The organism is Ammoniphilus oxalaticus, from assembly GCF_003609605.1.
Taxonomy (GTDB): domain Bacteria; phylum Bacillota; class Bacilli; order Aneurinibacillales; family RAOX-1; genus Ammoniphilus; species Ammoniphilus oxalaticus.
In genome coordinates, this window is the sequence record NZ_MCHY01000009.1 from 230,687 (window position 1) to 346,029 (window position 115,343).

Below are 115,343 nucleotides of genomic sequence, written 5' to 3' on the forward strand. Positions count from 1 at the left end.
ATCTTGCTCAGCAATTACAGCGGCAATACCTCCTTGCGCATAATATGTATTGCTTTCGGTTATTTCTTCTTTACAGATCATTGTTACATTGATTTGTTTTTCTTCGGCAATTTGTAAAGCCGTGTATAGCCCAGCAATTCCCGAACCAATCACACACACATCTGTTGTTATTTTCCCCATGCGTTGAAGTTCAAAGTCAATCAAATAACGTGGAACCATCGCTTTTTTTCCTTTCGGTTAGGTTTATAAGAGGATAAAAGAAAAAAGAAGTATAAGACAGTGAATCATTCACTATTTTATACTTCTTATCTGTAAACTGAAAGCCCTTAAGCTTGAAATTGCAACATACGTTCTAAGGAAGCGCGAGCCGCGTCCGCAATTTTAGGCGGCACATAAATTTGTGGCTGCATCGTTTCTAAAGCATTTGCTAACTTCTTTAAATTGTTTACTTTCATGTTTGGGCATACCATATATTTAGAAGCAAAGTGAAACTTTTTATTCGGACTATCTTGTGTAAGACGATAGTGAACACCATCTTCCGTACCGACGATGAATTCATCATGATCCGAGTCTCGGCAATAATTTAAAATTCCTGTTGTGCTACCGACAAAGTCACCAAGCTCGACAACTTCAGGTCGACACTCCGGATGGACTACAAATTGCGCATTGGGATACTGTTCCTTTAAACGATATACGTCTTCGACAGTTAATTGATCATGAGTATTACAGTATCCTTCCCAGATAATCATCTTTTTATCCGTAAATTGGGATACATAATGACCCAGGTTCTTATCTGGAACCCAAATGATTTCTTCTGCATCAATGTTTTCAATCACAGCTTTAGCATTGGATGAAGTGCAGCAGACATACGTTTCTGCTTTTACATCCGCCGAAGTATTAATATATGAAACGACCTTCGCGTTTGGATGTTCGGCTTTTAACTTTTTTAATCCTTCAACGTTCACCATATCTGCCATTGGACACCCTGCGCGCTCGTCTGGGATTAACACGACCTTGTCTGGGTTTAATATTTTGGCGCTCTCTCCCATAAAGTGCACACCGCAAAAAACAATGACATCTGCTTCAGTAGCCCTTGCCTGTTGAGCCAAACCAAAAGAATCACCGAGATAGTCTGCGATTTCTTGAATTTCTGGTCTCTGATAATAGTGGGCAAGGATAACAGCGTTTCGTTCTTTTTTAAGTTGAGCGATTCTTTCTTTAAGCTCTTCATTTCGCTCTGCTCTTTTCGCTAAAGCTAGCGCTTCCATGCGTGTTTCCCTCCTACCTAATAACCCATATTATTTGTCTGAATTGTAGACTTTAACTCCCTTTTTGTCAACGTCAAATGTTTTACCTCTCTAAAACTGGAATTCACTCTATAAAAAGAGCGCCCCATTCAATAATAGGGCGCTCGCTTCTAATCATTACTCGTCTTCTTTTTTAGTCTGAATTTGCACTTTTACATCGTTATCAGTCGAATCTGGATCCAAACGGCCATTTTCAATTAACTGTTTGATCTGATCCGCGTCAAGTGTTTCCACTTCAAGCAACGTTTGAGCGATAAGTTCTAATTCAGCTTCATGTTTCGTTAACAGATCTCTCGTGCGATGGTATTGATCACGAATAATGCGTTGCACTTCGTCATCAATTTTCTGCGCTGTCGCCTCACTGTAGTCCCGCTCATGACCGAAGTCACGTCCCAGGAAAACTTGACCTTGAGAGCGTCCAAATTGCATCGGCCCTAGCTTGTCGCTCATTCCAAACTCCGTTACCATGCGACGAGCAATCCCTGTTGCCCGCTCGAAGTCATTATGAGCTCCTGTGCTGATTTCGCCTAGTTTCAACTCTTCCGCGACTCGGCCTCCGAGTAAACCTGAGATCTTATCTAACAGTTCAGAACGTGAGGCAAAGTATCGATCTTCCTTCGGTAACATCACTGTATAACCGCCTGCGCTGCCCCGTGGTATAATCGTTACTTTGTGAACCATATCAGCATGTTCTAAATGATAACCGATAATCGTATGCCCGGCTTCATGATAGGCGACAAGTTTCTTCTCGTAATCACTAATCACTCTAGATTTCTTCGCCGGACCCGCAATGACGCGGTCAATCGCTTCATCAACTTCACTCATGCTAATGTCTTTTCGATTTCTACGCGCGGACAATAACGCCGCCTCATTAAGCAAGTTCTCTAAATCAGCTCCCGTAAAACCTGGCGTTCTGCGCGCGATGACATCAAGGTCAACACCTTCATGCAACGGTTTGTTACGAGCATGAACTTTGAGCACAGCAACACGTCCATTTACGTCAGGACGATCGACTGTGATCTGACGGTCAAATCGACCAGGTCTAAGTAAAGCGGGGTCTAATATATCTGGGCGGTTTGTGGCTGCGATGATAATAATTCCTTCGTTCGCTCCAAACCCATCCATTTCAACAAGCAATTGGTTCAACGTCTGCTCTCGCTCATCATGACCGCCGCCCAAACCAGCGCCGCGTTGACGACCAACAGCATCAATCTCGTCTATAAAAATAATACATGGCGCATTCTTTTTAGCATTTTCAAACAAATCTCTTACACGGGAAGCTCCGACCCCAACAAACATCTCTACGAAGTCAGAACCACTGATTGTAAAGAAAGGAACACCCGCTTCACCAGCAACTGCCCTCGCCAACAATGTTTTCCCTGTCCCAGGAGGACCCACTAACAAGACCCCTTTTGGAATCCTTGCCCCCAACTGACTAAATTTCCTCGGATCCTTCAAGAAGTGAACCACTTCTTCCAGTTCCGCCTTCTCTTCATCCGCTCCAGCCACATCCTCAAATGTAACCTTTTTCTTGTCATCACTATATAATTTCGCCTTGCTCTTTCCAAAATTCATAACCCGACTTCCGCCGCCTTGGGCTTGGTTAAGCAGGAAAAAGAAAAGTATAAAGATAATGACAAACGGGATAATGGATGTCAAAAAGGTTAACCAAACTGAATTACCCTTCTCAGGAGCATAAGTTTCATCGTTTAGGTTAGCTGCTTCGATTCTCTGCAACAATTCCGTATTATTATATAACGGCCCGTTGGTGTAGAAAAATTCTTCATTTTTCAGTTTTCCCTCAATATAGTATGTACCACTCTCGGGACGGATTAGAATCTCTTCAACTTGCCCATTTTCTAAGTGCTGTCTGAAATCGTTGTAAGGCATTTTGGACGTTTCTGTTCCTTGGTTCGCAATAAAATTGACGATCCCAACGGTAACTAGGAAGATAAGTAAATAAAACCCTGTATTACGAAAAAAACGATTCATCCCTGACCTCCTCTCACGGAAAAACACTCCTTTTATTTTACCACATCAAAACAATGATTCACAACAAATCTGCTTTCCTAAAGCTTTTTCTAACGATTATAGACTTCTGGCTTCAATACCCCAATAAAAGGGAGATTACGATAGCGCTCAGCATAGTCTAATCCATATCCTACTACAAATTCATCTGGAATCTCAAATCCGCAATAATCCGGTTTAAGATCCACCTTTCGGTGATGCGGTTTATCCAGCAGTGTAATGATTTTTGTGCTTTCCGCTTTTCTTCTACGCAACAAATCAAGCAAATAGTTTAAAGTAAGCCCACTATCAATAATATCTTCAACGATTAATACGTGTCTCCCTTCAACGCTGGCATCCAGATCCTTAATAATTCGCACTTCCCCAGAGGAGACCGTCGACGTCCCGTAGCTGGATACCGCCATAAAATCCATCTCGATATGAATTGAGACTCTTTTGATCAAGTCTGACATAAAAGGCGCGGCGCCTTTCAAAACGCAAATAACAAGCGGATTTTTATCGTAATAATCCTCGCTGATCGTATGCCCAAGTTCTAAAATTTTTTCCTGCAGTTGTTCTTCAGTCAAAAGTACCCTTTCAATTTCATTCAGCATGATTTCCTCCTGTAGTTGAGCGTTCTTTTTCTAAACGTATAACCAGCGATCGTTTCGTATGCTCTGTAATTAAAGCCCGATCAGATCGTCTAACGCCCGCAAGCCACAAAATCCCCGCTTCGTCCGCTAAAATGGGAATTTGATCCCTTTTTGCCAGAGGAATCTTCTGATCTATTAACAGATCTTTAACCCTTTTCCTGCCCTTCATTCCCAACAAGCTTATTCGATCTCCTTTCCTTCTATTTCTTAAAATGAGCGGACCTTTAATTTCATCGGCGTCAAACATAGCCACTTCTTCATTTAGAGAGTCCATCCCAACAACCGCTTGATCAACCATCTCAGCAACTACCCACAATTTCGCTTCATGTATATATACGCTTCCGGGAACATCCATTTTATAGCTGAACAGCGAGTCGGTCGGGATTGACAGTGAAGACAATGTAAAGATGATCTGATCATACTCTCTCCTAACGAGCGCTCCATTGGGAAGCTCCAGCCGAGATGAAACGCGACCTTGTTCAACCCATTCACAAATACGATCAATATGTATAAACCCTATATTTGCCTGATTTGCATCAAGATAAGTAAATATTAGTTTAACCATTCTTCTTTGTAAAGCCAGATGGCTATTTAAAAACAATTTTCGTTTAATCACAACTTTCGTTTCACCGCGTTGTGTGATCATTTGCTGACATGTTTCGCTGGCAAGAACATCAAGTAAATTGTTTTCCTGTTCGGCAATTTCGCTCAACTGTATCAAGGCAGTTTGCAGTGATGGGTTAACCGTTTGCTCTAACCATGGAATCACCTCAAGACGAAGGAAGTTTCGATGATAGGTTGTTTTTTCATTACTGCTATCTACTCTTGGCTTAATACCCCGTTGGTTGCAATAGGCGATTAAATCTTCCTTATTAACAGATAGCAGTGGCCGAGTGATTTGAAATCCCGCTTCTTGACGTGATATTGGAATTCCCGCCAATCCCTCAATTCCTGTTCCTCTTAACACACGCATAAGAACTGTCTCCGCTTGATCATTAGCATGGTGAGCAAGAGCGAGTTTGTCAATTCTCCACACATTGGCCACCGAGCGAAAAAAATCGTACCTTGCGATCCGTGAAGCCGTTTGCGTGTTCATTTTCTTATCGCGAATCATTTTAGGGACATCCGTTTCGCCAATCTTACATGGAATTGACCATTGCTCGCAAATACGGGCCACATAAGCCGCATCTTGACGTGATTCTTCTCCTCGAAAACAATGGTTGAGGTGCGCTGCATAGATCGACCAGTCGTTCTTTTTAGAAAGTCTACGGAGGATATCTAGTAAAGCCATGGAGTCTACTCCGCCAGACACGCCGACTAAGATGCGATCCCCCGCTTGGAAAAGAGCTTGTCGTTCAATCGATTGTATGAGTTTATTAAATAACATATTACCCCTCAGTTGGAGTTTTTTGTGTTGTATTATATCATACTTCACTTTACTTTTGGGGGTGGAATAAAGGTAAGCTCAAAGGCTCAGCCTTTGAGCTTCACACTCCCACCATATTATTGCCTAAATCTACAGTTTTAGACATTAACTCACTCGTTTAGGACGTTGCAAAGGTTCAATTCCTGGGATTGGGAAAGTACCCCACTTTGGCACAAATGGATCTAGTCGAGAAACAAGAATGGTCATGTCATCATCAATCTCGCCAAATTTCCCCCGAATGACCCTCTCTAAAAGGATATCCGCAATTTCTTCAGGATCATCTGTGTCTAATTCAGATACGATTCTTTTGAACCACATCTCCTTATTTTCAATTTGCTCATGCGCCTCTAGTAACCCGTCACTAACCATAATTAAAAGGTCACCCGGCTTCAACCTTTCCGTTACGACATCAACATCAATATCCTCGATGATTCCAATCGGTAAATTATTTGCCGTAATTGTTAAAACTTCTTTTCCTCTTTTAATAAAGCTTGGGTTCGATCCTGTTTTAATAAATTTTGTATTTCCTGAATATTGGTCTATGATCGCTAAATCCACTGTCGCAAATATCTCATCAGGGGAGCGTAAGGATAATACGGTATTGACTGACTTGATGGCGAGCGATTCATCCAGCCCCGCATCCAACAACTCTTTCAACAATTGCAGTGTCGCTGTGCTTTCCAAATGAGCTCGATCCCCGTTGCCCATTCCATCACTGATCGCCATAATGTATTTTCCGCTGCCTAGTTCCTTTGTCATAAAACAATCTCCTGAGACAAGACGACCGTCCATCGCAATTCCAGTTCCGTAGCAAGCAACGTTAAAGTTTTTCTCCGACCCGAGAATAATGACACATGCCCCTTCTCCAGTCGAATCACAATCCTTGCTTTTGACTGTAATATTCTCGCCAATAATTGATGTTAACATCGGAGCAATGATGCTTTCACACTGAGCATGCCCATCACATACAGGTTGTGTAATTTCAATATCGACTTGATCTTGTTCCAAACTCAAAATATTGACGCGTTGCACAGATAACCCAATGTTCTCAAGGGCTCCAAGAACTTGTTGTTCCTGCAGGGACAAGTCAATTCCTTCCCTCTTTAATTCACTAGCGAAGTTGTTCATCACTTTCGATACACCTAACAACTGATCGGCGACCAATTCCCGACTTTCACGCACCTGCTTTTGTAAAAACAACCCCTCTTGAATTTCAAAATACTCATCATAAATGACCTGCTCTAATCGATCTTTATTGACACACTGTTGGTGATATTCATAGTTCTTGATCCTTTCGGCATCGATTTCGCCATACGTATCTAATTGATAAATCAACTCCCCTAACATTTGAATCGTACCTTCCGTTTGCGCCTCTGACCAACACTTTTCCTTTTTCCAACATGTTTGACACGATCGCTCGGTTACCCTCGCCAAAAATTCATGAGAATCGATTTGTTCCTCCTGCTCGCTTTTATTTTGTAACGTAACCTGTGTAAACGCATTTGACAACTCTTGAAAGACCGTTGAAAACTTCAAAATTTTTTGAACCGTTACATCACGCACTTTGCGCATATATTCGTATTGTGAGTCTTCGTTTTCCTCCGTGCCTGGCACAAACCGAGCCATACTATGAAACAATCGACTTGGCGTGATTAAAAACAGTGAGATCGCTACAGTTGTTTCGATACTAGACAGAAGAATCGACTGCTTGTCCCCTATGTATAAAATAAAGATCGAAGCGCCGACCAACATCCCAAGGGCCGAACCCGCCCGTTTCCCCTCTTTCATTAATCCAGCCAACAGACCTGCAAACGCCAGCAAACTGATTTGTTCCACTAAGTTAACATCGGCTAGACTTACAATGATTCCCGTAATAACACCAACGGTCGCGCCAATTGCCCCACCGCCAACAAACGCAATCGCCAATACTAAGTATTTCGCTAATGCGCCTTGCGCTGAAACGCCCGCAATCGACCACCCTAACGTCCCAGTCATAACTGACGCGAGTAAAATGACCATACAAACGATTTCCTCTGTTTTTAACTCATGATGATATTTTTTATTCGTTAAGAACGGAAGTGATTGGACAAAGATAAGCGTTAGCACCGCTGCTAAAACCGCTTCCACTGTACTCATTACCGTCGTATATAGCGATAGATCGCGGGCAAATAAATTATAAACAATATGACTAAAGAAGAGTGAAGCAAACACGATGAAGGGAGCGTGATTTAACTCCTTCCGCTGTCTCTTTTCTTGAAATTTTAAAATAGCAAAAGCAATAGCTAGATTAAACAAAATAAATACAGCATGAGAAGTTGAGTGAGACGCGGCTCCTAACAGTAGGGCCAACGCTGTAAGCAACAGCTTGTCCTTTCGTAAAAAGTAAATAACAATAAAATACGCTGCCGCGAATGGGGCAAGATCTTGTAAAATGAGGGCTCGCCCCAATAAATAACCCATTAAAATATAAAAAAGACCTAATCTTTGTATCCAGCTTTCAACCCACAAGTTAATTTTGGCCCATAGCTCTTTGATGGGAACGACCAGCCTTTGACCCATTTCATTAGCTAACGCCTGGATACGAAACATAATCAACACCACCCAATAGTATTTGTTGACATGATTATAACGCTAGCAACTTGTAAAATTTGTCAAAAGAGCAAGGCTTATTCCAGAAAGTTTGCGACAATTGTAACCGACAATCTACACGATCTGAGCATACCCAGTATTCCTTTTATTGGGAATCAGTATTCTGTACGCAGTTTGTACTCGTTATTGTAACTGTCTGTCGACAGATGGGAAGTATATCTCACTATATTCGGTTTCCATCTTCGGAAATTTACAATTTTGCTGAGTAACTTAAATCTGCGCGTAATTGTTACACCCCAAAGAAAAAAAGCCTTCAAAAAAGTGTTGCGATTTGAAGGCTTAGCTTATTCAGGCGTAATAAAAATGACTTCCCCCGGTTTAGAAAGGTGATAGTCCCTTCTTGCGATTTCAGCTATGTACTCGGTATCATGGAGTCTATTGACCTGATACGTCAGCTCTTCATTCTCCAATTTTACCTGGTCTAACGATTGAGCTACTTTGATCATGTCCTGCCTTTTTTCCGCAAGCGCGGCCTCTTGGTCATACCAGGTAAGTCCTGCCCATAGGCAAAAGGGAATGATAATTAACAAAAGTAACCTCTTTCGTCTTCTTTGTCCTATCTTCCTAGTCTCTAATGGATCAAGATTACGCATTTGGTTGGCACACCTCATTCATCTTTTTCATCGTGTTCATCGTCCTCATCTTTCTTTTTGGACTTTTTCCCTTTCAACTTTACTATTTTCGCCAAACGTCTTGAAAATCCTGCTCCTTTCTTTTTTGCGCCGCCTGTAATCTTTTTGCTCCACTTCTTTGAACCCGTTCCTATCGGAGTCACTATCCTTTTAATAAAGCTATAAATGAACAGAATGACCCTCCATAAAAAGAGAGCAATCGCGATAATGATCGCCAATGCGGTTTGATAAATAAAAATAAGCGGCTTAATGAGTAATACCTGACATAATCGGGTCATAAAGCGATAAATAGCCTTTACAAGCTGAATCAACCGTAAAAACCATTTAATATAAAAAGAAGTAAATAAACTAAAATAAAGCCAAGCCCCAAGACCCATTCCTAAAAACAGATAAAGCCGCACAATCCCCTCATTCACTCTTAACAGTGTGCCAAATACGAGGAAAAGACAGCTTGCCCAAAACAAAAGATCGCAGATGATTACTAACCATCCGCGAAGCCCGGTCTGACCTTTCATCACTCTATAGGTGTCATACAACAACCCCATCGTCATTCCGCAGCCAACCATTAGCAGCATGGTTATCGCTTGAATTTCTATACTCACTTAAATAACCTGCCCATCAATCCTTTGCCTTTAGAGCCCCCTTGACTTTCATTTGAATACCCAAAATCGTGCACATAGCCTTCAATCGATACTTGGCCTGTTTCTAAACTTAAATTCTTCATGTGTAAGTTTTGACCTTTAATACAAAGAAATCCGCATTCTGTTTCCAACAAAAATTCTTCGCTATCGAAACTTTCTACATTTAATACCCCTGATATTTCAAGCTTCTTACGGTTGAACATCGTTACTTCATGTCGAGGATTTTTCTTTGCCTCTGCCATGATCGGCTACACCTCCATACATGCGGCTTTTTGTACATGTTATGGGCGAAGCCTACTAATTAGAACTCGAAGTATTTCCGATAGTAAATTTTATATCTTCCGTCTCCCGTCGTTGGGAGCTCTAAAGCCTGCAGCCAGCGGGAGCATAGATTGATGGATTGAATATGAAGGAATGCGCGACACTGCTTGTTTGTTGCGCTGCCAAAGATGAGCAAGTAATCCTTGATTGCTTGATTGTGGGCTGTTTGCGATATCACTTTGCAGGACCGACAATACCAATGATATTTTATCCGCTCCATCGGTATGCATTCACATTCAGGGCATTGGACGCCGGTAAGGATTTCCTCGGGATCTATCGCAAATTGCTTGAGAGGAGTTAGTTTAGGGGGAGTGTCAGCTTCAAGAAGCAGCTCACGAAGTTTTCATAACTTGTAAGGAGTCAGGACTTTTTGCTTGTATTGCGCTTGTGTTATGTGGCGGATTTGATCGGGGATTTGATCGGGGATTTGTTCCGCGAAGAGCATTTGGCGGTAAATATCGTTGGAACCTTCATTTGTCTTCAACATGGATGTGGAATTACCGATCAAGACTAATCCTGCGATGGGAATCGAGATGCGTTGAGTTCGCAACCAATCGGTAAGAACGGCGCGCTGTCTATTCAGTTGCATAATTGGGTCGGGAAAAGAGGTTTCCTGATTTTGATATTTCCGAATAAAACGTCTCGTATGCTGATCATAAAGGAGCTCCCCGAGGAAGTTTTTAGATTCAACAACGAATAACGCATGCGGAGAAACGATCAAAGCATCTAATTGACACATCTTTTTATTCGCAACCAGTCTTAGATCAAAAAATAGGTCATATTCCTGTTCACTTAAAAAGTTCAGATGGTAAGCTAACTGCTGTTCACCCACATACCCGGCCCAACCTTTTTGTAAACGAGCTGTAATTTCTGGCCGTTTTTTATGGCGGGGCGACAATCGTCTAAGTAAAGCTTCTTCCACCTGAACCTGCAGCGGTAAATTGAGCGGCTTTCTAATCATTGCGCAGCCTCCTTTTAAGAAAAACCTTCTAGATTTATCGTGAAATCCCTTTTAGGTCACAAAATTGTCAACTAGGTCACAAAAAATAGTTCCTGCTCATTTTGCAGGAACTATTACAAATAAGCTGTCCTCTTTTAGTTCGGTACAGCATACCCGCGACCGATTTTCAGTCGCAGGAGGCACCACGGGTCTCAGTCTCCCAGTTTCGGTAGCCGAACGCTATGAACGCTAGACTGGAACAGCCTGGACCCGCGAATCCTGCGGCGGAAGCGGGCCTCACACACGCTTCGCTCGCTGTTTACCAAGGGTAATCAGCGTCGTTCGTTTCCTCTTGCCGCTCGATCCGTTCCTCGGAAACGAGCGTGTACATCGTGGCGGCTTCCTCTTTCCTTGTCGTATCCACGATTCTTTCAATTTTAACCGTCGCTAATTTATTGCCGTAACGGATCTCCAGCTCGTCCCCAACTTTTACAGCGCTGCCCGATTTAGCTGGGCGCCCATTAAGTTGAACCCTTCCCTTGTCACAGACCTCTTTAGCCATCGTTCGTCTTTTAATTAAGCGTGATACTTTTAGATACTTGTCTAAACGCAACTACATCCCTACTTTCGCTTCGCCTCTTGCCAAAGCGCCTCCATCTCATCCAATGTTGCCTCAGGCAGCGGCTTATTCAATGTATTTTCGATATACTGGAACCTTTGTTTAAATTTGCGATTGGTTAAAGCTAACGCTTCCTCTGGGTCGATCTTTAAAAAACGCGCTAAATTGGCAGCGGCAAACAACAGGTCCCCAACCTCCTCCTTTGCGTGTTCCCAAGATTCAGCTGTTTTTACTTCTTCCAGCTCTTCTTCAATTTTAGCATAAACATCCTGAACCTGGTCCCAATCAAATCCAACCTTTGAGGCCCTTTTTGAAAGTTCATAGGCAACCATCAAACCAGGCAGCCCTCGCGGAATCCCATCCAGTAAAGACCGCCGTGTCAAATCGATGCCCTTTGCTTCCTTTTCCCGCATTTTGATTTGATCCCAATTAACGACTGCTTCCTCTCCCGTGTTCGCCCGTTTTGCTCCAAACACATGAGGATGACGACGAATGAGCTTTTCGTTCAACTCAAAAATAATGTCGTCGATCATAAAATCCCCATTATCTTCCGCAATCTGGGCGTGTAACATTACTTGCATCAGCAAATCGCCCAATTCTTCACACATCGCTTCAGGATCATCATCATCGATCGTCTCCAACACCTCATAGGCTTCCTCAATCAAGTGTTTGCGAATAGACTGATGCGTTTGTTCGCGGTCCCACGGACAGCCCTCGGGCCCACGCAAGATTGCAATAATTTCGCGGAGGGCATTAAACTGTCGATTCAAGATTACGTCTTCCGCCGTCGGTGGAACGTATACAGCAGCCAGATTATCGACACCTTGCCACTGGTGGTCCAACTCGTACAAAGGCATTTTACTCACTTTCTCTTGTCCCGCCACTCCCGCAGCGCTCACAAATGTTATTTCGTAATCATCAGGATAAACATCCATGAGCGTTAATTTCACATCGGCAGCCGTCAAATCATCATATACTTGAGTGATAATCAGGTGCGCCCACGGATTCAACAACTTTTTATCTAAACTAAGCGCATCAAGCAGAGTAAACCCTTCAGAAGGATCTACCCGCAACGCAGAAAATAATGGATCAAGAAAACTTTGTCCGCCTTGTATATCGACCTCAATGCCTCGTTGCGCGCCTTTTTCAAGCAACAGTAGCGTTGTCTGTTCTGCAACAAGCGGATGTCCTGGCGCGGCAAATAAGAGAGTTTGTCCGTCACAGGCCTTTTCGATCAGCTCATTCGCGATCCTTTCATAGACTTCCGCAAACTCAGCGACTTGTTCATATAACGAATCATAGGAAACAATCTTAATGCCTTGTTCTCGCAACTGGGCAACAACAGGGTGTTGTTCCGTTCTTACATACAATTGTTCAGCCGCTTTTATTGTTTCATATGTACCTAATGTTAATTGATTGATATCACCGGCTCCAAGTCCAATAACCGTTATTTTACCCATCCCTAAACCACCTTTATTTTTCTCGAAGTAAATGTAGCTTGCTCAAAAGCGGGACAATTTTATTTACCTTTGGAATCAATTGCATATCTGTTTTCGTGATGGAACCAGAAATAAGCAAGGCAATCCCGTATGCAATCGCCCCTGTTAAAACAGAAATGAAAGCGACGACTGAAAAATAAAGACGGTACGATGAAATAACATCCACAAATATATTCATACTTAATCTTTCTACCGCTAAAACGACAATCGCCATCATCAATACAGCTAATAACGGCTTAATGAAAAACGACTGAAAGCGGATTTTGATGTTCGTGTATCGGACAACTGCCCGCAAATTTAGCGCCGTCGCAACCGCATAAGCGATGACAGTCGCCAAAGAAGCACCTGTTATTCCAAGTATGGGGATAAAAATCATGTTTAATCCAACCTTAAACAAAACACCAACTAATAAATTTCGAGCTGGCAAAATGACTTTACCCAATCCTTGTAAAATCCCTGCCGATGTAATCCCAAGCGTAGAAAAAATCGTCGTAAAAGAAAGAACGATTAACGCTAACGTCCCTTCATTATTTTGATAAAGCATTATATTAACAGGTTCAGCTACGACCGCTAGACCGATCGAAGTTGGTAAACCGATCATCAGCGTTAAACGCAATGCCAGCTCGGCGCGGTTTTGAATAGTCGCATAAGCCCTACGCGCATTCGCTTCAGAAATGGCGGGCACTAAGGATAACGAGAGAGCGGTGGCAAAAAAGGCCCCGAATGAAACCAACGGTTGACCTCGATCAAAAATTCCTTTCAGTATGTTTGCTTCCTCAGCGGGATAGCCTGTCTTTACCAACAAGTTAGCGACAGTAAATGAATCCGACAACTGTAACAAAGGAAGCACTAGCGCCCCAAAACAGATGGGAATCGCATAGTAAAGAATCCTTTTTATTAAGCTTAAAGACGATTCCTCTGGAAACCTGCGCGCGGCATCCGCATCAACAGTGATAACTTGCGCCTTTTTATTATGTCGCCAAAATACAAGCAATACTAAAAAACCAGTTAACGCGCCGGTAAAGGCCCCAAAAACGGCTCCCGCCCCGGCCAAATACTCGTTCCCCGTTGTATTCATAAACCAATAGGCCAAGAAAATAATCGTTGCAACACGCACAAATTGTTCTGATATTTGAGAAATGGCGGTTGGGGCCATATTTTGATGCCCTTGAAAATAACCTCTCATCGCCGCCATTGGCGGAACGATTAATAAAGCAAAGGAGACGCTGCGAATCGGTAATGCAAGCTGATGGTTCCCCATCTTTAGAGCAATCCAATCGGCGGCCGAATATAATCCCGCAAACGTAATCAATCCAGTGAAAACTAACGTAACGACAGAAACCCTGAATACTTTGCGAACACCATATACATCGCCCAAGGCTAATTTTTCAGACACCATTTTGGAAATTGCAATTGGAAAACCAGCCGTTGCTAAAATTAACAATGTTCCATATAAAGGATACACTTGCGTATAAACATAGTACCCCAAATCCCCAGTGATGTTCTGATACGGGATGCGATAGATCAACCCGAGCATCTTTGAAAACAAGGAAGCTAACCCTAAAATTGCCGCCCCTTTTAGAAAGGTAGATCCATCCACCTTTTTTGACATTGCCTTTTCTCCTTCCCCACACATCAAAACTTTTCGTATTATATCATATGCATGTACAAACACAAAGAGCCCTTCCAAACCGTTGTAATGCGGTTGGAAAAGCTCTAACTCTTGTCCACTTTATTATTGTTCCATTTGTTTTGCTAAAAAGCCAGCTGCTGTTTCCGCCATTTTTGTTTCCAAGTCACCCATTTTTACAGCATCTTCTTTACTACAAAGGATAACGGATCCAATCGGATCGCCGCCAGCTACGATTGGAGCGATAACAACCGATGAATAGCTCTCATTCACATCACGGCTTATTTCATAATTACCGGCCCCTTCGATTAGCGTCTTCCTTTCTTCCATACATGTTTCAACCATGGCCCCAATGGGCTTGTCCATAAATTCTTTTTTACTTGCCCCGGAAACAGCGATTACAGTATCGCGGTCAGAGATCAACGTAATATGTCCGATACTCTCATAAAGCGAATCAGCGTATTCCTTGGCAAAATCACCAAGCTCACCAATCGGTGAGTATTTCTTTAAGATTACCTCCCCATCTCGATCAACAAAGATCTCAAGAGGGTCACCTTCACGGATTCTTAATGTACGGCGAATTTCTTTTGGAATAACCACTCGTCCTAAGTCATCTATTCGACGTACAATTCCAGTTGCTTTCATAATCTAGATGCCTCACTTTCACTCGGAGTTTTCAATTGACTGGAACTACCCTGTTCTACTGGTTGGGGGTTACCTTGTTGTTTCCTGGTGTAGGGATAGTATATATCTCCTTAATGGAGAATATTCACTAATATGGAATACCTACTTTTGGAATTCGTAAAAAAAAAAAAGTAAAAGCAGAATACCTGCTTTTACTTTTCATCTTGTTTTGGAAGGTGAATATTCTCCTCTTTTAATATTTCCTTGAGATCTTGATTTACAAATTCAAGATACTTTTGATCTATAATTTCTCCTACAAACCGAGCGCGGGCAATTCCTTGCAATTGATCAACAGTATGTTCCGTTCGCTTTTCTACTCTTAGGATATGGTAGCCATATTCGGCCTTAATCGGATCGCTAATTGTATCAAGCGGGAGTTCCGCGGCGGCCTTTTTGAATTCTGGGACCCATTCGGTCACATACACATCTTCATATAAGCCACCCGTCTCCTTACTTCCAGGATCATCTGTATACTCCTTCGCTAATTCCGCAAAATCTTCTCCATTCCGCAGTCGCTCTGTTATTTCTTCGGCTAATTTCCTCGCTTCCTCATCTGAACGCGGTTTCTCGCCATCAGCCAGTCCTGTTGGCGGTTCGCCCACCGCAATTAAGATATGACGAACAGAGGCGACGACAAAGCTGTCCTTATCCTCTTGTTTGGTAGCCTCATACTTTCGTTGCATGTCTTCATCCGTCACTTTGGAACCAAGATGATTGGATGCTAAAAAATACTGCCTATAGAATTGTTCTAATTGTTGGTCAGTAACATCTTGATCCTTCATTTGCTTCTTTAATCGTTTTTCATCGCCGTTGTAAACAGTTAAATACTCTGATTTAAGTTGATTGATTTGATGTTGAACTTGTTCATCTACACTTTCACTTTGGTCCGCTCGATTAGCTAGCGTTTCTTCCGCGACATATCTTTCAATTAGATACGTTAACGCCTGCGGATCATTCTGTTGTATGGCTAATCCATATTGAGGGTTAATAAACACTTGTACGCGTAAATAACTTTCAAATTGTTCCGCTGTTAATGAACCGCCCTCATATTCAGCGACAATAGCTTGTGGCTCAAGTCCTAAACTAACATCAACGATTGGCACGGGATTATCAGGTTGTTGATCTTCATTCCCTCCAGCGGCCGTACCGCCCTTGCCTGAACTGCAAGCGGTAATTGAAAAAAGTAAAGTCAATGCTAATAAGATAGCCCCCCACCTTTTAGTTAGCCACATTGTTCATTTCACCCTTCGCTTTTTTGACTTGATTAAATCCTGAAAGGAACTTCTCAACGAGTCTAACTCCCTCTTCAGGCTTTAATCCATTTACTTTAACTGTGATCGATAAGTGTTGTCCAGTCGCTAAGTTTATTCTGCGTTCAAATTGATTAGCTAGCGAAAAAAGTTTGGTTCCATCGATCTGAGTGTTTTGATCTTCGTGAAGATGGATAGTCAGATCGTTTCCCTTTTGAACGATACTTGTAATCCGATAGAGGCGTGAGTACACCCTGAGCCTAGCTACCATTAGTAAATTTTCCACAGGCATTGGCACATCGCCAAAACGGTCCACAAGCTCTTCTTGTAAGTCCTCTACATCCTCCATTGTAAGCGCAGCGGCAAACTTTTTATACATATCAATTTTTTGCTTACTATCTTGAATATACTCTGATGGAATAAAGGCATCTAACTGAATATCAATTTCAGGATGAATCGTCTCTTCTTCTTGCGGACCACCCTTTAACTCATCGATAGCTTCCTTTAACATTTGACTGTATAAATCGAATCCAACTGAGGCGATAAAACCATGTTGTTCTGCGCCGAGTAAGTTGCCCGCGCCGCGAATCGATAAGTCGCGCATCGCAATTTTAAAGCCCGAACCGAGTTCGGTAAATTCCTTAATTGCCTGCAAGCGTTTTTCCGCGACTTCTGTTAAAATTTTATCGCGTTGATAGGTAAAGTAAGCATACGCCATTCGATTGGAACGACCGACCCGACCCCGTAATTGATACAACTGAGACAACCCCATGCGATCCGCGTTATGAACGATCAATGTATTTACATTTGGAATATCGACCCCGGTCTCGATAATTGTTGTGCTGACTAACACATCGGTTTGTCCTTCTAAGAAATCTAACATCACGCTTTCTAAATCACTTTCTTTCATCTGTCCGTGGGCAACAGATACTTTTGCGTCAGGCGCCAGAAAAGAGATTTGCTCAGCCATTTGCTCGATCCCTTGTACTTGATTGTACAAGAAGTAAACTTGACCACCACGCGCCAACTCACGCTCAATCGCTTCTCTGGCAAGCGCGGCGCTATACTCTAACACATACGTTTGGACGGGGAAGCGGTTTTCAGGCGGCGTTTCAATCACTGAAAGATCGCGCACGCCAAGCATTGACATGTGTAATGTTCTTGGAATCGGAGTCGCTGTAAGCGTCAAGACATCGACATTGCTTTTTAGCTGTTTTAACTTTTCTTTATGCGTTACACCGAAACGCTGTTCCTCATCTACGATTAACAATCCCAAATCCTTAAAAATGATATCCTTTGATAATAAACGATGCGTTCCAATGATGATATCGAGCCTACCCTCTTTCAGCTTCTTAATCGTTTCATTTTGTTCTTTACGGGAACGAAAACGACTCAAAACCGCGATCTCCACAGGGTAGTCAGCGAATCTCTCACGGAATGTTTCAAAATGCTGTTGAGCTAAAATGGTTGTAGGCACAAGCGCCGCAACTTGTTTGCCATCCATAACCGCCTTAAATGCGGCCCGAATAGCCACTTCCGTTTTTCCGTATCCGACATCGCCGCATAGTAAGCGATCCATTGGTCGGACCCGTTCCATGTCTTCTTTAATCTCTCCGATCGCCGTCAATTGATCCGGCGTTTCATCGTATGGGAACATTGCTTCAAACTCGCTAACCTCCGGATTATCAGGTGAAAACGCATACCCTTGCGACGCCTCGCGCTTAGCGTATAGTTTGATCAGATCGGCCGCAATATCCTTAACGGAAGATTTTACTTTGCTCGTTACTTTACGCCAATCACTACCGCCCAATTTATATACTTTCGGCTCTTTATCCTCATCGGCAACGTAACGTTGAACGAGATCGATCTGCTCGATTGGGACATACAATTTATCATTACCCGCGTACTTTAAGTTCAAGTAATCTTTGTGAATTCCATTGATCTCTAACGTCTCAATTCCCAGGTACTTTCCAATTCCATGATTGATGTGAACGACATAATCGCCAACTTTTAATTCGTTATAACTCTTTATTCGTTCCGCGTTGCTCATATTGGACCTAGTTCTTCGCGCTTTCCGTTGGTTCTGCGTAAAGACTTCTGATTCCGTTACGATCACAAGTTGATGCATCGGCAATTCAAACCCGGATTGCAAACTGCCCACCAAAATAGTTGGCCTTGCGCTAACGAGTTGGTCCACTTCTTCTAAAATTAGGTCAACATCCAAATCGTGGTCATGGAATACTCTTTCTAATCGTTTCGCCCGTTCCTCATCTGCGGCTAAGAAAACAACCTGGTTGTTGAATTTAACCCAACGATCCACCTCAGTCTTCAATACGTTCATCTGTCCATGGAAGTTCTGAACCATTTTGCAATTAAAATTAACGATATTCTGCGGCGCTGTTCTTGGAATTTGGCGTAGAAATACACTCAAGTGAATAACTTTATGCTGCCTGTTATTGATAATGTCGGCGTATTGAAAAGAAATTGGTATATTGTTTGTAAATTCTCCTTCTGCAATAAGAGCCGTCTTCCACTCGGCCTCATCTTGTTCCAAATTATCCGCTGTCTCCAGTACCCGTGACGGTTCGTCTAACACGATCACTGTGTCATCTGGCATATAGTCTAGTAAATTTTGATAGTTTGGATAGAGCAAGGAAATGTATTTATACATGCTTTGAAAACGTTGCCCTTGTCTTAGCTGTTCAATTTCCCAACCGATTTTTTCCGATAACTTTTCCTTTACAGCTTGATCTTTAATCGACTTTAAAGACTCGCCCAATTTTTGCTCGAGTCGATTAGCGGCTTCCATTAAAGTAGGTAGGTTACCAAATACCTCTTGAGTTGGAGGAATGACAATAGAATCGATTTTATCAATCGATCGCTGCGAAGCAACATCGAACGATCGAATGGAATCGATTTCAACATCAAATAATTCTATTCTGACTGGATCTTCTAAATCAATCGGAAAAATATCCAAAATTCCGCCTCGAACACTAATGTGCCCCTTACTTTCTACCATCTCCACCCGTTCGTATCCTATCGAGAGCAGCTGTTTAAGAGCAGCCTCTAAATCTAACTCTTGACCAACGGTTAATTCAACTTGCGACTTACGCCAAATCTCTTGCGGTGTAAGAATTCTTCGACAGCCCGCGTAAGGAACAACTAAAATTTTACGTGTTTGTTCATTTAATTTATTCAACACTTCAATCCGATTGGCGAGTGTTTCTGGACTAGCAATCGCCATTTCAGAAATAATTAATTCATTTGCGGGAAATAAAAGTACCTCTTCCTCCCCAACCAATTCCAACAGGTCCTCATACACCTTTTGCGCCTGAAACATATTATGGGTTACGACTAAAAGCGGTTTATTCAATTCACGATAAAGCGCGCTTAAAAAAACCTGTCTAACAGAGCCGCTTAGGCCTGCTACCATCTGTTCATTTAGCCCCTGATTGAAACCAGTTATGATCGATTGGAAGTCAGGATTAGGAACAAACTTACGGATAATCCCTTCCAATAGAACCCCCCCTTTCCACTATTGAAGCGCTTTATAAAGTGAAAAGAAGCCCCAGCCAATCTAGCTAAGGCTCTTTTATAGTGAGTTTGAATGAATTGCCTGCAGAAAAATAACCCCCTAAAGCGCTATTGCAGAGGGTTAGTTAATTCTGGGTGGCGCTGTACTGCCTCACTGCAGTAATCACATGTGACATGAGCTACCAAATCGCCTCCCGCTTCATAGCTTATTATATGTTTTCGCTCTTCGGGGGTCAAGAAATGCCAACCTAATTGCATTTCCGAAACCTGACTTGCTTCAATATGCCCATGAATCGATTTACAATACGGACATACATACTTAATAGACATGATTATGCCTCCTATAGGGGGTTTATTACTATAAGACAGTATTCCCCCTACACTGGCAAATCATACCGGACTAAGATCCATCCCCAGGACGATACCGATTTGAACCTATTATTAAGAAAAGCAATCGCCTACGGCTCCATTCAATTAAACTTATTCATAACCTGTTCAAAAGGTTCTTCTAACCAAGCCTCAGCCGCAGCAGCTGACTTCTCTACAGCCGTTGCAACATCTGGTCGTTCCTCAGCTAGAAATGGACCGAGCACATAGTCAACGATCTTTCTCCCTTGCGGCGGCCGACTAATTCCAACACGAACGCGACAAAACTGTTCGCTTCCAACATGTTGAATAATAGACTTTATGCCATTGTGACCCCCCGCGCTTCCTTTTAACCTCAGGCGAATCTGACCTACCTCCGTATCTAAATCGTCATAAATAACCAATATGTCCGCTAGTTCTAATTTAAAAAACTGCATAACTTGGTTCAACGATTCCCCTGAAAGATTCATATATGTAAGTGGTTTAAGCAAAGCGACTTTCTCAGAGCCGAACCTTCCTTCTCCATAGAGGCCTTTAAACTTGAGTTGATTCAACTCAATATTTAGTTTTTCAGCCAATTCATCTATAACCATAAATCCAACATTGTGCCTTGTGCCCTCATATTGCTTTCCAGGGTTTCCTAAGCCGACAATGAGTTTCAAAAATGTTACCCCCCATTACGTCTCACATAATAAAAATAAAGAAAACTGTGTGAAAGGTATACTTGTCACACAGTTTCTCCTAGTTAATTACTCTATTCAAGCTACTACTCTTCTTTATTATCGGCATCTGACGCATCTGCTGCTTCGGCCGATTCTGACGCATCTTCTTCATCGACAGACTCTTGACGAGGAGCTGTGACAGATACAACCCCTTCTTCCGCTTCTTGTTGAATTTCAACCCCAGCGGGCACTTCTAAATCTTGAACAGTAATCGTATCCCCAATTTGTAAGTTGGAAATATCGACCGTTATCGAATCTGGAAGATCAGCAGGCAAACAGCGGACCTCAACTTCCCACAATAGATGTTGTAACACACCGCCAGCTTTTGCTCCTTCAGCTTCACCCGTGAGAATCACTGATACAGCGGCAACCATCTCTTCCGTCATATCAAGTCTTCTAAGATCAAGATGTAAAATTTCATTTCTGATTGGATGCGTTTGAATTTCAGCGATGACAACCTTTTCTTTCGGCCCCGCTTCAATCGCTAGATCTAGGATTGCGTTTCTTCCTTCCGAACGCAATGTTTGATTTAATTGCGATTCATTTAAATGGATCACTTCGTTATCCTTATTCATCCCGTATAATACACCTGGGACTCGTCCACTTTTCCTTAATTCATTCAAACCTGACCTCGATTTTGATTGTCTTCTTTGCGCTTCTAATAAAGCTGCCATATAAATATCCACCTTTCTCATACATGTTCATCTCTATATTTTCCCTCTTTATTGAGGGCTCAAACCCAAAAGTTTACTTTTAATCGAACAACTTACTTACAGATAATTCTTCATGAATACGAACGATCGCCTCACCAATAATAGGCGCTACAGATAATACCTTGATCTTTGGAATTAAACGATCTCCTGATAAAGCAATCGTGTTGGTGACGACCAATTCTTCAATGCTGGAATTAGAAATTCGATCAATGGCAGGACCTGACAGCACTGGATGCGTGCAGCAAGCATATACTTTCTTTGCTCCACTCTCAATCAATGCGTTCGCCGCTAATGAGATCGTTCCCGCCGTATCGATCATATCATCGATCAGAATGGCTGTTTTCCCTTCAATATTACCTATAATATTCATTACTTCGGCAACATTGGGTTCTGGTCTACGCTTATCGATAATCGCAAGAGGGGATTCGAGACGTTCGGCCAACTTTCTCGCCCTTGTCACTCCGCCATGGTCTGGAGAAACAACGACGACATCTTCCAATGCTTTTTCCTGGAAATAAGCGCTTAGGATCGGAATCCCAAGTAGGTGATCAACCGGGATATCAAAGAAACCTTGAATTTGGGTCGCATGTAAATCCATGGCAATGACCCGATGGACACCAGCCGTTTCCAAGAGATTTGCTACCAATTTAGCTGTAATTGGATCGCGCGCCCGCGCTTTTCGATCTTGTCTTGCATAGCCGTAATACGGCATAACAACATTAATGCTTTTTGCCGAGGCTCTTTTTAAAGCGTCAACCATAATTAACAATTCCATTAAATTTTGGTTAACAGGGGCGCTCGTCGATTGAATGATAAACACATCAGCTCCGCGCACACTTTCATTCAACTTAACTTGGATTTCTCCGTCACTGAAGCGAACGACTTCAGCATTTCCTAACGGCAAACCGATGTGATCGGCGATTTCCTTAGCTAATTGCGGGTTTGCATTACAAGTGAATACCTTCAGCTTTGGATCTCGATAATTGGCCATGATAATCTTAAACCTCCAACCTATTTTTCCTTGCGAAGAAATTTTTCTGCATAACCTTCTTTGTTTGTTTGCCTCTCTCTTGCTATAGCTAAAGCCTGTTTTGGGACGTCCTTCGTAACGGTGGAACCCGCTGCTACGTAAGCTTCATCACCAATCGTTACTGGCGCGATTAAATTTGCGTTGCAACCAACAAAAGAACGATTCCCAATGATCGTCTTATGCTTTTCCTTGCCGTCAAAATTAACTGTAATCGTGCCACAGCCGATATTTACGTCGTCACCTATTTCCGCATCGCCTAAATACGAAAGATGAGCAACTTTTGACCCGTTGCCTAAACGCGTGTTTTTCAGCTCTACAAAATCACCGACTCGAACACCTTCCCCCACATCGCATCCAGGACGCAAATAAGCGAAGGGACCAACATCGGCTTCCTTTCGAATGAGACTCTCTAAAACAACTGTATATCGAATTGTAATTCCATCTTCAACGGTTGTGTCGGCAAGATCCGCGTTCGGTCCAATCAAACAGTCTTCCCCAACTTGTGTATTTCCTCTTAAGAAACAACCAGGTTGGATCACAGTATCGGCCCCAATTTTGACATCTGGTTCAATATAAGTCGACAACGGATCAATGATGGTCACGCCATTTCGCATATGAGCTTCATTAATTCTCTTTCTCATAATTTGTTCCACTTGCGAAAGCTGGACGCGATCATTAACACCCATCCCTTCCTGTGGATCTTCAGTTACATAGGCGGATATAGTCGCTCCCTCGCCCTTCAAAATCTCAATGACATCTGTCAGGTAGTATTCCCCTTGCGCATTTTGATTGTCTACCTTTTTCAACGCTTGAAATAACTTCTCGTTATCGAAACAGAAAATTCCTGTATTAATCTCACGCGCCGTTCTTTCTTCATCCGTTGCATCTTTATGTTCCACAATTTTAGCCACAGATCCATCCGCATTACGAATAATTCTTCCGTATCCTGTCGCATCCTCTAATATAGAAGTAAGAATTGTAGCGGAAGCGCCTGTCTGGTTGTGGCGTTCCATTAGTCGTTGTAGTGTTTCATCTGTAATTAAAGGGGTGTCCCCTGTAACAACCAATGTTGTTCCTTGCTTTCCTTCCAAATAGTCACTGCTCATCATGACCGCATGAGCCGTTCCTAGTTGTTGCTCCTGATGAACGTATTGAACGGTTGAGCCCAACTGACTCTTTACCTGTTCAGCGCCGTGTCCAATGACCACAAAAACCTCATCTATTAAAATATCGCCTAGGCGATCTACGATATGCTGAACCATCGGCTTTCCACAAACAGGATGCAACACCTTATACAACTTTGATTTCATTCGAGTGCCTTGGCCTGCCGCCAAAACAACCGCATATTTTTGTTGAGCCATGGTTTCCCCCCGATATGTACGGATTTACATTGTATCAACTATGAACGCCCGATGATACCCCATTATGAATATAGCTTAATCGTAAAATGATTTCAAGGTATCCTAACATAATGCCTAAGCAAGGACAACCCAAAAGAAAGAAGACCTCTTAGCTGAGGTCTTCTTTCTTTTGGTCATTAGGCCCCTTCTACAAGGTGCTCTTCTTCCTCCTCGAGACCAACCCGATCATATTCAGCAAGAACTGCGGCTTGGATCTTCTCACGGGTAGATGAAGAAATCGGATGCGCAATATCCCTAAATTCCCCATCTGGAGTTCGCTTACTTGGCATCGCTACAAACATTCCATTGTTACCATCAATAACGCGAATATCATGAACGACAAACTCGTTATCAATTGTTATTGAACAAATGGCTTTCATACGTCCATCCGTGTTGACGCGGCGGAGTCTTACATCTGTCACTTCCATCTGTTACACCACCCTATTTCGAAGATATATGCTTGTACCCTTAAATTTCGTCAAAAGGGGCAAAAAGTCCTTCAAAACTGGCTTAGAAACATTTAGCGATTTTTCGATCTTTTTTGACAAAAACCGCGTCACTGCCTACAAAATGGAAATCACATCAATCTCTACTGCCACGTCTCTTGGCAATCTAGCCGCTTCAACCGTTGATCTCGCAGGCTTATGGGAGGAAAAATAACTTCCATACACTTCATTTACCGCTGTAAATTGATCCATATCCTTCAAGAATACCGTTGTTTTCACTACTTTATCCAAACTGCTCCCAGCTTCTTCAAGGACAGCCTTAATATTCGAGAACACTTGATGCGTTTGCTCCTCAATTGAACCCGTCACTAGCGAGCCATCCGCTTTTAAAGGGATATTTCCGGACACAAACACAAATCCGCCTGCTTTCATTGCTTGTGAATACGGACCAATCGCTTGCGGCGCCTTATTAGTCTGAACAATTTCCATATAATTAACCACCTTCCTAATGACACATTTGAGATAAAAAATTACCTGGATTTACTTTTATTTCCCTATTCCTCGCATCGAGATGGGCGATCTTAGCTAAAGAAACATAATCATCGATTAGTCTTTCTTCTACATCGGCAGCCTCCGCTAATACACCTAACCCAACTACTTTAGCGTTGAATTCTTTGAGCAAATCAATCATACCGCGCGCTGTCCCGCCAGCCTTCATGAAATCATCGATAATGAGCACTTTTGACTTCTCAGGCATCACCCTTCTCGCTAGGGACATCGTCTGAATTCGCTTGCTAGAGCCCGATACGTAGTTAATGCTAACAACAGAGCCCTCCGTCACTTTACTGTCACGTCGAACGATAACAACGGGCGTATTTAAATAATTCGCAGTCGCATAAGCCAACGGAATTCCTTTTGTCTCCACCGTCATCACCACATCGATCTCTCGCTCAGCAAATACAGTCGCCATTATCTTTCCTATTTTATTAAGCGTTTCAGGATTTCCAAGAATATCGGACATATATAAGTAGCCACCCGGCAACAATCGTTCGGATTTCTCGAGAGCGACACAAATTTCCTGGACCACAGTTTCGGCCAATTCTCGTTTTAATAAAGGAATATACTTTACTCCGCCCGCTGCCCCAGCTACCGTTTTCAATAAGCCGCTTCCTTTATATTCGAAGAGTTCCTTAATGATAGAGAGATCTTCGCTAATCGAGGATTTCGCCGAACCAAACTGCTCCGCAAATAAAGTTAACGGGATTAATTTATAAGGATGCTCTAGCAGATGCTGAGTCATATCAACCAGGCGAGAGCTCCTTCTTAACTTCCTTCCCATGTAAGCCGCCTCCATTAACCGAATGTTAAGATCAAATATATCATTTTTGTACGGTTTTTGGCAAGCCAGCATAAGACCTTTCACCAATTATTCGAACGGCGTAAACATCACTGCAAAAGCCACGCAATCCATTGTATATCCGTCCAACCCGGGATTCCTTATCGACCAGACAAAACACCGTTGGACCGCTGCCTGACATTAAAGACGCATCAGCCCCGAATCTCAGCATTTGCTCCTTAATCTTTCTAACTTCAGGGTACAAGGATAACGTGACCGTTTCCAAATGATTTCCCAACGACTTGTATACCTCGTTATAATCACGATTGTTAATTGCATCGATCATTCGTTCGGACCTACGCGGATAGGCTGTAATCTCGCCCATTTTTGTCTTTCCATATATTTCTGAAGTAGAAACAGCGATCGGAGGTTTCGCCAACACAACCCAAGCTGGCGGAGGTGAAGGCAATGTTGTAATTTGTTCACCTCTTCCTTGCGCTAATGCGGTACCCCCATATACGCAGAAAGCCACGTCGGAACCAACTTTAGACCCGATTTCAGCCATTTCCTGCACAGATAAACCGAGTTGCCATAAATTATTTAAACCGCGTATAGCGGCCGCCGCATCCGCGCTCCCCCCAGCCAATCCAGCCGCAATCGGAATCCTTTTATGTATATAAAAGTGGACACCCTGTTTAATTCCTAATTTATCCTTGATGATCTTTGCTACTTGGTAGACAAGGTTTTTTTCTCCAAGCGGCACAAAATACGCTGAACAATCAATCGTAATCTGATCATCTTCACGGGGATAGATATCAATCCGATCCGCTAAATCAATGGTGGTCATTACCATCTCGACTTCATGGTAACCGTCGGCCCGTTTTCCGACAACATCGAGTGTTAGATTTATCTTTGCTGGCGCTTTAACCGATATCCTCATTGTTTTTCACCCGCTCATCAAACAAATATATGTCATTATATTAGCATTACTTTTTCCAAGATGCCAACATCCCCTAAAAAAAGAAACTGAAGCAGCCCAATAGGACCCTCCAGTTTCTTAGGTAGGGAGCATAACTATTTTGATTGAGATTCATTGGCTAACGTTTGTTCAGCAATTTCAATGGCGCGTTTGACCAGGTTACCCGCATCTCTAGTCGTGATTCCACCCCAACCTTCACTTTTGACGGTGTCGTAAAACCCTAGATCCTTGGCTAACTCCATTTTAAACTGCTCCGACATGATCCCGCGTCTGCGACTCATGGGTAGCCTCCTTTTTATCATCAGTTTTCTCCCAACGCTGGTTAGTATGTGTAACCAGCATGATCGTTATGTTCTTATGTATTATCCAATATATAGCGCAAAATAAAAATCAGTAGAACGTTGGGTTCTACTGATCGAATGTTATTTCAAATTCATCACTTTCATCGGGACAAACAGTTAGCATCACTGTTTCTGTTAGTACATCTGCATAACTGTATGAAACACGTTCAAAGGAATGAAGATCTTCGTCCAATTTTACAATAAAAATAGAGGGATAGGTTGATTCAAGAATACCTGTCCTTTCTACTGTCTTACGTCGACCTCGATTTGCCTTGAGCACAATCCGTTCACCAAGATGGGAATCCAAGACACGCTTAATATCCATTAAAGTATTATTGTTTGCCATGTATATGACCACCTCACTTATGTATGATTATAACACATCGCATTTATTATGTCAAATAAATTTTTAATTATATCAACTTCTTTAACGATCTGTCAATGACAATTGTATTACAACTTTCAACAAAAAAACCCATTCATAAGAGTGGGTTTTTAAACTTTCCTTTATTTTACCTATTTTGCTTCCGCATATGGTCCGTAATCGGCAATCCTAAGCGAAACGTTCCAAAGGTTTCAATCCCACCTAACCCATCGATTCCTGTTATTGTGTTTTTTGCCAATTCAAAAACGTTAATCGTCTCTCGAATCGAAGTAAAGGCTACCTTCTCAACAATATAAACAGGATCTAACGTATGGATATTTATTCGTTTGGGTGAGCTCGCGAAATTAGCCCCGGCTTTTAGTAAACTTTCAAACTTTGACTGACAGGCTCCGGCAAAAATAATAAGCCGATCTTTATCAGGTTCATAATTTCGGGCCTCGATTACCGCTTGTACAAAGTGTCGTGAGTTTCGGTACGAATCTAATGAATCCTCTTCCCCGCCTGCTTGTTTTCGATACGCATCATGCCCCGTAATGACCAACGCGCTCGGTTGATGCTGCTTAAGAAGCTTGCCGATTTGACGCGGCATCTCACTCTCAACCATGTGAACTCCTTTGACCGGAACGCCCAGCTCCTGATAAACAGATAGACAGCGCTCTAAATATCTACTGTCCCCATCAAGATGCAGCACCGAACCAGGGATTTCAAAGGAAAGTGACTGCTCATCTTCTTCCCGACTGACATAGCCTGCTTGCAGCCAGTGATTTTTTTCACGCATTAATCTTCGTTCCTGTTGAATTAGGCGCAGCGACTCTCGGTTACGACTGTCACTCTTCTCCTTTTCCAAACGCAACCGTTCGGAGTTGATTTTTATGACATCATCTAACGGCGCATCTGCTACCAAACGGACATCTAAACCTTGCAGTGTAGCTGTTTTTTTCTCTTTGTTAATACTCAACACCATAAAAACGATATCATTGCCATAGGACTTCCTTGTCACCGTGTCCCCCACGCGTATTGACATAAAAACCCTCCTCCTTGCTACTGTATGTCAGGCAAAGAAAAGGGTGTATGTCTTATCTAATCCTCATTTGCTTGGTATCCAGCCTCAGCGATCAAGCAGGTCAACCTAGCGAATTCAGCGATCGTTAATGTCTCTCCCCTTCTGATTGGATCGATTTCCGCTTGCTCTAATATTTCTGTCAAAAGTTCACGATGTTCTTTCCCAAATAGAGAGCTCACTAAGTTGTTGTAAATCGTTTTGCGGCGTTGTGTAAAACACGATTTGATCACTTTAAATAAAAATTGGCGATCGGCAACTTCGACCGGTGGCTTGCTGCGGACTGCTAGCTTCAAGACGGCCGAATCGACATTCGGCTGGGGGATAAAGACACTACTCGGCACAATCATCGCGATTTCAGGTTCCGCAAAATATTGAGCGATGATACTTAGCGCCCCATACTCCTTGCCGCCTGGTTTCGCGCAGATTCGTTCAGCAACCTCTTTTTGAATCATAACCACGATGTTTTGAACAGGCAGCTCTTCCTCCAAAAATCTCATCAAAATCGGACTTGTCACATAATAAGGTAAATTCGCGACTACGCTTACTTTTTCATAACCCAAAAACTTCTCTGCAAACAAGGCTCTTAGGTCCACTTCCAACACGTCCCCGTGGACAACATCCACATTAGAGTACGGTTCTAACGTATCTTGTAAAATAGGAAGCAGCCTCTGGTCCAGCTCAATCGCCACCACCTTCCCCGCGGCGCGCGCTAATTGTTCTGTTAGAGCTCCAATACCTGGACCGATTTCAAGCGCTGCGGTCATATCATCTAACTCGGCAGCCTTAACGATATTATGTAAAATGTTCGTATCGATCAAAAAGTTTTGACCCAAACTTTTCTTGAAAGAAAAGCCATATTGTTTAAGAATTTGCTTCGTCCGGGACGGTGTCGCAATATCTTTCATTCTTCATCTCCTCCCAAAGTATCAACCGCCGCTTCAAATTCTCGCTTCGAAATTTGCAGCTGATTTAATCGCTTGTGTAACTGTTTCGCATTTGCGTAACCAACCCCTAACAATTCCCCAAGTTTCTTTCGATTCTGTCCCGAATTAGGCCCGCCGACAAGTCCCGCGCTCTGCAACTCTTGGAATGAAATCTCTTCTTTAAATCCTCCTAAAACTTCCGTTCGAACATCTTGCAACGCTTTTCTAATCACATCATCCGACGCGTTTTCAACACCTAAATTTCTTTTTCCCCGCCCCTGGTCCTCCGTTATAAAGGCATGTTTACAACCTGGCACAGCTTGACTGATTTGTTTGCGAATTTTTTCGCCTGGGTAGTCAGGATCCGTAAAAATAATCACACCACGCATTTGTTGCGCGCGTTTGATTCTTTCAATTACCTGATTCGACAAAGCCGAACCCCCGGTTTCAATTGTATCCGCTTGGACAGCGCGCTGAATCGCAAGCGTGTCCGACTTCCCTTCAACAACAATCACTTCTTTAATCATCATTCATCTTACTCCTATGCAGTAAAAAGCTGTGTTTCAAAGAAACACAGCTTATGTTTACATTTATTGTGGTTTGTTTTTACCAATCACATACACGGCCTTACTTCTACGCATACCGAAATTCCTAGCTTGCTGGTCATTTTCAAAATAAACATCAATTTTATTTCCCTTGACCGCCCCGCCTGTATCTTCCGCCCTGCGATAACCAATTCCCTCAATATAGACCCAAGTGCCCATCGGAATTACACTTGGATCGACCGCAACGGTACGACCCTCTTGCGCTCGTTTACCTGACGCGGTAATCGCGTAAGCCGGATGATTCGCATCTTTCCCAGTATGGGCTGCCCCGGCTGCATAGGCCGTAAGCGTCACATTATTAATTACCCGCCTCGGTGTGAAACTCGCCCCACCCCGTGACACGGTAACCAACGCTCCAATGGCAACAACACGATCCTGCGTTGGCTCAATCACTTTTGTCCCAACTAACTGTCGGGATTTTTCCACACCATTTTCAAAGACAACTTCGTATTGTTGCAACGCTTTGCCAGGCTGACCCTCTTGAATGACTTTCCGCTCTCCTTCAGCTAACAATAAATCCTTCCTACTCACTTCATTAAACGGAATTTGTTCCTCTTTTTCCTCTATCTTTTTCTCAACTCGCGTTATATAAATCGTTCCATCAGCTGACACTTCATCAGATAACGACGGATGAACACGATCAAATTCCCCCAATACAATTTGTTCATCCGCCAAGATAGCTTGTACCTTTTTTCGGTTCGTTGTGACAACCTTTTGTTGCCCCGCTTCCAAAATCTCAACTTGCCATTTTTGCGTATATGTGACTTTCAGTCCATTCTTAATCTTTTGGTCTAACTCAGGATAGACTTCGTCAAAAGAACTGACTTGCTCATTTTGTTCTTGTAAAAACTGGGCAACTGTTTTTGCCTTTGTTTTTACTGTTAAGCTTTCGCTGTTACGAACGAATTCCACCTTTTTGGGTTGACTTACTTGATATACCCAGATAAAAGCTCCTGTAATTAAAAGAGCGATCAAGATTCCGCCAACTAAAAGACGATTCCTTGAACTCTGGACATCATTTTCTGGATTCATTTTCCATTTTTCCTCCTCTTTAAACTGTGAACATTGTATGAGACGCTCAATTTTTTGTCAAATAGTCTGTTCGTTAAACAGAGAAGGGGAAAAATTACACGAATCCGCAAAGTCAAGCCTGCTATAGCTTAAACAGGCGCTCCGCATTTTCATAGGTAATTTTACACAGTTGCTCATATTCCATATTTCGTAGCTTCGCAATCGTTTCCGCCACATACCGAACATATCCGCTTTCATTACGTTCTCCACGGTAAGGTTCAGGCGTTAAATAGGGACAATCCGTCTCGATCAACAAACGCTCCAAAGGCACCTGCTGCGCAACTTCCTTCGGACGCTTTGCATTTTTATATGAGACAGGACCCGCTAAAGAAATGTAGAAGTTCATGTCTATGCATTCTTGCGCCATCTCTGGACTTCCCGAAAAGCAATGCATAATCCCGCCCACTTCAGCTGCATTTTCTTCGCGAAGGATGTCTAGTACATCTTGATGCGCGTCCCGATCATGAATAATAATTGGCAACCCAACCTCCTTTGCCAATTGAATCTGTTTACGAAACGCTGCTTGTTGCGTATCTCTTGGCGATCGATCTCGATAATAGTCGAGACCAATCTCACCAATCGCAACGACTTTGGGATGTTGACTTAACTCTCTAAGCCAATCCAAGTCCTCATCCCTCATCTCTTTAGCATTATGCGGATGCCAACCTACTGCGGTATAAATAAAATCATATTCTTCCGCAAGCGCTAACGAGGTTTTGTTCGTTGCGCGGTCAATACCGATATTGACAATACGACTTACACCATTTTCTTTGGCCCTTTGAATAACCTCTACTTGATCCTTGCTAAATTGACCTGAATTTAAGTGCGCATGTGTGTCGAATAGCATTAAAACATCTCCTTAATACCCAAAATATGTTGGAAAAAAAGCAATAGTCTTGCTCAGCTAAGCAAGACTGCTTTTTATTTATGTGATCTTCGCTCCATTTGGCATTCCCTCTGGGACAGAAGCCAATTTTAGTTGATCCCCTTCCGAGGCAGCCAGGATCATTCCGTAAGACATTTCGCCGCGTAATTTAACTGGCTTTAAATTCGTTACGCAAATTACTTTTTGGCCCTTTAACTCTGTTGGGTTGTAATACTTAGCAATACCTGAAACTACTTGGCGCTGTTCATAACCGAGATCGAGTTGCAATTTAAGCAATCGATCCGCTTTAGGAACAGGTTCCGCGGAAATGACTTCAGCGACGCGCAGCTCCACTTTCATAAAATCATCAATCGTAATTTCTTCCGCTTCTGGCGCGCTTGGTTGCGCGGATTGTTGTTCCTGTTCCTGTTTCTGCTGATTTTGTTCAGCTTGTTGAAGGGCTGCAGCTGTCTTTTCATCAATCGCCGCCATTTCTGCTTCAAGTTCCAAGCGCGGAAACAGTACGCCCGACCGATCAATCTTAGATCCAGCTGGGAGCTTGCCCCATTGTCCCGCTTGATCCCAATCCACCTCGGGACTGCCCACTTGCAAGCCGAGTTGAGTCCAAATTTTCGCAGGCGTCTTCGTCATAAACGGTTGGATTAGAATTGAAGTGATGCGAATACTTTCTGCAAGATTATAAAGAACCGTCGCTAATCGCCCTCGCTTCGTTTCTTCTTTCGCCAACCCCCATGGCGTCGTCTCATCAATATATTTGTTCGTTCTTCCAACTAATTCCCAAATATGTGTTAAAGCATTACTAAACCTCATATTGTCCAAATGCTCTTCCACTTTACCAACCGTTTGGCGAGCTAGTTCAATCAGTTCTTCATCAAACTCGCCTGACTCTGTTGGAGCAGGGATCACACCGTCAAAATATTGATCAATCATCGCCGTTGTTCGGCTAACCAAGTTACCCAAATCGTTTGCTAAATCATAATTCAATCGTTGAATAAATGCTTCAGGCGTAAACGTGCCATCATGTCCAAAGGCTATTTCTCTAAGCAAGAAATAGCGAATAGAGTCCGAACCATAGCGCTCTATCAAAAATTTCGGATCAATTACATTTCCTTTTGATTTCGACATTTTTCCGTCAGGCATTAATAACCAGCCATGCCCAAACACTTTTTCTGGTAACGGGGCATCTAGCGCCATTAAAATAATTGGCCAGTAGATCGTATGGAATCGCAAGATGTCTTTACCGATTAACTGAACGTTAGCAGGCCAATACTTTTGATATAGACGATCATCATCAGACATAAAGCCGAGAGCCGTTATGTAGTTTGCAAGAGCATCAATCCACACATAGATGACGTGCTCAGGATCGCTCGTAACAGGGATGCCCCAATCAAAGGTAGTTCTCGAAACACATAAATCTTCCAGGCCCGGTTTTAAGAAATTGTTGACCATTTCATTGCGCCTTGAGGCGGGTTGAATAAAGTCCGGATTTTCTTCTATATATTTTAACAATCGATCTTGGTACTTAGACATACGGAAAAAATAACTTTTTTCTTGAACAAGGCTAACTTCCCTGTCGCAATCAGGGCAAATTAACTTCCCTTCCTTTTTCACTTGCCGCTCTGTCCAAAATGCTTCACAAGGCAAACAGTAATACCCTTCGTACTCACCTAAATAAATATCGCCTTGATCAACAAGCTTTTCAAATATTTTTTGCACAACAACTTTATGACGAGGCTCTGTCGTCCTGATGAAGTCATCATACGAAATATCAAGGCGAACCCATAAATCTTTAATCCATTCGACAACAGGATCAATAAATTGAAGTGGCTTTAAACCATCCTCCTCTGCCCGCTTTTGAAGCTTTTGCCCATGCTCATCCGTTCCCGTTAAATAATAAACATCATATCCGCGAAGCCTTTTATATCTAGCCATCGCGTCCGCGGCAATTGTCGTATAAGCGTTTCCTATATGTAATTTGTTACTTGGATAATAAATCGGTGTTGTAATGTAAAATGTTGGTTTACTCGACACGTTTTTTCCTCCCAAACACGAAATCAAAACTTTCCCTATTATCTCATGATAGCCCAAAATATACAAAACCTTACTTCAAACTCCATAAGTATCCTATCAAATTATATCCCATGACAATATGTGACACTAACTGGAATAACTTCGCAATAATTCGACACATTTCACTTATTTTGTCAATAACTTTTCCTATGTTTACATTTAATTTCAAGTTCATTCCAAAATACCGAAAAAATGGGTTGACTAGTTCTGGAAATACTGGTACTATAAACATAAGATATTTTTGTCGAATTTTGACGAGATGATGATTTCTACAAATAGATAAGATCATCCGATTTTGAGAGGAGAATGAAGATGTTGAAATCCACAGGTATTGTACGTAAAGTGGACGAGCTTGGACGTGTAGTAATCCCGATTGAATTGCGCAGAACGTTAGGTATTGGGGAAAAAGACGCGCTAGAAATCTATGTAGATGGGGATCGAATTATTCTCAAAAAATACGAACCAGCTTGTATCTTCTGCGGAAATGCTGATTCTGTAAACCATTTTAAAGGTAAAATAATTTGCGGGAACTGTGTAGCCGAAATCCCCGCTCCAATAAGCAAAATCTAAAGGGTCCTCGCTTAGAGGCCCCTTTTTTACTTTTCGTTTTTAAAATCTTCGATGGTAAAGTTGATATATTTCTCGCTTCGGCGCCTGCCGATCTTCAGCGACTCGTTTAATCGCCTCTTTAGAGCTTTCTCCCGCTTCAATATAGTGATTAACGTGAGCGACCGGGTCCAATTCTTCCCACCAATCATCCGTTATAAGCGGCTTATCAGAAGCATTTCCATCAAGGATAATGGTAAACTCCCCTTTTATTTGCTTTAGCTCACTCAAATATTTAATTGCCTCTTTAATCGAGCCGCGAATAAACTCCTCATACTTTTTCGTTAATTCTCTTGCTATACATATCGATCGATTTCCAAGAACCTCCTGAACTTCGGAAAGTGTTCGTTTAATCCGATGCGGGGACTCATAAAAAATGATCGTTTCTTGGTAAAATTTAATGCGCTCTAATTCATCGCGCAACTGTTTTTTCCCCCGCGGAAAAAAACCGACAAAGATAAACTGTTTCGTGGGCAAGCCAGAAGCGATCAAAGCGCTTAACCCCGCATTCGCGCCCGGGATCGGAATCACAGGAATTTCCAGCGCAGTCGCATCACGCACCAATTCATAGCCCGGATCAGAAATAGCGGGCATTCCCGCGTCACTTACTAAGGCTACTTTTTTACCTTCTTGCAACGATTGAATAATACCTTGTCCGCTTGCTTGCTTATTATGCTCATGATGACTAACCAAGCGAGCTCCAATTTCAAAATGATTGAGTAATTTCTTCGTTTGTCTCGTGTCTTCAGCAGCGATGATATCTACCGATCGTAATGTTTCCAATGCTCGTATTGTAATATCCCCCAAATTACCTATCGGCGTTGACACTAAATAAAGTTGCCCCCCTGAATCAACTGACGCGCTAAAACTCGACTGGATAAACATTATTTTTTGGCCTCCTCTCCATAATATATTTTAAAGATCTCTTGGCTGTATTGACCATCTTCTTCATAAACGATTAATGGCGACAGTAGCTTAAGATCAGGTTTACCATTACGTATCCCTTCAATTAAGATCATGTTTGCCTCTGAACCAAGTTTCGGATGAACAAAGCGGATTCGCTTTGGCTCGATTTGATATTTGCGCATCAACGTCACCAATTCCATAAATCGCGAAGGTCGATGCACGAGGGCTACTTTCCCGCCTGAACGAACGAGACTCGCGCTCGCTCTGATTACATCTTCCAAATTACAGTGAATCTCGTGTCGCGCGATGGCAACATATTCATTCTTATTAATCTCTCCCGTATTTCCAATCATGTAAGGGGGATTGCAGGTGACGACATCGTAAGCGCCAAATCCAAAGCGTTGCGGGGCTTCTTTTAAATCGCCATGAAACACTTCAATTTGTTCGATAAGTCGATTCAATCGCACATTACGCGCCGCCATTTCATACAACCTTTGCTGGATCTCCAAGCCTTCAATTTTTGCTTTAGAGCGGGTCGACAACAATAAAGGGATCACACCATTCCCCGCGCACAAATCCATTATCCTGCCTTTTTGAATCGGTACGGACACAAAATTCGCCAACAAGACAGCATCCATTGAAAAGCTGAATACTTCCCGACTTTGTATTATTTTCAAATCGTGGGTTAGCAAATCGTCCACCCGCTCAGTCGGATTCAAAGATACTTCCATCCATTACCCTTCCTTTCCATCTTAACGCTGCAGGGTAAACAAAACAGGAGGCCTCCCAGGCCCCCTGTTTACCTCATTTATTTAAAAAGGAGAGACAAAACAAACAATCCCCTTCTTTTCTTAGACTGCCAAAATGTAAATTGCAAATATGAAAACCTTCTTGGTACAGCCGAGCTAAATTATCGTAACCTTCCCCAACAATTGCTCGTTGTTTATCATCGGTCTGATTGTCTTTACCTAATTGCGCTTCTTGAACCGAATTCAACCGTTCTAGCTGTAAGCGAAGGTGCTGATTTTCTATGGAAAGACTCTTATTCTGCTCCAGCAATGCGACGATTTGCTCTCGTAAACCGCTCATCTCCTTTAGAAGGTCCACAAGTTGTTCCTCAATATGAGTAGCTTGTTGAAACATTTTCTGATTATCCATAACCCTCACCCCGCATGAAGGCTTATTTCACCTTCTCCATCTCCGTGATCTCTTCTAACGTAAATTCTATCATCCTCCCGACTTCGGTAACATCCACTTGGACAAGCCGCTCTAAAATATTCAATCCAACCACTCGCCCGGCGCCCATCGGCGTTACCACACGTTGACCCATATCCGGCAGTTCCTCTTTCGCGCTTTCGTAATGATCGTTCTCATATTTCAGACAACACATTAACCGACCGCACAACCCTGAAATCTTCACAGGGTTTAAAGACAGGTTTTGATCTTTGGCCATCTTAATTGAAACGGGTTCAAAATCGCCAAGGAAGGTTGAACAACAGAGTATTCGCCCGCAAGGACCGATCCCGCCTAACATTTTCGCCTCATCCCGCACCCCGATCTGTCGAAGTTCAATCCGAGTTCGGAATACAAAGGCGAGATCCTTGACTAACTCCCGAAAATCAACGCGACCTTCTGCTGTAAAATAAAAAATGACTTTATTACGGTCAAAAGTATATTCAACGTCAATTAATTTCATCGCTAATTTGTGCTGTTTAATTTTTTCTTGGCATAGCTTCATCGCTTCGATCGCCATCTCTTTATTCATATCAACTTGCTTAGAGTCCTCTTCGGTGGCTAATCGAATCACCTTTTTCAACGGAAACACAACGTCTGTCTCAGTCACTGTCTTTTTTCCGATGACGACTTGACCATATTCTACACCACGCGCTGTTTCTACAATGGCATATGAACTATTTTTAATCTCCAAATCACCGGGATCAAAGTAATATATTTTCCCCGCTTTTTTAAAGCGGATTCCAACAACCTCTACCAAGCTCATCCCTCCTGTAACTGGATAACCATCCTTTCGAGGGATAATTGAGGATTCGTATGTCGCCCGAGCCGTTCCTTGGCTTCCATAACTACCTCTATTCCTTTTAAAATCCACGATTTGCTGCAACGCAGCGCTTGCCTCTGGATGGCCTCCATTTGGTCAATATTTACCAGCTCGCTTTTCCAATCTATTTGAAAAAATANACTACCTCTATTCCTTTTAAAATCCACGATTTGCTGCAACGCAGCGCTTGCCTCTGGATGGCCTCCATTTGGTCAATATTTACCAGCTCGCTTTTCCGATCTATTTGAAAAAATAACACATCTCGATACCAATACAACAGTAGATCCAGCATCAACGGTAACCCTTGATTTCCTTGTTCCGTTTTAAGCGCTTTCTCCTGTAAAGTCACTAAAACATAAGACCCTTTTTCAAGGATATCTTCTGATAATTGTATCATTAAATTTCGGTACTGCGCAAACTGCTCTGTTTGGCACAATTCCCTTGCTTCAGCTAAATCAGCCGTTATTTTACAGGCATTTCGAACGATAGGCTCGAAGAAACCTTCTGACACTAAAGTAGCCACCCTTTTTTCAAAAGGAAGTTCATCAAAATAAACAATCTGGCAGCGCGATAAAATAGTCGGCAAAATCTGATGAATATGCTCAGTTAATAAAAGGGCTGTTATTTGGTAAACAGGTTCCTCTAAAAACTTCAATAAACTGTTTGCCGCTTGAACCGTCATTTTATCGGCATGTTCAATAATATACACATTTCGCGAAGACTCGGCAGCACGAAAGGATAGCGCTTTTTGGAGTTGACGTATTTGATCGATCTTAATACTTGCTCCATCAAGCAGGATTAGATGGAGATCAGGATGATTTCCTGAGTCAATCCTTTGACAATGATGGCACTGTTGGCAGGGGTTACCCGCTTCAGCTTGCTGACAAAGCAACGCCTTCGCATACTGTGCGGCAAGCTTCATCTTCCCGACACCTTGGCTACCTACGAATAAATAAGCGTGAGCAACTCGTTTGTGAAGAATACTATTTCTAAGTAAGGTTGCCACCTTCGGCTGATCGACAAAACCGTCCCACTCCATATTTACCACCTCATTATTTTCCATTATACAGCAATTTGCGCAACGATCCTATCTCAAACCATGATCCGCGCTGTTTAGGTAAGAATCAACAATGGAGCATACGTCTGCAAACACTTGCTCAATGGGTCGTTGCGCCTGAATCAGTCGGATACGTTCTGGAAAACGCGCTGCTAACTGAACATATCCCGCGCGAACGCGCTCGTGAAAGTCAAGCTGTTCTAAATCTAAGCGGTTGACCTCTCTCGTTTTATCGGCATGAATCCTAGCAAGGCCAACTGCGGGCTCGATATCAAAATATAGAGTTAGATCGGGCATGTTATTTTCAATCGCAAATTGGTTGATTTCAAAAATTTCATCTATCCCTAATCCTCTTGCGATTCCTTGGTAGGTGAGACTGCTATCAATAAATCGATCACATAACACGATTTTTCCCTGTTCCAAAGCAGGTCGCACTTTCTCTACGAGATGTTGTCTTCTTGCGGCCGCATAAAGTAGCGCTTCCGCGCGCGCGTCCATTTTTGTATTGGCCGGATTTAAAATAATAGAACGAATTTGTTCCGCGATCTCAATCCCGCCTGGCTCTCGTGTGCTAACCACGGTCCACCCCTTCGAAAAGAGGTATGTCTCAAGTTTATGAATAATCGTTGTTTTCCCAGCGCCTTCCCCGCCCTCTACCGTTATAAAAATCCCTTCGCTCATGTCGCCGATTCCCCTCCTTATAAATAATCTTTTATGACCAGTATCGTTTCTAATGAAAGATCGGATAGGTCATGGAAGCGGCAACCCATCCGTTTCAGCTCCACTATATAAGTTAATGTCATTGCATCCAACCGTTCTCCAGGATTAATGACTGGGACACCTGGTGGATAAGGCGTAACCCTCTCTGCGCTGACACGTCCAACCGCATCCGTTATCGAAATCCGCTCTGTATCAAATCGATGCGTTTCAGATGGTAACAGAACAACCTCCTGAGCAAACGTATACGAAGGAAACCGCTCTTCGTTAGAGGAACTGTCTAGGCCATCCATGCCCTCTACTTCTATTCCCCGGAGCGCGTCTAGTAACCGATGCAAATCCTGCTCCTCTGTAAAAGGGGATAAAGCGAGCAAAACAAATTGTTCATCAGCCAGCTCCGCATAAATTCCATGCCGTTCCAAGTATTCCTTTAAAGCAAAACCATGAAAATGAGCAGACCTCGTTCGCAGTGTAATTTTTAATGGATCTAAAAAGTCGTAGGAAGGACTGGCTGTGACGAATTGCAGCCACGGGAATGATTCAACCTCTATTTTCCTATAAAATTGTTGGACCCATTGAATGACACGGGCTAGATCTTGCCCCCCTTGATGATGGAGATAATGTCGGGCGTAATCGAGAGATGCTAATAATGGATAGGAAGGGCTGCTTGATTGCACCATCGCTAAAGACCGACGCAATCGAGCCCGATCAATCAAATCCCCCTGAATATGTAACATCGAAGACATCGTTAAAGAGGGGAGCATCTTGTGAGTCGATTGAACAGAGGCGGATGCCCCCGCTTGCATAGCTGTTGGCGGAAGCGATTCATGGTGTCCAAAATGAGCCCCATGAGCCTCGTCCACCAACAACGGGATTCGATACTGTTTACATAAATTAGCGTAAGGTTCTAGGTCAACTGTCATTCCAAAGTAATTTGGATTAGTTAGAAAAGCCGCTCTCGGTTTTTTTTCCTGCAATATCCGTTCAAATTTCTGTATGGAAACGGTCAATGCAAGACCTGTTTGCTGATCAAATTCAGGCGAGAGATAAATCGGCTTCGCATGAGCCAATGTGATGCCGTTCATAACCGATTTATGCGCATTCCGCTGAACCACTACGGAATCACCCGCTTGCGTAGTGGCTAACAACATAGCCAAATTCCCAACCGTGCTTCCGCCGACTAGGAAAAATGTCTCTTCGGCATGAAACACTTGCGCGGCAAGCTGTTGCGCGAGAAGAATTGCTTCCTCCGCCTGATGCAAGTCATCAAGTCCTGGTATCTCCGTCAAATCATTGGGAAAGATGGCGGAAAAAAACGGATTATTTGTTCTTCCCTTATGTCCCGGCACATGGAATCGGACAGGATATTGCTTTGTATATTTTTTAATCGCATCAATAATCGGCATTTGCCGCTGATTAAACAAGTATAAACATCTCCTCACTCATTTCCCCAAGTGTAAAAAAAAAGAAGCCGTCTTGCAACTGCAAAACGGCTTCTCCTATCTTATGCGTCTAATTTCCAGATCAATTTCATCTTTTCAACAAAAAAGGGATACTTTGTGTCCCTTACGTCCGTATTCACCATTTCCTGTTCACATGATTCACATATAAATGATTGCCAGATGGTGATTCCCTTTTGTTCCGTATCCCCACAAACGATACAACCTTTAATCGGCCAAGACATTACTGTTCTCCACTTCACGCTCACATGGCTCACAAATAAATGAATTCCATATCATAGCTACTTCTTCTGTTTGCGTTCCACAAACAGTACAATCTTTTAATTGATTTTCCATCCAAACCACCTAACTTTTCTAGTAATATTTTTATTATTAACAACAAATGAAATTCATATACATCCAATTCAGACTTTTCTACCAAATGGAATATACTCAAAACCATGTCGTTCCATCATCCGCGCGGGAAACAAACTTCTTCCATCTATTATTAGCGAAGGAATAAGTCGCTCACTTAGCTTGACCAGATCAACTTCTCTAAATTCACGGTGACCCGCTAAAATTAGGAGCGCATCGACCGAATCGATCGCCGCCCATAAGTTCGGGTAAAATAAGTTGCGATTTAAAACATCTTCCTCAGATTGCGCAAGTAAATAAGATGGACTGTAAATTTGAGCGGTCACTCCATACCCCGTTAGTTTTTTAATTAGCGGCGAAAAAAGCTCGCTTTCCCCCGCCCAAACACCAACTGTTTTCCCCGCTAATGGCTTCAGTTTTTTAATTAGCTGATCTAAGGCCCAATCAACCTGTCGCTCATATGCGCTGCGCGCCGCCTCAAGTAACGACAAATCAACGTTATTTGCAATCACCTGATCGATTAATGAACTTAGTTCAAGTCGCGTTTCTTTCCAATCAAACCCGAATCCTTCTTCAAAATAGGATTGTCCAATTCGCGGGTCCATCCCAATTCCGCAACCAACGGTTTGCGCCTCCGCTCCTAACACTTCACATAGAGAAGCAATTTCATTCATAAATGAAATCTTTGTCGCAATGAAGGCATGAGCCGCAAAATGGATCATTTCCGTATTTCTACGCGTCGTCACCATCATTGGAGCAAATCGCTTGGCTAGGGCTCGTCTCAGCCGAATGAGTGTTGGATGTCCCCCATCCCCGCCAAGAATAATTTGAATAGAACTTTTTGACGATAAAATTTGTGTCCATGAAATGACTGCGATTGACTGCTGCTCCTGGTCAAACCAATCCTGAACGAAGTCGCCGCTGCCGACAGGCGCTGAGCCTGCCAAAATGAGACCGATTTGATCAGATAGATGTGGACCAAGTTGTTCAATGATCGCCCATAGTTGCTCGCTTTCCATCATTTCATCAACACAAATGAAAACATAACTAAGCTCCGCCACTTTTGATAGTCCTTGGTAATTTGGTTCTAAACGTGTCACCGAATAGCCATGCAACGCGCTTTCAATCGTTATCGCTAAATCTATCCTTTCCCCATGCAAAATACCAAATTTCATGATCCACGCGTTCCTTCCTATCCTAATTGTCACTTTCTTTTTTCCTCATCTAAAATTGTGCCCAAACAGCATGATTTCATGACATAAAAAAAGGTTGCTCCAATTTGGAGTCAACCTTTTTATACGATAACAAGTGCTTTTACGACCACAAGTCCAATCAGTCCAGGTAAACCTAATAATCCTGAAGCGGCTGCGGTAATCGGATTAATCGGGATAGTAAAATCATAATGGGCGCCAACACTGTTAAATAAAAATAGTAATACGCCTCCCAAAGCAAGTTTAAATAATCCATAGGCAACCCAACGAATCGGTTTCAACCAGGTCATTTGACTTAAGACAATAACGAAAAACAATAAACCAATCGCAATGATTCCCCATAAAACCGTCGTCAATCTGTATCCCCCTTATTCTAAAGCATGAACTTTCCTTCTCTTAGCGGTTTCATATAGAAACATGTACCTTCTCTCCAAGATATCTGCCATAACATCACTCTCATTTTCGCCAGACAGGCTATATTGCCATTGAACCATTGCGAGATGGGCGCCTTCGATCAATTTTCTCCGTTCATTTGACACTTGCCAGTTCGTAGATTGTTCACTTCTAATCCGTTTTATCATACTTTATCCCTCCGTTAAAAACATACGCTTGTCTTATTTAAAAAAGAACAAACTGCCCCACAAAAAATAAGCAGCGCTAGTTAAGCGCTGCTTATTATAATTCTCTTCGACCTTCCAAAGCTTTTGTTAACGTAACCTCATCAGCGTATTCAAGATCTCCGCCGACAGGCAGCCCGTGCGCGATTCTTGTAACACGAATACCAAACGGCTTGACAAGTCGAGAAATATACATGGCTGTTGCTTCTCCCTCAATATTTGGGTTTGTCGCTAGAATTAACTCTTGCACCTGCTCATCCTGCAACCGCTTCAACAACTCAGGTAATCGAATATCCTCTGGTCCAATCCCTTCCATTGGAGAGATTGCGCCGTGCAACACGTGGTATGCGCCTTGAAATTCCCTTGTTCGTTCCATTGCAATTAAATCTTTCGGTTCCTGCACAACACAAATACAGGAAGCATCCCTTGCTTTGTCATTGCATAAATAACAGGGATCTGTGTCGGTAATGTTTTGACATTGGGAACAAAAAAGCAAGTCGCGCTTTGCGTTTACGAGAGCCTTTCCTAAATCAAGCACATCCTCCTCTTCCATTTTCAAAACAAAAAACGCAAGCCGCGTTGCTGTCTTCGGACCGATCCCAGGCAATTTTGTAAATCCCTCTATTAACTTTGCGATCGGTTCTGGATAATACACGATCGATCCCTCTAAAACAACCCGGGGATATTCATACCGCCCGTAAATTTACCCATTGATTGACTCGTTAAATCATCAACCTGTTTCATCGCGTCATTAATCGCGGCAAGCACCAGGTCTTGTAACATCTCCACATCATCTGGATCAACAGCCTCTGGTTTGATGATGACATCTTTAACTTCCTTATGACCATTTACGACAACCGTTACAACACCGCCGCCAGCAGACCCTTCAACTGTTTTTTCCTTTAGTTCCTCTTGAGCCTTCACCATTTGATCCTGCATCTTCTTCATTTGTTTCATCATGTTATTCATATTCATTCCGCCGCGCATATCCATGCCTCCTAGTCTAGTCTTTAATTTCCAATAACTCTTCGCCTACTAACTTAAGCGCTTCTTCCAAAAAAGGATCTGCATCTTCGCGCTGCTCCGAAGTTTCTCTTTCCTGCCCTTGTTCAGATTTTAGCTCAGACGCGATTTCCTTCCATTGGTTTTCCATTAAGGTCAACATTTCCATTGGTTGGCCTAAGACAGATTGAATAACACCTTCAATAATCTCACGATGCTGTTCTTTTTCCGTTGTTTCACGATGAATCGCGCTTTTAAAACTAATTAAGACGCCGCTCTCACCGACCGCAACAGGTTCCCCGTCAATAAGCCAAGCATGAACTTGGATCCTCTGTTTCTTAATCTGATTTAGAATATCAGGCCATTGCTGTGTCAACTTTTGTAAAGAGCTTCGACTAGCTGTAGCCAGTATTTCTTGGATGCGATGCTCATTAATTTTTACAGTAGGTGGAACAGAAGCCCTTCGCGGGGCCTCCACCCGTCGCGCTTGCCCGCTTCCCGTTGTTGATGTTGAAGCCGTTGAACGATGTTGAGTCACCTGCTGAAGCTTATTTTCTAGTTCTGTCAGTCGCTTTTGCAATTGATCCAACTCAGGCTGCGCCTCCGTCGTCAGTACCTCTTTTTGAGGTTGGGATCGATTCAATTCAAGCAAGCGAATTAGACCGATCTCTAACGCGATTTTAGGATGTGTAGCCCATTTCATATCAGCAAGCGACTTATTCAGACTCTCGATAATTAAATATAATGATTCATGATCAAACGTATGAGCAATTTCAACAAATTGTTCATCCCCTGTTATGCGATGTTGAATTTCCTCCAGGTTAGGCGCTGTCTTATAGACGAGCAAGTCACGAAAATAAATGAGAACATCATCCAAAAATTGTTCTGAATTTTTCCCTTCTGACGTTAACTGGTGTACTAATTCCATTAGTTTAGCGGCATCACCGTCTAATACAGCTTGAGATATCTCCGATAATGCTCTTTGAGGAATGACACCGGTCACCATGATGACGTCTTCTTCCTCAATCGTCTGCCCCGCATAAGAAAGGATTTGGTCAAATAAGCTCAATACATCTCTCATCCCGCCTTGCGCAACCCGTATCATGAGGGACAAGGCTTGTTTCGAGATCTTAACGTCTTCCGCATCGGCAATAAAACAAAGGCGTTCCATCATTGCTTTTGCCGAGATGCTTCTAAAATCAAAACGTTGACATCTAGAAATAATTGTTGCGGGCAATCGATGCGGTTCTGTGGTCGCCAAAATAAACACGACATGCTGCGGAGGCTCTTCCAATGTCTTTAACAACGCGTTGAAAGCTTCCGTCGTCAGCATATGAACTTCATCGATAATATAAATTTTAAAGGCAACCTCAGTCGGCGCATACTTCACCTTATCGCGGACATCTCGGATTTCCTCTACACCGCGATTTGACGCCGCATCAATTTCAATGACATCGACAACCGAACCTTCTGTAATACCCTCACAAGCCGAGCATTGATTGCAAGGTTCAGCTGCCGGACCTTGCTTACAGTTAATCGCCTTGGCCAATATTTTCGCCGCGCTCGTTTTCCCCGTGCCTCGCGGACCGGAGAATAAGTATGCATGGGAGAAGCGTTTTTCTTTTAACGCATTTTGTAAAGTTCGGGTGATATGTTCCTGTCCTACCAAATCACCAAAAATTTGAGGACGAAATACACGATATAAAGCACGATAGGCCATGATCGACACTCCCAATCCTCTTATTCCATTATTACCATAAGTATACTACAGCTCATTTTCATTTCACAAACGAATACTAAAAAAGCCCCAATGGAATTACCATTGGGGCTTTGTAAAATTACTGCCGCGCACCTATTATCGATACGACCAACCAAGCGTTACTTGTGTAGTTAGCTCAAATCAGGTTGCCCTACGGCACACAGATGACACCACTTATGGCTGCTTCCTTCCGGACCTGACCAGGTTCACGGCTATCTGTTGCGCAGGACCCAATTGTCAACACCACTTATACAAGGCAGACCTTACATGAATCGCACCTCTAATAGGAATTCAACCCCGCTAAGGCGGATTGCGGGTTATAGGGCACCGCCAACTCCCCATCTAGCGCGACAAAGTTATACACTACGTTAGATGCAGTTTATCTCGACTGCTTTATTACTATAACACAGATCTGACGACGATATCAAGTTAAACAGAGTTGAAAATAATGGGTAGGATCCGATTTGACCACATCGTTTCAACTAACAAACAAAGTCGGCGAAAGAAACATCTGTTTCTTCGCCGACTTCTTCCAAAAAACTATTCTGTAGTGGATTGAACCTCTCTGCCTATGTGAGTTTATTATATCTCAATTCGCTGCGCGCTATACAGAATATGTGTAGAAAAATTACCTCCAAAGAATTGAATTGTAGTTTAATTCTTTCTAGCCTCTTGCATTGCTCTTTCCCCTTTCTCTTGGGCAGCTTTTAACGCTTCGTCAATCGATTTATTATTCGCAAATACTTGATCCAGTTCTTCGCCTAGCGCATCCAAAGCATTTATTTGACCAATATTTCGCGTTCCCTGAAAACCGATTTCTAGCTTGGCAACGAGAAAATCTTCTTTCTAATTTAAACCCTCGCTAACGCCTTACGATCAACGGCTGTTGGAGGTTGCTCCAACCAACCACGGTCAATTAAAATTTTTGCCCCTTCTTCTTGAAACTTCAATGTGCCAGCTAGCATCTTTGCATAATTGGCGCCGATATCATGTCTTCCGCCTTCGCCAAGCGCCTGTCCGTATCTCGCGCTAGCAATGACACCCAATGATACGACTTTAATCATCATCAATTTATCGGAAAAAGGAGCTATCGTTGAATTTGTTACTTCCGATTCAAAAGAAGGAATCGAAGGGAGACCCGCTTCCGATAACATCGACTGAAAGGCTCTTAAGTGCTGCTGAGCAATTTGTGACCCTCTTAAGAAATAAGCCCGAATTTCCTTTGATCTAGCCACTTGACTAAAACTCATACATACCGCTCTCCCTATTGCAGTGCCCAAGTAGTTGGCTACAATGTAATTTATCTCGAGAACCGTCATCGGTCTTCGTTCACCGAGCCAGCCTGTTAGAAAACTCTTTTCTTTCACGAAGTCAATTTGTTTACAGATCGGCACTGTCGGCGCCGTTAAATATAACCCCTTTTTTATTAATACTTCCGTTGCCCTATTATATAATTCAACCGTTTCTCTGACGCAATTTGAAAAAAACTCACGAATATCCGCCCTTCCCGAAACAGATAGACTGAGACTATGTCCAAGCATACCGTATTGAGACAAATTTTGAATGTTGTAGAGATAAAAGTGATCTGTGTATAGCCGTGGCGCATCCAAATGTATGTCCTTTTCCGTAAAAGCAATCGGGGTAGGATAATCTTCCTCGTTTAAAAAAGCCCGAGCTCCAGTTGTAATTTTATTTGAAAACTGTAATGCGCTATCTAATACAGATCTAATTTCGAGATCGTTACAATGAACCAAGAAGTATTCCAAATGCGCTTTAAACATCATATTGACCACAAATGCAGACCATATTTGCGATACTTCTGCTGATGTCATTTTGTTCCGACCTGTCACCAACGAACGCTACCCCTTTCAAAGTCAATTTAACCTATACTAAAAAGGATTCCCCCTTCAACGGCTACTCACTATTTGTAAAAAAAGGGAGATCATTTTACCCATTAGTATCATCAACTTTGATAATGTTTCCCTGGTAATAATCAAGTTTTTATCAACTCGTTTTTAAACGTCATTTTTGCGTTTTTTCGCCTTCTTCTTTTCTCTTAAATCACGAAAGAACGTTTTTAAAATGTGTGAGCATTCGTCAGCAAGAACCCCAGATTGAACTTCAACTTGATGATTAAACCGATCTTCTTGCAGCAAGTTCATTAAAGTCCCCGCGCATCCCGCTTTAGGATCCGCAACACCGTATACAACGCGATCAATCCGCGCCTGAACGATCGCGCCCGCGCACATCGGACAAGGTTCTAACGTGACATAAAGGACACTATTTAGTAGTCTCCACCCTCCAAGCTTTTCACTAGCCATTTGAATCGCTTGTAGTTCAGCATGGGCTGTAGGATCATGCTTTGTTTCGCGGAGGTTATGCCCTTTTCCGATCACAACACCATCCTGCGCAATTACAGCGCCGATCGGAACCTCTCCCAAAGCTTCTGCTATCTTTGCTTGTTCTAAGGCAAGTTTCATAAATTCTTCATCTTGGTTCATCGATCATCATCCTATTCATCATCAATAATCACAAAATAAAAAGAAAGGAGCTGAATTTAGGCCACTCAGCTCCTTCATCATTATAAAATCCCGATTATCCAATAGGATAATGAGGCAAGTACCGCAGAAATCGGCAACGTAATTATCCATGTTACTACAATTTTTTGGGCGGTTCCCCACTTCACGCTTTTTACCCGTTTGGCAGCCCCCACACCCATAATCGCAGAAGAAATAACATGTGTTGTACTGACCGGTAAACCTAACTTCGTAAAGCCAAAGATGATGATCGCGGATGTTAAATCAGCAGCCGCCCCGTTAACCGGCTCAATTTTCATGATTTTTCCACCGACAGTCTTGATAATCTTCCATCCCCCAACAGCAGTCCCTAAGCCCATTGCCAAGGCGCACGAAATACGCACCCAATAAGGAATTTCATCAACAGATTGATGGAACCCCCCGGCTACTAAAGCAAACATAATAATCCCCATTGCCTTTTGGGCATCATTAGTACCATGCGTAAACGCTTGTAAAGCAGCTGTAAAAATCTGAAACGTTCTAAATCCGCCATTTACTTTATGCGGCGGAGCAGGCACTAAACTTAATATATAACGGAATAAGCTCATCATGATAAACCCTGCCGTCAAAGCTATGATCGGCGAAACAAGAAGAGCTTTTAAAATATCAGTAAAACCACTCCAATTTACCGCATTGAAACCCGCGGCGGCAATAACAGCGCCTACCAACGCTCCAATTAAGGCATGAGAAGAACTGCTTGGAATCCCGTACCACCACGTAACTAGATTCCAAATAATCGCGGCGATCAACGTAGCAATGATGATAATCATTCCATGTTCCAAATCGGCGGGATCGGCAATTGCTCCGCCGATTGTTTTGGCGACACCGGTAAAACTAATCGCTCCAATAAAGTTCATGACAGCAGCCATATAAATAGCAACGCGCGGCGGCAAGGCTCTCGTCGAAACACACGTTGCTACTGCATTTGCCGTATCATGAAAGCCATTGATAAAATCAAAGGAGAGAGCTAAGGCAACAACAAGAATAATAATTAATAAACTTGTATCCATAAATTCCACCCTATTTAGGAGTTACGCATGATGATGGTTTCTAACGTATCCGCCACATCTTCGCCGCTATCTGTCACACTTTCCAGTATCTCATATAATTCTTTATATTTTATGATGTGAATTGGATCTTTCGATGTTTGAAACAGCTCGCGAATGCTTGTCCGAAGAAGTTCGTCCCCGACTGATTCAAGATCATTAATCTTGATTGTAAATTCCCGAATCGGCAATAATTTTCTCTCACGCAACAATTCCATCGCATTTAAAATTTCCTTACTGGCGGCTTCAATGACTTCCCCAAAACGCGCCATATATTTATCGCTCTCACAGACGTCGTACATATAAAACCGTGAAGCGCACGCTTCCATCCCATCCAGCACATCATCCAATTTACCAGCTAACGTTAATATGTCTTCCCGTTCAATTGCGGTTATAAACGTATTGTTTAAGGCCCGTATAAGACTATGTATGTATGAATCTCCCTTGTTCTCATACTCTTTAACCTTTTTAGCGAACTCTTCAACACTTTCGGGCGAATCAATTTTATATTGATTGAAGAATTTAGCGCATTCATGGACATTAACGGCTATTTCGTATAGTGTCTCTAAAAAAGTGTCTCTCCGTCTAAAAGCCATTCTCTTCTACCCCCAGTAAATTAAAAAACCTATGTACTATTTTAAAAAACCCACGCATTTTTAATTATAATATTAAGTCTCCGTCAAGTTTGTAAAGATTATGTAAAGATTTTATGAACCATAGTCTATTCCAACATAATAAACGTAAAAAAAAAAGCCCTTCGTGTTTAAGGACCTTTAATCTCGTTTCGATACTCTAACAACATATTGGCGCAATATTCAATTACCTCTCTTCTCCTAACGATCCCAATAAACACACCTTTATCATCCACAACGGGAACAAAGTTTTGCATCGTAACCAAAGGAATAAGATCTTCTATTTGAGCATCAATTCGAACGGTCTGATTATTAACACGGAGCGGGACATCCTTTAAAGAAGTCTTATGCGTATTTTCAAAATTTAAACCGTCTGTATTTTTCAATTTCCACAAAAGATCACCTTCCGTAATTGTCCCCACATATCTGCCCTCTTCATCAAGCAACGGGACAGCCGTATATCTATGGTATTCCATACGCTCAAGAGCTTGCCTCATCGTAGAATTAGGGGTTAAAAAAGCAACTTCATTTTTTGGTAAGAGAAAAAAGGCAATATTCATCTAACAATCCTTTCTCTACATGTTATACATTTTAACCGAACACACTGGTTACTTTAATTATAACTTAAAACCCATCAATATGATATGAAGATTGGGATATAAATAGAATGGAAAAAGGATAAATTATACATTTATATATCGCGCTATCTTTTCGATCGTTTCCCTTACAGGAGGTTGTTTAATGCGTGAGAAAAAAATTAGACTGATTGAATTAGAGCCCTCTTATATCTTAATTTTAGGATTTGGAAGTTTAATTGCTGTTGGAACACTCTTGTTTATGCTGCCGTTTTCAACGACTGATGGGCAAGGACTCTCTTTTATAGATGCCTTGTTTGAAGCGACTTCCGCTGTTTGTGTTACAGGTTTAGCTGTCGTTGACACAGGTGGAACCTTTAATTTTTTTGGACAAATCATACTCCTTGTTTTGATTCAAGTCGGGGGCTGGGGATTTATGACAACAGGTGTATTTATGGTCATTCTACTCGGGAAAAAGCTTAGTTTAAAGGAACAGGCTCTTCTTCAAAGCACACTAAATCAAGTTACTCTGCAAGGAGCTGTCACTTTAGTCAAACGGATTATTGCCATCACGCTAATTGTCGAATGTCTCGCCGCTTTTGTATTAGCTGTCCGCTGGTCATTTGAGATGTCGGTCAGTCAATCGATCTATTATGCGGTTTTCCACTCCATCTCCGCTTTTAATAATGCCGGCTTTGGTTTGGAATCGGATAATCTTATCCAATGGGTTGGCGATCCCACCATCAACATCATTATAACCTCCCTATTTATCATTGGAGGAATCGGCTTTACAGTGATTATGGACTTGCTTCGAACGAGATCTTTTAAAAGGCTATCGCTTCATTCCAAACTAACCTTGTTGTTGACCTTGATCATCAACATCATGGCTTGCTCACTTATTTTCTTTCTAGAACATAATAATCCACTGACGATGGAATCGATGGGTATGTCAGATCAACTATGGGCCTCTTATTTCCAAGGCGTCGTTACGCGAACAGCCGGGTTTAGCACGGTAGACATTGGACAGATGACGCTCTCTTCACAGGTCCTGATGATGGGCTTAATGTTTATTGGCGCGGGCTCAGCTTCGACGGGGGGCGGGATAAAAATCACAACCTTTGGTCTGATCATCTTAGCTGTATGGAGTTTTCTATCGGACAAGACCCATGTATCAATCTTTAGAAGAACAATTTCATGGGATCTTGTCCATAAAGCGTTCACGATCACTTTAACCGCTGTCATCTTTATTTTTTTTATTTTCTTTTTATTTACCATTACTGAAAATCTTCCAATGTCTGATCTTTTATTTGAAGCGATTTCCGCATTCGGAACGGTCGGCCTATCCACTGGAATCACAGCCCATCTCTCTTTTACAGGTAAGTTTTTGATTTCCGTCTTAATGTTTATCGGGCGGGTCGGTCCACTCACAATGGCTTTTGCTTTGATGTCTAAAACGAAAAGTAAGGTTCGATACGTTGAAGAAAAAATCATGATTGGATAGGGAAATGACCTTGGACAGTGGCTGGTTGGGGAGGATTGAGGGATTAGAGAGTTAATGGTCAAAAGTCCAACTGGATCGATAATACTCAAAACGGGGATGGGATAGATGGACTTTTGTCAACTATCGTTGAAGGAGGATGCTCCTCTTTTACTATATAGTATTGGGGCTGGCATCTGTAACGGGAGCTGGGACCTCTACAGATAGGAAAATCAATGAAATTAACAATGTAGCGGAAGTTTCGGCCTTTACAGTAGAAGTAAACAACGAGGGGCCCCCCTCCTCTCACCGCCTTAATAAAATAAAAGGTTGTCCTTAAAGTTAGTTTGAACCAACTTTAAGGACAACCCCATCTATAATTACTGAGCGTCGAGCAATTTGTTCATGCTCCCGCTTTGATAACCACTAAGATCTAACGTAACGTATTGATAGCCCAGCTCTTTCAATTTTTCAATGACTTGTTGGCGAATTTCAACTAAACGCGGAAAATCCCCTTCTTCCACTTCAATTCTCGCCATTTGATCATGGTGACGCACGCGAACTTGTCGAATGCCGAAATTTCGTATCCATGCCTCCGCCTGATCAATTGAAGATAGCTTTCCTAGTGTAATCTCTTCACCATAGGCAATTCGTGATGATAAACAAGCAAATGATGGTTTGTTCCATGTATCTAAATCCATCTGCTTCGATAATTCGCGAATCTCCTCTTTATAAAGTTCCACTTCTTGCAGCGGTCCACGCACACCGTGTTCTACCGCAGCTTTGGAACCGGGGCGGTACTCGCTCAAATCATCAGCGATTAACCCGTACACGACTGCATTAAGCTGGTGCTGTTCCTTTATCGGCCCTAATTCTTCAAACAATCCCTTCCTACAAAAATAGCAGCGATTACGATCATTTTCTTTATAACCGGGGATAGCTAACTCTGAGGTTTCCATTACGATATGTCGAGCTCCGATTTGACGAGCTAATCGTTTCGTTTCCTTTAACTCGGAAGAAGGGATCGTTTCTGAATCCGCGGTCACCGCCAGCACGTTGTCTGGACCCAAAGTGTCATATGCAACCTTTAACAAGAAGGTACTATCGACTCCTCCCGAAAAGGCTACCAGCACACTACCCATTTCCTTCAGATTTTTCTTTAGCTTTTCTAACTTTTGCTCCATCCCAAGCCTCCGTGTATACCATAGTTTCAATCTAACCCTCTAACTTATTATAACAGAAATGCGCAACCAATCCGCCGCGCTGCTCTCTACCGTTGCTCAAATTCAACAACAAGATTGAGAACAACTCCCTATTCTTCTACGTAAGGAATCGTTAGAGGACCAAGTGGCAATACGGCTACAGACATATCTTCCCCATACTTCTTTTTCAATTCTTCTAATGTCTGTTGCAGATCGCTTGACGGTTCAAACATCGCAGATTTAACTGTCTCATCGTCTAATGATGAGTAAACATGGACATCGGCCCACACTTGGATAACCGCTTGTTTTTGAACTTGCCATTGATCAAAAATCTGGAACGATGGATCATTGATCATATCTAGGATCTCTTGAGGTGTTTTTCTCATTTTTAAAATTTCGGCGTAATTTCCGTGATCGGGCAATCCATCTGAGCATTCTGCTGCGCAAATGATCGTTCCGCCTTCTTTTACTATTTTATGAGCAGCGCTCATTCCTTTTACGGCTTGGTATAGATTTTGGTCTAACGGATAACCTGAGTTCGACGTAATAACAACATCAAAACGATTATCGCATTTAATCATCGCATGTTCTTTTGCAAACGCGCATCCAACATCGTGAGTTTCAAATAATTCTCCCGCAAAGACAGCCGTAATTTCTTTCTCCCGGTTCAACGTAACATTCAGACAAAAATCTGGCGGGCACATCCGATTGACTTCTCTCGCCATGTCTTGGACAGGATTGTCTACCATATTCCCCCATGTCGCTTGTGGGTCTCCGATCATCCTCGCATTGTGGAAGGTCAAAATGGTTTCAATACCGGCTATTCCAGGCATAATTCCTTTCGGCCCGCCGGAGAAGCCTGCAAAGAAATGCGGCTCGATAAAACCCGTTACAATTTTAAAGTCGGCTTCCACATAATCTTTGTTTAAGTAAGCATCACAGCCGAACTGACTTTCTCCTACTTTAACCAAGTGATTTTTATCATGACACTGGTTGTTGATGATACGAATATTATCGACAACCCACTGTCCCAACATTTGTACAAACTCTTCCTCTGTTTGATCCCGATGCGTGCCTGTGCCATTAATAACAACGAAGTTTTCTAAAGGAACATGAGACAGCTCCTCAATAAGCCATGGCACTAGCTTATGATTCGGAGTCGGTCGAGTAATGTCGCTAATTACAATTGCGACAGTGTCTGTTTCTTTCACACGCTCGCGAAGCGGCGCGCTTCCGATAGGATCCCTTAATGCAGCTTGCACAGCAGCTTTATCATCTTCTAATTCTGGTAGATTGTTAGGTTCCACAATGACCGATCCACTTGGAACTTCTAAAGGCAGTTCACCTTCACCGTAAAGTAACGCAGTCTTCTTCATAGCTACCTCCTTATTTTTACCCTTTTATACATTATCGTTAAAATCCCATCGTTAAACAACAGGGGATAAATGTTTACTATACTTTTGGAGCTAATAAAGCGGCTGTACGAATGATTTGTTCCGCTCTTTGTTCAAGTAATTCCTCCGCGCGGGTCATTGCATCTTCCAATGACATTGGCGCGTTAACGAGACTGTGAATGCTTGTAATCCCGTATTGATAAAGCGTATCAATTCCTTCACCGATTGACCCGGCAATCACGACAACAGGAATCCCCTGTTTTTGGGCCGCTTGGGCTACACCCATCGGCGTCTTTCCAGAAGCCGTTTGATAGTCGATCTGACCCTCACCTGTAAACACAAGATGGGCACCCTGCATTTTTTCCTCTAATTTCGTGAATTCAATAACGATATCAATCCCACGTTTCATTTCCGAAGGGAAAAAGGCCTGAAATGCGCCGCCAATCCCACCCGCGGCTCCCGCTCCTGGCAAATCATGCAGTCGAACTCCTTTTTCCCGCTCAACGAGATCAGCCCAATGTTTCAGATTATGATCCAACTGCTTGACCATTTCTGGCGTGGCCCCTTTTTGCGGTCCGAATACATACGATGCCCCGTCGGGACCAACCAACGGATTTTGCACATCACTCGCAATTAAAAACTCGCTTTTCGCAATTCTTGGATCCCAACCACTTTGATCGATTTGCTGTATCTGATCGAGGACGCCACCGCCATAACCAACCGCGGCTCCTTGTTGATCAAAAACTTGCAATCCAAGCGCCTGCAACATACCGACGCCTCCATCATTGGTAGCGCTGCCGCCGATCGCTAATATAAACCGACGATACCCATCATCTAACGCCTTTTTAATTAATTCTCCTGTTCCATAGGTTGTCGCTTTGAGCGGATCCCTCTCTGCATCGGAAACAAGATACAGTCCTGAAGCGCTCGCCATTTCTATTACGCACGTAACGCCATCGCCTAGCACACCAAACGCCGCCTGAACAGGCGCCTGCAGCGGTCCCTTCACAGTAACTTCCACAAAATGCCCGCCTGTGGCCGAAACTAAACTATCCATTGTGCCTTCCCCGCCGTCAGCGACAGGAACAAGCACTGTTTCTGCTTGCGGCAACGCGTTCTTAACTCCTCTTTCAATCGCAACAGCGACCTCTGGCGCCGATGCGCTCCCTTTAAACGAATCTGGCGCGATAATAATTTTCACTACTTATTCCCCCTTCCAAATCGATCGAGTCTGTTCTGCTACCTTTTATTATAAAAAACCAAACAAAAGATTTCCTCATAAAAAATGCACAAAAGTTAAGGCTGAATCCTACAGTGTTTTTGTGTAAAATAGACTAAAGGAATCTAAGGAGGTTGTCATGTTAACAAAGGAAATTGCCCAACAAATCGTCCAGGAAACGATGCAGCGTCTCAATAAAAACATCAACATTATTGACCAACATGGCAGAATCCTTGCTTCAGGCGATGCAAAAAGGGTAGACCAAATTCATGAAGGCGCCCTAGAAGTCATCAAAAGCAATCACGCGTTGATTATTGACCATCCTTCTATGTGGAAAGGAGCTTTGCCTGGTGTCAATTTACCGATTGTATTTGACGAAAAATTGGTGGGGGTAATTGGGATTACGGGCGATCCTCTTGAAATCCAACCGATTGCTGAATTAGTTAAAATGACAACAGAGATGATGATAAGACAAGCCTTTATCGCCACCCAACTAGAATGGAGACAACAAATCAAGGAATTAATTTTCACTGAATTAATTCAACCAAATCCTAATCTAGATGCCTTAGATCAACGGTTACGACTACTTAAACTTAAACTAGACGCGCCGTATCAAGTCGCCCTCATCGAGATCAGTGAGAAGTCTATTCCCAACAGTTCTTTACTCAAAACCATTCGTGAAAATACAAATTTAAAACAAATGGTCTGTGGGTTTCTTCATGTTCATTGTTTGTTTATCCTCTCGCACGGCTTATCAGAAGAGAAAGTCTTGCTAAAATTAAATTCCTTAAAAAGAATATTGAAACAGATGAGAATGGATTTTCAAATGGGGCTCGGTTCAGAAGTGTCGGAATTACGCCATACTTACATTTCATTTCAAGAAGCCCAACTCGCCATAGAACTTGGGGAAAAGGAACAATCACTTATTTCTTATGCTGACATAGAAATCAAGTTTCTTCTCTCACAAATTGGCGCAAAGTACCGAAAAAAATTTAGTGAACGGACGTTGGCATCCTTATCGTCTAAAGATTTATCGACACTCGAAAAACTTTTTGCTTGCCATCTCAATTTATCAGAAACAGCGAAACAACTGTATATTCATAGAAACACCTTAATGTATCGTTTGACTCGGATTAAGGAACGGACGGGCTACAACCCCCAACACTTTCATGATGCGGCCACGCTACAAATGGCCTTGTGGATGCGAAAAGAGCATGCTGGGGAAGATGGAATGGATTAGGTAATCTATCGTTAAAAACTATAATTAATTATCATCTTAATTAGATCCATAATACAATTTAAGTTGTTATTATTCAAGAAAACATGCGTTATTTTGTAACATTTTGCTTCCTTTCATCCGTTCTTTTTCCCTCATAGATAAAAGCTGCGCAAATACGTTATAAATGGTAGTAGAATACACGCTTTTTCAGGACATTCCTTGAGCATATTGGGACAAAACATGATAGAATGTTATTAGAGGTAACTATATTAATGTAGTTTTCTGTTTTGAAAAGAAAAGGAAGGGGAAAGACAAATGGAATTATACTCCCAGATTGCTGATGAAATAAAAAAGGCAAAAAAAATTACCGTAATTACGGGCGCAGGAATTAGCGTTCCTAGCGGAATCCCTGATTTCAGATCGTCAACTGGTTTATACGCCGGAAAAGAAGAAAACATCCCTTATTATCTATCTGTAACTTATTTCCGCAAGGAACCAAAAGAGTTTTGGGAATTTTATAAAGACTTGCTTCAACTTAAACTACAGGACACTTACGAACCAAACGATGGACACTTTTTCCTAGCTGAGTTGGAGAAAATGGGGAAAGACGTAACGATTGTAACCCAGAATGTTGATTCCCTACACCAAAAAGCAGGGAGCACAAATGTGATTGAAATTCATGGAAATGCTCAACATTCCAGTTGTCCTGAATGCGGAACGATCTATGATCTAGAATATATTAATAAAGAGGTTGTGCCTCGTTGTGAAAAAGATAACGCTGTCATCAAACCAGGGATGGTTATGTTTGAGGAACCCATCTTAGGATTTGAAGAAGCTTACAATGCAACACAAGAAGCAGATCTGTTTATGGCTCTAGGTACGTCTTTGCAAGTCGGACCGGTTAACCAATTACCTCGTTATACGAAAAAATCAGCAGCAAGAGTGCTCGTTAATATGGATCCAACAGAAATGGATCATCTCTTCCAGTATCGGGCGCATGAAGCAATCATCGACTGCTTTGAAAAAGTAAAACAACAACTATAAAACAATGTTCGTTCTGAATTTAAGAGGAACTTTTAGCCCCTGCGCAAAGGAACAGGGGCTAAAATCACAATTTAATGAGGTCTGAGACTGAGTGAAGAGATTTTTTAAGGTTGTAAGCTTAACAAAACACAATCCATCATACTACCTATGTTTTGTTCCGAATTATTTAAGCAGGGATAAAACTGTGATTCGAGGAAACCGATGAATAACTTACTTGGTTTAAATGGTCTATTCGGGATCAATGACCTGCTGTTTCAAATCCTCATTGTCATTTTTCCCATCTCAGTATACCAATTGTTTTGGATTGAGAAAGGCGAAATTGCCGAGTCAAAAAAAGGGAAAATCATCTCCTTTATTTTTTACGCAACTACGATCGCGCTCTGTATGCTCTTTCCAATTCATAGCGACTATGAACATCGCTTTGACTTAAGAGTCATCCCGCTAACGATCGGTTATTTGTACCTCGGCCACAAAGCAGGTATTTTACTCTTTGCTTGGGTATTGCTGCTTCGCATTTTATTTGGCGGACATTTTGGTATCTTACACGCTGTCATTAATATGTCGCTCTATTTCCCTGTTTTATTTTTAGTATCAACAACCTACCAGCATTCATCGAGGATAAAGAGGCTCAAACTTTACCTTCTTTTGAAACTGTATTATTTATTCTGCTTTTTGATTAGTTCTGTATTTGATGACTTTATCCTTGTCGACGCAGAGGCTATTTCCGTTTTTGTTACCTTTGTTGTCATTATTTTAACAACAAGTTTGGTTATCATTAGTTTTATCGAAAGTGTTCAAGAGAAGTTAAGAATGAAAGAAGAATTGCAAAACTCAGAGAAAATGCGATTGTTAAGCGACCTAACTGGGATATTTGCCCATGAAATACGGAATCCGATGCAGGTGACACGTGGTTTTTTGCAACTTTTAAACGAATCCAATTTACCGGATAGTAATAAAGGATACATTAAAATTTCAATTGAAGAATTAGATCGAGCCAATATGATTATTAACGATTTTTTGACCTTTGCAAAGCCAACAACGGGCGAATCAAAAGAAGTCGACATTAAATCGGAATTGCTTCGAGTAGCCAACATTACGCATACGTTTTCAAACACTCAAAATGTAGATATCGAAACAAACTTAACTGACAACTGTTGGGTTTTGGCTAATCCACAAAGGCTGGATCAATGTTTCATTAATATCCTAAAAAATGCAATTGAATCAATGCCTAATGGCGGTCAAATCAATGTAAGTTGCGCTCCGACAAAACACGGTTATATTGAAATAAAATTTACGGATCAAGGAATTGGAATGACAAAGGAACAAATTGAAAACCTTGGCACCCCATTCTATTCCCTAAAGAAAAATGGGACAGGTCTAGGGATGATGATCACGTTTCAAATTATCCGATCCTACAACGGTAAAATAAAAATTAAAAGTCAGTTAGAAAAAGGGACAACGGTTTCTATCTTGTTGCCCCGCCTTGATAAAGCAACCTCGAACCTTAACACGAGCGCCACTCATCAAGGCAATAGAACCCTTTCTGATGATCCCGAACCCTAGATCCAAGTGGATCTTGCGCTTCATTCAGTAAGGGTTCTATCTCCATTCATTCAATCTATGATTCTATTGGCGCCTTCAATTCCCCTACTATATTTCCATCTAAATCCCATTTAATCGCTCGATAGAAATAATCGTGATAAAATACAAACCATGCCTCTTCTTCAATCGCTTTCTGTATCCATTTTTCTTTTGCAAAAATTGAATCCATCGGATAGTCATCATAGGCCATGACCCACAAAGGGTTTCTGTGAGCATGGGTAGGCAGGATATCCGATAAGTGGTAAGCGACTTCCCCTTTGCTTTCGATTCTTACAATAGCATGCCCCGCGCTATGTCCGCCTGTGTGAATAAGATCTACACCTGGCAGGACTTCATAACGGTCATTATAAGTCTGTACTATTTTTTCAACTGGTTGCCAGTTCTCTTCGAGATACGTATTGCGTGTTCGGATATTAGGGTGACGCGCTTCCTGCCATTCAGTTGCTTCTACATAGTGTCTCGCTTCGCTAAAGACTGCTGTGTATCGATCGTCCTTCTTTCTAGTTAAACCCGCAGCGTGATCATTATGAAGATGTGTTAATAGCACATAATCAATATCTTGCGGGGTCAGGCCAAGGGCGCGTAATGACTGCTCAACTGTTGATTCTTCAACTAGCCCCATCCGTCTCTTTTGACTTTCATCTAGTTTGCGGCTGCCCATACCTGTATCAATTAATATATTCCTCTCATCCGTTTGAATTAAGATAGGATCTACCCGCATTTTAATTTGGTTCAAATCATTGCATGGGTATCGTTTGCTCCACATAAATTTTGGAACAACCCCGAACATCGCTCCCCCATCTAATAAAATCTTACCGCCATTTAACCAAACAAGGCGAAAGTCGCCAATCTGTAAATGATCCATACCAATACCCCTTTATTTATAAAAAATATATGGATAATTGTATATCTATATGTAAATTATATCAAACGAAAACAAGCTGATCCGATTGAGGATCAGCTTGTTTCTTACTATATTATGAAACCAATAGGCTTCTAATCTTAGATAGTGCTTTCAAGTTTAAGATGAATGGTTTCGCCAACCACTTTTTCAGCAATCATTTCTTCGATTTCCTCTTCACTGTAACCTAGAAGGGCTAATGTTTCACGTGTGTGCTCACCCAATAAAGGGGATTCCTTAATTTCAGGTGTGAACGCAGTAAATTTGATTGGGCATCCAACTGTCAGATACTTGCCGCGAGCCTTATGGTCAACCTCAACGATGGTTCCGCTTTCGCGAAGGTCTTCGTCATAAGCGATTTCCTTCATGCTCTTAACTGGAGCGCAAGGGATATCAAACTTACGTAAGTAGTCAACCGCTTCGTCCTTCGTCTTATCGGCTAGGACATTATCTTCAATGTACTTGAAAATATCGAATACTTTCGGAAGACGAGCTTGCGCCGTAGCGTACTCAGGATCTTCCGCCCACTCAGGCTTACCAATCGCTTCTGCAGTGCGCTTCCAGTTTTGTCCTTGAATCGTAAAGTAAATGTAAGCGTTCGGATCTGTTTCCCAACCTTTACATTTCAAAATCCAACCCGGTTGTCCGCCACCGCCTGCGTTACCGCCACGAGGAACAGCGTCGTCAAATTCTAATCCTAGACTCTCTTGCGGATACTCCTCTAGTTTTCCTAACTTTTCAAGACGCAATTGGTCACGAAGCTTTACACGGTTCAGGTTAATGTTAGCAGCTTGCATCGAAACCGCTACTTTTTGACCTTTACCTGTTATATCACGTTGTCTTACAGCAGCGATCAATCCAATTGCTAAGTGCATCCCTGTATTGGAGTCACCTAAAGCGGCGCCTGCTACTGTTGGAGGTCCATCCCACCATCCCGTTACAGAAGCGGATCCACCCGCGCACTGAGCAACGTTTTCATATACTTTCAAATCGTTATAACGAGAATTTTCTTCAAATCCTTTAATTGAACCAAAGATTAATCTTGGATTTAACTCCTGTAAGCGCTCCCAAGTGAAGCCCATACGGTCAAGAGCTCCCGGGCCAAAGTTTTCAACTAACATATCATATTCTTGTACTAGTTTCTCCAAAACCTCTTTCCCTTTAGGCGTTCGAGGGTTTAGTTCTAATGATTTCTTATTACTGTTTAATTGCGTGAAATAAAGGGCGTCTACATCCTCAATATCACGTAATTGTCTACGTGTGATATCCCCTTCTCCAACACGCTCAATCTTAAGTACTTCCGCTCCCAGCCAAGCTAATAATTGAGTACAAGCAGGTCCTGCTTGAACCCCAGTCATGTCGATAATTTTGATCCCGTCTAAAGGCAACTTCATTGATTAATCACTCCTAGATTTAATTTAAATCGGTTTGAACTTTGTTCATTGATTTACCAAGGAAAGACAGTTTCGACAGCGTTCTCCATTTCCTTCTTAATAACTGACTGCCCAAAGTAAACGCTTCCTTTTTTGTAAGAAAGCGCTTTCTATTTTAACAGCTCAAAAGGATTATTTAAAAGGCGGTGTGGTTAGCTATTAATTTCATTTTAAGATCGGCTGTTATCATATGAAATTCATTCGCTTAATCCATTTTCACCATCCTTTACATGGAGATCATAACTTTAGCGCTTTTCAATGCCCAGCGCTAACGTTACTTAAAATATATAGGATAGATAAAAATAGATCAAATCCGTATTCTCTCTGTTTTTACCCTTTACTGTAACTTATCTCCATTTTTCTCCTATTATGATTAAAATGCTTCAGTTTTTGAAAAGATTAAATTTCTCTACCTTTTAAACTCTATTAAATTAGCTTATAACAGATTAATTTCAATAGTCAGACAGGGATATTTAAGAGAAAACAAAGCGAGCTGATTCTAATTAAGAATCAGCTCGCCTATATTCTAGGAGTATTTAATGTTCAGAAGTTTTAGTTTGCTTACCTTTTTGGTTTGCCTATTGTAAAAGGTTTGCTTATTAAATCGTTGTTTCTAATTTTAGATGGATGGTTTCGCCAACGACTTTCTTTTCAATAAATTCGTTAACTTGTTCTTCAGTGTAGCCAAGGGACTTCAAAGTTTCACGCGTGTGCTCACCTAGTAAAGGAGATTCTTTGATCTCAGGTGTGAACGCTGTAAATTTGATTGGGCATCCAACCGTTAGATATTTACCGCGAACTTTGTGGTCAACTTCAACGATGGTTCCGCTTTCGCGAAGGTCTTCGTCATAAGCGATTTCCTTCATGCTCTTAACTGGAGCAACTGGAATATCAAACTTACGTAGGTAGTCAACCGCTTCGTCTTTCGTCTTATCCGCTAATACGTTATCTTCAATGTACTTAAAGATATCGAATACTTTTGGTAGACGAGCTTGCGCTGTAGCGTACTCAGGATCTTCCGCCCACTCAGGCTTACCAATCGCTTCAGCTGTACGTTTCCAGTTTTGACCTTGGATTGTGAAGTAAATGTAAGCGTTCGGATCTTCTTCCCAACCTTTACATTTCAAAATCCAACCTGGTTGTCCGCCACCGCCTGCGTTACCGCCGCGAGGAACAGCTTCGTCGAAATCCATTCCTAGACTTTCTTGCGGATACTCTTCTAATCTACCAGCTGCTTCTAAACGCATTTGGTCACGAAGCTTAACACGGTTTAGGTTGATGTTAGCAGCTTGCATCGAAACTGCTACTTTTTGACCTTTACCTGTTAGGTCACGTTGTCTTACAGCAGCAAGGATACCGATCGCTAAGTGCATTCCTGTGTTAGAGTCACCTAGAGCAGCTCCAGATACTGTTGGAGGTCCATCCCACCATCCAGTTACAGAAGCGGATCCACCCGCGCACTGAGCAACGTTTTCATATACTTTCAGGTCATTATAACGGGAGTTTTCTTCAAATCCTTTGATCGAACCGAAGATCAATCTTGGATTTAACTCTTGTAATCGCTCCCAAGTGAAGCCCATGCGGTCTAGAGCTCCTGGACCGAAGTTTTCTACTAAGATATCATATTCTTTAACTAGTTTTTCAAGAATTTCCTTACCTTCTGGTGTTCTTGGGTTTAACTCAATAGACTTTTTGTTACTATTTAGTTGCGTGAAATAAAGAGCGTCAACACCCTCAATATCACGTAATTGTCTACGTGTGATATCCCCTTCTCCAACACGCTCGATCTTCAATACGTCAGCGCCAAACCAAGCCAACATTTGTGTACATGCTGGACCAGCTTGAACACCTGTCATATCAATAATCTTAATTCCTTCTAGAGGCAATGACATGCAAGAATCACTCCTAATTTGAATTTTGGTAAATCGCTTGAACTGTGTCCACTGCTTCACCAAGAGTCAAACTTCAATGACTGTATAATCAGTAAGTGCTTTCATATGAGAGCGAAGTCTTCTAAAAAACGAACACATAAGAAATTCACTTGCTGAAATCCAGTCACGGTCTTGATGGTAAAGTTAGCAATCGGAATTCCGAAGCGCTAACTTTAATTCAAATATACAGGACATCCACTTTTTGAGCAAACTTGTATTTTGGCGTTTTTTGTCCATATTTGCATTATTTTGCACTTTATCTCCTGTTAACTATCGAATCCTTCACTTACCAGATCAACTTCTTTTTAACTATGTTGTATATAAATAAAAGGAGCTGACTCTATATAGAATCAGCTCCCATCTTAAATTCTAGGAGTTTTTAGTTTTCTATTATGGTTTGTCTATATATCTATTTTATAAAATGGCTAAATCGTTGTCTCCAGCTGCAAATGGATCGTTTCGCCGACAATTTTCTTCTCGATTAATTCATCAATTTGCTTATCCGTATATCCTAGCTCCTTTAATTCCTCACGCGTATGCTCGCCTAGTAAAGGAGACTCTTTGACCTCAGGTGTAAACGCTGTAAACTTGATTGGGCATCCAACCGTTAAATATTTACCGCGAACTTTGTGGTCAACTTCAACGATGGTTCCGCTTTCACGCAGATCTGGATCTTCAGCAATTTCCTTCATGCTCTTAACTGGCGCGCATGGAATATCAAACTTGCGGAAATAATCAACCGCTTCGTCTTTCGTCATATCTTTTAAAACATTGTCTTCAATGTACTTAAAAATATCAAAGATTTTCGGTAGTCGAGCTTGCGCTGTAGCATACTCAGGATCTTCTATCCACTCAGGCTTACCAATCGCTTCAGCTGTACGCTTCCAGTTTTGTCCTTGAATCGTAAAGTAAATGTAAGCATTCGGATCTTTTTCCCAACCTTTACACTTCAAAATCCAACCTGGTTGGCCACCGCCGCCAGCATTACCACCGCGTGGAACTGCTTCGTCAAATCCAAGATTTAGGCTTTCTTGCGGGTACTCTTCCAATTTCCCCAATTTTTCCAGACGCATTTGGTCACGAAGCTTAACGCGGTTCAGGTTGATGTTAGCCGCTTGCATCGAAACAGCCACTTTTTGACCTTTCCCCGTCAAATCTCGTTGCCTAACTGCCGCAATCAAACCAATAACTAAGTGCATTCCCGTATTGGAATCACCTAATGCAGCTCCGGATACTGTTGGAGGTCCATCCCACCATCCCGTTACAGAAGCGGAACCACCCGCGCACTGGGCAACGTTCTCATATACTTTTAAGTCATTATAGCGAGAGTTTTCTTCAAAACCTTTGATTGAGCCAAAGATCAATCTTGGGTTTAGCTCCTGTAGACGTTCCCAAGAAAAGCCCATGCGGTCTAACGCTCCCGGACCGAAATTTTCAACTAATATATCAGATTTCTTAACTAGTTTCTCAAGTATTTCTTTACCCTCTGGCGTTCGTGGGTTTAATTCCATGGAACGCTTATTATGGTTTAATTGTGTAAAGTAAAGGGCATCTACACCATCAATATCACGTAATTGCCTACGCGTGATGTCCCCTTCTCCAACACGTTCGATTTTAAGCACGTCCGCCCCGAACCAGGCTAACATTTGTGTACAAGCTGGACCTGCTTGAACCCCTGTCATATCAAGAACCTTAAGACCTTCTAAAGGCAATGTCATTGATTAAATCACTCCTAATTTAAAATTTTGGTAAATCATTCACCAACTGGAGATAAAGAACATGCTGGTCTCTCTATCTCCCTGAATTAAATTAAGCAAACAACAACATTAAGTTATGGGGACGAACCTAGATGACGGTTTGTGTCACCTTCCTTTATCTTTTTTTGTTAGCACTCTATGTTGTCGAGCGCTAACTTTCAATTATTATGATAGGAAAATCAAAGAATAATATCAACTTTGATTTTTAATGATAATTAAGCAAATACTTGAAATATATAATAATATCAAATTATTTCTACGGTAAATTCAATATTTCAAAGTATCTTGATCTAAACAATTGAATTGAACCATAAATTCCCAAGTTTAACTTAATTGTAATTAGATCACAATATGAGCAGTTAGTCCCAATAGATGAAGAAAGGAATGAAGATAATGTCAAAAGGTAGATTAATTTTAATGGTTTGTTTGTTTACACTTGGTTGGACATTGATGTACGCTGACAGAAATATCCTGGGACCTGTTCTAGGTACTGTTGGAACAGAGTGGGGGTTGAATAAATCACAACTCGGACTTCTTTCCACCGTGTTCTTTGCAGGCTATGCCGCATTGCAAATTCCGAGTGGAATCATTGCCGATAAATTTGGAAGGGTTAAAGTCCTTGTGATCGGCATGCTGGTATTTGGTGTTGGAGTATTCTTCAGTGGGATAGTTGGTGGATTTACCGCCTTCTTAGTAGTTCGGTTAATTACAGGAATTGGAGAAGCAACTTATTACGGCACGCAGTATGCGATCTCATCGAGTGTCATTCCAACAAAGATCCGCGGTCTTTCCTCAGCAATCATTAATAGTGGTATGGCTCTTGGGGTAGCTTTAGGCTTAATGTCATCTAGTTATTTCACTTACACTGCAGGTAAACAGTGGCAATTCCCGTTTACTCTTTTAGCTATCCCTGCCATTGTACTTGCTATTGTCATTGGATTTGTTGTTAAAGATAAGTCTCCGGATACCGATTCGACAACAGTGGACCCAAACGCCCCAAAAGCATCCGTTAAGATGTTATTTAGTCGTAACCACATCCTAACGTATGTCGTTATCTTCTGTTCCTTGTATGGATTCTTTGGCATGTTAACTTGGCTCCCACTCTACCTACAACAGGTGAGAGGATTGGCAGCGTCACAAACAGGATTTATTGCATCCCTAGTACCTTTAGCATCGATACCGGGAGCCATTTTCTTTGGTTATATTTCAGATAAAATGAAAGATAAGAAGAAGTTGGTGATCAGTCTAGCTTTTGCAGCCGCGATCTGTCAAGTTATGATCCCATATGTCGGGAATTATAGTTTGATGATCGTGGGGCTTGTTTTATACGGACTGATTGGAAAGTTAGCGCTTGATCCCGTTTTAATCTCCTATGTTGGTTCCATTACACCTAAAGTTGTGTACGCTAAAGGATTTGCCTTCTTTAACTTTGCGGGTGTATTGTCCTCCGTCTTTGCGCCAACTGTCAATGGATGGTTGGCGGAGGTAACAGGAACTTTAACATCTGGATTTTATCTATCGGCAATACTGATAATATTGGGTGGAATTTCATTTTCGTTTACAACAAAAATTGATGATCCAAATGCAACACTTATAACTGGTGATACTAAAGTTGCCTAAACTGTTTATTATAGTTATATAGCTTAGCTTGATCGGCCACAGATATACGTTATGAAGTATCAAAGGATGGATGCCTTTTAACAAAGATTCCATCCTTTCTACACAATACTCGTTTGCGCAATCTTTTTAAAAACCTCCATTGCTTTAGTTTGAAATGTAGCAGAATGGGTGACAATGGAGAATTTACGCCTTATAGGCATACCCTGGATATTTACAATACTTAGGGTGCCCAACGAAAGTTCCTTTTGCGTTGCCCATTGAGAAAGCAATGTAATCCCTAGGCCCGCTTCAACCGATTCTTTAATCAGTTGGGCGCTTCCAAATTCCAACACTTTCACAGGTATAAATCCAAAAGACACAAACATCTTCTCCGCGGCTTCTCGCGTTCCTGAGCCCACTTCACGAACAATCCATGTTTCCTCTTTTAGTTCAGCTGCGGTGATCATCTCGAGTTGCGTAAAAGGATGCTCAGCAGAAGTAAATATATACATTAAATCTTCAGCAAAATTCTCAACCGATAGCTGCCTCTGATTAAAGTTCCCTTCCACAATACCAATGTCTAGTTGGTGATTTCGAACTAAATCAGATATTTCCTTCGTATTACCAATCGTTATCGTCGGTTTAATATGCGGATATTGTTTGCTTAGCTTGGCAATGATGTGCGGCAGTACGTGTTCGCCAAATGTATAGCTGGCTCCAATTGAAAGGGTCCCGCTGGCTGTATTCGATAAATCATCAACTAAACTTTGCATACGCGAGTAAAGCCCCAAAATTTCTACCGCATGATGATAGACAATTTCGCCCGCTTTATTTAGGCGAACCATTTTACTTGTACGATCCAACAACTTTACGCCCATCAATCTCTCAAGGGATTGTATATATTGGCTTACTGCGGGTTGCGTCATATGCAATTGTTCTGCCGCCTGCGAGAAACTTTTTAAGTCCACTACTTTCACAAACACGACGAGATGCTGATTCACGCCATCACATCCTTTCAAGGCTCCTATCTATAAGTGAATAATTATAGTTTATATAACAACAAATTATTTTACTTATTATTAAAACAAATTTATGCTATTCATTGTAAACGACATAGAAGAGGTGATGCGAATGAATGATTCTTTTAATAAAATCTTACTATGGATAGGCGGGGTTTTATTTACTTTTTTAATTGCCTTGATCGGCTATGGTTTGGCTTTTATTCCAGGGTTCAATCGTCTCGGACAAATGTCTTGCGCGATCATCCTCGCTATTGCTTATCGACAAATCTTTGGTTATCCGCGCCAAATTCAAGCGGGGATTCAATTTTCATCGAAAGTGTTATTGAGGTTGGCAATCGTGTTATACGGTTTAAAACTTAACATCGGATTGGTTTTGAGCCAAGGATTGGGACTCTTGCTTCAAGACGCCATCATTATCATGTCAGTCATTATAGTGATGATGCTACTTGCCAAGCGCTTAAAGGCGGAAACCTCCCTCTCTTTACTGCTGGCTATTGGAACTGGCGTATGCGGCGCCGCGGCAATCGCAGCGGCTTCACCTATCTTAAAGTCAAAAGATGAGGACACCGCGCTTGGTGTCGGTATAATCGCTTTAGTTGGAACGATCTTTGCAATTATCTATACAGTCGTTAGACCTTTTCTTCCGATTTCACCTTTGCATTACGGAATCTGGTCGGGGGTCAGCCTGCATGAACTAGCCCATGTTGTATTAGCTGCTGCGCCAGCGGGGCAGGATCCTTTAGCCATCGCCCTACTGGCTAAACTGGGGCGTGTTTTCTTGCTTATTCCCTTATGTTTCATTTTAATGTTTTGGATGAATAAAAATCAGATGAGCGTATCCGCCACATCGAAATCAAAGATTTCATTTCCATGGTTCCTAATCGGTTTCATCATCATGAGTATCATTGGCAGCTATATATTAGGCGTTTATATTCCTGTTTCGCCTACATTTAACGCTACAATGACTCAACTGACGACCTTCACCTTAACAATGGCGATGACTGGCTTAGGTCTCAATGTTAATTTACATGATGCTCTAACAAAGGCTTTCCGTCCATTGTTAGCAATGACCTTCACTTCCATCCTTTTATCCATTGCCACGTACTTTTTTAATTATTAAACCGAAGCTGCGGATCTAAAAAATCCCCTGGTACAATTCAATTTTGTAACAAGGGGTTTTTTAACTTATATAAGAATCGAATGTTGTTCCTTAAACCTACGCAGCAATAACTCGCTTGTAATATGAGTGATTCCCTCAATCTCCTGTAACTTATTAATAAATTCCCCAACATGATCGGGATCATCAAACATGCCATGCGAATGCAAATGCGGTTTACCGCTCATCTGATAAACATTCGTAATTTCCGCATATTCTGAAATTTCATTCGCCACAGATTCAAGCTTTAACCACTCAACTTCAATATTTAAATAGACCGATAAAAGAGTACCCGCTTTCCGTGGATCAACAATAATTGTAAATCTGTCAATTACACCTTTTTCCACAAGTGAATTAACCCGTTCACGCACCGCAGCTCTTGAAAGATTTAACATTCTACCCAGTTCCGCGTTACTCATTCGACCATTATCCGACAAGTATCTTAAAATCTCCATATCAGTCTCATCGATATCTCTCAGGTTCAAAGCGTTTCCCCCTCATTTTTCTTATCGAAAGTAATTAATCGTCTTACTATAGGAGGTGTAATTTGACGTATATAATTAAGCGATTTCGTTAATAAATATCAATTGTAATTAAAATCAAGATAGGGTCGATATACATGAAGCTAGACAATTCAAAAATATCCTCATTGCAAATGGCGATCCTGATCTTTCCGATGGTAATAGCAACGGGTGACCTTTTATTACCCGCTGTGATGAGCCATCATGCGGATCGAGACGCTTGGATCTCTGTCATTCTCTCGTCATTCATTGGATTTATAGTCGTTTACATCTGCTACCAATTGCACAAGGCATATCCAAAGCTAACCTATATCCAATACATGGAGAGTATCTTAGGTAAACCACTTGGAAAATGTGCCGGTTTGCTTACTTTAAGTTACTTCATAATTAACAACGCTACCGTTGTTAGACAATATGGCGAATTTATTGCAGGTAGTTTTCTGCCAAAGACGCCGATGTTCTTCATCTTAGGCAGCATGGTTCTCATTTGCGCCTGCGCCGTCAAAGCCGGCCTAGAAACGTTAGCAAGGCTGGCTGAGATGTTTGTGCCGATCATTATTATACTGTGGATCCTAATCATTCTCTTGCTGATACCGGATATGAACTTTAAAAACATCACTCCCCTAATGGCAAATGGGTTCCTCCCAGTAATAAAGGGAGCTATTCCACCAGCAGGCTGGTATACGCATGTGATGATTATCGCTTTTTTACTTCCATCTGTAACCGATCAAGAAAAAGGGCTAAAGTGGGGAATGATCTCCGTATTTGGTATCTTCCTAACACTCTTTTTCATTAATCTCGCTACCTTGTTTGTATTTGGACGCATTACGCCAAGTTTAATGTATCCCGTGATGAGCGCAGTTAGTTACATCAGTTTCGCAGAATTTCTAGAACATCTCGAGTCCGTTATCATGGCGATATGGGTAACGGGCGCCTTTCTAAAAATCTCACTTTACTTTTACATTGCTAATCTATGTTTTAAACAAGTGTTCAATCTTTCAAACGAGCGGTCCACTGTGTTCCCATTGGCTGGGCTGATCATTATTTTATCGTTTTGGGTAAGTCCCAACTTTCAAGAACTTGTTCAATTCTTAAGATCAGTCTCTCCTTTTGTCAACCTCACGTTCGAAATGATGATTCCTGCCATCCTCTTGTTTACGCTGATCATTCGCAGAACATTATTATCATCATAAAATCAGACTTCAATAAAAGCAAGGACCAATTCATTATGGTCCTTGCTAAGAACTCTTGCTACTATTTAAGCATCGCGCTAAAAGGTTTGTAAACTTTATCGACCCAAGTTAACGGACTTTTTAAATCAGGAAACAAAACGAGTAAAATACCGAGAAAACAACCTAGTCCGACTAAACAAGCATAGGCGATCAAATCCCTTACGCCATTACTGACTAGACTTGACCACTCTAACCACGTCAGGACTGCAAAATATAATACAATCCCGATAATAGCAAACCCTTTCATTCGTTACGCATCACCTTTCCACTTACATCCCTTGTGAGTTTGTCGACATGCCGGGCCGCTTCACTTTTCCTTTTAGATCATAGTGAACTTCGACCGTTGAGAAAATATCAACCCAATTACCTTCAACTTGGTTCCACTGCTGCGGATACTTCCGTTCGAAAGCGTCCGCAAAGCCAAGCGCATCTACCTTGTAATTTTTCTGTAAAAGCTTAAGGACCGCCTCCATTTGCTTTTCTGCCTCTTCTTCCATTCTTTGTTCAATCTTCCGAATATCTACTGGATTCATTACATCCCAACTTGATCGATTCATAATGATCTCATCCACCAGTCTTCCTTTTACAGTCATTTTCCACTTCTCTCCTTCTATTTCTGGAACCAATTCCATTTCCGCCCGCAAAATGTTTGTGGAAATAAACTCATTTTCAGCTACCTTGATTGTTACAGTGGCTCCGTCAATTTGATTCGTAAACCAGAGCAATCCTTTCGTCATTTGCTCATCTACCATTCCAATCATTTGATCTCCTCCAAGGATTGCGGTGTGACTAATGTAGGCGGCTGTCTGTAACGGATCTTGACCTTGTTCAACTGGGAGAATACTAACAGCTGGGATTACAGCGGCATGCGCTTCCGATTCCAACATTTCTAATAAGTCTTTTAAAGTAACATCCATTTGAAAAGGAGATCTCGACATTTCACGCATTACTTCTGAGGAGCTTCTTTCCAAAGCGGGATGAAGCATCAACACTTCTTTTGCGGTGGATGCTTTGCTGACGTACATATGGCTACGTAAACGGGCCTTTGGATGACGCGCAAAAAAATCGGCATATTCACTGATTCCCTCTCTAGCTAATTCCTCACCAAATACAATCACTTTCGTATGGCCCCAAAAAATTCTTCTAGAAAATTTCGTTTGCGCATCAGCCACAGCATCGGTAATCGTTGCTCCCCTTCCTGTTCGGACCATCGTTTCATCTCCCGCTCCGCCCCCTTCGGCGCTTAATACTTTAGGAACGATGATTTGCGCCGTAACTTCCACCTCATCTCCTTTTTTATCTACACCAGCTCCAACAACAATCGCCAAATCATTGATTTCGATTCGATCCCAACACCCTGCTACGAATGGCAACCAACTAAATAATAGGAGAATGCGATAAAGCTGTTTCATCTTTTCTCCTCCTTCGTATCCGATTTCCGTCTAGGGATCTGACGGAATTTATTGTAGGGGCCATCCGTAAGATCAGGTCGGGTATTTAGCATCCACCACGGAGCTCTTATTAGAACATCTTTCATTTCACGAAATCGCATGGGAGCCATTGGAGCCAAGTATGGAATACCAAAAGAACGCAGTGAGCATAAATGAATAATGATCATGATGATCCCCAGCATAATTCCAAGTAAACCCATCGTGCCCGCTAACAAAATCATCGGGAATCGAAGCAAGCGGAACGTAATTCCCACTGCGTAGCGAGGTATAGCAAAGGAGGCAATTCCCGTAATCGCTACAACCATCACCATCGGCGCCGAAACAATTCCCGCTTGAACCGCTGCCTGACCAATAACTAAGGCTCCGACAATCCCAACAGCTGGCCCTACTTGGCTCGGTAAACGAATCCCCGCTTCTCGCAACGCTTCGAACGTAATCTCCATAATTAACGCCTCTATAAGGGCAGGAAAAGGAACTTGTTCCCTAGACGAGGCGATACTGATTAATAAAGAAGTCGGCGTCATTTCTTGGTGAAAAGTGAGGACCGCAACATACAATGAGGGGAATAGAAGTGAAATGACCAAAAATAAATACCGTAACCAACGGACAGCCGTGTTTAACCAAAACCCTCCATAATAGTCCTCGCTCGATTGTAAAAACGAATACAGGCTCACTGGAGCGACAAGCGTAAAGGGAGTGCCATCGACTAAAATCACAAAGCGCCCCTCTAACAAGCTAGAGACGGCGACATCCGTTCGTTCAGTATTTAGAATTTGCGGAAAAGGAGAAACGGGGTGATCTTGAATTAACTCCTCAATGTAGCCACCCTCAAGAATGCCATCAATATCAATTCGCTCGAGACGAACGGTTGCTTCATCAATTAAAATCGGATCAGCAATTCCCTGGATGTAAGCTAAAACAACATCGGTTTGTGTCAAACGCCCCATTTTCATATTTCTCATTTTTAATTTTGGACTCTTAATTCTTCTACGCAACAAGGCGGTATTGACTCCAATCGATTCCGTAAAACCTTCTTTCGGTCCGCGCACGACCGCTTCTCCCGTCGGCTCATTGACTGAGCGTCTTTCCCATTTTGTCAGTCCTAACGAGAAGGTAACTTCTTCACCCGCGATCACTAACACGGGACTGCCTGCTGAAATATGTTCGATACACTCACTAATTGAACCAAGCTCAGTTACATTAGCCACGGCTAATTTTTGTTGTAGCCACAAACGGTTTGCTTCTGGATCGATCTGTTCATTCATCAACGGAGATAACACTCGAGCATCGATCTCTTCTGTATTTGCTAGCCCGTCAATGTAGATAATAGTCGCTTCTGTTTGATTCCCGACTAAAAATGACCGGAAAACGACGTCATCACAATCTTGGTAGACCCTTTTAAAATATTGAATGTTTTCACTAAAATGCGTAGATAAAGAAATAGGTTCAGCAGCAGACTGCTCGACTGGAACAGTCTCTTTAGTTTGATTCTGTTTAGACTTTTTTCGAAATAGACGCATTCACCCACCCTCTTAAATCGATGCTTGATTTTAACAATCAGCTTTTCCAATTTGGTCTTTTTTAGTCTACAAACAGTAAGTAAGCCCTACTTTACTTAAAGTAGGGCTTACGCTCTAAAAAATTTATACATTCATTCTATTTCTAACCAAGTACCAACCGTAAACCACCAGAAAACTGACTGTCATGATAGCTGAATAACGATACATCAACGCATAGGAAGAGGCATTTGCAATAGCTCCTAGACCCATCGCCCCGATCCCGATTCCTAAATCAAAGGCGGAAAAAAAGGTGCTGTTTGCCGCGCCGCGACGATGAGGAGCTGCTCGATCAATTGTCCAAGCTTGTAAGGAGGGTTGAACAGCTCCAAAACCAAACCCATAAAAGATAGCCGCAATCAATAAACTTGTGGTTGTATCCGCAAAAGAAAGAAGAAGCACACCGCTGGCTAAACATATAATCCCCGGCAACAACACCCATGCATGACCTTTCATATCAAACAATTTTCCGGCAAATGGGCGTGTTAGCATAATAACGACGGCATTACCTAAAAAGAACCACCCTACATTCCCAATGCCGACTTCTTTTCCAAACAGCGTTATAAAGCTAACTATCCCCCCATAAGTGACCGATATCATTAACATCAACAGAGAAGGAAACAAAGAACTTCTTTCCACAAGCCCCGCATAGAAATTACCTTTGCGTTCAGGTTCATCTGAAGATGATTGCGGGGCGCGCTGCGGTTCAGGATAGTGTATAAATTGGGAGAGAATAAGTCCAATGACTCCGAGGGTCACCGACACTGTGAATAAAGGGCCAAACCCCATATCATTCATAATCCAAATCCCTATCAACGGGGCAAACGCCATCGCAAAGTTGCTCGACAGCCCATAGTACCCCATGCCTTCCCCGCGACGTTGCTGTGGAATCAGATCAGAAACAATCGTTCCATATGCTGTCGTGGAGATTCCCCAACCGATCCCGTGAATAAAGCGAAGCGAGAGGACCAAAAAGATGGTGGACATCCAATAATAACCTGAAGAGCATAAAATAAACAAAATTAACCCGATCACTAACACTTTTCTTCGATCCATCGAATCTAGCGCTTTACCTGCGAATGGTCGAGCCAATAAGGCAGAAATTGTGAATACACTGATAACCATCCCTACCGCAAGTTCATCCCCACCCATATTAGCGACAAAAACAGGGAGAGTCGGAATCAACATCTGAAAACTTAGAAATAAAAATAGGTTTGAAATTGTTAATATAATAAACGCTCGGGTCCACAATCGAGGCGTTGCTTCAGTTTGTGGCGCCACTGGATCTACATGACCCATCCAACCACCCTTTCTTTATCGAATAAAAAAAAGAGTGAGCGCTATCCACACTCCCGCGCATGGTAGACTCACTCTTTTAGATGTTTAACAGCAGAACTGTCAAATCTTTTAAATTTTAGTAAACGTCACGTTGGTAACGGCCTTCCTTGCTCAGGTTTTCAAGATACGCTTCCGCATCTTCACGGCTCATTTTACCTTCTTGTTCGATAATTGTAATTAGCGCATCGTTTACGTCTTTTGCCATGTAGAGCCTATCTCCACACACGTAGAAATACGCGCCATTATCTAACCACTCAAAGATTTCCTTGCCATTTTCAAGCATCTTATGTTGCACATATACTTTTTGATCGGTATCACGCGAGAATGCTGTATCTAACTTTGTTAGAACCCCATCCTCTTGATATTTCTCTAACTCTTCTTTGTATAAGAAGTCTGAAGCAACGTGCTGGTCTCCAAAGAATAACCAACTCTTACCTTCTGCTTTCGTTACTGCGCGCTCTTCAATAAACGAACGGAATGGCGCGATTCCAGTTCCAGGACCAACCATAATGATGTCTGTATCTTTAGACTCGGGTAGGTAGAACATTTTGTTCGGTTGAACAAATACAGGCAATGTATCGCCCTCGTTAACTCGCTCTGCGCATTGAACTGAACATACTCCTTTACGCTCGCGACCATGAGCTGTGTAACGCACAGCGCCAATTGTCAAATGAACCTCATTTGGATGAGCATCAATGCTGCTAGCAATAGAGTATAGACGTGGTGTCATTCTTCTTAGTAGAGCTGTGATGTCTTCCGCTGAAGCGCTCCATGGACCGAAATCTTGCAATAAATCAAGTAAATCGCGCCCATTCAGATACTCTCTTAACTGAGCCGCATCTTCTACAAGTCCTTTTAGATCTGCGCTTTCAGTGAAATTCGCTGCTTCTTGGACAATCTTTCTAGAAAGATTCGTAATGTCAAAGTGCTTCGTTAACGCTTCTTTAAGCGGAAGTGTTTCCCCGTCTTTGTTAATCGCAACAGGTGCATCCGCATCCCACTTCATCAAATCGATCAAAGCAGCTACTAATTCAGGATCGTTCTCAGGATAAATACCTAAAGCATCTCCTGGCACATAGCTTAGACCGGATCCTTCTAATGAAATTTCAAGATGTCTTGTTTCTTTATTGGATCCTTCTCCGTTTAGGTCGATATTCTTTAAGATCTTCCCAGGAAACGGATTCATCCTTGTAAACGGTGCGTTCTTGACTACATTCGCCTGCATATTTTTTTCACCTCAAAAAGTTATATACACATAGGATAACATAGAAACCTGATTTCAGAAATATTAATTTGCACATTTCCAAAAAAATAGTATTTATTGATTAATCAAATAAATACCCATTTCCTTGACACAACTTCGCTGTAAACCAATTCTTGACCACTTCAATTGACTCCAATGGAAACTATTCCGTCTACAGAGCTCCTGTATTTGACGGACATTTACCTAACGTTGATTTTTACTCTACACCTAACAAATACTTTATCCAACCAACGCCACTTTTAATAGTATTATAGCCGAGCAAATTTTAAAACCAATTTTTAAAATTTGAAACACATTCAGATTGTATGCTTGCAAAAAGGTCGATTAAACGCATCCAGAAGATTTGATTGACGCGTTTCTCAATTATGAATCTACTCTAAGGAGATAGTAAATAATGAACAATGAAGTATGTTAAAATAAAAAAAACGGATGGAGGTAATTTATGTATATCGTTGAGATGAAGGATGAGGGTATGAAGGGACTTTCCAGCTTTATTTTAGACGAATTAAAATTAGAAGCCATCTTTGCCCGCGCAAAACATGAAGAAATGATCGGCCTATACACGACCGAACAATTGATTTCGCCAAGCATCCAATATGTGCTTTCAAATGTTTCAAAAGGTTATAATGAAGCCCGCTACGAGGTTCAATTTATAAACATGACTCATAATGAACATAAATCATGCTATTTTGATGATTTGCAAGAAGTGAAGGATTTAATTTTAATGATAAGAGAAATGGTGGAAAAAGAAGAAGCGGTCAAGGAGAAAATTGCTAGGCTAATCGATTTATAACAATAATAACAAAACGACCTTCAATGAAGGTCGTTTTTATTTCCCGGAAAAACCGAATGGCTTGAATGGCTTTCCCTTAGATGATTTAGATTCCCTTGCGCTTCACGCTACAAATACATGTTTACTTCTAAATAAAGTTCAAAACGACGAAAGCCCTACCTCTCTTCCATCCTTACGGCTCCGATGACCGCGCCAGTGTGAGTTGAATTTTAATCTTCATAATAAGATATGGTTAGAAAAGAAATAAGAAGTGATTTGTGGTATGACTCATTTCGAGGGTTTCATTTAAAAGGGGAAATCCCTTATGGTGGAAATCGTCATAAGGGATTAGCTACATCTGTTAGAAAGACTTATAACTTACTAACGTTTGCTGCTTGCTCGCCGCGTTGTCCTTGAACAACTTCAAACTGTACTCGTTCTCCCTCATCTAGAGATTTAAATCCATCGCTATTAATCGCGCTGAAGTGTACGAAAACATCGTCTCCATCTTCTCTTTCGATAAATCCAAACCCTTTTTCTGCATTAAACCATTTAACTGTTCCTGTTTGCATTGTAAAACCTCCACCTAATTTAAATTAAATATGCTTATTATTCTTTTGGGAAAAAATTCACATATTAAAAAGAGCAACCGATTGATCAAAATGATAACCCTTTTTAATGCGTGAATTTTGCAGATTAGATTTTTAGAGGCCCCTATTACTGTTACTATTCCCTGATCCTAAAGAATCATACTTCCGATTTTAAAAATATATAGAAAACAGAGATGTTTTTGGATCGCATCTTAAACTAGCTCAGTGATTGTTCAATTTCTGATTTCAATAATTGCAAATCATAGTCGAATTCAAAAAAATACGGTTTGTTTTCATCATCAAAAATCATCAATAACGGCTTACTTCCCGTAGGGAGAATTAAAATCAGCTCGTTAATAAAAGTAGTCACCCACTCATTATTAACTGTTACAGATGGTTCCAGCGGAATTTTAATCATTTGACCCTTTGTCGGGATTGGATCAAATTCCTTCGTCAGTCCAGTAATCTTCGTTAGACTATTTCCAAGTTCTTTCTGAACTATTTCCGAATTGGCTGTAGTATTTGTCACTTGCTTCGTCTCCACGTCAAACACCTCAATATTTAATCGTTCCGCCGCCTCGACATAAGATACAAGCGCCCCTAAACTAATAAGTAGTAAAATTAATAGCCATCTATTTTTCCTCATATTATCACCTTAACGTATCTTCCCCAAAACAAACTAACTTATTAAATACAAAAACCAGCCATTCATTAAGAGGCTGGTTCCATTTATGTAGGTCCGCATTCATAATCAATCTTTAACCACTTATTCTTACATTATAACAAAGATCACAACTTACGTCACTGTTAACTTTTTGGAAATGGGACAATGGAATAATATAGGGCCAAAATCGAGGTCATCAACTAAATATTCCCTCATTTGACCCTTTTTTATTCCATTTATTTTAATACATCTTAAAAAAAGTGTCGGTATTGCCGCGGAATACTAGTTTCCTCCCCAAGTATACGGGCGGCCCGAATGGTCCAGTACGGATCACGTAATAATTCCCTGCCAATCGCGACTAAATCCGCATCGTCATTCGCAATGACTGACTGGGCCAAATCGGGACTTTCCAACATGCCGACGGCAATAACAGGGATCGATACAGCTTCGCGAATCGCCCGAGCAAATGGAACCTGGTAACCAGGATAATTACCTGGCTTTTTCTCTCCCGCTACCCCTTCACCGCCTGAACTTACGTGAAACAAATCAACACCCGCTTCTTTATAAGCGCGACAAAGTTTGATCGCATGATCAAGTTCATAACCGCCATCCGCATACTCAATAGCAGAAATTCTAAAAATAAGAGGCATGTCCGATGGCATTTCACGCTTCATCGCTTGAATCACTTCCACACCAAATCGCTCTAAATCACGTCCATATTCATCATCTCTTTGGTTCGTTAACGGTGATTGAAATTGATGAATTAAATAACCGTGAGCTCCGTGAATTTCGAGCACATCCACTCCCGCTTGGACTGCGCGTCTAGCGGCTTCCGCATAAAGTTGTACCGTCTCTTTTACTTCACCTGTCGTTAATGCCCGTGGTTGTTTATAATCAGGACCAGGAAATCGAAGGGGTGAGGGAGCGACGGGTTGCCCAGCATCCTCAGCTTTACGGCCTGCGTGAGCAATTTGAATTCCAATCTTTGCCCCATGTTGCTGGACCGCCTTAATAATTCGAGAAAAGGCGGGAATTTGGTCATCAGACCACAAGCCAAGATCATAATCGGAGATTCGCCCATCAGGCTCTACATCTGTCATCTCCATAATGATGAGACCGACGCCACCAACAGCGCGACTAACATAATGCGTATAATGCCAGTCATTCGGAACACCATCTTTCGCCGCAACAGAATACTGGCACATTGGAGCCATGACAACCCTATTTTTTAACTCAAGACCTTTAATTGAAAAAGGGGAAAATAAATGATTTGACAAAACTAACACTCCTCATCATTTTTCAAGGATTTTCATCATCCACATGTAGTTTACCTAGCTGCATTCGACAATACAAACAAAGATCCTCTCTACCTATAAACCTCTTACTTATACAATAACAGAGCGGTTATGAGGAAACATCGGGATTGCCGTAAGCAATGCTTGTGTATAGGGGTGCTGCGGTGATTCGAGCACCTTTTTTGTCGGACCGATTTCTACGATTTCACCTTTATATAGAACAGCCAGTCGATCACACAAATACGAAACTGTCGATAAATCATGAGATATATAGAGCATCGTCAATTTAAACGTGTCATTCAACTGTTTTAGTAAATGTAAAATCCCAGCCCGTATGGAAACGTCTAGCATGGACACGGGTTCATCTGCGACAAGGAACCGCGGATTCAACACAATTGCCCTCGCGATCGCAATGCGTTGCAATTGCCCTCCACTTAATTCATGTGGAAAGCGATTGATATAATCCTCTACCGGGCTTAGCTCTACTTGAGCGAGAGTTTCATATACCTTTTTTCTAATCTGTTCTTTCTGCCTCCATCCATGGATGCGAAGCGGTTCAGCAATCGTATCAAATACAGTGAATGAAGGATGCATCGTTTCATATGGATCTTGAAAAACCATTTGGATATCTCGTCTCATTTGTTTCCTAGCTTTTTTACTTACAGTAGAGAGGTTTTTACCCGCGAACATAACATGACCTTCCGTTGGTTTTTCAAGTTGAAGAATAATCTCACCGAGCGTTGATTTTCCAGATCCGCTTTGCCCGACAAGACCAATAATTTCACCCTCTTTAATCGAAAGAGAAACATCGCGGAGCGCCTCCACCCCTTTACCTTTTCCTCTTAAAGGAAATGAAGTTGGGTATTGTTTTGTAATCTGTTTTAATTCAAGCAATGGACCCATGCTCTACCTCCGTCTTTCCCAAGTGGCTATTTCCTTAGCCTCCCTACGAAATCGTTGCGCTTCACTCACATAATGACAAGCCACTTTGTGTCCCTCGGCAATTTGCTGTAATTTTGGTTCAACACTTACACATTTATCCGATACAAATGGACACCTTTCATGAAACTGACAACCTTTGCTTAGTTCGGTCAATTTTGGAGGCATCCCCGGAATCGTAATCAATGCCTCCCCATTCATTGAAAAGTTTGGCGAGGCATACTGTAGCCCTATTGAATAAGGATGTGAGGCTCTCGCGAGAAACTGTTCCATCCTACATGTCTCCATAATCTTCCCGCCATACATGACGACAATCGTATGACAAAAGCTTGAAACCAGCGCGAGATCGTGAGATATAAAGAGTAAAGCGCTGTTCAATGCTTCTTGCATTGTCCTTAATTTATGTAGAATATTTTGCTGGACAATCACATCCAAGGCTGTTGTAGGTTCATCCGCAATAATGAGCGTCGGCTGCAACATAAGCGTCATCGCGATAATAATACGTTGTTTCATGCCACCGCTTAATTGGTGAGGATAATCATTGAGATGCCTTTCATGAATGTCAACCGAATGAATCGCCGCTCGAATCGTTTCAAGCGCCTTTTTCTTTGGCATGCTTGTATGTTCATACAACAGTTCAATTAGTTGATCCCGTATGCGATGAACTGGATTCAGCGCATTCATTGCATTTTGCGGAATAAAAGCAATCTCTTTCCCGCGTTTTTTTCTCATCTGTTCTTTACTTAGCGCTAACAAATCTTCGCCATCTAACAAAATTTGTCCACTTGAAATAACCGCATTGGGGCTTAGTAGCCTTAATAAAGCGCGGGCAAGTGTTGTCTTGCCACACCCACTTTCACCCACAAGGCCAAGACGCTCCCCTCTTCGAATTTTCATTGATAAGTTTTGAATGACATATGCTTTGTTATTGTCTCTTTTATAATTTACATAAAGATCGTTCACCTGGAGCATCTTACGACCTCCTTTTAAGCCTAGGATGAATCACTTCTTCAAATGAGCGCGTTAAAAAAAAGATAGACAACAATAATAAAACAATCGCTATTCCAGGTGGCGCAACCCACCACCATGCTGTTTGAGAATGACCTGTTAAAAAATTTGTATGTAAAATTTGCCCCCAACTAATCACATTAGGGTCTCCAAGTCCGAGAAAAGACACACTTGCTTCTGTCATAATAGCTGAATTAACGATAAATGCCATTTCAAGTAACGCAATCGGTAACACACTTGGTAAAATATAACGAACCATAATCCGAAGATGCCCTGCCCCACTTACGATTGCCGCTTTAATGAAAGGTCGCTTTGCAATTGTTAACACTTGGGACCGAATGATACGAGCTACGGTTCTCCAACTCAGCAATGAAATAGCCAAAATAACATTCCAAATCGAAGGCTTTAATAGAGCAACTAATACAATGACAAATGGAATAAAAGGAATTGCATAAAATACATCAACAATTCTCATCAAAATGATATCTGTTATTCCCCCGAAGTAACCCGAAATAAGTCCCACCATCACTCCTACAAATGTCACTAATAGAGCAGCAATAAACCCGACAGAAATTGCCGTTCGTGTTCCAAAAATAACCTGACTGAATAAATCACGACCAATATTGGTCGTACCAAATGGATGTTCAATCGAAGGAGTATATAGTTTTTTGATTTCACCATTTTCTGCGCGAATGATTTCATAGGCGTCATAAGGCGCTAGAAAATTTGCAAAGATGGCTACGATAAGAAAAAGAAGCAACAGAATTAATCCAATAAGCGCAAATGGATCTTTTAAGATGCGTCTTACTAATTGGTTTTTGCTCGCTTTCCGAACTGTTATCATATCAAAACCCGCTTCCACTTTAATCAGTTTCCTATTGCGCGGCAATTCATCGTATCATTAAAACGCCTCCAACTACAGATCGTGTAGTGATGGAATAGAATCACTTATATGTAATACGCGGATCGAGAAACGCATAAATAATATCAGCAAACACATTCATCATCATAATCAGGCCCGCCATTAATAAAAAAGCAGTTTGAGCAAGTGGATAATCATGACGCTGGGCAGCTAAAATCATTTCTTGACCTAACCCTGGCCAACTAAACACGTACTCAATCATCACTTGTCCACCAAGAGCTGAACCTATAAATAACGCGCCTGCTGTCACAACGGGTAAAAGCGCATTGCGCATCGCATGATGAAATAAAATTCTTCTCTCTCGTAATCCTTTTGCTCGCGCCATTTCAATGTAATCTTCGCCCAACACATCAATCATCGTATTCCTCATCAGTAATAGCGGGGTCGCTAAATAAAATAAACCCGTCACAATAGTTGGTAACAGAAGATGCCTCAAAAAATCAACAGAGAAAAACAAATCAAATGAATGTTTTGCATCATAACCCGGTGAGCGAATCCCTGAATGAGGAAGCCAACCAAGCGTAACGGAGAAGACATAAATGGCAAGCAGCCCAACCCAAAAGGTTGGCGCTGAACGAAAAATTAAGGCAAAGGTTGTCCAAAAAAGATCCAAAAAAGATCCCCTTTTCCAAGCAATCAAGGCCCCGCCAAAAACCCCAAATCCATAAGCAACAACCATCGAGGAAAACATGAGGATAATCGTAGCGAGAAATTTATCGCTTAATACAGCAAGTGTAGAGCGTTTATAATAAAAAGATTGTCCGAAATCAAATTTGAGTAGATCTTGTAAAAAAATGAGATATTGCGACCAGATACTCTGGTCCAGACCATACTGTTTAATCACCTGGTCGCGCGCTTCTTTCGCAATGGATGGGTCAATCAAAGCAGCAGTCATATCCCCAGGCATAAGACGAAACATAAAAAAAATCAATGTCGCCACGACAAGAAGCGTGATTAGGGATTGGATGAACCTTTTAACGATAAAGGAAACCATGAAGATAGCTCCCCTTTCCTCATGAATGAATCAATTTCATATAGATTTTAAGCAACTGAACCTACTACATACAGAAACTATATCGCAGAGCGTTAGAATTATAAAATGGATAAAACAGCAGAATGGCAGTCAAAAAAGTTTTGACCGCCATTTCACATGTTAGTTTACAGGTAATCTCAATTTACCTTCTGAATCCCAATTGTACCCAGCTTCACGCAAGATGTCGCGCGCTTTTTTAGGATCAAAAATAGGTTGATGCGCTGCTGGATTGTGCCAAAATTCATTCGCAGGCTGAATCACTAATCCTGGCCCGCCTTTCGTTCCATACCCTTCCAAATAAACATCTAAAATCGTATCATAATCAATCGTCAAAGCAAGCGCCTGACGAAACGCTTCATTGTCAAATGGAGCTCTTCGTAAGTTTAGCCCTAAATATTCAAACCCGATATCAGCTACTTCAATCGTACTTATGTGTTCAATGTTCTCCGCTTGTTGAATGTGGGCTGAAATTAGACGATCAGCATGCGTATCAATTTCTCCTGTTCGTAATGCGGACAAGACCGCTTCAGGCTGACCATATACACGATAAATATACCCATCCACGTTAATATTATTATAATAATCAGGGTTTCGCGATACCTTCAGTTCCTCGCCTCGTCTCCAGTATTCAAAGACAAAGGGCCCACTGCCTATCGGCTCTAAGTTAGCAAAATCCAACGGATTCCCCTCAACCTTTTCCCATATATGCTTAGGCAAAATTGGAATTTGCGTTAATGTCGCTGTAATAAATGGAGCATACGCCTCAGTCAAATGGAATCGAATCGTTTCTCCTCCAAGTAATTCAATGGACTCAATTGGTTCCAAAAAGGCTTGTAAATAACCGTCGTTCCATTTATCCATGAATTCATAAGAGAATTTAACATCCTCCACTGTTACCGGCTTTCCATCATGGAATGTCATATTCGGCCGCAGAAAAACGTCTATCGTCTTGTCATTAACAACTTCCCAATTGGCGGCAGCTGATGGGACAGGTTCTATTTGTGGATTCAGCCGCACAAGCTTATCGTAAATTTGCCGTAACTGGCGCCAATCAAAAACACTTTTTGCCGCGATCGGATTCAGTGTATCCAAATCTTGAATTCCGCCGATCTTTAACCATTTATCATCGGTAAGCGGCTCCGCTTCAGTCGGCATCCATTCGTTGAATACTCCTTCTCCGGCCATCGCAGGCAATTCATTAAACCGTTCATGGTTATACGCATGAACGAGCGTATTAGAGTATAAGCTGACGACCGGAACTTCATCCGCTAGTATTTCTTGAGCTTTAAAAACGAGATCCCGCCGTTTTTCAGGATCCATTTCATGACGTTGATCCTTTGAATACTTGTCGTACTCTTCATTGACAAGTCCTGTTGTATTACTTCCGCCAGGACCTGCAAGTGAGGAATGAAAAATAGTATATGTAAACATATCAGGATCAAGTCTTTCTACTCGCCCAGAATAGCCAATCGTAAACGCATCATAATCTCGTTCATCCGGCGCCCACAAACGATCAACTTTCGCATGAAAATCCATCGGCTGAACAGTCACATCCACCCCGAGCTTCTTCCACTCTTCTGAAATCATTTTCATCGCTTCGTATGTTATGTAATTTTCCTCCGGCGTAGCTGTGAGTACAGTAAATGAAGGCGCCAATTCACCCAACTCATCATCGGCTACCTTTTCCCCTTTTTCAGACGAGCAACCAACAAGAGCGAAGATAAGTACAAGTAATAGCAAATATCTTTCTTTCCTAAACAATAAAAATCCCCCTTAGTCAAAATGACATAACAAAGACCACTTTCCCCTGCCGATATGGAGTGGAGGAGTGGTCAAAACCTTTTAAATAAAAAGAGAACTCCGCTAGCTATGATCCCAGGTGTGGGACAACGAGTAATCTTAATAATATACCCATTTAATATAACAAAGCGATAGTATCATAGCAAGATATACCTATAGATTGACTATGATAGGACCCAATGTTTGCAAATTGATAGAAACATTCAAAGACACGGATCCTAATAGGGTCTAAACCCGCATTGTTACTGACTTTATGTATGGCGGCCCCGAGAGGATTCGAACCTCCGACTCACAGTTTAGGAAACTGCAGCTCTATCCGACTGAGCTACGGGGCCATATTATGTTTAATAACTTAACACATCGTAATACCTACTTACAATATATAAACTATGTGAACTTTACCATTCCCTTCCGCCCCGTACCCCACCTTTTAAATATATGGAATGGCGCAAATTGATGGTGATTGTTTTAATCGCTCGCCAACTGGACGAATCTCGAGATAGCGACCGGTATCAAAAGCAGGGGTAAACAACAAAAGCTGTCTACACCTGCTTTTCTTTTGGGTATGATCCCAGTCTATAATTACGTTTACCTTCCTTCTATCCGCCGAACCCGATCCTCCAACCTTTCCACACGCCGCCCCAACTGATTAACCTCACGTTCTAATGAATTTACACGTCGTTCTAAATTTCGCCCAGGCCCTGGTGTTGGCGGCGGTGTAGGTGACGGTTGTGTTGGTCCCGACGGTGAGTAGGAAGACCCGACAGGAATTTGAATAACCGTCCCTACATAAATACGATTCGGATCCGTAATCCCATTCACTCGCATAATTTGCTGAACACTTACCCCATAACGCGCTGCGATCGACCATAAATTTTCACCTGGTTGGACAACATGATTAATCAATCGTTATTTCCCCCTCATTGGATATTCCATAACAAAGTATGTATCAGATTAGTTATCTGCCCTAGGCAGCAATCTATTTCCGCGATAAATCTTTATCCTATCCCTGGGTCATGCAAATCTTAATAAGACTTTGACATTTCTTTTGTACCTGTGTACTATGTTATTAGTACACTAATTCACAGATACAAAGGAGTGTGTTTTATGAATCCATGGACTGGATTATTGAGAAAAGAGTTTCGTCTAGGAAGAACAGGGGTGCTGATCGCACTATTAGTCATGGCGATATATATCGGTTTTTCTATCTATCTCTCCTGGAAAACGCTACCAGGGGTTTTAATTGGTATGTCGTTTATGTTAATTATGGCTCATATTTTCTATCTTCCATTTTATGTTGGATTTAGTCTTCACAGAGAAAAGCATACGATGCACCATTGGCTACACAATCCGCTATCAGGAAACGCGCTGCTTACAGCAAAATTTATTAACGGACTTGTCTCCTTTTGCTTCTCACTGTTTATTGCTTGTCTTTTCTTCCTATATGCTTGGTGGACGAACAAAAGGCTGTCAGATGAATTACTCATCCCTTTTCAAGATGTCATCGGAACGGGCGGGTTCATTTTGGTCCACATCATCCTCTTTGCTATCTATCTAACCCTGTGGACATTAATGCTCTCTATGCTAGAACTTGTAACCAAACAAAAACTCGGCAAGTGGAGAGGCGTGATTGCTGTTGCGATCATTTTATTCGGTCCAAGATTGTGGGCAACACTCGAGGCAACTTCGTTATATCATTTCTTAACACAGTGGGGTCCGATCTATTTGGCAAACACACACATGATGATTCCCCAAATTAAGGTGGTTTATGTTGGATTTTATATCTTCCATCTCATCATCGCGATCATGCTCTTTGCTCTCTCAAGTTGGATGTTGGACCGTAAGGTGGAGATTATGTAATGAATGAGGATTTCAATCCAGATCAACCGATCTACCTGCAGTTGGCCGAACGAATTAGTTATCGGATCACACGCAAAGAACTTGGTCTCGGGGCCAAACTTCCTTCTGTGCGTGAGATGGCGATTCAAGCAAGCGTGAACCCAAATACGGTCCAAAGGGCGTACAGTGAATTGGAAAGGAAGGGCATCGTGGAAACGAAAAGAGGGCAAGGCACTTTTGTAACCAAGGATGATTTCGTCTTAACCAAGTTAAGAGAAACATTAAAGCAGGAGCAAATTGTAAATTTCGTCAACGATATGCGAAACATGGGCTATAGCGATGAAGAAATGATCAATGGATTGGAACATTATTTCCAAAAGGGGGGAATTAACAAGTGATTGAATTTAAGCAAGTATCAAAACGATATGGATCGAAAAAGGCCCTAAAGGATATTTCATTTACTTTGCCAGCTGGTAAAATCATAGGTGTGATTGGCGAAAATGGAAGCGGCAAATCAACCACATTGAAACTAATCGCAGGATTAGCTAAACCGACATCAGGAACTATTACAATCGACGGTCAGCCGGTTACCCGCAGAAGCTGCCGATACGTTTCCTATCTTTCAGATTCGGATCAATTTTATCCCTTTTTCACCATAGGCGATATGATTGACTTTTATCAGTCTCAATTCGCTGACTTTCAAGTAGAGAAGGCGAACGAAATCCTGACATTCATGAAATTAGATCGAACTCAAAAGATAAATAGCCTGTCAAAGGGGAATCGCGGTCGCTTAAAGATTACGTTAAGTCTTGCCCGCGATGTTCCAATTATCTTAATGGATGAACCGCTGGCTGGACTGGATCCAATGGTTCGAGATTCAATTATTCGCGGACTCATTTCCTACATTGATATTGAAAAGCAAACAGTTTTGATAACAACGCATGAGGTGGAAGAAGTAGAACCGATTCTTGATACGATGATGGCGATAAGAGACGGTGAACTTCTCTGTATTCAAGATGTGGAAGAATTGCGAGAGCAAGAAAAAACGGGAATCCTTGAGTGGATGAAACGAGTATATCAATAAGAGGAGGGTTTCATTAGACCCTCCTCTTTTTTGTTACGAAACATGTACCTTTTATGAAAGCAAGATGGAAATCGACTTGGAAGCAATCATTCCTTGGCCAGCCGCCAAAGATATACTTGTGTAATCCGCTGGTGTACATACATCCCCAATTGCAAAAATATGCGGTTCACTCGTTTGATACTTGGGATTATGAAGAATATATTGATTCTGATCCATCTCCACTTTTCCTTTTAATAAGCCACTGTTCGGTTCCACGCCAACTCGAATGAATACACCGTCTACAACAAGCTGATTCACTTTTCCGTTGGCATCTACTATCGTAACACCTGTTACGCGACTTTTCCCGTCAATTCGTTCTATTTTACAATGGGGATATAGTTGAATGCTATCTCGCTTTGTAACTTGCTGGATGTATTCTCTACGAGCTCGAAAACGATCCGAACGGTGAATCAGACTCACTTCCGCTCCGTTTTCAGCCAAGATCAAGGCCCCTTCAAAGGCTCGATCCCCGCCTCCGATAATCGCCACTCGTTTATGCGCAAATAAGGCGCCGTCTTTTGAGGCTGAATAAATCTCGCCACGCTGCATCATTTCCGTTTCCCCTGGGATGCGCAATCTGCGAGGTTTAGCCCCCGTCGCAAAAATCAAGTATTGAAAATGGATAACTTCAGGGTCTCGTTTCCCCTCTTTTACAGTAAGACATCGATTCGCTGCGTCTATGGATAACACAGAAGTTCCGAGACGAAAACGGCAATTCAATTGAAGAAGATGCTGGTGAAACTTTTCCTGTAATTGTTGCCCATTGTTCGTGATCATTCCCGGATAGTCTATAATTTCATTTTGAATATTGTGGAGCTGTCCTCCTGTGGCCGTCTCAGATTCCAGTAGCAAATGATCGATCCCTAACCGCTTACACCAGATTGCCGCCGATATCCCCGCTGGACCTCCGCCAATAATGACAACCTCAATCGATTGATTCAAAAATTCTCGCCCCAATTCTAAAAAATCCATTTCTCCTTTTTAAAACTTATCCACACACTCGCTTTATTTACTAATCCGCTCTCTACCGCCCATGTAAGGACGCAACACTTCAGGAATAATTACACTTCCATCCTCTTGTTGATAATTTTCTAAAATTGCGGCGACCGTTCTGCCCACAGCTAAACCGGAACCATTCAAGGTGTGCGCAAACTCAGGTCTTCCTTTCTTTTCTCGACGGAAACGAATATTCGCTCTTCTCGCTTGAAAATCTTCAAAATTACTGCACGAGGAAATTTCGCGATACGTATCATAGCTCGGCAACCATACTTCAATATCATACGTTTTAGCGGAAGAAAACCCGATATCCCCTGTACATAAGTTTACCACACGATAAGGCAAACCTAACAATTGCAGCACATGTTCCGCATCAGCAGTCAACTTTTCTAATTCTTCATAGGAATCATCTGGATTAACAAACTTGACAAGCTCTACCTTATTAAATTGATGCTGACGAATCAAGCCGCGCGTATCTCTTCCCGCAGAACCCGCCTCAGAACGAAAGCAAGCGCTATAAGCTGTAAACTTAATCGGTAATTGCTCTCCAGCTAAAATGTCACCACTATAGTAATTAGTCACAGGCACTTCCGAAGTCGGAATCAAGTAGTACTCTGTTCCCTCCAATTTAAAAACATCTTCTTCAAACTTTGGTAGCTGCCCCGTACCTGTTAAGCTAGCCTTATTTACAATGTATGGCGGTTGAAGTTCCTCATAGCCGTGTTTATCCACATGTAAATCTAACATAAACTGTGTTAACGCCCGTTCGAGGCGAGCGCCTAGGCCGCGGTAAAATACAAAACGGCTTCCCGTCACTTTAGCAGCGGCTTCAAAGTCCAAAATTCCTAAATCAGAGGCAAGATCCCAATGCGCTTTCGGTTCAAAAGAAAAAGATTTCTTTTCCCCCCAGCTCCGAACTTCAACATTATCATCCTCCGATTGACCGATCGGAACACTTTCATGGGGAACATTCGGAATTCCCATCAAAATTTGGTCCAATTGCTCCTCAATTTCACGAAGTTGATCATCAAACTGTCTAATTTGATCACCGACTGTCTTCATTTCCTTAATGAGATCGTCAGCATCCTCTTTTTGCTGCTTCTTCTTTGCAATTTCCTCTGAAACCGTATTTCGCTTATTCTTCAACGTTTCACTTTGCACAAGTAAGGCTCTTCTTTGCTCATCTAGCGTGGAGAATTGGTCCAATTCTTTAAAATCCCCGCCGCGGTTTTTAAGCGTTTGTTTAATACCCTCCAAATCACTGCGTAAACGTTTAATTTCTAACAACTGCTTTCACTCCTTCAGAATTTTTGGATACAAAAAAATCCCGTCCCATTACATTAGGGACGAGATTTTACCCGCGTTGCCACCCTAGTTGACTATGTACGTACCATAGTCCACTCTTGGAAAATGAGCTTAGGGGTGGATTCATTCATAACCTAGATCGGTTCGCACCAAACACCGACTCTCTGCGCTAGTCATCATGAATTACTATTCCCATCATCGCTCTGCATATATTGAATTTACGGTTTTAACCCTTGATATACCAGTTTATGCCGTAAAACTCTATTATATACTAACAAATACTACCAACCGCGTTCTGACATTCGCTCATTTTCAAGCAAAGTGGAGATTTCAATTCCTGTCATTGCGTTTCCTAAGTTCTTTGATAGTTCCGCGATTAAAGCATAATCCTCAAAATTAGCTGTCGCTTGAACAATAGCCTTCGCAAATTTCTCTGGATTATCCGATTTAAAAATACCGGACCCAACAAATACACCGTCCGAACCTAAATACATCATCAATGCCGCATCTGCAGGTGTAGCAACGCCTCCCGCAGCAAAGTTTACGACAGGCAGTCTGCCGTTTTTATGAACAAATTCAAGCAGTTCATATGGAGCCGCAATGTTCTTCGCTTCATTCGCCAACTCATCATAAGACATACTTTGTACTCTGCGAATTTGACTTTGCATCGTTCTTTGGTGTCGAACCGCTTCTACGATATTCCCAGTGCCTGGTTCCCCTTTGGTGCGAATCATTGCCGCTCCTTCGTTAATGCGACGAAGCGCTTCGCCAAGATCACGAGCCCCGCATACGAATGGAACTTTAAAGTCTTTTTTGTTAATATGATAAACCTCATCAGCCGGCGTTAATACTTCACTTTCATCAATGTAATCAACGCCTAACGTTTCCAATACTTTCGCTTCAACATAATGGCCAATTCGAGCTTTCGCCATAACTGGGATTGAAACAGCCTTCGTAACCTCTTCAACGATTGTAGGATCCGCCATCCGCGCTACGCCGCCCGCAGCTCGAATATCAGCTGGAACCCGTTCTAAAGCCATCACAGCGATCGCGCCAGAAGCCTCAGCCACTTTAGCTTGTTCGGCATTTACAACGTCCATAATCACGCCGCGTTTTTGTATCTCAATTACTCCGCTCTTTTCTCTTGAAGTACCTGTTTCTATCATGATTATCCCCCTACTTAACCCTTTAGAATGTTAATTGTCAATTAATATCATAATACATAAACCAACAGGAAAAGACAACATAACAGACTGGCAAACTAGAACAAACCTGTAATCTTATCAACGATGCCGCCAAAGATACCACCGATAAAGTTCTTAATTGCTCGGAAAAACAACCGAATCCAGCTTGCTTTATCGACATCTGCTTCAGCTACAAGGTTAACCGCTGCGCCCTCATCTTCCGAAGAAATATACTCTACGGGATCATCTTCTCCCGTATATTGAACGGTTACCTTTCCAATAGGTTGTCCCTTCTCAATGGGAGCTATTACTTCTTCTAATTGTACAGCTACCTCATATTGGTCCTTTTCATTCGTGTGAAGAGGGAAAACAACATCTTTCTCGGGGGCAACAGCTACGTTTAAACGCTTCCCCTTCTTGACAGTCGCTTCCTCTGCTCCTTCAATCGGTTGACCTTTTGGCGTTAGCGTTTCCAAGCTGTAATTATTAAATCCATAAGTCATTAACTTTCTCGTTTCACCAAATCGCTTCGCTTCACTTTCCGCGCCCATTACAACCGTAATGACCCTCATTCCATTACGAACGCCGGTACCCGTAAAGCAATACTTTGCCTCATTCGTATGTCCAGTTTTTAACCCGTCGACCCCATCAAAGTGATAAACAAGGCCCGGTAACATCCAGTTCCAGTTCGGCATCATCAACGAATTAGCTTCTCCCTCACGGAAAACCTTCTTTGGAATTTTGGATATTTCCAATGCTTCGGGATATTTATTAATTATCTCGCGCGCTAAAATAGCGGAGTCCTTTGCGGACATGACGTGATCACCTTCAATATTTGGGCGATATTCACCCAATTCGGAGGCGGGATAACCACTGCTCGTCAGGAAGTGGGAGTGTTCCATACCGATTTCTACCGCTTTTTGATTCATCATTTTTACAAAATTCTCTTCCGTGCCCGCAATATGTTCCGCTAACATCACTGTTGCGTCATTTGCGGAGTATATAGCCATCGCTTCATAAAGCTCACGTACAGTGCGTACTTCGCCCATCGCCAAAAATACGCGCGATCCTCCGTATTTCCCCATATAATGACCATATTCGCTCGTTTGTACCGGATCATCCCAACTAATTTTGCCCTCTTCAATATATTCCATAACCAATAACTCCGTCATCATCTTGGTCATGCTGGCAGGCGGTAAAGCAACATCCTCATTCATTTTATACAAGATACGCCCTGTAGTAGCTTCGATCATAATCGCCGACCTTACTTCCAGATTAATTCCCGACGGCGCGGCTTCCGTTCGATTCCCCGGAATGATCGTAAAGAGAAAAAGTAATGTGAAACTTAATACTGATGCAATCCATTTTCTGCTTCCGTTCAACCGAACTCCCCTCCCTCTGTTTATATAGACCAAAATTTATTGTACCACAGCTTTTTCCAAGTGGAAATGAAAATCAAAGATTTGAACATAACGCAACAAAGCACAAAAAAAGCGGCCTTAAAACAGGCCACTCAAAATCAAGAAAGTGAATAGTTCGGCGCTTCTTTTGTAATCTGAACATCATGAGGATGACTCTCAACAAGACCTGCCCCCGTGATGCGAATAAATTTGCCGTTTTTATGCATTTCCTTTATATTTTCAGTCCCGCAATAGCCCATTCCAGCGCGTAAACCGCCAACCAGTTGGAATAGAATATCGGCAACAGGACCTTTATAAGCGACGCGACCCTCAATTCCTTCAGGAACAAGCTTATTTTCATTTTCCTGGAAATATCGGTCTTTACTGCCTTCCTTCATCGCCCCTAACGAACCCATGCCCCGATACACTTTAAATCTTCGTCCTTGATAAATTTCGGATTCCCCTGGACTTTCTTCACATCCCGCAAACAAACTGCCGAGCATAACTGCGTCTGCTCCAGCCCCGATCGCTTTGGTAACGTCCCCAGAGTACTTAATACCACCGTCAGCAATGATTGGAATATTGTACTCCTTAGCGACCGTCGCGCAGTCATATACGGCTGTAACTTGCGGCACGCCAATTCCCGCAACAACCCGCGTTGTGCAGATCGAGCCTGGTCCAATCCCTACCTTAATGACGGAAGCCCCGGCTTCTATTAAATCTCTTGTTGCTTCTCCTGTAGCCACATTTCCAGCAATGATGGTTAATTCAGGATACAGTTCGCGCAATTTACGCACTGTGTCCAGCACGCCTCTCGAATGACCATGCGCTGTATCAATTACAAGACAGTCGACTTCAGCCTGGACAAGCGCCTCTGCTCGATCAAACGTGTCTTGAGAAACGCCTACCGCAGCCCCAACAAGTAATCGACCTTGACTGTCTTTGGCTGCTTGCGGAAATTGAATCGCTTTTTCTATATCTTTAATTGTGATGAGTCCTTTGAGAACATTGTCCTTATCAACGAGTGGAAGCTTCTCAATTTTATGCTTTTGAAGAATGCTTTCCGCTTCTTTTAAGGTTGTGCCAACAGAAGCAGTGACAAGGTTATCTTTAGTCATCACTTCATGAATGGGGATCGAATAATCATGAACAAAACGGAGATCACGATTCGTTAAAATTCCGACGAGGTGGTTTTGATCATCCACAATCGGCACCCCTGAAATACGGTACTTGGACATTAGCTGTTCAGCGTGCTGCACAAGCTTATGCGGCTGCAAAGAAAATGGATTAGTGATTACACCGCTTTCGGAGCGCTTCACACGATCCACTTCTTCTGCTTGCAGTTCAATGCTCATATTCTTATGAATAATCCCTAGGCCGCCTTGTCGAGCCATTGCGATCGCCATTGCCGATTCCGTCACGGTGTCCATCCCGGCGCTCACGATTGGGATATTTAACTTGACGCGCTCACTTAATACAACGGAAACTTCAACATCACGAGGTAGAATTTCGGATTTGGCTGGAATTAATAAAACATCGTCGAAAGTTAGGCCTTCTCTGCCGAATTTATGCTCCCACACGTCGTTTCCCTTCCCTTCCCCTTAAATATATTAGACGTAGTTTAACAAAACCCATAAATTACTGTCAAGTTCTCTCTTATATTGTTCGTCATTCGAAGTAAACTATGTTAAAAACCATGAAAATTGTGTTTAAGTGAAAACTATTGCTGAATATGAAAATAGAATGGTGATATAATGCGTGAAATTCATCGAGTTTCCTGTGAAAACCCAGTTAATAAAATGTGGAATATGTTCGTCTACTTTGAAAGCGAACCACATGTTAAACAGTTATTCGACCAGTACTATCAAGATAAATATAAAGCAGATACAGCCCGACTCTCTTTTCAAAATACGCGCAAGTTTATTTATTACATCAAACAAGGTCGCGAATATTTCCATACGGCTTCCCGCAGCGCCGATTTAGTTAAACCACTGTTGCTTTATTACGGGATGGTCAGCTTACTTAAGGCTTTTATCTTAACCGCGGACGCCCATTATCCAACACATACAAAAGTTCTTCAACATGGAATGACGTGTCGAAAACTTAAAAAATTAGACTACACATTTTCGGATGACGAAGTAAAAATTCAACGGGACGGTTTATTCCCGCTCGTTGCCGCTCATTTAGGCAGCGAGCAACTCGTTGGAGAAAAGTTTAAAATGAAGAATCTGTTGGCCATGCTACCCGAATTACGCGCAGCCTATGAGAAGACGTATGAGCATGTCGATCTCGAGCCGATCCACATTTCAAAGCATGTCGATTATACTTACCCTTACACAACCTTTTACTTGCCCGAACATATCTTGGATAAATGTCATCTTTCTTATAGCAGCTTTATTCACTTTTTAAATCGTTACAATCATGGACAAGCCCGATTCACGACTCATGACCTAGAGGCGCCGCAAGGCATTATCCGCTTAAATTGGCATCATCCCGAGCAAATTCAAGTTTTGGAGAATCCAACGGGATTTGACAATGATCTTTTCATCCAGGATTACAAAGGGAATCATTATTTTTATACAAAGCCTGATGCGGCGGCTTCTTTCATCCCTGAGATACTCGTCCACTATATGCTCATGTACACACTTGGAATGATCTGCCGCTATGAAACCGAATTATGGGGAGAAATGATTTTTTCGCTTTCTTCCACAGAAATGTTTATCATCCAAGAATTTCTGGCAATTAACGAACGAAAATTTCCTAATATGATTTTAAATCTGCTATTCCAGGAACGTTTTATTTTTGAGACAAAATAGAATGAACCTAGCATAGGGATCCCGTCGATGATGTGTTCCCTATACGCTAGGTTCTATTCCAGCACTTCGGTAAAGTGGTCAACAAATAATGAATTGGACTTAGTCTTCCTCTGGATCCCCATCTACGAGGTCTGATTCTATATCTGATTCAGATTGTGGTTTTTCGCTTACTTCTGTCTCTTCAACTTCTAAATCAAGATCTTCATGATCCTCTTCTGTTTCATCATCTGGTTCTTCCATATCGACTTTCGCTACCGTAGCAACTGCTTCATCATTTTCGACACGAATTAATTTAACTCCTTGTGTGTTCCTGCTCATCGTCGAGATTCCGTTCACATTTAAACGAATGATGACGCCAGAAACCGTCACAATCATCAAATCGTGTTCCTCATTGACTACTTTCAATGCGACAATATGACCATTCCGATCTGTTACATTCAGGGTGATCAATCCTTTACCACCGCGTGTTTGCGGGCGGTATTCATCAACAGGCGTTCGCTTTCCATAGCCTTCGGAAGTGACGATTAACACATGGGATCCGTCGTCAATCAGATCCATATCAATGACTTGATCGTTTTCAACGAGAGTAATGCCTTTAACACCCGTTGCCGTTCTTCCCATTGGTCGAACATCCTCTTCATTGAAACGGATCGACATCCCAAATTTTGTGCCAAGAATAATGTCTTTCGTTCCGTCTGTTAGACCGACGCCAATCAGTTCATCATCCTGGCGAATATTAATCGCAAAAAGCCCGCCCCTACGGATATTTTCATATGCAGTCAGGTCAGTCCGCTTTACAATTCCCTGTTTTGTGGCAAAAAACAAAAAGCGGTCATCCTTAAATTCCCTAACTGGAATCACAGCTTTAACGGATTCCCCTTGTTCAATCTGGATTAAATTAATGATCGGGATACCGCGGGCTGTCCGACTAAATTCTGGCACTTCAAAAGCTTTTATGCGGTATACTTTGCCTCGATTTGTAAAGATTAATAAGTAGTTGTGCGAATTCGTAACAAACAGCGTTTGAACGTAATCGTCATCTTTCGTCTCCGCGCCTAAAATCCCTCTACCGCCCCGACGCTGACTTTTATACGTGGAAACAGGTAAACGCTTGATATAACCGTCATGTGTAAGCGTAATACAAACTTCTTGCTCAGGAATCAAATCCTCAATATCAAGCAAGTCTTCCGAATCCATAATTTCCGTTCGACGCGGATTGTCGTACTTATCTCGCACTTCAATCAGCTCATCTTTAATGATGGCCAAAACCTTATTTTCGTCAGCAAGAATCGCTCTCAGTTCAGCAATAAGTTTAACCAATTCTTGGTATTCCGCTTCGATACGGTCACGCTCTAAACCAGTCAAACGTTGCAATCTCATATCTAAGATCGCTTGTGATTGCTCATAGCTTAACGAGAACGTCTCCATCAAGCCATTTCTTGCTTGCTCAGTTGTTTGAGAGCGGCGAATCAAGCTAATGATTTCATCAATATGGTCCAACGCGATACGCAATCCCTCTAAAATGTGAGCCCGCGCTTCCGCTCTGCGTAAATCAAATTCAGTGCGTCGGCGAATCACTACGCGTTGATGATCAAGATAATGCGTGAGCATCTCTTTTAAATTGAGCACTTGCGGTTGCCCGTTTACTAACGCGAGCATATTAATACCGAAAGTAGTCTGTAGCGCCGTTTGTTTATATAAATTGTTTAGCAATACTTGCGGATTTACATCACGTCTCATCTCAATCACAATGCGCATCCCGTTACGGTCAGATTCATCACGAAGATCAGTGATTCCATCAATTCGCTTGTCGCGAACAAGTTCAGCAATCCGTTCAATCAATCTCGACTTATTTACCTGATAGGGAATCTCATCAACAATGATCCGATGCCTTCCGTTTTCCTCTTCTACAATTTCCGCGTTAGCGCGAAGCGTGATACTGCCGCGTCCTGTCTCGAACGCTCGATAAATTCCCCCTCTGCCCATGATTTGTCCAGCTGTTGGAAAATCAGGGCCTTTCACAACTTGCATTAAATCAGGAATCGTTACTTGTTCATTCTCAATCAACATCAAGATCCCGTCGATCACTTCGCCTAAATTATGCGGAGGAATATTTGTTGCCATACCAACAGCAATGCCCGCCGCGCCATTTACCAATAAATTTGGGAAACGAGCAGGAAGAACGGTGGGTTCTTTTTCATTTTCGTCATAATTCGGCGCAAAGTCGATCGTATCTTTATTAATATCGCGAAGCAACTCTGTGGCAATTTTAGATAAACGGGCCTCAGTATAACGCATCGCTGCCGCTGAGTCGCCATCGATCGATCCAAAGTTCCCATGTCCGTCAATTAACGGATAGCGATAGGAGAAGTCTTGCGACATCCTGACCATCGTTTCGTATACAGCCGAATCCCCATGAGGGTGATACTTACCGATAACATCCCCCACGATTCTAGCTGATTTCTTATATGGCTTATCAGGAGTCATTCCCATCTCATTCATGGAAAAGAGGATGCGTCGATGAACCGGTTTCAAGCCATCTCGCACGTCTGGCAATGCCCGGCTCACGATTACGCTCATCGCGTAACCTAAAAACGATTCACGCATCTCTTGGGCAATACTACGATCTATGATGTTGGAACGTTGCTCTTCAGCCATTCCATTTTACCTCCGTTTTTATTTCACTCACTAAACATCTAGACTTCCTACATATTGCGCATTTTCTTGGATGAAGTCACGTCTAGGTTCAACCCGATCCCCCATCAACGTGTCGAAAATTTCATCGGCTTCCATTGCATCTTCCAAGCTTACGCGTAACAGTGTCCGCGATTCGGGATCCATTGTCGTCTCCCACAATTGCTCTGGATTCATCTCACCAAGACCTTTATAACGCTGAATATTTGGTTCAGGACGTTCTTTTAACCCGCTCATCGTTTCCTGCAATTGCGCGTCATTGTAAGCGTATAGGATCGTTCTGCCCTGCTCTACCTTGTACAATGGGGGTTGAGCAATATAAACATATCCCGCTTCCACTAATGGCTTCATATAGCGATAGAGGAAGGTTAACAGCAAGGTTCGAATATGGGCGCCATCGACATCCGCATCCGTCATAATGATTAGCTTATGGTAACGGGCCTTCGTAATATCAAATTCTTCCCCAATTCCCGTCCCTAAGGCGGTGATGATCATCCGAATTTCGTTATTGGATAGAATTTTATCTAGTCTCGCTTTTTCAACGTTGATTACTTTCCCTCTTAACGGTAGGATGGCTTGAAACATTCGATCGCGTCCTTGCTTTGCCGAGCCGCCCGCGCTGTCCCCTTCCACAATATAAAGCTCACTGATCGCAGGATCACGTGAAGAACAGTCTGCTAGTTTCCCAGGTAAGGCGCTCACTTCCAAAGCGCTTTTACGTCTGGTCAATTCACGCGCTTTTCTCGCTGCTTCCCTCGCTCGAGAAGCCATTAGCGCTTTATCCATAATTCTTCTCGCTTCAGAAGGATTCTCATTTAAAAAGTCGGATAAATATTCAGCGAACAACGATTCCGTGATACTTCTCGCTTCACTATTCCCCAACTTTGTTTTCGTCTGTCCCTCAAATTGCGGATCTGGCAGTTTAATGCTTAAAATAGCAGTCATGCCCTCACGAACATCATCACCCGTTAAATTGCCATCTTTTTCCTTTAGAATATTTTGTCGTCTACCGTAATCGTTTATAACACGCGTTAAGGCGCTTTTGAACCCAGATTCATGTGTGCCGCCCTCGTGCGTATGGATATTATTAGCATAGGTATAAAGATTACATTGGAAACTATCATTGTACTGTAGGGCAATTTCAACGGAGAGACCGTCTCTTTCACCCGTAATATAGATAGGTTCTTCGATGATCCCCGAGCGGTTTTTATCCAAGTGTTGAACAAAGGAAACAATTCCGCCATCAAATTTATACGTGTCACGACGGTCTTGCCGTTCATCCACTAAATTAATTCGAATCCCTTTATTCAAGAAAGCTAGTTCCCGCAACCGTTTTTGCAAAACTTCATATTCAAAAGACGTCGTTTCCTTAAAAATTTCCGAGTCTGGTTTAAACACAACCTTCGTTCCTGTTTCTTCTGTTTCCCCAACGATGGTTAAGTCCCCTTCTGGAAAACCGCGATTAAAACGTTGTTTATGAATCTTGCCATCACGCTTTACTTCTACTTCCAACCACTCTGACAAAGCATTAACGACCGAGATCCCGACACCATGTAATCCCCCGGAAACCTTATATCCTTCACCGCCAAATTTACCTCCGGCATGAAGATTGGTAAGCACCGTTTCTACGGTTGATTTCCCCGTTCGCTCGTGAATTCCCGTTGGAATACCACGGCCATTATCAGTAACAGAAACGATGTTTTCAGGGTGAACTGTCACATGGATATCTGTGCAATATCCCGCAAGCGCCTCGTCAATACTATTGTCGACTACCTCCCAAACGAGATGGTGCAAACCACGGCTACTCGTCGATCCAATGTACATCCCCGGTCGTTTTCGAACAGCTTCAAGTCCCTCTAACACCTGTATCTGACTAGAATCATATGAATTATTTTGAGTCATTTAGGCACACCTACTCTCTACTCTCTAAACTGCTCACATAGTCTGCTCTTCTTTTTAAAGTTAAGGAGGAAATGGGAGAACAATAAATTCGATCTCTCAATACAACGTATGATTTTGTCTCTTCATTACTGATACGGATGACTTGCTGCCCAGAGTTTTCTCCCTCCAAAAATTGCTTTGTTATTTTAGAGACTTCCATGCCGCGCTGAATAATAGCGATCACCTCATCAGAGCGAACAACCGTGTCCCCGCCTAAGTGAATGAACATATCCCCACCTCACTTTTCCCTAATGGCCTTGCCAGAATGAATCCTGTAAATAGAAGCATGCTGCAACGCTTGATGAGACAATCCTTCTACTCCTGTAGCAGTAACGAACGTTTGGACTTTGCCTTGGATGGCGTCTAATAAATGAGTTTGCCTTGAAGCATCCAGTTCGGATAATACGTCATCTAATAAGAGAATTGGATATTCCCCCGTTTCTTCATAGATGAGTTGAATCTCAGCCAGTTTAATAGACAGCGCGGTCGTCCGTTGCTGTCCCTGGGATCCATATTGTTGGACGTTGGTTCCGTTAATAAAAAATTGGAGATCATCTCGATGAGGGCCTATCAACGTGGTTCCTCTCGCCAATTCTTTCTCTTTGCGTTGTTCTAATTGATCTATAAAATGTTGAATCAGAGTCTCCGATGAAGACTCTTCGTTAAATTGAAAAGAAGGTTGATATGTGATTTTTAAATCCTCTTGTTGTTGGGTAATGTGTTTGTGCACAGCATGGGCCCATACTTCCATCTTTTTAATAAAATCAGCGCGCCGAAGTATAATTTGGATCGCTAATTCCGCAAATTGCGCATTTAAAACATCCAAAAAATCACGCATTTGGTGATTTCGATAGCTGTCTTTTAAACATTGATTTCTTTGGCTAAGCGCCTGCTGATATTGTGATAGCAAATGGATATACATAGGCGAAATTTGACTGATTTCCACATCCATAAACTTTCGGCGCTGAGCGGGCGCTCCTTTCACAATGCTTAAATCTTCGGGCGCAAACATTACGACATTCATCGCTCCGATGTACTCGCTTAATTTTCTTTGCTCTAACCTATTTATTTTCGCCTTTTTTCCCTTGCCAGTCAACTGTATTTCCAAGTGAAGAGGTCCCCTCTTCCGTTCTAGGGTCCCTCTTATCCAACTAAACTCCTCATCCCATAGAATCCATTCCTTATCCTTTGTAGACCGATGCGACTTTGTCATCGCTAAAACATAAATGGATTCAATTAAGTTTGTTTTCCCCTGCGCGTTCTGACCGAGAAATAACGTAAGGTTTGGATTGAAAGATAATGTTTGTTGCTGATAATTACGGAAATGCTTAATATCCAGTTCCTTTAAGATCAACCAGCCATTCCTCCTTATGGATGACGAGCCACAACAAACGCATTTTCCGCGTCAACTTGAACGATGTCTTCCGCATACAACTTCTTGCCGCGACGGTCCTCCTTTTCGCCATTGACTAGCACAGTCGTCTCGCTTAAGAAGTCTTTCGCCTGACCGCCCGTGTCAATTACGCCTGCAAGCTTAATAAATTGCCCGAGCGTAATGTATTCCGTGTCAATAAAAACCGTTTCATAATTCAATTTTACCACACCTCCCTTATTGATACGTCCGAACTGGCAAAATCAAATATAAACTTTGCTCATGATCTGTCGGATTGAGCATAAATGGGCTCATGGCGCCCGTAAAACGAATTTTCACTTCATCGCTATCGATCGTACGTAATGCGTCTATCATATATTTTGCATTAAAAGATATGTTGATCTCTTCTCCGTCAAAGGAACTGGCTTCTATTTCTTCGGTCACTTTTCCAACTTCGGGGGATATAGAAGATACCTCGATCACTGTTGCATCTGTGATTGAGAATCGGACAACATTATTTTTAGCGTCCTTTGCTAATAAGGATGCCCTTTCTATCGCGTGAAGAAACGCTCTTGTGCTCAAAATTATATCTGTTTTGCTCTTTTGCGGGATAATTCGGTTCACATCTGGGTATGTACCGCTTAATAAACGGGAGTAAAAAAGAATGTTTTTTGTTTTAAATAGGATTTGGTTATCCGTAGCGACAATATCAACCAAAGAATCATCATCCGCTAAAATTCTTGATAATTCTTGCATGCTCTTAGCCGGAGTTACGATATTGTCTAATACAACATCAGATGAAGATTCTACATATGACTTGCGGCTTGCTAAGCGGTGGCTGTCTGTCGCGATAAAATGTAATTGATCTTCTTCTAATGACCATCTAATCCCCATTAAAATAGGGCGTAACTCTGAAGTAGCCGCGGCAAACACGGTTTGTCTGATCATTGCTTTTAAAATATCGCTTGGCAAACTAAATACTTTTTCTTCTTCTATTTGCGGTAAACGCGGGAAATCTTCAGGATCCAACCCATTTAAATTAAAATCCGATTTACCTGAACGAATCGTCGTTAAAAATCTTTCACTAACAACAATTTCAACAAACTCACCGGGTAAACGTCGAACGATATCATGAATATAACGGGCTGGTAAAACAATACTGCCATGCTTCTTTATGTCTACATAAAGGTTTCCATCCTCTTCCAATGGAATAAAATACTCAATGGAAATATCCGAATCACTTGCAGTTAGTGTTATTCCTTCTGAATGGCTGCTTATTTTTATCCCTGTTAAAATTGGAATGGTTGTTCGTGAAGAAACAGCTCGACCTGTGTCATTAATGGCTGCTGTTAAAATCTCTCGATTAATCATTACATGCATAATTGGGTTTCGCCCCCTTAAGGTTTCAAATCCGTTTTAATCATCGTATTTATTTACAAACATAAGCTTCATAAGTAAGTCATAAAATTTAAAAGGTGACCCTATTATTATAACTTAATTATTATTATTTTTTAATAGTAATAGTAGTAGGGGCTGTGGGTTTGTGGATAAGTGATGAGAACGAACAGAGAGACAGGCTTTATGCATGTTTATAACATGTTACTACTCTGTCTCTCTCATCCACAGTCTAACTGTGATTTTTTATTTTCTCGATTAACTCATGAACCGTTTCTTGGAATGCTGGATCATTTTGAACCATTGTAGAAATCTTATCGTTGGCATGAATGACCGTTGTATGATCTCTTCCCCCAAACTCTTCCCCGATCTTAGGTAGGGAAAAGTCGGTTAGTTCACGCGACAAGTACATCGCAATTTGTCGTGGAAAAGCGATGGATTGCTGTCTTTTTCTTGCCTTAAAATCCTCTAATTTAACCCCGTAATGCTCTCCAACTGTTGTTTGGATATCTAGGATCGAAATTACCTTTGGTTTGCTCGATGGAATGATATCCTTTAAGGCTTCTGCGGCCATTTCCGCGTCAATATCCTGGTTAATGAGGGAGGAATAGGCAACAACTCGAATTAAGGCGCCTTCTAACTCTCGAATATTGGAATCGATTTGGTTCGCGATATAAACCATCACTTCATTATCGATATCTAAGTTTTCAGCTTTTGCTTTCTTTCTTAAAATGGCGATTCTTGTTTCTAAATCTGGGGGTTGAATGTCGGTAATCAACCCCCATTCAAAGCGGGATCTCAAGCGATCTTCCAAGGTGGGAATTTCTTTTGGCGGTCGATCGCTTGAGATGACAATTTGTTTGGTTTCGTCATGCAAAGCATTAAAAGTATGAAAGAATTCTTCCTGAGTTTGTTCTTTTCCAGCTAAAAACTGAATATCATCGATTAGAAGAACATCTACATTGCGATATTTATTTCGGAAATCAACGGCTTTATTGTCCCGAATACTATTGATAAATTCATTTGTAAACTTTTCTGAAGATAGGTATACCACTTTAGCTGTTGGGTTATGCTCTAATACATAATGACCGATCGCGTGCATTAAGTGGGTTTTACCTAAACCGACTCCTCCATATATAAACAGAGGGTTATAGGCTTTCGCGGGCGCTTCTGCGACAGCAAGAGATGCGGCGTGGGCAAAACGGTTACCCGTTCCAATTACAAATGAATCAAAAGAATACTTTGTGTTTAGCATGTGCCCAGAAGGGGAATCATCAGCAGAGTAGTTTTTATTATTACTTCTATTGTTGGAAGTATCGTCCATAGCATTCAATTCATCGTCAGAATTAACAATTTTTATTTTTATATCTTCACCTGTAACCTCGAACAAGGTCTCGACGATTAAATCCGCGTAACGAGATTCCAGCCAATCTCGAGAGAATTCATTCGGAGCAGAAATGAATAGTGTATCAGCATTCATAGCAATCGCCTTTGTCGACTTTAACCAAGTTTCAAAACTTGGCTTACTTAATTTAGATTCTATTTTAGAGAGGGTTTTTTCCCACATTTTTTGGATACCTATCATTCACAGTTCCCCCTAAGTAACTTATACACAATACCTGTGGAAAGACGAAGTGCCGCATAACCAACAGGATATAAGCTTATTCGACATGATTCGGTTTTTATCCCCAACTTCTGTATAACTTTCAAACACACGTGTGAATAATTGTCCACAAATACATCCACAGCGTGTGGATAACAATAGTCATGAAAATAATTATCCACGAGTGAAAACACAACTATGATAACAAATTAGACCCTTAATATCAATGGGTTTATTCATTTTATCCACAACCACTACAACTTGTGTGTTGGTTTTACTCACAATACTATAATTTGTGGATATTGTTTAGCGGATGCTGTCGATAACAGCCGGAAATTGTTTCACGGTTTTCCACAAGGGTTTGGGAAATAAAATTTTCCTGAAAATAACTGTTGTAGTACAAAGGGGAACAGGGTTCAGAGTGGATCGGGGAATTGACCTTGCAAAATTCTTGACATGGTATAGTGAAATCAATATAATTATTGAGAATGACTTTAGAATGACTGTTTAATTGGACAGTCTTTATTGTTATGACACTGAATTAAGTTTGATTCCTCAAGGGAGGTGGATATAATGAAACCAACTTTTGTCCCTAGCAACCGTAAACGCAAAAGAGTGCATGGATTTCGTAAAAGAATGAGCACGAAGACAGGGCGCCGAATTCTTGCGGCTCGTCGTCGAAAAGGTAGAAAAAACTTGACTGTATAGGCCACTTTTCAGTGGCCTTTCTGCCATTTAATTGATATTTGTATCATGCTAGAGCTCAGTTTATGTTTAATTCGATCTCTTTCTCCCTATAATGATTAAGATTAAATCGTATAATATGGGATTGGAGAAAAATAATGCTTAACTATCAGAATCGATTGCGCGACAAAGAAGATTTTCAGAAGGTGATACAACAAGGGAGATCTGTCGCAAATCGTCAAGTCGTTATTTATTTACTTACTAAAGAAGAACAGGATCATATTCGTATGGGAGTGTCTGTAAGTAAAAAAATAGGTAAGGCTGTCGTTCGTAATCGAGTAAAGCGATTGATCCGCGAGGCGGTTCGCGTTTTGCTTCCCCAATTGAACTGGAAAGGCGATATGATTGTAATTGCGCGGCAACCGATAGTGGACATGGATTATAGCCAGGTTATGGCGAGTCTCGTCCATTGCATGAAAAGGGGTAAAATACTACCCTAATACATAATTTATGCGAGAGGGGATGGATCGGTGAAGCGTATTTTTTTAGGTGTTATTCGATTCTATCGCGCCTTTATTTCGCCGTTTAAACCACCATCTTGCCGCTTTTATCCATCATGTTCAACATATGGGATAGAGGCAATTAGTCGATACGGGGCTTTAAAAGGGAGTTGGTTGACAATCCGTCGGATTAGCAAATGCCATCCTTTTCATAAAGGCGGTTTTGATCCAGTCCCTTAATACCGATTTAATTTACATATCAATTCATCTGTGCAAGGAGGAATTTTCTTGCGGTTATATAAAAAATTGATTGTTTCCCTACCCATTCTTTTTATTGCAATGGTTCTTTCAGGGTGCAACAATAACTTTGTTCAAAATCCAACTCCGATTGACCCGCAAGGCGGATTCTGGGATCGCTATTTTGTGTTTCCGCTGTCGTGGTTATTGGATACTGCGGCGGAATACTTAGGCGGTAGCTATGGATTATCCATTTTATTTACGACAATTATTATTCGTTTAGCGGTGCTTCCGCTGATGGTAAAACAGCTGCGGAGTTCAAGGGCAATGCAGATTATTCAACCAGAATTGCAAAAGATTAAAGAAAAATATAAAGATAACCAGCAAAAGGCGCAAGAAGAGACAATGAAGCTGTTCCAAAAGCACAATGTCAATCCACTTGCTGGGTGTCTGCCGCTATTTGTGCAAATGCCAATTCTGATTGCTTTTTATCAAGCGATTATGCGAAATGAGTCCGTGCGAACGCATGATTTTCTATGGATGTCCTTAGGTAATCCAGATCCTCTTTATGTTCTTCCGATTGCGGCTGCGATCACCACATTTCTGCAAAGTAAATTGATGGGAACCGGCATGCCGCAGAATCCGCAAATGCAGATGATGTTGTATATCATGCCTGCGATGATTTTATTTATTGCGATAACGTTACCTTCGGCCTTATCTTTATATTGGGTATTTGGAAATATATTTACGATTATTCAAACCTTTTTTATTAAGGGGAACACACCTGTTCCAACCCAGGAGGTAAAAAAGTGAAAAAAGTAACGGTTACCGCTAAAACAGTTGACGAAGCAATTTCGTTAGCGTTAGAACAATTAAGAGCGGCGAGAGATCAAGTAACCGTCACTGTTTTAGAAGAACCGACACGTGGTTTTTTCGGTTTTGGCGCCCGTCAAGCGAAACTGGAAGTAGAGATTCAAGTCGATCCGATTCAGGAAGCCAAATCTTTTTTGGAACAAATTCTTGCAACGATGGATATCGAGGCTTCCATTAGTGTAAAGGAAGTAAAGGATCATGCCCGCTTTGAAGTGGTGGGTGAAGATCTAGGTATTATCATTGGTAGAAGAGGTCAAACTTTAGATGCGTTGCAATTATTAGTCAATACAGTTGGAAATCGTTGTTCCGATTCCTATCTTCGAATTGTTGTAGACGCGGAAAATTACCGCGAAAAACGGAAACAAACATTGGAACAATTAGCGGATCGTTTAGCTCAAAAGGCGATAAAAACGGGACAAGTTATTAAGCTTGAACCGATGCCTGCTCACGAGCGAAAAGTGATTCATGCCGCGTTACAAAACAAAAAGAGTGTCGTTACGTATAGCGAAGGGGAGGACCCGGAGCGTTTTATTGTGATTACAACCAAAAAGAGGTAACTTTATTGTTATAAAAACAACTCCTTTCCATGAATATAAGAGGGGTTGTTTTTTTATACGCAAATAACGGCGCATATTTATACGCGCCGCGCTCAAAACAGCTTTTTTTATGTAATTTGGTATGATATTCTATTCCTTTAGGGAAATCTATATACTAAGGCATAACATTGGGGTGTTAATCATGGAGTTTGGTACAATAGCCGCAATCGCGACTCCGATGGGCGAAGGCGGAATCGGTATTGTTCGGGTTAGCGGTTCAGAGTCTATCCCCATTGTGGATAAAATATTTAAAGGAAGTAGTCAGTTATCCACTGTGGATAGTCATACAATTCACTATGGACACTTGATTGAACCGGGAACAGAAGAGATTCAGGATGAAGTGATGGTTTCGGTGATGAAGGGGCCTCGCACATTTACGCGTGAAGATGTGGTGGAAATTAATTGTCATGGAGGAATTGTCTCTGTTAACCGTACGTTGCAAATGGTGTTAGAACAGGGGGCTCAATTAGCCGAACCTGGGGAGTTTACGAAAAGAGCTTTTTTAAACGGTCGAATTGACTTATCGCAAGCCGAGGCGGTAATTGACCTGATTCGGGCGAAAACAGATCGAGCCATGAGTATCGCTCTTCAGCAATCGGAAGGGAAACTCTCTAGGTTGGTGCAGCGATTGAGGCAAGAGATCTTAACGTTGTTAGCTCACGTCGAAGTGAATATCGATTATCCCGAACATGATGTCGAGTCAGTGACAAGGGCGATGTTGCTTGAAGAAAGCGAGCAGATTCAAAAGGCGTTAGAAACGTTGTTACAAACATCAAGACAGGGTAAAATTTTAAGAGAAGGTTTATCTACGGTCATTATTGGTCGGCCAAATGTGGGGAAGTCTTCCTTATTAAATAGCTTAATTCAAGAAAACAAAGCGATTGTTACAGATATTCCCGGGACAACGCGTGATGTGATTGAAGAATATGTCAACATACGCGGAGTGCCTTTAAAGTTGGTTGATACTGCAGGCATTAGGGATACGGAAGATATAGTGGAACGAATCGGAGTGGAAAAATCGAGACAATTGTTGCGTGAAGCAGATCTCATTTTATTAGTCTTAAACTATAACGAACCTTTAACTTCCGAAGACCTGGCATTGTTTGAAGTGGCGCAAGGTTTAAATACAATTGTCATTGTAAATAAAATTGATTTGCCGCAAAGGTTAGATTTGGCTAAAGTTGAAAAGCAAATGCTTTCAGCTCCGCTAATTACGTTATCTGTGCTTGAGGAGCAGGGGATTGATCAGTTGGAAGAGGCAATTGCCGCTTTATTCTTTAAAGGTCAAATTATGCAAGAGGATCAAACGTACATTAGTAATGCCCGTCATATTGCGTTGGTGAAGGAAGCGATTCAACTGATTGATGAATTTCGGAACAGCATTGAAATGGGCATGCCTGTAGACATTTCGGCTTTTGATTTAAAGAGAACATGGGAGATCCTTGGTGAAATTATTGGGGATACAGCGAGCGATAGTTTATTGGATCAAATTTTTTCCCAATTTTGTTTAGGAAAATAAGGAGGGGGGAGAGAGTATGGCAAAACAGTTTGACGCAGGCGAGTTTGATGTGATCGTTGTTGGAGCTGGACATGCTGGTTGCGAAGCCGCTCTAGCAACGGCGCGGATGGGCTGCAATACCTTGTTATTGACGCTGAATTTAGACATGGTTGCGTTTATGCCATGTAATCCGTCCATTGGCGGTCCAGCCAAAGGTCACGTTGTGCGGGAGATTGACGCGTTGGGTGGGCAAATGGGTAAAACAATCGATAAAACGTATATTCAATTAAGGATGTTGAATACGGGGAAGGGACCTGCGGTCCACGCCTTGCGCGCTCAATTAGATAAGACGCTTTACCAACACACAATGAAAGAAACGATTGAAAGCGAACCGAATCTAATGATGAGACAGGCGTTAGTTGAAGAACTCATTGTGAACAATGGTGTGTGTGAAGGAGTTGTTACAAAAACGGGCGCGCGCTATAAAGCGAAAGCGGTTGTTTTAACAACGGGCACTTATCTGCGGGGCAATATCATTATCGGGGAACTCCAATATGAAAGTGGTCCAAATAACATGGCTCCATCGATCAACCTTTCTTACAACTTACAAGAATTAGGGTTTGAATTGGTTCGTTTTAAAACAGGCACACCGCCGCGTGTGAACGGTCGCACGGTTGATTATGACCAGTTGCAAATTCAACCGGGCGATGAAAATCCTCAGCACTTTTCTTATGAGACGACGGAGGCGTTACCGGATCAGATTCCTTGCTGGTTGACGTATACGAGTCCAGAAACGCATGAAATTATTAATGATAATTTGCATCGCGCTCCAATGTTCTCAGGATTGATTGAAGGGGTAGGGGCTCGCTATTGCCCTTCTATTGAAGATAAGATTGTTCGTTTCAACGACAAGCCAAAACATCAAATATTTTTGGAGCCAGAGGGTAGAAATACACTTGAAATGTACGTGCAAGGACTATCAACAAGTATGCCGGAAGATGTTCAGTTGCGAATGATTCGAAGTGTTCCAGGGATGGAAGAAGCGAAAATGATGCGACCTGGTTACGCAATTGAATACGATGTGATTGTTCCCTCCCAACTGTGGCCGACATTGGAAACAAAGACAGTGAAAAACTTATATACAGCGGGTCAATTAAATGGGACATCAGGCTATGAAGAAGCAGGGGCGCAGGGAATTGTTGCGGGCATTAATGCTGCGTTAAAGATACAAGGGAAGGATCCATTCATATTAGACCGTTCGGAAGCTTATATTGGTGTGTTGATTGATGATTTGATCACCAAAGGGGTCGTGGAGCCTTACCGATTGCTGACCTCTCGAGCCGAGTATCGACTCTTGTTGCGTCATGATAATGCTGATTTGCGGTTAACAGAAAAGGGCTATCAGATCGGTTTGATATCCAAGGAAAGATTTGAGCAATTTTTGGAGAAAAAACGTCAAATCGAACAGGAAATAGAGCGCCTGGCTCAGACTAAGGTCAAACCGGATCATGTTCGGGATTATTTGGAGTCAATCAACTCCAAATTGTTAGACAATGCGATTGATCTAGCTGCTTTATTAAGGCGACCAGAAGTAAAATACGATGAATTGGCAAAGCGATTTCCGCCAGCCGCTAAACTACCGGAAGCGGTTCGCGAGCAAGTAGAAATTCAAATTAAATATGAAGGCTACATTCGCAAGCAATTACAAGACGTTGAGCGGATGAGAAAGATGGAGAAGAAGAAAATTCCCGCGGGGATTGATTATTTACAGCTTCAAGGTATTTCTATGGAAGCAAGAGATAAATTATCTAAGATTGAACCATTAAATATTGGTCAGGCTGCCCGAATCTCAGGGGTAAATCCATCTGATATCTCCGTGTTATTAGTCTACCTAGAACATAAAATGAAAGTAGCCCATTAGGAGTTTATGAGATGGAGCCAAAGTTGTTTGAACAGCAATTACAAGAGCGAGGCATATTGTTAACAGATCAACAGAGAGCGAAATTTGGGGTGTATCATGAGTTGTTAGTTGAATGGAATCAAAAAGTGAACCTAACGGCGATTACCGAAAAAGAGGAAGTTTATGAAAAACACTTTTTTGATTCAATAAGCGCTGCGTTCTTTTACGATTTCACTCAAATTACGACACTGATTGACATCGGCGCCGGGGCTGGGTTTCCGTCCTTGCCAATCAAGATACTTTACCCGCACTTACAAATTACGATTGTTGATTCTTTAAATAAAAGAATTCAGTTTTTGCAACTGCTTGTCGAGCGACTTGAGCTTGAAGGCGTAACCTGCCTGCATGGCAGGGCGGAAGAGCTTGGCGTGAACCCTGAGTATCGAGAACGTTATGATGCGGTTACGGCAAGAGCGGTTGCTCGTCTGAATGTGTTGACAGAGTATTGCTTACCCTTTGCAAAAGTAGACGGCGTCTTTATTGTCTTAAAAGGAGCGAACGCCCTGAGTGAATTGGATGAGGCGAAACAAGCGATTCGGGTGTTAGGGGGCAAAACGAGAAAAGTGGATAACCTCCGTCTTCCATCAGAGCAAGCGGATCGAAATATTATTGTCGTTGAAAAAGAAAAACCGACGCCAAAGAAATATCCAAGAAAAGCGGGAACCCCCGCAAAAAAGCCAATTATTTAATCCATTTATCCTAATTGCATGAATTCATGTAATTAGGATATTTTTTTGTTCCACGTGGAACATCATGGGATGAAGAAGGAGAACCTCATTGCTTGCCGAATAATGTATAATGGAATCTAGGATATTACTTATAGATAATAAAAAATCAAATTAACTTTTTTATCCCGTAGGTGGTGTTAGTATTGAGGGATCAATTTAGCCGATTGTTCGGTTTAGCGGATAAAAGTAAACAGGATGAAATAAAAAGCATTCCTGTAGGAGAGATCGTTCCCAATCCTTATCAACCGAGAACTGTTTTTGATGAAGATAAAATTGAAGAGTTATGCGTGACGATCAAGGAGCATGGAATCATTCAACCGATTGTCGTTCGCCGCCGTAGCGATGGAGGCTTTGAATTAATCGCAGGAGAGAGGCGGTGGAGGGCGACTAAGAAATTAGGATTAGAAACAATCCCAGCGATTGTAAAGGATTTCAATGATTCTCAAGCGGCATCGATTGCTTTGATTGAAAACTTACAAAGGGAAGGGTTAACTGCAATTGAGGAAGCGGTTGCTTACCAAAAATTGATTGAGTTGCACCAGTTAACCCAGGAAAGTTTGGCGCAAAAACTCGGAAAAGGTCAATCCACCATTGCGAATAAATTGCGACTTCTTCATCTTCCGCAAACCATACAAGATTTTTTAATGCAGAGAAAGATTACGGAAAGACATGCGCGCGCGTTGCTAGTTTTAAAAGAAGAGAATGCTCAATTGAAGATGTTAGAGGAAATTGTTGAAAAAGAACTGAATGTGAAGCAAACGGAAAGCCGAATTAAACAAATGGTTGAGAAAACGCAAATCAAGAAGCCAAGGAGAGTTTCTTTTTCAAAGGATACACGTTTGGCGATTAACACGGTTAGACAATCAATCGATATGGTCATGAAAAACGGACTGTCGATTCTTTCTGAAGAAGAGGATGGTGAGGAATTCTACCAAATTACGATCCGAATTCCGAAGAAATAAGGAATCGACTTCTCCTATCCATGGCCTCGTAAATAAGTTAAAATAAGTTGGACGCGTTTTATTGGCTTTTAGGAAATGCTTGGACAGTTAGAGGTGAACGGAATGGGGAAGATCATTGCAGTTGCGAATCAAAAAGGCGGTGTGGGGAAGACAACAACCTCCGTTAATTTAAGCGCTTGTTTAGCAACGCTAGGGCAAAAGGTATTATTAATTGATATTGATCCGCAAGGTAATGCGACGAGTGGTGTGGGCATTAATAAAGCGGATATTCGGTATTGTATTTATGATGTGTTAATAAACGATATAGATCCAATGGACGCTATTATTCCAACAGACGTTACGAATTTATTTGTGTTACCAGCTTCGATACAATTAGCTGGGGCGGAGATTGAGCTAGTGCCTACAATCTCAAGAGAAGTTCGTTTGAAAAGAGCGATTGAATCGATACGGGACAAGTACGATTATGTTTTCATTGATTGTCCGCCTTCGTTAGGAATATTGACCGTTAACTCTTTAACAGCGTCTGATTCCGTATTGGTTCCTATTCAATGTGAGTTTTATGCGTTAGAAGGGGTAAGTCAATTATTAAATACGATACGCTTAGTCCAAAAACATTTAAATACCTCGCTTCAAATTGAAGGGATTTTGTTAACGATGTTAGATGCCCGCACGAACTTAGGAATCCAAGTGATTGAAGAGGTTAAAAAGTATTTTAGAGAAAAGGTATATCAGGCGATCATCCCAAGAAATATTCGATTAAGCGAAGCGCCGAGTCACGGTCAATCCATTATTAAATACGATGCTCGTTCACGTGGGGCAGAGGTTTATATGGAGCTGGCTAGGGAGGTGTTGGAAATTGGCAAAACGGTTAGGTAAAGGGTTAGATGCATTATTTCCCGCTCTTGATATAGAGGAAAACGAGCAAGTAATTGAAGCGGATTGTTCCGATATTCGGCCTAATCCGTACCAACCTCGCAAAGAGTTCGATCAAAAAGCACTTGAAGAATTGGCGGAGTCGATTAAAGCGCACGGTGTGATTCAGCCGTTAATCGTTAGAAAAGGCAGTGTAAAGGGATATGAACTCGTCGCGGGTGAGCGACGATTACGAGCGACTGAGTTGGCTGGGTTAAATAAAGTCCCTATTGTCGTTCGTGAATTTACGAATGAGCAAATTATGGAGATTGCTTTAATTGAAAATCTTCAACGTGAAAATTTGAATGCGATTGAAGTGGCGGTTGCATACGACAAGTTAATGAAACACTTTTCGTTAACCCAAGAAGAACTTGCAAAAAAGGTAGGGAAGAGCCGACCACATGTTGCGAATTTTTTAAGATTAATCCAACTGCCAAAAGAAATTCAAGACTTTGTTTCACGTGGAACAATATCAATGGGACATGCTCGAGCTCTGCTGTCTGTTGAAGACGATCAACTGAAGATTGACATAGCGAAAGAGACTATCAAAAAGGATTTGAGTGTTCGTCAGGTTGAAGAATTAGTGAAAACAGCTTTTGAACCCGTTGCGCGAGAAATAAAAGAGAAACCTAAGAAAGATGTATTTATTGTTCAATTCGAAGAGCGTTTGCGGGATTGTTTT

113 protein-coding genes, 1 tRNA gene, 1 other RNA gene and 1 other annotated feature (2 of these 116 running past the window's edge) are annotated in these 115,343 nt (G+C 41.9%); of the genes, 24 read left to right on the forward strand and 91 right to left on the reverse strand.

From position 1 onward, the window contains the following. The 33 genes from nadB to metG form a co-directional block, all read right to left on the reverse strand. On the reverse strand, positions 1–219 hold the start of the coding sequence (nadB, locus tag BEP19_RS12560; RefSeq protein WP_120190263.1) for an L-aspartate oxidase. The gene continues 1,437 nt to the left of window position 1, outside the view; only the first 219 of its 1,656 coding nucleotides appear in the window; its start codon is at positions 217–219; the stop codon falls past the left edge of the window. A 107-nt stretch (positions 220–326) separates the two neighbouring features. Next, entirely contained in the window at positions 327–1,268 is a 942-nt protein-coding gene (gene nadA / locus BEP19_RS12565) for a quinolinate synthase NadA (RefSeq protein WP_120190264.1), read from the reverse strand. 156 nt (positions 1,269–1,424) lie between these two features. Further along, positions 1,425–3,299 carry an ATP-dependent zinc metalloprotease FtsH gene (gene ftsH / locus BEP19_RS12570; RefSeq protein WP_120190265.1) on the reverse strand — a complete coding sequence of 625 codons (1,875 nt, stop codon included), beginning with the start codon at positions 3,297–3,299 and terminating at the stop codon, positions 1,425–1,427. 89 nt (positions 3,300–3,388) lie between these two features. Further along, complete coding sequence (gene hpt / locus BEP19_RS12575) at positions 3,389–3,928, reverse strand: hypoxanthine phosphoribosyltransferase (RefSeq protein ID WP_120190266.1); 540 nt, start codon at positions 3,926–3,928, stop codon at positions 3,389–3,391. Then, positions 3,918–5,354 (reverse strand): tRNA lysidine(34) synthetase TilS, encoded by a 1,437-nt coding sequence (gene tilS, locus BEP19_RS12580; RefSeq protein WP_120190267.1) that lies wholly within the window; start codon positions 5,352–5,354, stop codon positions 3,918–3,920. Before tilS ends, hpt begins: the two co-directional genes overlap by 11 nt. A 144-nt stretch (positions 5,355–5,498) precedes the next feature. After that, positions 5,499–7,982, reverse strand: coding sequence for a stage II sporulation protein E (spoIIE, locus tag BEP19_RS12585; RefSeq protein WP_120190268.1), 2,484 nt, complete (start codon positions 7,980–7,982; stop codon positions 5,499–5,501). A 344-nt stretch (positions 7,983–8,326) separates the two neighbouring features. Beyond that, the gene (locus BEP19_RS12590; RefSeq protein ID WP_170145365.1) at positions 8,327–8,572 is read right to left on the reverse strand and encodes an FtsB family cell division protein; all 246 of its coding nucleotides are present in this window, start codon (positions 8,570–8,572) and stop codon (positions 8,327–8,329) included. A 77-nt stretch (positions 8,573–8,649) separates the two neighbouring features. After that, positions 8,650–9,276 (reverse strand): spore cortex biosynthesis protein YabQ, encoded by a 627-nt coding sequence (gene yabQ / locus BEP19_RS12595; RefSeq protein ID WP_120190270.1) that lies wholly within the window; start codon positions 9,274–9,276, stop codon positions 8,650–8,652. Then, positions 9,273–9,557, reverse strand: a complete 285-nt coding sequence (gene yabP, locus BEP19_RS12600; RefSeq protein ID WP_120190271.1) for a sporulation protein YabP — start codon at positions 9,555–9,557, stop codon at positions 9,273–9,275. Before yabP ends, yabQ begins: the two co-directional genes overlap by 4 nt. A gap of 422 nt (positions 9,558–9,979) precedes the next feature. Continuing rightward, a complete protein-coding gene (locus BEP19_RS12605) occupies positions 9,980–10,597 on the reverse strand; it encodes a nuclease-related domain-containing protein (RefSeq protein WP_120190272.1) in 618 nt (205 codons plus the stop codon). Between the two features lie 298 nt (positions 10,598–10,895). Continuing rightward, on the reverse strand, positions 10,896–11,189 hold the full coding sequence (locus BEP19_RS12610) for an RNA-binding S4 domain-containing protein (RefSeq protein ID WP_120190273.1): 294 nt from the start codon (positions 11,187–11,189) through the stop codon (positions 10,896–10,898). Between the two features lie 8 nt (positions 11,190–11,197). Continuing rightward, a complete protein-coding gene (gene yabN / locus BEP19_RS12615; protein ID WP_120190274.1) occupies positions 11,198–12,655 on the reverse strand; it encodes a bifunctional methyltransferase/pyrophosphohydrolase YabN in 1,458 nt (485 codons plus the stop codon). Between the two features lie 13 nt (positions 12,656–12,668). Beyond that, positions 12,669–14,306 (reverse strand): putative polysaccharide biosynthesis protein, encoded by a 1,638-nt coding sequence (locus tag BEP19_RS12620; protein WP_120190275.1) that lies wholly within the window; start codon positions 14,304–14,306, stop codon positions 12,669–12,671. Positions 14,307–14,429: 123 nt separating this feature from the next. Further along, positions 14,430–14,969, reverse strand: a complete 540-nt coding sequence (gene spoVT, locus BEP19_RS12625) for a stage V sporulation protein T (RefSeq protein WP_120190276.1) — start codon at positions 14,967–14,969, stop codon at positions 14,430–14,432. 191 nt (positions 14,970–15,160) lie between these two features. Continuing rightward, complete coding sequence (locus BEP19_RS12630) at positions 15,161–16,201, reverse strand: peptidylprolyl isomerase (protein WP_170145366.1); 1,041 nt, start codon at positions 16,199–16,201, stop codon at positions 15,161–15,163. A 25-nt stretch (positions 16,202–16,226) separates the two neighbouring features. Beyond that, complete coding sequence (gene mfd, locus BEP19_RS12635) at positions 16,227–19,775, reverse strand: transcription-repair coupling factor (RefSeq protein WP_120190278.1); 3,549 nt, start codon at positions 19,773–19,775, stop codon at positions 16,227–16,229. 125 nt (positions 19,776–19,900) lie between these two features. Continuing rightward, complete coding sequence (locus tag BEP19_RS12640) at positions 19,901–20,122, reverse strand: anti-sigma-F factor Fin (RefSeq protein ID WP_120190279.1); 222 nt, start codon at positions 20,120–20,122, stop codon at positions 19,901–19,903. Between the two features lie 140 nt (positions 20,123–20,262). Continuing rightward, entirely contained in the window at positions 20,263–20,820 is a 558-nt protein-coding gene (gene pth / locus BEP19_RS12645) for an aminoacyl-tRNA hydrolase (RefSeq protein ID WP_120190280.1), read from the reverse strand. A gap of 104 nt (positions 20,821–20,924) precedes the next feature. Further along, the gene (locus BEP19_RS12650; protein WP_170145367.1) at positions 20,925–21,554 is read right to left on the reverse strand and encodes a 50S ribosomal protein L25/general stress protein Ctc; all 630 of its coding nucleotides are present in this window, start codon (positions 21,552–21,554) and stop codon (positions 20,925–20,927) included. Positions 21,555–21,633: 79 nt separating this feature from the next. Further along, positions 21,634–22,584: a ribose-phosphate diphosphokinase gene (locus tag BEP19_RS12655; RefSeq protein ID WP_120190282.1), complete on the reverse strand. Its 951-nt coding sequence runs from the start codon at positions 22,582–22,584 to the stop codon at positions 21,634–21,636. A gap of 20 nt (positions 22,585–22,604) precedes the next feature. Beyond that, the gene (gene glmU / locus BEP19_RS12660) at positions 22,605–23,984 is read right to left on the reverse strand and encodes a bifunctional UDP-N-acetylglucosamine diphosphorylase/glucosamine-1-phosphate N-acetyltransferase GlmU (protein ID WP_120190283.1); all 1,380 of its coding nucleotides are present in this window, start codon (positions 23,982–23,984) and stop codon (positions 22,605–22,607) included. A 176-nt stretch (positions 23,985–24,160) separates the two neighbouring features. Beyond that, positions 24,161–24,451 (reverse strand): septation regulator SpoVG, encoded by a 291-nt coding sequence (spoVG, locus tag BEP19_RS12665; protein WP_120190284.1) that lies wholly within the window; start codon positions 24,449–24,451, stop codon positions 24,161–24,163. Positions 24,452–24,586: 135 nt separating this feature from the next. Then, entirely contained in the window at positions 24,587–24,958 is a 372-nt protein-coding gene (locus BEP19_RS12670; protein ID WP_120190285.1) for a RidA family protein, read from the reverse strand. Between the two features lie 16 nt (positions 24,959–24,974). Next, positions 24,975–25,808: a pur operon repressor gene (gene purR, locus BEP19_RS12675; protein ID WP_120190286.1), complete on the reverse strand. Its 834-nt coding sequence runs from the start codon at positions 25,806–25,808 to the stop codon at positions 24,975–24,977. 40 nt (positions 25,809–25,848) lie between these two features. After that, positions 25,849–26,745, reverse strand: coding sequence for a 4-(cytidine 5'-diphospho)-2-C-methyl-D-erythritol kinase (gene ispE, locus BEP19_RS12680; RefSeq protein ID WP_120190287.1), 897 nt, complete (start codon positions 26,743–26,745; stop codon positions 25,849–25,851). A 134-nt stretch (positions 26,746–26,879) separates the two neighbouring features. Next, a complete protein-coding gene (locus BEP19_RS12685) occupies positions 26,880–27,065 on the reverse strand; it encodes a small, acid-soluble spore protein, alpha/beta type (protein WP_120190288.1) in 186 nt (61 codons plus the stop codon). Between the two features lie 127 nt (positions 27,066–27,192). Next, positions 27,193–27,471 carry a Veg family protein gene (locus BEP19_RS12690; RefSeq protein WP_120190289.1) on the reverse strand — a complete coding sequence of 93 codons (279 nt, stop codon included), beginning with the start codon at positions 27,469–27,471 and terminating at the stop codon, positions 27,193–27,195. Between the two features lie 166 nt (positions 27,472–27,637). Beyond that, the gene (gene yabG / locus BEP19_RS12695) at positions 27,638–28,534 is read right to left on the reverse strand and encodes a sporulation peptidase YabG (RefSeq protein ID WP_120190290.1); all 897 of its coding nucleotides are present in this window, start codon (positions 28,532–28,534) and stop codon (positions 27,638–27,640) included. Positions 28,535–28,590: 56 nt separating this feature from the next. Beyond that, positions 28,591–29,478, reverse strand: a complete 888-nt coding sequence (gene rsmA, locus BEP19_RS12700) for a 16S rRNA (adenine(1518)-N(6)/adenine(1519)-N(6))-dimethyltransferase RsmA (protein WP_120190291.1) — start codon at positions 29,476–29,478, stop codon at positions 28,591–28,593. Beyond that, positions 29,475–30,026 (reverse strand): ribonuclease M5, encoded by a 552-nt coding sequence (gene rnmV, locus BEP19_RS12705; protein WP_120190292.1) that lies wholly within the window; start codon positions 30,024–30,026, stop codon positions 29,475–29,477. The genes rsmA and rnmV overlap by 4 nt, the downstream gene beginning before the upstream one ends. 60 nt (positions 30,027–30,086) lie before the next feature. Next, complete coding sequence (locus BEP19_RS12710; protein WP_120190293.1) at positions 30,087–31,133, reverse strand: resuscitation-promoting factor; 1,047 nt, start codon at positions 31,131–31,133, stop codon at positions 30,087–30,089. A 121-nt stretch (positions 31,134–31,254) separates the two neighbouring features. Continuing rightward, positions 31,255–32,019 (reverse strand): TatD family hydrolase, encoded by a 765-nt coding sequence (locus BEP19_RS12715; RefSeq protein WP_120190294.1) that lies wholly within the window; start codon positions 32,017–32,019, stop codon positions 31,255–31,257. 78 nt (positions 32,020–32,097) lie between these two features. Continuing rightward, the gene (metG, locus tag BEP19_RS12720; RefSeq protein WP_120190295.1) at positions 32,098–34,089 is read right to left on the reverse strand and encodes a methionine--tRNA ligase; all 1,992 of its coding nucleotides are present in this window, start codon (positions 34,087–34,089) and stop codon (positions 32,098–32,100) included. Positions 34,090–34,440: 351 nt separating this feature from the next. Here metG and BEP19_RS12725 point away from each other — a divergent pair, with 351 nt between their 5' ends. Continuing rightward, entirely contained in the window at positions 34,441–34,698 is a 258-nt protein-coding gene (locus BEP19_RS12725; protein WP_120190296.1) for an AbrB/MazE/SpoVT family DNA-binding domain-containing protein, read from the forward strand. 39 nt (positions 34,699–34,737) lie between these two features. On the opposite strand, the gene rsmI is transcribed toward BEP19_RS12725, so the two are convergent. From rsmI to BEP19_RS12835, 22 genes are all read right to left on the reverse strand, one after another. Next, positions 34,738–35,619: a 16S rRNA (cytidine(1402)-2'-O)-methyltransferase gene (gene rsmI / locus BEP19_RS12730; RefSeq protein WP_120190297.1), complete on the reverse strand. Its 882-nt coding sequence runs from the start codon at positions 35,617–35,619 to the stop codon at positions 34,738–34,740. Beyond that, complete coding sequence (locus BEP19_RS12735; RefSeq protein WP_120190298.1) at positions 35,619–36,371, reverse strand: tRNA1(Val) (adenine(37)-N6)-methyltransferase; 753 nt, start codon at positions 36,369–36,371, stop codon at positions 35,619–35,621. Before BEP19_RS12735 ends, rsmI begins: the two co-directional genes overlap by 1 nt. Positions 36,372–36,444: 73 nt before the next feature. Beyond that, positions 36,445–36,798 carry a DNA replication initiation control protein YabA gene (gene yabA, locus BEP19_RS12740; protein WP_120190299.1) on the reverse strand — a complete coding sequence of 118 codons (354 nt, stop codon included), beginning with the start codon at positions 36,796–36,798 and terminating at the stop codon, positions 36,445–36,447. Positions 36,799–36,820: 22 nt separating this feature from the next. Further along, on the reverse strand, positions 36,821–37,633 hold the full coding sequence (locus BEP19_RS12745; protein WP_120190300.1) for a PSP1 domain-containing protein: 813 nt from the start codon (positions 37,631–37,633) through the stop codon (positions 36,821–36,823). A gap of 2 nt (positions 37,634–37,635) precedes the next feature. After that, entirely contained in the window at positions 37,636–37,788 is a 153-nt protein-coding gene (locus BEP19_RS18325) for a hypothetical protein (RefSeq protein ID WP_483963713.1), read from the reverse strand. 32 nt (positions 37,789–37,820) lie between these two features. After that, positions 37,821–38,759 carry a DNA polymerase III subunit delta' gene (holB, locus tag BEP19_RS12755; protein WP_120190302.1) on the reverse strand — a complete coding sequence of 313 codons (939 nt, stop codon included), beginning with the start codon at positions 38,757–38,759 and terminating at the stop codon, positions 37,821–37,823. A 24-nt stretch (positions 38,760–38,783) separates the two neighbouring features. Then, on the reverse strand, positions 38,784–39,434 hold the full coding sequence (tmk, locus tag BEP19_RS12760; RefSeq protein WP_120190303.1) for a dTMP kinase: 651 nt from the start codon (positions 39,432–39,434) through the stop codon (positions 38,784–38,786). A gap of 17 nt (positions 39,435–39,451) precedes the next feature. Continuing rightward, positions 39,452–40,894, reverse strand: a complete 1,443-nt coding sequence (locus BEP19_RS12765; RefSeq protein ID WP_120190304.1) for an aminotransferase class I/II-fold pyridoxal phosphate-dependent enzyme — start codon at positions 40,892–40,894, stop codon at positions 39,452–39,454. 80 nt (positions 40,895–40,974) lie between these two features. Beyond that, positions 40,975–41,154, reverse strand: a complete 180-nt coding sequence (locus BEP19_RS12770) for a sigma factor G inhibitor Gin (protein WP_120190305.1) — start codon at positions 41,152–41,154, stop codon at positions 40,975–40,977. After that, positions 41,138–41,266 carry a sigma factor G inhibitor Gin gene (locus BEP19_RS18175; RefSeq protein WP_120190306.1) on the reverse strand — a complete coding sequence of 43 codons (129 nt, stop codon included), beginning with the start codon at positions 41,264–41,266 and terminating at the stop codon, positions 41,138–41,140. The genes BEP19_RS12770 and BEP19_RS18175 overlap by 17 nt, the downstream gene beginning before the upstream one ends. A 68-nt stretch (positions 41,267–41,334) precedes the next feature. Next, entirely contained in the window at positions 41,335–42,459 is a 1,125-nt protein-coding gene (locus tag BEP19_RS12780) for a UDP binding domain-containing protein (RefSeq protein WP_120190307.1), read from the reverse strand. A gap of 119 nt (positions 42,460–42,578) precedes the next feature. Next, a complete protein-coding gene (locus BEP19_RS12785) occupies positions 42,579–42,851 on the reverse strand; it encodes a pro-sigmaK processing inhibitor BofA family protein (RefSeq protein WP_120190308.1) in 273 nt (90 codons plus the stop codon). Positions 42,852–42,863: 12 nt separating this feature from the next. Further along, positions 42,864–43,076 carry a hypothetical protein gene (locus BEP19_RS12790; RefSeq protein WP_120190309.1) on the reverse strand — a complete coding sequence of 71 codons (213 nt, stop codon included), beginning with the start codon at positions 43,074–43,076 and terminating at the stop codon, positions 42,864–42,866. A gap of 94 nt (positions 43,077–43,170) precedes the next feature. Continuing rightward, positions 43,171–43,767 carry a recombination mediator RecR gene (recR, locus tag BEP19_RS12795; RefSeq protein ID WP_120190310.1) on the reverse strand — a complete coding sequence of 199 codons (597 nt, stop codon included), beginning with the start codon at positions 43,765–43,767 and terminating at the stop codon, positions 43,171–43,173. A gap of 11 nt (positions 43,768–43,778) precedes the next feature. After that, entirely contained in the window at positions 43,779–44,099 is a 321-nt protein-coding gene (locus BEP19_RS12800; protein ID WP_425452770.1) for a YbaB/EbfC family nucleoid-associated protein, read from the reverse strand. Positions 44,100–44,115: 16 nt separating this feature from the next. After that, complete coding sequence (dnaX, locus tag BEP19_RS12805; RefSeq protein WP_120190698.1) at positions 44,116–45,834, reverse strand: DNA polymerase III subunit gamma/tau; 1,719 nt, start codon at positions 45,832–45,834, stop codon at positions 44,116–44,118. A gap of 124 nt (positions 45,835–45,958) precedes the next feature. Continuing rightward, an RNA gene (gene ffs, locus BEP19_RS12810) (signal recognition particle sRNA large type) lies at positions 45,959–46,224 on the reverse strand. A gap of 500 nt (positions 46,225–46,724) precedes the next feature. Beyond that, positions 46,725–47,723, reverse strand: a complete 999-nt coding sequence (locus BEP19_RS12815) for a DUF3231 family protein (protein WP_245983601.1) — start codon at positions 47,721–47,723, stop codon at positions 46,725–46,727. 165 nt (positions 47,724–47,888) lie between these two features. Then, the gene (tadA, locus tag BEP19_RS12820; protein WP_120190313.1) at positions 47,889–48,374 is read right to left on the reverse strand and encodes a tRNA adenosine(34) deaminase TadA; all 486 of its coding nucleotides are present in this window, start codon (positions 48,372–48,374) and stop codon (positions 47,889–47,891) included. Positions 48,375–48,454: 80 nt separating this feature from the next. Continuing rightward, on the reverse strand, positions 48,455–49,459 hold the full coding sequence (locus BEP19_RS12825) for an inorganic phosphate transporter (protein WP_120190314.1): 1,005 nt from the start codon (positions 49,457–49,459) through the stop codon (positions 48,455–48,457). Positions 49,460–49,473: 14 nt separating this feature from the next. Next, positions 49,474–50,091, reverse strand: coding sequence for a DUF47 domain-containing protein (locus BEP19_RS12830; protein WP_120190315.1), 618 nt, complete (start codon positions 50,089–50,091; stop codon positions 49,474–49,476). Positions 50,092–50,258: 167 nt separating this feature from the next. After that, positions 50,259–50,687 (reverse strand): CBS domain-containing protein, encoded by a 429-nt coding sequence (locus BEP19_RS12835; RefSeq protein ID WP_120190316.1) that lies wholly within the window; start codon positions 50,685–50,687, stop codon positions 50,259–50,261. A gap of 181 nt (positions 50,688–50,868) precedes the next feature. On the opposite strand from BEP19_RS12835, the gene BEP19_RS12840 reads away from it, so the two are divergent. Continuing rightward, positions 50,869–52,203 carry a TrkH family potassium uptake protein gene (locus BEP19_RS12840; RefSeq protein WP_120190317.1) on the forward strand — a complete coding sequence of 445 codons (1,335 nt, stop codon included), beginning with the start codon at positions 50,869–50,871 and terminating at the stop codon, positions 52,201–52,203. 356 nt (positions 52,204–52,559) lie between these two features. On the opposite strand, the gene larE is transcribed toward BEP19_RS12840, so the two are convergent. From larE to BEP19_RS12860, 3 genes are all read right to left on the reverse strand, one after another. Beyond that, a complete protein-coding gene (gene larE, locus BEP19_RS12850) occupies positions 52,560–53,363 on the reverse strand; it encodes an ATP-dependent sacrificial sulfur transferase LarE (RefSeq protein ID WP_120190319.1) in 804 nt (267 codons plus the stop codon). A 128-nt stretch (positions 53,364–53,491) separates the two neighbouring features. Beyond that, entirely contained in the window at positions 53,492–54,757 is a 1,266-nt protein-coding gene (gene larA, locus BEP19_RS12855; RefSeq protein WP_120190320.1) for a nickel-dependent lactate racemase, read from the reverse strand. A gap of 76 nt (positions 54,758–54,833) precedes the next feature. Then, entirely contained in the window at positions 54,834–55,976 is a 1,143-nt protein-coding gene (locus tag BEP19_RS12860; protein WP_120190321.1) for a glycerate kinase, read from the reverse strand. Between the two features lie 157 nt (positions 55,977–56,133). On the opposite strand from BEP19_RS12860, the gene BEP19_RS12865 reads away from it, so the two are divergent. The 3 genes from BEP19_RS12865 (at position 56,134) to BEP19_RS12875 (ending at position 59,820) form a co-directional block, all read left to right on the forward strand. After that, a complete protein-coding gene (locus tag BEP19_RS12865; protein WP_120190322.1) occupies positions 56,134–57,234 on the forward strand; it encodes a CdaR family transcriptional regulator in 1,101 nt (366 codons plus the stop codon). Between the two features lie 294 nt (positions 57,235–57,528). Next, positions 57,529–58,257 carry an NAD-dependent protein deacylase gene (locus tag BEP19_RS12870; RefSeq protein ID WP_120190323.1) on the forward strand — a complete coding sequence of 243 codons (729 nt, stop codon included), beginning with the start codon at positions 57,529–57,531 and terminating at the stop codon, positions 58,255–58,257. Positions 58,258–58,458: 201 nt separating this feature from the next. Continuing rightward, complete coding sequence (locus BEP19_RS12875; RefSeq protein ID WP_120190324.1) at positions 58,459–59,820, forward strand: ATP-binding protein; 1,362 nt, start codon at positions 58,459–58,461, stop codon at positions 59,818–59,820. A gap of 55 nt (positions 59,821–59,875) precedes the next feature. On the opposite strand, the gene BEP19_RS12880 is transcribed toward BEP19_RS12875, so the two are convergent. The 4 genes from BEP19_RS12880 to frc (BEP19_RS12895) all read right to left on the reverse strand — a co-directional run bounded on the left by BEP19_RS12880 (position 59,876) and on the right by frc (BEP19_RS12895) (position 65,842). Then, entirely contained in the window at positions 59,876–60,724 is an 849-nt protein-coding gene (locus BEP19_RS12880; RefSeq protein ID WP_120190325.1) for a YtnP family quorum-quenching lactonase, read from the reverse strand. Positions 60,725–60,861: 137 nt separating this feature from the next. Continuing rightward, positions 60,862–62,154: a formyl-CoA transferase gene (gene frc, locus BEP19_RS12885; RefSeq protein ID WP_120190326.1), complete on the reverse strand. Its 1,293-nt coding sequence runs from the start codon at positions 62,152–62,154 to the stop codon at positions 60,862–60,864. Between the two features lie 638 nt (positions 62,155–62,792). After that, positions 62,793–64,085 carry a formyl-CoA transferase gene (gene frc / locus BEP19_RS12890; RefSeq protein WP_120190327.1) on the reverse strand — a complete coding sequence of 431 codons (1,293 nt, stop codon included), beginning with the start codon at positions 64,083–64,085 and terminating at the stop codon, positions 62,793–62,795. 464 nt (positions 64,086–64,549) lie between these two features. Beyond that, the gene (gene frc, locus BEP19_RS12895; RefSeq protein ID WP_120190328.1) at positions 64,550–65,842 is read right to left on the reverse strand and encodes a formyl-CoA transferase; all 1,293 of its coding nucleotides are present in this window, start codon (positions 65,840–65,842) and stop codon (positions 64,550–64,552) included. A gap of 432 nt (positions 65,843–66,274) precedes the next feature. On the opposite strand from frc (BEP19_RS12895), the gene BEP19_RS12900 reads away from it, so the two are divergent. After that, positions 66,275–67,501, forward strand: coding sequence for an MFS transporter (locus BEP19_RS12900; protein WP_120190329.1), 1,227 nt, complete (start codon positions 66,275–66,277; stop codon positions 67,499–67,501). A gap of 98 nt (positions 67,502–67,599) precedes the next feature. Here the strand turns inward: BEP19_RS12900 and BEP19_RS12905 are convergent, their stop codons facing one another. Further along, positions 67,600–68,481, reverse strand: coding sequence for a LysR family transcriptional regulator (locus tag BEP19_RS12905; protein WP_120190330.1), 882 nt, complete (start codon positions 68,479–68,481; stop codon positions 67,600–67,602). Positions 68,482–68,611: 130 nt separating this feature from the next. On the opposite strand from BEP19_RS12905, the gene BEP19_RS12910 reads away from it, so the two are divergent. Then, complete coding sequence (locus BEP19_RS12910; RefSeq protein ID WP_245983545.1) at positions 68,612–69,622, forward strand: YeiH family protein; 1,011 nt, start codon at positions 68,612–68,614, stop codon at positions 69,620–69,622. Positions 69,623–69,687: 65 nt separating this feature from the next. On the opposite strand, the gene BEP19_RS12915 is transcribed toward BEP19_RS12910, so the two are convergent. Then, positions 69,688–70,143, reverse strand: coding sequence for an Lrp/AsnC family transcriptional regulator (locus BEP19_RS12915; protein ID WP_120190332.1), 456 nt, complete (start codon positions 70,141–70,143; stop codon positions 69,688–69,690). Between the two features lie 134 nt (positions 70,144–70,277). On the opposite strand from BEP19_RS12915, the gene BEP19_RS12920 reads away from it, so the two are divergent. Beyond that, positions 70,278–71,372, forward strand: a complete 1,095-nt coding sequence (locus BEP19_RS12920) for a GerAB/ArcD/ProY family transporter (protein WP_120190333.1) — start codon at positions 70,278–70,280, stop codon at positions 71,370–71,372. A 61-nt stretch (positions 71,373–71,433) separates the two neighbouring features. Here the strand turns inward: BEP19_RS12920 and BEP19_RS12925 are convergent, their stop codons facing one another. From BEP19_RS12925 to BEP19_RS12945, 5 genes are all read right to left on the reverse strand, one after another. Beyond that, positions 71,434–71,658 (reverse strand): hypothetical protein, encoded by a 225-nt coding sequence (locus tag BEP19_RS12925; protein WP_120190334.1) that lies wholly within the window; start codon positions 71,656–71,658, stop codon positions 71,434–71,436. Between the two features lie 22 nt (positions 71,659–71,680). Then, entirely contained in the window at positions 71,681–72,823 is a 1,143-nt protein-coding gene (locus BEP19_RS12930) for a Ger(x)C family spore germination protein (RefSeq protein ID WP_120190335.1), read from the reverse strand. Next, on the reverse strand, positions 72,820–74,382 hold the full coding sequence (locus tag BEP19_RS12935) for a spore germination protein (RefSeq protein WP_120190336.1): 1,563 nt from the start codon (positions 74,380–74,382) through the stop codon (positions 72,820–72,822). The genes BEP19_RS12930 and BEP19_RS12935 overlap by 4 nt, the downstream gene beginning before the upstream one ends. Positions 74,383–74,505: 123 nt before the next feature. Next, entirely contained in the window at positions 74,506–75,717 is a 1,212-nt protein-coding gene (locus BEP19_RS12940) for an MFS transporter (protein ID WP_120190337.1), read from the reverse strand. A 115-nt stretch (positions 75,718–75,832) separates the two neighbouring features. Continuing rightward, positions 75,833–76,981 carry a sulfite reductase subunit alpha gene (locus tag BEP19_RS12945; protein WP_120190338.1) on the reverse strand — a complete coding sequence of 383 codons (1,149 nt, stop codon included), beginning with the start codon at positions 76,979–76,981 and terminating at the stop codon, positions 75,833–75,835. 481 nt (positions 76,982–77,462) lie between these two features. Between BEP19_RS12945 and BEP19_RS12950 the strand changes: the two genes are divergently transcribed. Beyond that, a complete protein-coding gene (locus BEP19_RS12950) occupies positions 77,463–77,813 on the forward strand; it encodes a hypothetical protein (RefSeq protein ID WP_120190339.1) in 351 nt (116 codons plus the stop codon). A gap of 350 nt (positions 77,814–78,163) precedes the next feature. Here BEP19_RS12950 and BEP19_RS12955 read toward each other — a convergent pair whose 3' ends face one another. From BEP19_RS12955 to BEP19_RS13000, 10 genes are all read right to left on the reverse strand, one after another. Further along, a complete protein-coding gene (locus BEP19_RS12955) occupies positions 78,164–78,364 on the reverse strand; it encodes a cold-shock protein (RefSeq protein WP_120190340.1) in 201 nt (66 codons plus the stop codon). A 235-nt stretch (positions 78,365–78,599) separates the two neighbouring features. Beyond that, positions 78,600–79,028, reverse strand: coding sequence for a hypothetical protein (locus BEP19_RS12960; protein WP_120190341.1), 429 nt, complete (start codon positions 79,026–79,028; stop codon positions 78,600–78,602). A 269-nt stretch (positions 79,029–79,297) separates the two neighbouring features. Next, positions 79,298–80,323 (reverse strand): NADH:flavin oxidoreductase/NADH oxidase, encoded by a 1,026-nt coding sequence (locus tag BEP19_RS12965; RefSeq protein ID WP_120190342.1) that lies wholly within the window; start codon positions 80,321–80,323, stop codon positions 79,298–79,300. Positions 80,324–80,431: 108 nt separating this feature from the next. Then, on the reverse strand, positions 80,432–81,244 hold the full coding sequence (locus BEP19_RS12970) for an ABC transporter ATP-binding protein (protein ID WP_120190699.1): 813 nt from the start codon (positions 81,242–81,244) through the stop codon (positions 80,432–80,434). Positions 81,245–81,247: 3 nt separating this feature from the next. Next, positions 81,248–82,252, reverse strand: a complete 1,005-nt coding sequence (locus BEP19_RS12975) for an ABC transporter ATP-binding protein (RefSeq protein ID WP_120190343.1) — start codon at positions 82,250–82,252, stop codon at positions 81,248–81,250. 1 nt (position 82,253) lies between these two features. Beyond that, positions 82,254–83,132: an ABC transporter permease gene (locus BEP19_RS12980; protein WP_120190700.1), complete on the reverse strand. Its 879-nt coding sequence runs from the start codon at positions 83,130–83,132 to the stop codon at positions 82,254–82,256. A 100-nt stretch (positions 83,133–83,232) separates the two neighbouring features. Then, complete coding sequence (locus BEP19_RS12985; RefSeq protein WP_120190344.1) at positions 83,233–84,204, reverse strand: ABC transporter permease; 972 nt, start codon at positions 84,202–84,204, stop codon at positions 83,233–83,235. Between the two features lie 159 nt (positions 84,205–84,363). Continuing rightward, positions 84,364–86,004 (reverse strand): ABC transporter substrate-binding protein, encoded by a 1,641-nt coding sequence (locus tag BEP19_RS12990; protein ID WP_120190345.1) that lies wholly within the window; start codon positions 86,002–86,004, stop codon positions 84,364–84,366. Positions 86,005–86,301: 297 nt separating this feature from the next. Beyond that, a tRNA-Arg gene (locus tag BEP19_RS12995) sits at positions 86,302–86,378 on the reverse strand. Positions 86,379–86,631: 253 nt separating this feature from the next. Then, complete coding sequence (locus BEP19_RS13000) at positions 86,632–86,949, reverse strand: LysM peptidoglycan-binding domain-containing protein (RefSeq protein ID WP_245983547.1); 318 nt, start codon at positions 86,947–86,949, stop codon at positions 86,632–86,634. 201 nt (positions 86,950–87,150) lie between these two features. Between BEP19_RS13000 and BEP19_RS13005 the strand changes: the two genes are divergently transcribed. Genes BEP19_RS13005 through BEP19_RS13015 form a run of 3 tightly spaced genes read left to right on the forward strand, consistent with a single transcriptional unit; the run spans position 87,151 to position 88,966 of the window. Continuing rightward, the gene (locus BEP19_RS13005; RefSeq protein WP_120190346.1) at positions 87,151–87,903 is read left to right on the forward strand and encodes a hypothetical protein; all 753 of its coding nucleotides are present in this window, start codon (positions 87,151–87,153) and stop codon (positions 87,901–87,903) included. Beyond that, complete coding sequence (locus BEP19_RS13010) at positions 87,903–88,280, forward strand: GntR family transcriptional regulator (protein WP_120190347.1); 378 nt, start codon at positions 87,903–87,905, stop codon at positions 88,278–88,280. Before BEP19_RS13005 ends, BEP19_RS13010 begins: the two co-directional genes overlap by 1 nt. Next, positions 88,277–88,966 (forward strand): ABC transporter ATP-binding protein, encoded by a 690-nt coding sequence (locus tag BEP19_RS13015; RefSeq protein ID WP_120190348.1) that lies wholly within the window; start codon positions 88,277–88,279, stop codon positions 88,964–88,966. The genes BEP19_RS13010 and BEP19_RS13015 overlap by 4 nt, the downstream gene beginning before the upstream one ends. 51 nt (positions 88,967–89,017) lie before the next feature. Here BEP19_RS13015 and BEP19_RS13020 read toward each other — a convergent pair whose 3' ends face one another. The 5 genes from BEP19_RS13020 to guaB all read right to left on the reverse strand — a co-directional run bounded on the left by BEP19_RS13020 (position 89,018) and on the right by guaB (position 95,470). Then, positions 89,018–89,977: an NAD(P)/FAD-dependent oxidoreductase gene (locus BEP19_RS13020; protein ID WP_120190349.1), complete on the reverse strand. Its 960-nt coding sequence runs from the start codon at positions 89,975–89,977 to the stop codon at positions 89,018–89,020. A 33-nt stretch (positions 89,978–90,010) separates the two neighbouring features. Next, entirely contained in the window at positions 90,011–91,288 is a 1,278-nt protein-coding gene (gene serS, locus BEP19_RS13025; protein WP_120190350.1) for a serine--tRNA ligase, read from the reverse strand. A 52-nt stretch (positions 91,289–91,340) separates the two neighbouring features. Continuing rightward, positions 91,341–91,514 (reverse strand) — a binding site (T-box leader). A gap of 73 nt (positions 91,515–91,587) precedes the next feature. After that, on the reverse strand, positions 91,588–92,472 hold the full coding sequence (pdxS, locus tag BEP19_RS13030; protein ID WP_120190351.1) for a pyridoxal 5'-phosphate synthase lyase subunit PdxS: 885 nt from the start codon (positions 92,470–92,472) through the stop codon (positions 91,588–91,590). A 95-nt stretch (positions 92,473–92,567) separates the two neighbouring features. Then, complete coding sequence (locus BEP19_RS13035) at positions 92,568–93,872, reverse strand: D-alanyl-D-alanine carboxypeptidase family protein (RefSeq protein ID WP_245983550.1); 1,305 nt, start codon at positions 93,870–93,872, stop codon at positions 92,568–92,570. 137 nt (positions 93,873–94,009) lie between these two features. Next, entirely contained in the window at positions 94,010–95,470 is a 1,461-nt protein-coding gene (guaB, locus tag BEP19_RS13040) for an IMP dehydrogenase (protein WP_120190352.1), read from the reverse strand. Positions 95,471–95,644: 174 nt separating this feature from the next. Here guaB and BEP19_RS13045 point away from each other — a divergent pair, with 174 nt between their 5' ends. Beyond that, a complete protein-coding gene (locus BEP19_RS13045; protein WP_120190353.1) occupies positions 95,645–96,706 on the forward strand; it encodes a YaaC family protein in 1,062 nt (353 codons plus the stop codon). A 99-nt stretch (positions 96,707–96,805) separates the two neighbouring features. On the opposite strand, the gene gyrA is transcribed toward BEP19_RS13045, so the two are convergent. The 7 genes from gyrA to dnaA form a co-directional block, all read right to left on the reverse strand. Further along, the gene (gene gyrA, locus BEP19_RS13050; RefSeq protein ID WP_120190354.1) at positions 96,806–99,364 is read right to left on the reverse strand and encodes a DNA gyrase subunit A; all 2,559 of its coding nucleotides are present in this window, start codon (positions 99,362–99,364) and stop codon (positions 96,806–96,808) included. Between the two features lie 30 nt (positions 99,365–99,394). Continuing rightward, a complete protein-coding gene (gene gyrB, locus BEP19_RS13055) occupies positions 99,395–101,302 on the reverse strand; it encodes a DNA topoisomerase (ATP-hydrolyzing) subunit B (protein WP_120190355.1) in 1,908 nt (635 codons plus the stop codon). A gap of 10 nt (positions 101,303–101,312) precedes the next feature. Beyond that, positions 101,313–101,570 (reverse strand): extracellular matrix regulator RemB, encoded by a 258-nt coding sequence (remB, locus tag BEP19_RS13060; protein ID WP_120190356.1) that lies wholly within the window; start codon positions 101,568–101,570, stop codon positions 101,313–101,315. 9 nt (positions 101,571–101,579) lie between these two features. Further along, positions 101,580–102,695 (reverse strand): DNA replication/repair protein RecF, encoded by a 1,116-nt coding sequence (gene recF, locus BEP19_RS13065; RefSeq protein ID WP_120190357.1) that lies wholly within the window; start codon positions 102,693–102,695, stop codon positions 101,580–101,582. 14 nt (positions 102,696–102,709) lie between these two features. Further along, positions 102,710–102,934, reverse strand: a complete 225-nt coding sequence (yaaA, locus tag BEP19_RS13070; RefSeq protein ID WP_120190358.1) for a S4 domain-containing protein YaaA — start codon at positions 102,932–102,934, stop codon at positions 102,710–102,712. A gap of 16 nt (positions 102,935–102,950) precedes the next feature. Next, positions 102,951–104,093 carry a DNA polymerase III subunit beta gene (dnaN, locus tag BEP19_RS13075; RefSeq protein WP_120190359.1) on the reverse strand — a complete coding sequence of 381 codons (1,143 nt, stop codon included), beginning with the start codon at positions 104,091–104,093 and terminating at the stop codon, positions 102,951–102,953. 247 nt (positions 104,094–104,340) lie between these two features. Next, a complete protein-coding gene (gene dnaA / locus BEP19_RS13080) occupies positions 104,341–105,693 on the reverse strand; it encodes a chromosomal replication initiator protein DnaA (protein ID WP_120190360.1) in 1,353 nt (450 codons plus the stop codon). A 591-nt stretch (positions 105,694–106,284) separates the two neighbouring features. Here dnaA and rpmH point away from each other — a divergent pair. The 11 genes from rpmH to BEP19_RS13135 all read left to right on the forward strand — a co-directional run. After that, positions 106,285–106,419: a 50S ribosomal protein L34 gene (gene rpmH / locus BEP19_RS13085; RefSeq protein ID WP_120190361.1), complete on the forward strand. Its 135-nt coding sequence runs from the start codon at positions 106,285–106,287 to the stop codon at positions 106,417–106,419. Between the two features lie 134 nt (positions 106,420–106,553). Next, on the forward strand, positions 106,554–106,895 hold the full coding sequence (gene rnpA, locus BEP19_RS13090) for a ribonuclease P protein component (protein WP_120190362.1): 342 nt from the start codon (positions 106,554–106,556) through the stop codon (positions 106,893–106,895). A gap of 30 nt (positions 106,896–106,925) precedes the next feature. Then, positions 106,926–107,135 (forward strand): membrane protein insertion efficiency factor YidD, encoded by a 210-nt coding sequence (gene yidD / locus BEP19_RS13095; protein WP_120190363.1) that lies wholly within the window; start codon positions 106,926–106,928, stop codon positions 107,133–107,135. A gap of 99 nt (positions 107,136–107,234) precedes the next feature. Next, positions 107,235–107,945 (forward strand): membrane protein insertase YidC, encoded by a 711-nt coding sequence (gene yidC / locus BEP19_RS13100; RefSeq protein ID WP_120190703.1) that lies wholly within the window; start codon positions 107,235–107,237, stop codon positions 107,943–107,945. Next, positions 107,942–108,562 carry an RNA-binding cell elongation regulator Jag/EloR gene (gene jag, locus BEP19_RS13105; RefSeq protein ID WP_120190364.1) on the forward strand — a complete coding sequence of 207 codons (621 nt, stop codon included), beginning with the start codon at positions 107,942–107,944 and terminating at the stop codon, positions 108,560–108,562. Before yidC ends, jag begins: the two co-directional genes overlap by 4 nt. A gap of 181 nt (positions 108,563–108,743) precedes the next feature. Beyond that, positions 108,744–110,120, forward strand: a complete 1,377-nt coding sequence (mnmE, locus tag BEP19_RS13110) for a tRNA uridine-5-carboxymethylaminomethyl(34) synthesis GTPase MnmE (RefSeq protein ID WP_120190365.1) — start codon at positions 108,744–108,746, stop codon at positions 110,118–110,120. A 16-nt stretch (positions 110,121–110,136) separates the two neighbouring features. After that, a complete protein-coding gene (gene mnmG, locus BEP19_RS13115; RefSeq protein ID WP_120190366.1) occupies positions 110,137–112,020 on the forward strand; it encodes a tRNA uridine-5-carboxymethylaminomethyl(34) synthesis enzyme MnmG in 1,884 nt (627 codons plus the stop codon). An 11-nt stretch (positions 112,021–112,031) separates the two neighbouring features. Beyond that, on the forward strand, positions 112,032–112,748 hold the full coding sequence (gene rsmG / locus BEP19_RS13120) for a 16S rRNA (guanine(527)-N(7))-methyltransferase RsmG (RefSeq protein ID WP_120190367.1): 717 nt from the start codon (positions 112,032–112,034) through the stop codon (positions 112,746–112,748). Positions 112,749–112,930: 182 nt separating this feature from the next. Beyond that, entirely contained in the window at positions 112,931–113,749 is an 819-nt protein-coding gene (gene noc, locus BEP19_RS13125; protein ID WP_120190368.1) for a nucleoid occlusion protein, read from the forward strand. A gap of 102 nt (positions 113,750–113,851) precedes the next feature. Then, positions 113,852–114,625 (forward strand): ParA family protein, encoded by a 774-nt coding sequence (locus BEP19_RS13130; RefSeq protein WP_120190369.1) that lies wholly within the window; start codon positions 113,852–113,854, stop codon positions 114,623–114,625. Continuing rightward, positions 114,606–115,343: the 5' portion of a ParB/RepB/Spo0J family partition protein gene (locus tag BEP19_RS13135; protein WP_120190370.1), read on the forward strand. 114 nt of this gene lie beyond the right edge of the window; only the first 738 of its 852 coding nucleotides appear in the window; it begins with the start codon at positions 114,606–114,608; its stop codon lies off the right edge, out of view. Before BEP19_RS13130 ends, BEP19_RS13135 begins: the two co-directional genes overlap by 20 nt.

Bases quoted from the DNA above. Each gene is read 5' to 3' on its own strand.
- nadA (WP_120190264.1), bottom strand. From the start codon at position 1,268: ATGGAAGCGCTAGCTTTAGCGAAAAGAGCAGAGCGAAATGAAGAGCTT.
- ftsH (WP_120190265.1), bottom strand. From the start codon at position 3,299: ATGAATCGTTTTTTTCGTAATACAGGGTTTTATTTACTTATCTTCCTA.
- hpt (WP_120190266.1), bottom strand. From the start codon at position 3,928: ATGCTGAATGAAATTGAAAGGGTACTTTTGACTGAAGAACAACTGCAG.
- tilS (WP_120190267.1), bottom strand. From the start codon at position 5,354: ATGTTATTTAATAAACTCATACAATCGATTGAACGACAAGCTCTTTTC.
- spoIIE (WP_120190268.1), bottom strand. From the start codon at position 7,982: ATGTTTCGTATCCAGGCGTTAGCTAATGAAATGGGTCAAAGGCTGGTC.
- yabP (WP_120190271.1), bottom strand. From the start codon at position 9,557: ATGGCAGAGGCAAAGAAAAATCCTCGACATGAAGTAACGATGTTCAAC.
- BEP19_RS12605 (WP_120190272.1), bottom strand. From the start codon at position 10,597: ATGATTAGAAAGCCGCTCAATTTACCGCTGCAGGTTCAGGTGGAAGAA.
- yabN (WP_120190274.1), bottom strand. From the start codon at position 12,655: ATGGGTAAAATAACGGTTATTGGACTTGGAGCCGGTGATATCAATCAA.
- BEP19_RS12620 (WP_120190275.1), bottom strand. From the start codon at position 14,306: ATGTCAAAAAAGGTGGATGGATCTACCTTTCTAAAAGGGGCGGCAATT.
- spoVT (WP_120190276.1), bottom strand. From the start codon at position 14,969: ATGAAAGCAACTGGAATTGTACGTCGAATAGATGACTTAGGACGAGTG.
- BEP19_RS12640 (WP_120190279.1), bottom strand. From the start codon at position 20,122: ATGTCTATTAAGTATGTATGTCCGTATTGTAAATCGATTCATGGGCAT.
- BEP19_RS12650 (WP_170145367.1), bottom strand. From the start codon at position 21,554: ATGGCAGCTTTATTAGAAGCGCAAAGAAGACAATCAAAATCGAGGTCA.
- BEP19_RS12655 (WP_120190282.1), bottom strand. From the start codon at position 22,584: ATGGCCAATTATCGAGATCCAAAGCTGAAGGTATTCACTTGTAATGCA.
- glmU (WP_120190283.1), bottom strand. From the start codon at position 23,984: ATGGCTCAACAAAAATATGCGGTTGTTTTGGCGGCAGGCCAAGGCACT.
- spoVG (WP_120190284.1), bottom strand. From the start codon at position 24,451: ATGGAAGTGACAGATGTAAGACTCCGCCGCGTCAACACGGATGGACGT.
- BEP19_RS12670 (WP_120190285.1), bottom strand. From the start codon at position 24,958: ATGGAAATTGTTCAGACTAATAAGGCGCCGCAAGCGATTGGTCCGTAT.
- purR (WP_120190286.1), bottom strand. From the start codon at position 25,808: ATGGGAAGGAAGTTAAGAAGGAGCTCTCGCCTGGTTGATATGACTCAG.
- ispE (WP_120190287.1), bottom strand. From the start codon at position 26,745: ATGAGGATATCGGTTAAAGCGCCAGCAAAGATAAATCTAACACTCGAT.
- BEP19_RS12685 (WP_120190288.1), bottom strand. From the start codon at position 27,065: ATGAGTCGCAGACGCGGGATCATGTCGGAGCAGTTTAAAATGGAGTTA.
- BEP19_RS12690 (WP_120190289.1), bottom strand. From the start codon at position 27,471: ATGGCAAACAATAATACTTTAATGGATATTAAGCGTGTCTTGGATTCC.
- yabG (WP_120190290.1), bottom strand. From the start codon at position 28,534: ATGTCAATACGCGTGGGGGACACGGTGACAAGGAAGTCCTATGGCAAT.
- rsmA (WP_120190291.1), bottom strand. From the start codon at position 29,478: ATGAAAGATATTGCGACACCGTCCCGGACGAAGCAAATTCTTAAACAA.
- rnmV (WP_120190292.1), bottom strand. From the start codon at position 30,026: ATGATGATTAAAGAAGTGATTGTTGTTGAAGGGAAGTCGGACACGCTT.
- BEP19_RS12710 (WP_120190293.1), bottom strand. From the start codon at position 31,133: ATGAATCCAGAAAATGATGTCCAGAGTTCAAGGAATCGTCTTTTAGTT.
- BEP19_RS12715 (WP_120190294.1), bottom strand. From the start codon at position 32,019: ATGCTATTCGACACACATGCGCACTTAAATTCAGGTCAATTTAGCAAG.
- BEP19_RS12725 (WP_120190296.1), top strand. From the start codon at position 34,441: ATGTTGAAATCCACAGGTATTGTACGTAAAGTGGACGAGCTTGGACGT.
- rsmI (WP_120190297.1), bottom strand. From the start codon at position 35,619: ATGTTTATCCAGTCGAGTTTTAGCGCGTCAGTTGATTCAGGGGGGCAA.
- BEP19_RS12735 (WP_120190298.1), bottom strand. From the start codon at position 36,371: ATGGAAGTATCTTTGAATCCGACTGAGCGGGTGGACGATTTGCTAACC.
- yabA (WP_120190299.1), bottom strand. From the start codon at position 36,798: ATGGATAATCAGAAAATGTTTCAACAAGCTACTCATATTGAGGAACAA.
- BEP19_RS18325 (WP_483963713.1), bottom strand. From the start codon at position 37,788: ATGGAGGCCATCCAGAGGCAAGCGCTGCGTTGCAGCAAATCGTGGATT.
- tmk (WP_120190303.1), bottom strand. From the start codon at position 39,434: ATGAGCGAAGGGATTTTTATAACGGTAGAGGGCGGGGAAGGCGCTGGG.
- BEP19_RS12770 (WP_120190305.1), bottom strand. From the start codon at position 41,154: ATGTCTTGGCCGATTAAAGGTTGTATCGTTTGTGGGGATACGGAACAA.
- BEP19_RS18175 (WP_120190306.1), bottom strand. From the start codon at position 41,266: ATGGAAAATCAATTAAAAGATTGTACTGTTTGTGGAACGCAAACAGAA.
- BEP19_RS12780 (WP_120190307.1), bottom strand. From the start codon at position 42,459: ATGAAATTTGGTATTTTGCATGGGGAAAGGATAGATTTAGCGATAACG.
- BEP19_RS12790 (WP_120190309.1), bottom strand. From the start codon at position 43,076: ATGATAAAACGGATTAGAAGTGAACAATCTACGAACTGGCAAGTGTCA.
- BEP19_RS12800 (WP_425452770.1), bottom strand. From the start codon at position 44,099: ATGCGCGGCGGAATGAATATGAATAACATGATGAAACAAATGAAGAAG.
- dnaX (WP_120190698.1), bottom strand. From the start codon at position 45,834: ATGGCCTATCGTGCTTTATATCGTGTATTTCGTCCTCAAATTTTTGGT.
- tadA (WP_120190313.1), bottom strand. From the start codon at position 48,374: ATGAACCAAGATGAAGAATTTATGAAACTTGCCTTAGAACAAGCAAAG.
- BEP19_RS12825 (WP_120190314.1), bottom strand. From the start codon at position 49,459: ATGGATACAAGTTTATTAATTATTATTCTTGTTGTTGCCTTAGCTCTC.
- BEP19_RS12830 (WP_120190315.1), bottom strand. From the start codon at position 50,091: ATGGCTTTTAGACGGAGAGACACTTTTTTAGAGACACTATACGAAATA.
- BEP19_RS12835 (WP_120190316.1), bottom strand. From the start codon at position 50,687: ATGAATATTGCCTTTTTTCTCTTACCAAAAAATGAAGTTGCTTTTTTA.
- BEP19_RS12840 (WP_120190317.1), top strand. From the start codon at position 50,869: ATGCGTGAGAAAAAAATTAGACTGATTGAATTAGAGCCCTCTTATATC.
- larE (WP_120190319.1), bottom strand. From the start codon at position 53,363: ATGGAGCAAAAGTTAGAAAAGCTAAAGAAAAATCTGAAGGAAATGGGT.
- larA (WP_120190320.1), bottom strand. From the start codon at position 54,757: ATGAAGAAGACTGCGTTACTTTACGGTGAAGGTGAACTGCCTTTAGAA.
- BEP19_RS12865 (WP_120190322.1), top strand. From the start codon at position 56,134: ATGTTAACAAAGGAAATTGCCCAACAAATCGTCCAGGAAACGATGCAG.
- BEP19_RS12870 (WP_120190323.1), top strand. From the start codon at position 57,529: ATGGAATTATACTCCCAGATTGCTGATGAAATAAAAAAGGCAAAAAAA.
- BEP19_RS12875 (WP_120190324.1), top strand. From the start codon at position 58,459: ATGAATAACTTACTTGGTTTAAATGGTCTATTCGGGATCAATGACCTG.
- BEP19_RS12880 (WP_120190325.1), bottom strand. From the start codon at position 60,724: ATGGATCATTTACAGATTGGCGACTTTCGCCTTGTTTGGTTAAATGGC.
- frc (WP_120190326.1), bottom strand. From the start codon at position 62,154: ATGAAGTTGCCTTTAGACGGGATCAAAATTATCGACATGACTGGGGTT.
- frc (WP_120190327.1), bottom strand. From the start codon at position 64,085: ATGTCATTGCCTCTAGAAGGAATTAAGATTATTGATATGACAGGTGTT.
- frc (WP_120190328.1), bottom strand. From the start codon at position 65,842: ATGACATTGCCTTTAGAAGGTCTTAAGGTTCTTGATATGACAGGGGTT.
- BEP19_RS12900 (WP_120190329.1), top strand. From the start codon at position 66,275: ATGTCAAAAGGTAGATTAATTTTAATGGTTTGTTTGTTTACACTTGGT.
- BEP19_RS12910 (WP_245983545.1), top strand. From the start codon at position 68,612: ATGAATGATTCTTTTAATAAAATCTTACTATGGATAGGCGGGGTTTTA.
- BEP19_RS12920 (WP_120190333.1), top strand. From the start codon at position 70,278: ATGAAGCTAGACAATTCAAAAATATCCTCATTGCAAATGGCGATCCTG.
- BEP19_RS12925 (WP_120190334.1), bottom strand. From the start codon at position 71,658: ATGAAAGGGTTTGCTATTATCGGGATTGTATTATATTTTGCAGTCCTG.
- BEP19_RS12930 (WP_120190335.1), bottom strand. From the start codon at position 72,823: ATGAAACAGCTTTATCGCATTCTCCTATTATTTAGTTGGTTGCCATTC.
- BEP19_RS12935 (WP_120190336.1), bottom strand. From the start codon at position 74,382: ATGCGTCTATTTCGAAAAAAGTCTAAACAGAATCAAACTAAAGAGACT.
- BEP19_RS12940 (WP_120190337.1), bottom strand. From the start codon at position 75,717: ATGGGTCATGTAGATCCAGTGGCGCCACAAACTGAAGCAACGCCTCGA.
- BEP19_RS12945 (WP_120190338.1), bottom strand. From the start codon at position 76,981: ATGCAGGCGAATGTAGTCAAGAACGCACCGTTTACAAGGATGAATCCG.
- BEP19_RS12950 (WP_120190339.1), top strand. From the start codon at position 77,463: ATGTATATCGTTGAGATGAAGGATGAGGGTATGAAGGGACTTTCCAGC.
- BEP19_RS12955 (WP_120190340.1), bottom strand. From the start codon at position 78,364: ATGCAAACAGGAACAGTTAAATGGTTTAATGCAGAAAAAGGGTTTGGA.
- BEP19_RS12960 (WP_120190341.1), bottom strand. From the start codon at position 79,028: ATGAGGAAAAATAGATGGCTATTAATTTTACTACTTATTAGTTTAGGG.
- BEP19_RS12970 (WP_120190699.1), bottom strand. From the start codon at position 81,244: ATGGGTCCATTGCTTGAATTAAAACAGATTACAAAACAATACCCAACT.
- BEP19_RS12975 (WP_120190343.1), bottom strand. From the start codon at position 82,252: ATGCTCCAGGTGAACGATCTTTATGTAAATTATAAAAGAGACAATAAC.
- BEP19_RS12980 (WP_120190700.1), bottom strand. From the start codon at position 83,132: ATGATAACAGTTCGGAAAGCGAGCAAAAACCAATTAGTAAGACGCATC.
- BEP19_RS12985 (WP_120190344.1), bottom strand. From the start codon at position 84,204: ATGGTTTCCTTTATCGTTAAAAGGTTCATCCAATCCCTAATCACGCTT.
- BEP19_RS13005 (WP_120190346.1), top strand. From the start codon at position 87,151: ATGAATCCATGGACTGGATTATTGAGAAAAGAGTTTCGTCTAGGAAGA.
- BEP19_RS13010 (WP_120190347.1), top strand. From the start codon at position 87,903: ATGAATGAGGATTTCAATCCAGATCAACCGATCTACCTGCAGTTGGCC.
- BEP19_RS13020 (WP_120190349.1), bottom strand. From the start codon at position 89,977: ATGGATTTTTTAGAATTGGGGCGAGAATTTTTGAATCAATCGATTGAG.
- pdxS (WP_120190351.1), bottom strand. From the start codon at position 92,472: ATGATAGAAACAGGTACTTCAAGAGAAAAGAGCGGAGTAATTGAGATA.
- BEP19_RS13045 (WP_120190353.1), top strand. From the start codon at position 95,645: ATGCGTGAAATTCATCGAGTTTCCTGTGAAAACCCAGTTAATAAAATG.
- gyrA (WP_120190354.1), bottom strand. From the start codon at position 99,364: ATGGCTGAAGAGCAACGTTCCAACATCATAGATCGTAGTATTGCCCAA.
- gyrB (WP_120190355.1), bottom strand. From the start codon at position 101,302: ATGACTCAAAATAATTCATATGATTCTAGTCAGATACAGGTGTTAGAG.
- remB (WP_120190356.1), bottom strand. From the start codon at position 101,570: ATGTTCATTCACTTAGGCGGGGACACGGTTGTTCGCTCTGATGAGGTG.
- dnaN (WP_120190359.1), bottom strand. From the start codon at position 104,093: ATGCATGTAATGATTAATCGAGAGATTTTAACAGCAGCCATTAATGAC.
- dnaA (WP_120190360.1), bottom strand. From the start codon at position 105,693: ATGATAGGTATCCAAAAAATGTGGGAAAAAACCCTCTCTAAAATAGAA.
- rpmH (WP_120190361.1), top strand. From the start codon at position 106,285: ATGAAACCAACTTTTGTCCCTAGCAACCGTAAACGCAAAAGAGTGCAT.
- rnpA (WP_120190362.1), top strand. From the start codon at position 106,554: ATGCTTAACTATCAGAATCGATTGCGCGACAAAGAAGATTTTCAGAAG.
- yidC (WP_120190703.1), top strand. From the start codon at position 107,235: ATGGTTCTTTCAGGGTGCAACAATAACTTTGTTCAAAATCCAACTCCG.
- mnmE (WP_120190365.1), top strand. From the start codon at position 108,744: ATGGAGTTTGGTACAATAGCCGCAATCGCGACTCCGATGGGCGAAGGC.
- mnmG (WP_120190366.1), top strand. From the start codon at position 110,137: ATGGCAAAACAGTTTGACGCAGGCGAGTTTGATGTGATCGTTGTTGGA.
- rsmG (WP_120190367.1), top strand. From the start codon at position 112,032: ATGGAGCCAAAGTTGTTTGAACAGCAATTACAAGAGCGAGGCATATTG.
- BEP19_RS13130 (WP_120190369.1), top strand. From the start codon at position 113,852: ATGGGGAAGATCATTGCAGTTGCGAATCAAAAAGGCGGTGTGGGGAAG.